Source organism: Pseudomonas khorasanensis (genome assembly GCF_014268505.2).
Classification (GTDB): domain Bacteria; phylum Pseudomonadota; class Gammaproteobacteria; order Pseudomonadales; family Pseudomonadaceae; genus Aquipseudomonas; species Aquipseudomonas khorasanensis.
This window is the reverse complement of sequence record NZ_JABWQP020000011.1, coordinates 57672-169373: the sequence shown is the minus strand read 5'-3', so window position 1 is coordinate 169373 and position 111702 is coordinate 57672. Positions and strand designations below refer to the sequence as shown.

Genomic DNA, 111702 nt, shown 5'->3' with positions numbered 1-111702 from the left:
CAGCAACGAGCATCCGTATCATCAACCCGAAGCACTGCTGCAAAGCCTCGGTCGCCATGATGAAAGCGAACAGGCCAATGCGCAGCGTGAGGTCGATCAGCTTAAGGAAAAGCTGGTTGAGCTTCGCGCCGAGGTCGGCGGTGTCATCGCTCAGCAGAAAGAGTTGTTGCAGCAGCAGGAGCAGCTTGCCGAGCAGCAACAGGCGCTTGCGCCGAGTCTCGACGCGCATCCGCTGGCTGCGCAATTGCTCAATCAGGACGCCGACAAGCGCGACGCCTGGCTCGGCCGCCAGAATGACCAACTGAACCAAAGCATCACCCAGGACGAGCAGCGCCAGAACGCCCTGCTCACTCTGCAGCAGGACGCCGCGCGCCTGACTCAGCAATTGCGTCAGGCAGAAACCGCGCACCAGCAAGCGGCCCAGCACCTGAGCGATCAGCAGCGGCAACTGAGCGGCGACCGTCAGCGCCTGGATGAAGAATTCAGTGCACTCGCCAGTCTGCTTCCGGGCGAAACCCTTGAGGCCTTGCGCGCGGAACCCGCCGCAACCTTCATGCAGCTTGATCGCGAGATTGCCGAGCGTCTGGCCCAAGTCGATCAACAAAAGGAAGAACAGGCCGAACAGCAGCAACGCCAGCTCACGCTTGAGAAAGAACAGGATCGCCAGCAAACGCGTGTGCAGCAGGCGGAATCTGCCGAACAGCAATTCGCCGCGCTGACCGAACAGCAACAGGCCTGTCAGCAAAAACTTGCGCAACTGCTTGGCGAGCACGCCAGCGCCGAACAGTGGCAGCAGCAACTGGAACAGGCGGTGGAACAGGCGCGCCACGCTGAAACCACCACCGCGCAGGAGCTGCAAAGCGTACGCACGCAGCTTGTGCAGATAGCCGCAGAGCTCAAAGCCCAGCAGGACCGCTTGCAAGCGCTGGAAAGTGAAGACAAGGATCTGACCGGCAAAATTACCGACTGGCGCGCCCGTCACCCTGAACTGGATGACGGCGGTCTCGAGGCGCTGTTGCGCTTCGACGACGCGCAAGTCGCCGAACTGCGTCAGCGCCTGCAAACGAATGAAAAAGCCATCGAGCAGGCGAAGGTGCTGCTGCAAGAGCGCGATCAGCGTCTGGTCGAGCATCAGGCCCAGCACACCGGCAACCTCGATGCCGAACAACTCGCCAGCGCCCTCGACGATTTGCAAAAGCAGTTCAACCTCAGCGAACAACAGTGCGCGGAGCTAAGGGCCGAACAGGCAGAGGATCAGCGCCGGCAGAATGCCAATCAGGCGCTGGCCCAACAGATCGCCGACGCTTATGCCGAATACCAGCGCTGGGCGCGACTCAGTGCCCTGATCGGCTCGGCCACTGGCGACACCTTCCGCAAGATCGCCCAGGCCTACAACCTAGATTTGCTGGTGCATCACGCCAACGCGCAGCTGCGCCAACTGGTCAAACGCTATCGCCTGAAACGCGGCGGCAGCATGCTGGGCCTGCTGGTGATGGACACGGAAATGGGCGATGAACTGCGCTCGGTGCATTCGTTGTCGGGTGGCGAGACGTTCCTGGTGTCACTGGCGCTTGCGCTGGGGCTGGCATCGATGGCGTCGAGCACGCTGAAAATCGAATCGCTGTTTATCGACGAAGGTTTTGGCAGCCTCGACCCGGAATCCCTGCAACTGGCCATGGACGCGCTCGATGGCTTGCAGGCGCAGGGGCGCAAGGTCGCGGTGATTTCTCACGTGCAGGAAATGCACGAACGCATTCCGGTGCAGATTCAGGTGCGGCGTCAGGGCAATGGTTTGAGCACGCTGGAGGTGAAATGAACACGCTGTATTCCTTCCGCCGCTGCCCTTACGCGATGCGTGCGCGGATGGCGCTGCGTTATGCCGGCGTGCCAGTGGAGATCATCGAGGTCAGCCTCAAGGCCAAACCGGCCGAGATGCTGGCGATTTCGCCCAAGGGCACGGTGCCGGTGCTGAATGCTGATGGCTTGGTGATTGATGAGAGTCTGCAGATCATGCGCTGGGCGTTGGCGCAGAATGATCCGGATGATTGGTTGCTTGAGGGCGACTCAAGAATCGCCGAATTGATCGAAGCGAATGATCAAGTATTCAAAGTGCATTTGAACCGCTACAAATACGCCGAGCGTTACCCTGAGCAGCCGATGGAGGCTTATCGGGCTGAAGGCGAATTGTTTTTGCAGAAACTCGATGAGCTGCTTGAAGGTCGTGATCATTTGCTGGCCGATCATCCGAGCCTGGCTGACATCGCCCTGCTGCCCTTCGTCCGGCAGTTCGCTCACGTCGATCGCGAATGGTTTGCGCAGGCCCCGTATCCGCGATTGCAGGCCTGGTTGCAGCGCCTGCTCGAATCCGAGTTGTTTACTTCGATCATGAAGAAGTAATCAGAAACCCGCCTTACGTCGCGATCGTTCCCACGCTCTGCGTGGGAATGCCTCAAGGGACGCTCCGCGTTCCAGCTTGGGATTTGGGACGCAGAGCGTCCCGGGCTGCGTTCCCACGCAGGGTGGTCTGCACCCCATCGGTTGTGTCCAACTTTTGGGGTGCAGACCAGGGCGTGGGAACGATCATCAGTCAGGCCAGCACCTGGCACATGCCCAGCGCCGAGCAATCCACTTCAAACGGCCCGAGAAAATCGACGGCGATTTTGGCGGGAGGATTTCCGGCCAGCAGCCCCAGCGTGTTCGCTCGTTCAATGTTGTGCGCGATGTTGTGGTTGGCCTCTATGGCTCGTGCCAGCGCACCCACTGAACCTTGACCGATGCCCAGCAATGCCGCGCCGTTGGTCATCAACGCCAGACTGGCGATGACCCAGAGTCTATAGCCTTTCATGCGCCACCGACTCCTGCGAGCTCAGCCCTGTCGACCATGACGCTTTGCGAGCGCAATTCGAACTGAATGCCGGGGTGGGCGACGTCGATCGGGGCGTCGAAGCTGTGTTCCATCTGCGAAGCGATGCTGACGATCAGGACCACGGCCAGGTACAGACCGATGGCCAGGTAGGCGCCGCGTTTGGCGGAAGTGAGGATTGCGCTGGCCATGGTGTTCTCCCGTGGGCAAGTTGCGATGGCCACAGAATTAATCAAACGAGGCGAAGCAACCACTCAGCGTTTGCCATAGTAAACATCAGCTCCGTTGATTATTTAGCGGCTCTATCCCTGCGGTTAAACAAACCTATCGGCGTTGGACGCGCACACGTGCAGGAGCTGCCGAAGGCTGCGATCTTTTGATTTGCTTCTAAAAACAAGATGGTTTTGCTTCTACTGATCGTTCCTACGCTCTGCGTTGGAACGCCTCAAGGGACGCTCCGCGTTCCAATGGACGCAGAGCGTCCAGGGCTGCATTCCCACGCAGAGCGTGGGAACGATCGTGTGTACCGAACACACACGTGTAGGAGCTGCCGAAGGCTGCGATCTTTTGATTTGCTTCTAAAAACAAGATCAAAAGATCGCAGCCTTCGGCAGCTCCAACAAGGAGACGGAAATTTCAGGCTTGGGTTTTGTGATCCAGAGCGGCGTAGAACTTGGCGCTCTGTTGCAGGTATTTTTGGGTGTAGCTCTGGGCGTGGGATTTTTTGCTGGCTATTTCGACGTTGGCACTGGCAGGCAATACCACGGTGGCGGAAATGGCGGACGCGGCGATAACGGAGAAAAGATTGAAGTTCATGGCGGTAACCCTCGTGTTCGTTTGCTTGGTTTGCCCGGTCGGGCTGTGAAACAAACGTAACGCTGGAGGGTTGCCCGCTTGAAATCTTTTGTAGCATTAACCGTTATCAGCGTAATTAATACACCGATGCAGGCCCCGGGTTGCGGGGCCTGTGGCTTATTGTCGCACTAGAAACTTCAGGTCGCTGGGCGCGTCCATGGGCAGTTTCTGCACGGTTTCGCCGAGCAGACCGGTCTTCGCGTCGCGCTCGACGACGACAATCTGGTTGCTCTTCTGGTTGGCAATCAGCACAAATTTACCGCTCGGGTCGAGGGCAAATTCACGCGGGTGATCGCCGTCCACCGAACGTTTTTGCAGTTCCTTGAGCTGACCGTTCGCCGGGTCGATGCTGAACACGACGATCTGGTTGGCTGTACCGCGATTGCTGACGTAGAGAAACTTGCCATCGGCAGACGCGTGCAACGCCGCGCCGGCCTTGTCCGACGTCGGCTGGCCCGCCGCCAGGTCAACCAGTTGAGTCTGGGTGAGCACGCCGTCCTTGTAATCGAACACCGCAACCTGTGCGCTCATCTCCATGGTCAGCCAGGCATGCTTGCCATCGGCGCTGAACAGCAAATGACGGGGGCCGCTGCCGGCAGGCATGGCCACCGAAGCCGTTTTCGCCGGGGTCAGCGGCAAGTGCGGGTTGGTCTTGGGGTCGTATTGATAGATGAAAACCTTGTCCGCGCCCAGATCATTGGAGAACACGTAGCGCCCGTCCGGCGAGGAAACCGTTGAGTGCACGTGGTTCGACGCCTGACGCTCGGGATTGACCCGGCTCGCCGGGTGCGCGCTCATCTGCACCACCGGTTTAAGCTTGCCGTCGGCACCGACCGGCAACACGGCCAGGGTGCCGCCCGGATCTTCCATCACCGAATAGTTGCTGACGAACAAGTGGCTGGCGTCACCGCTGAGGCTCGAATGCGTCGGCTCGTTGCCCAGGCTCTGCACTTGACTGATCAGGCTCAGCGCCTTGCTTTTCGGGTCGATCGAAAAGCTGCTGACGCGGCCTACCGGATCGTTCTGGCCCGGGCCGTTCTCGTTGACGACGAACAGGCGTGACTGGTCTTTGGAAAGCGTCAGCCACGAAGGGTTTTCGGTCTGAATCACTTGCAGGGGCTTGGCGTCGATCTGGCCTGTGGCGCTGTCGAAGTTCATGCGGTAGAGGCCCTGGCTGGAGCCAGCGGTGTAGGTGCCCACCAGCAGCTGATAGCTTTCGGCCGACGCTGTGGAAAGTCCCATCGCACCGACGCTGCCGGCCATCAGCAGCGGCCAGAAATTACGCATTTTCATCAGATTCTTCCTCGTCATCGCTGCTGCTGACCACGTCGCCCATGCAAACCAGGCGATGCTCGCCGGTGGTCCTGGTGTCGCTGGCAAAGCCTTCGATCAGCCAGCTATGCAGCGTTTCATCAAACGTCGCGGCCTCGACCTGCGCCGGGGTGAATTCCCAGTGCTTGGCCTCGCGTCCATCGATGCATTCGATGTGCAGGTTATCGTCCTCGTCGAGGGCGAATTCGAAGGCGTGCAGGCCATCGATTTCGACCATACCGCAGTGTTCGAGGGCGTTGAGAAGGGTTTGGGCAGTCATGGCAAACAGTCTTTCTAGGGGGAAAGGGCCAATGATAGCCCAATGTGATCCAGAGGCCCCTGCTGGAACCTCTGTGGGAGCGAGCCTGCTCGCGAAGACGGTGTGCCAGTTAACAAATAACTGGCTGATAGTCCGCGTTCGCGAGCAGGCTCGCTCCCACAGGGGACATCGGCTTGGCTTTAGATCGCGTCACGCGATGGCTTGCCATCGACCAGACGCTGAATACGCAGCGGGTTAGCGTTTTTCAGCGGTTCCGGCAGCAAGCTGTCCGGGTAGTTCTGGAAGCACACCGGGCGCAGGAAACGATCGATCGCCAGCGTGCCGACCGAAGTGCCGCGCGCATCGGAAGTCGCCGGATACGGGCCGCCGTGGACCATCGAATCGCACACTTCCACCCCGGTCGGATAACCGTTGAGCAGGATGCGCCCGACCTTTTGTTCCAGCAGCGGCGTCAGTTCGGCGAATTGCTCGAAGTCCGCCGGTTCGCCAATGATCGTCGCCGTCAGTTGACCGTGCAGACCGTGCAATGCCGCGCTGAGTTGCGCCTGATCGGCCACTTCAACAATCACCGTGGTCGGACCGAACACTTCTTCCTGCAGCACTTCCTCACCGTTGATCAACAGGCTGACATCGGCCTTGAACAACTGCGGCTGCGCCTGATTGCCCTGCTGCGCATTGCCGGCCAGATGCTCGATGCCGCTGTGCGCCAAAAGTTTTTCCAGACCTTTGCCATAGCTGCCGAGGGTGCCGGCGTTGAGCATGGTTTGTGCCGGTTGGTCGCCGATCAGGCCGGCCAACTGCTGCACGAATGCGCTGAACTGTGGCGAGCGAATACCAATCACCAGGCCCGGGTTGGTGCAGAACTGGCCACAGCCCTGAACCACCGAAGCAGTCAGGTCGCGAGCGACTGTTTCCGAACGCGTGGCGAGTGCCTGTGGCAAAACGATCACCGGGTTGATGCTCGACATTTCGGCGAACACCGGAATCGGTTGCGGACGCGCCGCAGCCATGTCGCACAGAGCGCGACCGCCCTTCAGCGAACCCGTGAATCCCACCGCCTGAATCGACGGATGCTTGACCAGCCATTCGCCGACCCCGCCGCCGTAGATCATGTTGAAAACGCCTGCCGGCATGCCGGTTTTCTCCGCCGCGCGCAGCACTGCGTCCGCGACCCGTTCAGCGGTGGCCATGTGGCCGCTGTGGGCCTTGAAAACGACCGGGCAACCGGCGGCCAGTGCCGACGCGGTGTCGCCGCCGGCGGTGGAGAATGCCAGCGGGAAGTTGCTCGCGCCAAACACCGCGACCGGGCCGAGACCGATGCGGTATTGGCGCAGATCCGGACGTGGCAGTGGCTGGCGATCCGGCAGTGCCAGGTCAATGCGCGCACCATAGAAATCACCGCGACGCAGGACTTTGGCGAACAGACGCATCTGACCGCTGGTGCGACCGCGTTCACCCTGAATGCGACCGGCCGGCAACGCGGTTTCGCGGCAGACCACAGCCACGAAATCATCGCCGAGGGCATCGAGTTCATCTGCGATTGCGTCGAGGAACTGCGCGCGACGCTCGGCACTGAGGCTACGGTAAGTCGGGTAAGCCGCAGCGGCGGCCTTGGCTGCGGCGTCTACTTCTTCCGCCGTCGCCTGAATGAAATCGTGCGGCAAGGCTTCGCCGGTGCTGGCGTCAACCGAGTGCAGTTTGATGTTGCCGACGGCGCTGCGCTGACCGCCGATGTAGTTGTGACCGAGAATCTGAGTCATGGGATCTCCTTAAAGGGTGCCGATGCTGTCCGGTTCAAAAGCCGCTTTGACCGGTGCGATGCCGTTGACCAGCGGTGCGCCGAATTCGGCCTGGCTGATCTCGAACGTGTCGCCCGGCTGGGTGCGGATGCCGTCGGCAAACGACAGGGTTGCCGTGCCGAAAAAATGTATGTGCACGTCGCCCGGACGCAGGAACTGACTGTACTTGAAATGGTGGTATTCGAGGTTCGCCAGGCTGTGGCACATATTGGCCTCGCCGCTGAGGAACTCGTTCTGCCACAGCACTTCGCCGTCACGCAGGATTCGACTGGTGCCGGCAAGGTGTTGAGGCAATTCACCGGTGCGAAGTTCCGGGCCATAGCTGCAACTGCGCAATTTGGAGTGAGCAAGGTACAGGTAATTCTTGCGTTCCATGACGTGATCGGAGAACTCGTTGCCCACCGCGAAACCGAGGCGATACGGCTTACCGTCGTTGCCAATAATGTACAGGCCGGCCATCTCCGGCTCTTCACCGGCGTCTTCGGCAAACGGCGGCAGCGGGAACGGTTGCCCCGGACGCACGACGATGCTGCCGTCACCCTTGTAAAACCACTCTGGCTGAACGCCGGCCTGCCCCGCCGCCGGCTTGCCGCCCTCCACGCCCCATTTGAAAATGCGCATGGTGTCGGTCATTGCCGCTTCGTCGCCGGCCTGCTGGTGCATCTTGTCGCGGGCGGAGGCGCTGCCCAGGTGAGTCAGCCCGGTACCGCTGACCAGCATGTGCGCCGGGTCCGGGTGGTCCAGCGGTGGCAGGATGCGCAGGTCGTTGAGCAACTGCGCATAGTCGTGACTGGCGCCCAGGCCGAGGGTCTGCACTTGCTGCTCGAGGGTGCTGCCGGCTTCGATCGCGGCCAGCGCCAGATCGCGCACGCTGCGGGCGTCCTGCACTTCGCGGACCTGACCGTTGTCGACCACGCCGACGCGGCGTTCGCCGTTGGTTAATTCGAATTGAACCAGATGCATATGTCCTCTCCTAATACAAAAATTCGAAACAGTGCAAAACTCTGTGGGAGCTGGCTTGCCAGCGATAGCCATAGGTCTGACACATCAGTGCCGGATGTGCCGCCGTCATCGCTGGCAAGCCAGCTCCCACAGGTTCGGTGGTGATTGTCTCCAAGCGTCAGGTTCGGGTCGCACCGCGCGCACTCGCGGCGAACTGATCAGCCGGCAGCACGTGCTTGCGCTCCAGTACCCGATAAACGATGCCCGTCAGAATCAAGCCGAACACCATCACACCCGAGAGGAAGTACAACCCTGAAGCCAGGTTGCCGGTGTACTCCTTCAACGCGCCAATCACGAACGGCCCGATGTAGCCGCCGAGATTGCCCACCGAGTTGATCAATGCGATCCCGGCGGCTGCACTCGCGCCAGCGAAGAAGCGCCCCGGCAACGTCCAGAACACCGCCGTGCACGAGAACAACGCAAACGCCACCAGACACAGCGCCGCCAGTTGCGCGACCGGCAACGACAGCCAGGCACTGAGGAACAGGCCGATTGCGCCCAACACATAAAGGACGGCCAGATGCCCGTAGCGATCATTCAGGCGGTCGGAGCTGCGAGGAATGATCAGCAGGCCGATGATCCCGAAAATGTACGGCACCGACGAGACGAACCCAGTCACCAGATCGCTGCCGCCAAACTGCTTGATCAGCGTCGGCAACCACAGGCCCAGGCCATAGATGCTCAGGGTCACTGGCAGGTAGAACAGCGCCAGCAACAGCACGCGTTTGTCTTTAAGCGCATGCAGCGGATTGCCGTGACGCGTCTGGCCATACTCCTGCAAGTCCTTTTTCAGCTCGCCGGTCAGCCAGTCTTTTTCAGACTGATCCATCCACTTCACTTGCTGCGGGCCGTCCGGCAGCCAGCGCAGTACCGGCCAGGTCAGCAGGATCGCCGGGGTGCCAATGACGATGAACAGCCACTGCCAGCCGTGCAGACCAAGAATGCCGTCCATGCCCAGCAGACCGCCGGACACGGGACCGGTGATCATCATCGCGATCGGTTGCGAAAGGATGAACAACCCGAGGATCTTGCCGCGATGGCGCACCGGGAACCATTGGGTGATGTAGTACAGAACGCCGGGAAAGAAGCCCGCCTCGGCCGCACCGAGCAGAAAGCGCATCACGTAGAAACTGTGCGGGCCCTGGACGAACGCCATGCCGATGGTGATCGCGCCCCAGGTAATCATGATCCGTGCAAACCAGCGCCGGGCGCCGAAGCGTTCGAGCATCAGGTTGCTGGGAATCTCGAAAAGAAAGTAACCAATGAAGAACAGCCCGGCACCGAGGCCATAGGCCGCATCGCCGATGCCGATGTCGGCGCCCATGTGCAGCTTGGCGAAGCCGACGGCGGAGCGATCCACATAGGCGATCAGGTACAGCAGGATCAGGAAGGGAATCAGTTTCAGCGTGATGCGCCGGATAAGCCGCAGTTCCTGGCTCATGAGATCGGTCTCCGATTGTTGTTTTTATAGAACCTCGGGGGACGCCTCTCGCCAAAACAGCCAGGGCCAACCCTCCGTCGAAAACGACTATATAGTAATACTAATTACCCAACAACTCTTCCAAAGCCACGATTTTGAGCTTAGATTAAGCGTCAGCTCGCAAACAATAGTCTTACAATAAGAGAATCGATCATGTCTGATAAGAAACCCACCCTGCGCTCCGCCCAATGGTTTGGCACGGCCGACAAAAACGGCTTCATGTACCGCAGCTGGATGAAGAATCAGGGCATCGCCGACCATCAGTTCCACGGCAAGCCAATTATCGGCATCTGCAATACCTGGTCGGAACTGACCCCGTGCAACGCGCACTTCCGCCAGATTGCGGAGCACGTCAAACGCGGGGTGATCGAGGCCGGTGGCTTTCCGGTGGAATTCCCGGTGTTCTCCAACGGTGAATCCAATTTGCGCCCGACTGCCATGCTCACCCGCAACCTGGCGAGCATGGACGTTGAAGAAGCGATTCGCGGCAACCCGATCGACGGCGTGGTGCTGCTGACCGGCTGCGACAAAACCACCCCGGCGCTGCTGATGGGCGCGGCCAGTTGCGATGTGCCGGCGATCGTTGTCACCGGCGGGCCGATGCTCAATGGCAAGCACAAGGGCAAGGACATCGGCTCCGGCACCGTGGTCTGGCAACTGAGCGAACAGGTCAAGGCCGGCACCATCACCATTGACGATTTCCTCGCGGCCGAGGGCGGCATGTCGCGTTCGGCCGGCACCTGCAACACCATGGGCACCGCGTCGACCATGGCTTGCATGGCTGAAGCCCTCGGCACTTCGCTGCCGCACAACGCGGCAATTCCGGCAGTCGATGCGCGACGTTACGTGCTGGCGCACATGTCCGGCATGCGTGCTGTGGAGATGGTTCGCGAAGACCTGAAACTGTCAAAAATCCTCACCAAGGAAGCGTTCGAAAACGCCATTCGTGTCAACGCTGCCATCGGCGGTTCGACCAATGCGGTGATTCACTTGAAAGCCATCGCCGGGCGCATTGGCGTCGAGCTGGATCTGGATGACTGGACCCGCATCGGTCGCGGCATGCCGACCATCGTCGACCTGCAACCGTCGGGGCGTTTCCTGATGGAAGAGTTCTATTACGCGGGTGGTCTGCCGGCGCTGCTGCGTCGCCTCGGCGAGGCGAATCTGATTCCCAACCCTGACGCGCTGACCGTGAACGGCAAGTCGATCGGCGAGAACACCAAAGATGCACCGATCTATGGCGAAGACGAAGTGATCCGCACCCTCGACAATCCGATCCGGGCCGACGGCGGCATTTGTGTGTTGCGTGGCAACCTGGCGCCGCTGGGCGCTGTGCTCAAGCCGTCCGCCGCGACCGCCGAACTGATGCAGCATCGTGGCCGTGCGGTGGTGTTCGAGAACTTTGACATGTACAAGGCGCGGATCAATGATCCGGAGCTGGACGTGGACGCCAACTCGATTCTGGTCATGAAGAACTGCGGGCCGAAGGGTTATCCGGGCATGGCCGAAGTCGGCAACATGGGCTTGCCGGCCAAGCTGCTGGCGCAGGGTGTGACCGATATGGTGCGCATTTCCGATGCGCGGATGAGCGGCACGGCGTACGGCACGGTGGTCTTGCACGTTGCCCCGGAAGCCGCAGCGGGTGGACCTTTGGCGGCCGTGAAAGAAGGCGACTGGATCGAACTCGATTGCGCCAGCGGCCGTCTGCATCTGGACATTCCGGATGCCGAACTGGCAGCGCGCATGGCGGATCTGCAAGCGCCGCCGCAATTGCTGGTGGGTGGTTATCGTCAGCTGTACATCGACCACGTGCTGCAGGCGGATCAGGGTTGTGACTTTGACTTCCTGGTGGGTTGCCGCGGGGCGGAAGTGCCGCGTCACTCTCACTAACACCCCACCGATCGTTCCCACGCGCAGCAAAGGAACGCAGCCCGGGGCGCTCCGCGTCCCTTTCAGAGCTGGAACGCGGAGCGTCCCTTGAGGCATTCCCACGCAGAGCGTGGGAACGATCATTGCTCGCCTCAAGATTGTGCCGTGCCTGCTATGATGCGCGGCATCTCCATCGATCAGGATCGCGCCACTCCCCATGGATTACCGCAAACCCTCCGACCGTAAAAGCATGCATTCGCGCATCGTCCAGGAACTGGGCATGCAGATCGTCTCCGGACGTTTTTTGCCCGACGACAAACTGCCTGCCGAAGCCCTGCTCTGCGAGGAATACGCGGTCAGCCGGCCGGTGTTGCGTGAGGCTACGCGGGTACTGGTGGCCAAGGGTCTGGTGTATTCAAAACCGCGCGTGGGCACGGTGGTCAAGGCCCGCCGCGAATGGCACATGCTCGACCCTGACGTCCTGCACTGGCTGATGCAAAGCAGCCCGCAGAATGAATTCTTCAATGTGCTGACCAGCGTGCGCAGCATCATCGAACCGGCCGCCGCCGCCCTCGCCGCTCAGCATGCGACCGACGCCGACATCGCCGCCATCAACGAAGCCTATCAACGCATGGAAGCCGCGCCGACGCCGGAAGCGTTGCTGCAACCGGACCTGGATTTCCACAGCCGGATCGCCGATGCGACGCACAACGATTTGCTGGCGAACCTGTGCAATATGCTCGCGGTGGCGATTGCCGAAGCGTTGAAGCATTCCAACCAGCGGCCGAATCTGCATGAACTGGCGCTGCCACGGCACAAGGCGATTCTGACCGCCATCGAGAACCGCGATGCCCTGGGCGCCCGGCATGCCACGTTGGTGCAGCTGGATGATGCGCGTAGTGCGTTGAGTGTGGTGCTTGGCGCTGAGCTCACTTAGCGCTGAAGATCGGCCTGTGGGAGCGAGCCTGCTCGCGAAATCGGTCTGGCTGTGACATTTGTGCTGTCTTACACTCTGCCTTCGCGAGCAGGCTCGCTCCCACAGGGAATCGGCGCCTGGTTCAAAAATGAAAAAGCCGCAACCCCTCAAGGTCGCGGCTTTGTCATTTCAGGCTATGGGATCAGTGCGCAAACAGCGAATTGCCCTTCTGCCCCGCCAGTTTCTCCGGCTTGATCAGGAACTTCGCCAGCGCCGGCAGCAGCCACAGCGCACCGAACATGTTCCACAGGAGCATGAAGGTCAGCATCAGGCCCATGTCGGCTTGGAACTTGATGGCCGAGAAGATCCAGGTGCACACGCCGATCGCCAGGCACAAACCCGTGAACAGCACGGCTTTACCAGTGGATTTCAGGGTCTGGTAATAGGCTTCCTGCAACGGCAGACCGGCACGCAAGAAACTTTCCAGGCGGCTGTAGATATAAATGCCGTAGTCGACACCAATCCCCACACCCAGCGCCACCACCGGCAAGGTCGCCACTTTCACGCCAATGCCCATGAACGCCATCAGGGCGTTGCCGAGTACGGAGGTGAGCACCAGCGGCAGCACAATGCACAGAGTCGCCGCCCACGAGCGGAAAGTGATCATGCACATCACCGCCACACAGATGTAGACCAGAATCAGGATGGTCAGCTCAGCCTGTTTGATGACTTCGTTGGTGGCCGCTTCGATCCCCGCGTTACCGGCGGCGAGGATGAATTCCAGGCCGTCCTTGTTGTTCTCCTTGGCGAACTCCTGCACCGCATGCACTGCGCGATCAAGGGTTTCAGCCTTGTGATCGTTTAGGAAAACCAGCACCGGCGCCAACGAGCAACTGTTGTTGTACAAGCCGTCGGCGCGGGCGATCGAGTTGTTCAGCACGTCAGGGTTGCGCGACAGGGTTTCCCATTTCAGGTTGCCCTCGTTCATGCCCTTGATCATCTGCTTGGACACGGTCACCAGCGAGATCGCCGACTGCACGCCCTCGGTGTTCTGCATCTTCCACATCAACTGATCAATCGGTGCCATGGCTTCGTAGCGCGAGCAGCCTTCGGCCTTGGTCTTGACCATCACCACCAGCACGTCGGAACTGGTCGAGTAATTGCTGATGATGAAGTTGTTGTCCTTGTTGTAGCGCGAGTCCGGACGCAGTTCCGGCGCGCCTTGATCGAGGTCGCCGATTTTCAGGTTCTGGCTGTACCAAAGGCCGCCACCGAAGGCGACGAGCGCGAGAGCCACGGAGATCGGTGCGACTTTCGGGCTGGCGAAGTTTGACAGCAGGCGCCAGAACGGGTGCTCGCGGTTCGCGTCTTTCTTGCTCTTGGCAATCGCGCGCTTGCTGATACCCACGTAGGAAATCGCAACCGGCAGCAGGATCAGGTTGGTGAACACGATCACCGCCACGCCGATGGACGCGCCGATAGCCAGCTCACGGATCACACCGATGTCGATGATCAGCAGCGTAATGAAGCCCACCGCATCGGCAAGAATCGCGATCATTCCCGGCAGAAACAGTTGCCGGAACGTGCGTCGTGCCGCAGTCAGGGCATTGTCGGCTTCACTGGATTGCAGCGCGATACCGTTGATCTTCTGCACGCCGTGGGAAATGCCGATGGCGAAAATCAGGAACGGCACCAGCATCGAATAAGGATCAAGCCCGAAGCCAAAGAAGTGCATCAGCCCGAGCTGCCAGACCACCGCCACCAACGTCGTGCTCAACACCGCAATGGTGCTGCGCAGGCAGTTGGTGAACCACAGTAGCAGGATCAGGGTGATGACGAAGGCGATGCCGAAGAACAGCACCACCATCACCAGACCGTCGATCAGGTCACCGACCTTCTTGGCGAAACCGACGATATGGATCTTGATGTTGGGGTTCTGCGCTTCGAACTTGTTGCGGATCTTGTCTTCAAGTTCATGGGAGAACTTGCGGTAGTCCAGCGCCAGCAACTTGCCCTGATCCTGCGGATCCGGGTAGGACTCCAGCAGCGGAATGTCGACGATGCTCGACTTGAAGTCGTTGGCGACCAGACGCCCGACCTGCCCGGACTTGAGCACGTTGTTGCGCAACAGATCGAGGCTGTCCTGGGAGCCGTTGTAACTCTGCGGAATCACTTCGCCGCCAGCGAAACCCTCCTCGGTCACTTCGGTCCAGCGTACGCTCGGGCTCCACAATGACTTCAGGCCGGAGCGATCGACGCCGGAAATGTAGAACACTTCGTCGTTGATCTGGCGCAGGGTCTCCATGTACTCCTTGGAGAAGATGTCGCCGTCGGTGGCCTCCACCGAGATGCGCACGGTGTTGCCCAGGTTCGCCAGATCGTTGCGGTGTTCCATCATCTTCTCGATGAAGGGGTGCTGCAGCGGGATCATTTTTTCGAAACTGGTGGAAGGCCGGATCAGCGTCGCCTGCCAGAACAGGAAAATGCTCACCACCAGGCAGATCAGAATCACGGCCGGGCGGTTGTTGAAGATGAGGCGTTCGAGGAACGTCGCCTTGTCCTGATGATGAGTGCTCAAGGAAGTCATAGCCCCGCCTTCTTGTTATGGGTCTCGGCACCGTTTGGCAGGGTGATGTGCAAACCACCCTGCCCGGTCAAAATCAGGTTGCCGTTGCCGGCGGCGGTGACCGACGACAGCGAAATGCGATCCGGGCGGTTGAACACGCTGAAGGTTTCGCCATTGTCACTGCTGCTGATCACCGAGCCGCCGTTGCCGACGATGACAATCGAGCCGTCTTCGAGCAGCGTGCCGCCGGACAGGCCGAATTCCAGCGCCCCGCGCGCGGCTTTGAGCTCGACCTGTTCCCATGTGCTGCCGAAATCGGTCGAACGGTAGAGGTTGCCGCGCAGGCCGTAAGCCAGCAGGGTCTGCGCTTGCGCCGTGCCGATCACACCGAACAGCGAGCCTTCGTACGGGCCTTCGAGCTTTTCCCAGGTCTGGCCTTCATCGGCGGAGCGAAACATGCTGCCCGACTCACCGACGATAAACAGCCCGGCGTCCTTTACGGCGGCAATGGCGTTGAGGTGGAACTGGTCTTCGTTATCGAGGCGATCGCTGACGTCTTCCCAGTTTTTGCCGCCGTCGGTGGTTTCCAGCAGCGTGCCGTAAGCGCCCACGGCAAAGCCGCTGTTGGCATCCTTGAACCAGACGTCGAGCAGCGGCGATTCGCGTTTGAGGTCTTCAAACTGTTTGGTCCAGGTCAGACCGCCGTCTGCGCTGGCGAGAATCTGTGCGTCATGCCCGACCGCCCAGCCATGTTTGTCGTCGACGAAGTACACGGCGGTCAGCAGTTGCCGGGTTGGCACTTTGGCCTGGGTCCAGGTCTTGCCCTGGTCGTCGGAATAGACGATGTGCCCGCGATCCCCGACCGCGACCAGGCGCGCGCCAGCGTGGACGACATCGAGAATCAAGCTTTTTGCGGCCTTGGCCGATTCGGTGGCATAGACCCCGTCAGCCGGGGCCTCGGCTGCCATGACAGGCGCCGATAACGTGGCAAAGCCCAACAGCGAAAGTGCTGTGACCAGCAACGCGGTGTTGCGTAACGCCGGCGGGCGGCAACGACTCATAGACCTTCCCCTATTTATTATTGTTGGGCCATCAAGCCTTCAAGGGCGCCGCAAGGGTTCTCGGGTGATGGCAGGTCAGAAGCATAGTCCTGAAACCCGCAACCCAGAGCCCCTTCGGAAGCTGGCTCATCCTATCGGGCTTTGCAAATGTCTGACAATCGGCGCCACGTTATCTTTTGTTAACCGAAAGCAGCTCCCTGTAACAGATGAATTCCCTTGTGGGAGCGAGCCTGCTCGCGAATGCGATGTACCAGTCACCCTGTTTATTGGCTGACCCACCGCCTTCGCGAGCAGGCTCGCTCCCACAGGGGTTGGGGTGGTCTTGGTATTTGTGGTTGTCAGTGAATGCGGCGCCATTCGCCGGATGGATACGGCAAATCTTTCGAGGGGGACTTGCACGATCGGTATTATGGTATACCATCAGACGCACAGACACTCTCAATCCCCCAACGGAGCAGCTCATGAGTTTCGAAATTCGCAAGATCGTCAGCTATGTCGAAGAAACCTTCATCGAAGGCGGCAAAGCCACTGACACGCCGGTGACCATGGTCGGCCTCGCCGTAGTGATGAAGAATCCTTGGGTGGGCAACGGTTTTGTGGACGATCTCAAGCCGCAGATCCGTGCCAACTGCTCGGACCTCGGCGCGATGATGGTCGAGCGTCTGGTCGGCATTATTGGCGGCGCCGAGAAGATCGAGGCGTACGGCAAAGCTGCGGTAGTCGGCGCCGATGGCGAGATTGAGCACGCGTCGGCGGTGATCCACACCTTGCGCTTCGGCAACCACTATCGCGAAGCGGTAAAAGCCAAGAGCTACCTGAGCTTCACCAACAAGCGCGGTGGCCCTGGCACCTCGATTCAGATCCCGATGATGCACAAGGACGACGAGGGCCTGCGTTCGCACTACATCACCCTGGAAATGCAGATCGAAGACGCGCCGCGTGCCGACGAAATCGTCGTCGTGCTCGGTTGCGCCGACGGTGGTCGCCTGCACCCGCGCATCGGCAACCGTTACATCGATCTGGAAGAACTGGCCGCCGAAAAAGCCCAGTAATCACAATAAAAAGGCATTGCAGGAGCGCTCCATGATTCGGCTCACCGCTGAACTCACCCCGGCTGGCACCAGTTACCTGGCGACCGGCCAAGGCCAGCCCGTGGTCTTGATCCACGGCGTGGGCCTGAACAAAGAAATGTGGGGCGGGCAGATTGTCGGCCTCGCCAGTCAGTATCAGGTGATCGCCTACGACATGCTCGGTCATGGCGCCAGCCCACGCCCGGCCGCGGGTACCGATTTGCTCGGTTACGCCGATCAGTTGCTGGAGCTGCTCGACCACCTGAATCTGCCCCAGGCAGCGGTGATCGGGTTCTCCATGGGCGGTCTGGTCGCACGGGCCTTCGCCCTGCACTACCCGCAGCGCCTGCAAAGCCTGGTGGTCCTGAACAGCGTGTTCAATCGCAGCGAAGAACAGCGTGCCGGCGTCATTGCCCGTACCGCGCAGGCCGCCGAGCATGGCCCGGATGCCAACGCCGAAGCCGCGCTCTCGCGCTGGTTCAGCCGCGAATATCAGGCGGCCAACCCGGCGCAGATCGCTGCATTGCGCCAGACCCTGGCCAATAACGATCCGCAGGGTTACCTGACCACTTACGAGTTGTTTGCCACTCAAGACATGTACCGCGCCGACGACCTGAGCAGCATTCAGGCGCCGACGCTGATCGCCACCGGCGAACTCGACCCGGGTTCGACCCCGGAAATGGCCGAGCAACTGGCCCGACGCATCCCCGGTGCGAAGGTTGCCGTGCTGCCCGAGCAACGGCATATGATGCCGGTAGAGTCGCCGCGTCTGGTCAATCAGACGCTGCTGGAATTTCTCCAATTCGCACACGCCCGACAAAACCATATAAAGGGGATCGTTGCATGACACTCGCACGCTTCCAGATGTGCATCGGCGGAGAGTGGGTCGATGCCCTCTCCGGCAAGACTTTCGAAAGCCTCAACCCGGCCTCGGCGCAAGCCTGGGCCGAACTGCCCGACGCGGATGAAGCGGACGTCGAACGCGCCGTGCAAGCGGCACAAACCGCTTTTGACGGCCCGGCGTGGCGCGACCTCACCGCCACCGCGCGGGGCAAACTGCTACGGCGTCTCGGTGACCTGATTGCTGAAAACAAGGAGCACCTGGCGCAACTGGAAAGCCGCGACAACGGCAAGCTGATCCGCGAAACGCGCGGTCAGGTCAGTTACCTGCCGGAGTTTTTCCACTACACCGCAGGCCTGGCCGACAAGCTCGAGGGCGGCACGCTGCCGCTGGACAAGCCTGATCTGTTTGCCTACACCGTGCACGAAGCCATGGGCGTGGTCGCCGCGATCATCCCATGGAACAGCCCGCTTTATCTGACCGCAATCAAACTGGCCCCGGCCCTCGCCGCCGGCAACACGATTGTGATCAAACCGTCCGAGCACGCTTCGGCGACCATTCTGGAACTGGCACGTCTGGCCCTTGAAGCCGGCATTCCGCCGGGCGTGGTCAACGTCGTCACGGGTTACGGCCCGAGCACCGGCGCCGCCCTCACCCGTCATCCGCTGATTCGCAAGATCGCCTTTACCGGCGGCGCAGCGACGGCGCGTCACGTGGTGCGCAGCAGCGCCGAAAACTTCGCCAAACTCTCGCTGGAGTTGGGCGGCAAGTCGCCGAACATCATCTTCGCCGACGCTGACCTCGACAGTGCGATCAACGGCGCGATTGCCGGCATTTATGCGGCGTCCGGCCAGAGTTGCGTGTCCGGCTCGCGCTTGCTGGTGCAGGATGAAATCTATGACGAATTCGTCAATCGACTGGTTGAACGCGCCCAACGCATCCGCATCGGCAACCCGCAGGAAGACCACAGCGAGATGGGGCCGATGGCCACGGCCCAGCAACTGGCCGTGGTCGAAGGTCTGGTCGCTGATGCCATCGCCGAAGGGGCCCGGCTGCGCACTGGCGGCAAGCGCCCTGCCGGCCTCGGCGAGGGCTGGTTCTACGAGCCGACGCTGTTCGAGTGCGACCGCAATTCGATGAAGATCATGCAGGAAGAAGTCTTCGGCCCGGTGGCGTCGGTGATTCGTTTCAAGGATGAAGCCGAAGCGCTGGCCATCGCCAATGACTCGCAGTTCGGCCTCGCGGCCGGTATCTGGACTCGCGATCTGGGGCGCGCCCATCGTCTGGCGCGTGATGTGCGCTCGGGGATTATCTGGGTCAACACCTACCGCGCAGTGTCGGCGATGGCGCCGATCGGCGGCTTCAAGAACAGTGGCTATGGACGCGAAAGCGGCATCGATTCGGTGCTGGCCTACACCGAACTGAAAACGGTGTGGATCAACCTTTCTCAGGCGCCGATGCCTGATCCGTTTGTGATGCGCTAGGAGTCCTGCGAAATGATCGAACCCGGCATTTACAAAGACGTCATGAGCTCGTTCCCGTCCGGCGTCACGGTGGTCACCACCCTCGACCCGGACGGCGGCATCGTCGGCATCACAGCCAGTGCCTTCAGTGCGCTGTCGATCGATCCGGCGCTGGTGCTGTTCTGCCCCAACTACGCCTCCGACACTTACCCGATATTGCGCGACAGCAAGAAATTTGCGATCCACTTGCTCTCCGCCGACCAGACGGCCGAAGCCTATGCGTTCGCCGGCAAGGGCAAGGAAAAGGCCAAAGGCATCGAGTGGCACCTGAGCGACCTGGGCAACCCGATTCTGGCAAAGGCCACAGCGATCATCGAGTGCGAATTGTGGCGTGAATACGACGGCGGGGACCACGCGATTATCGTCGGCGCGGTGAAGCACCTGATCCTGCCCGAGCAACCGGTGACGCCGATGATTTACCACAAGGGCAAGCTGGGTGCGTTGCCCACCCTGACCTGAGAACAATGCAAAACCCTGTGGGAGCTGGTTTGCCAGCGATGACGGCGGAACATTCAACATCAATGCTGACTGGACTATCGCTATCGCTGGCAAGCCAGCTCCCACAGGGATTGAGGTGAGGCAAAGATTATGAGTAACGAAAAGTACGAAAAAGGCTTGAAGATCCGCACGCAGGTGCTCGGCGAGGCTTACGTCCAGCGTTCAATCGACAACGCCGACGACTTCACCCGCCCGCTGCAGGAAATGGTCACCGAGTACTGCTGGGGCCATGTCTGGGGTCGCGAGGGTCTGTCGCTCAAGGAGCGCAGCATGATCAACCTGGCGATGATCTCGGCGCTCAACCGCCCGCATGAACTCAAGCTGCATGTGCGTGGCGCCTTGCGTAACGGCCTGAGTCGTGAGCAAATACGCGAAATTCTGCTTCAGGTCGGCATTTATTGCGGCGTCCCGGCGGCCGTGGACAGTTTCCGGCTGGCCCGTGAAGCCTTTGCCGAAGCCGACGCCGAGGCCTCCAGTTAACCCCTCGGCTGTTTTGATGCCCGTCTGGCATGGACAGCCAACCTAAAGAGCGGACCCCATGAAACGCCTGCCACTCGACGACAGCTTCAAGGTCAATCGCAACCCCGTCACGCTGCGCGAAATCGTGCTGGATAAACTGCGAAGCGCCATCATGAACTTCCAGCTTCTGCCGGGCGACCGTCTGGTCGAGCGCGACCTGTGCGATCGCCTGGGCGTCAGCCGCACCTCGGTGCGCGAAGCCTTGCGTCACCTGGAGTCCGAAGGCCTGGTGGAGTTCGCCGACGCCAAGGGCCCGCGCGTGGCGATCATTACCCTGGCCGATGCCGTCGATATCTATGAGCTGCGCTGCGTGCTCGAAGGCCTGATCGTCCAGTTGTTCACCCTGCGCGCCAAGGCCAAGGACATCAAGGCACTGGAAAAAGCCCTCGACGAGAACCGCAAGGCGCTCAAGGACGGCGAACTGCAGCAGGTGATCGACTCGGTGCAGGGGTTCTACGACGTGCTGCTCGAAGGGTCGGGCAACCATGTCGCGGCCACGCAGCTGCGGCAACTGCAGGCGCGCATCAGCTATCTGCGCGCGACGTCGGTCTCGCAGGAAAACCGTCGCGGCGCCAGTAACCACGAGATGGAAAAAATGGTCGAGGCGATCAAAAGCGGCGATCCACTGGCGGCGCATCAGGCGTGTGTCGATCACGTCCGCGCAGCGGCTGCCGTGGCCCTCGACTACCTCAAGCGCAAACAGGAAGAAACCGGCGTCGCCGTCAAAGGCACCCCGGCGATCACCCTGCCCATTGCGCTGAAAGAACCGCGCATAGGTCACTGACGTGTTCAGCCCGAGCTTTTGCCCGAAATGTGGCGGCCCTGACCTCGGTCAGCAACGGCCGCCGGGCGATACGCACGAGCGCCTGATGTGTCGCGGCTGCGGCTACATTCACTACGTCAATCCGAAGATCATTGCCGGCTGCATCATCGAGCAGGACGGCAAGTACCTGCTGTGCCAGCGCGCGATCCCTCCGCGCCCGGGCACCTGGACGCTTCCGGCAGGTTTCATGGAAAGCGGCGAAACCACCGAGCAGGCCGCGTTGCGCGAAGTCTGGGAAGAAAGCGGCGTGCGGGCGGAGATCGTCTCGCCGTATTCGATCTTCAGCGTGCCGAAGATCAGCGAGGTGTACATCATCTTCCGCGCCATTGCCCTGGAGATAACCGGGCAGTTCGGGCCCGAGACCATGGATTACAAGTTCTTCGCGCCTGAAGACATTCCGTGGGAACAGATCTACTACCCGGCAATCCGGCAGATTCTTGAACGCTATATCGAGGAGCGCCAGGCTGGGGTGTACGGGATTTACATGGGCAATGACGACAGCGGCAAGATTCACTTCATGCGCTGATTTCCATCGTTGCGCTACCCTTGTTGATCGTTCCCACGCTCCGCGTGGGAATGCAGTCCCTCGACGCTCTGCGTCGGCTTCTGGGACGCGGAGCGTCCCTTGCTGCATTCCCACGCGGAGCGTGGGAACGATCATCAGTGTGGCTCAGACCGGGGCAATACCCTCGACGATGACGATTTCCGCCCTCGCCCATTCCTCGCGATAACGCTTCGCCTCCTGGTACGCCGCCGAGTGGTAGCACGCCACGGCTTTGTCGTAGCTCTCGAACTCGATCACGACACTGCGTTGCGGCGTCTGCCGCCCCTCCATCGCTTCGCTGCGCCCGCCACGGGCCAGGAACCTTGCGCCGAACTCGGCGAAGGCTGCCGGTGCGCGCTCGGTGTATTGGCTGTAGTGCTGCGCATCTTCTATATCCACATGGGCAATCCAGTACGCCTTCATAGTGACCTCTTTGTTGATTCTGTATTATGGTATACCAATATATTTCCAACGAACCCTGAGAGTCCAGCATGGCCTTCAACAGCATCGAAGAAATCATCGAAGATTATCGCCTCGGCAAAATGGTCCTGCTGGTCGATGACGAAGACCGCGAGAACGAAGGCGACCTGCTGCTGGCCGCCGACCGCTGCACGCCCGAGGCGATCAGCTTCATGGCCCGTGAAGCGCGCGGCCTGATCTGCCTGACGCTGACCGACGAACATTGCCAGCGCCTGGGCCTGGAACAAATGGTGCCGAGCAATGGCAGCGCTTTCAGCACCGCGTTCACCGTGTCGATTGAAGCGGCGGTTGGCGTGACCACGGGCATCTCCGCCGCTGATCGCGCCTGCACCGTTGCCGCCGCCGTGGCGCCGAGTGCCCGCGCCGAAGATCTGGTGCAACCCGGCCATGTCTTCCCGCTGCGCGCCAAGGAAGGCGGCGTGCTGACCCGCGCCGGTCATACCGAAGCGGGTTGCGATCTGGCGCGACTTGCCGGTTTCACCCCGGCCTCTGTAATCGTCGAAGTGATGAACGACGACGGCACCATGGCCCGCCGCCCGGATCTTGAAGTGTTTGCACGCAAACACGGGATCAAGATCGGCACCATCGCCGACCTGATTCACTATCGCCTGAGCACCGAGCACACCATCGAACGCATTGGTGAACGAGAATTGCCGACAGTGCATGGCACCTTCCGCCTGATCACTTTTGAAGACCGCATCGAAGGCGGCGTGCACATGGCGATGGTCATGGGCGATCTGCGCCGCGAAGAACCGACGCTGGTGCGTGTGCACGTGATCGATCCGCTACGGGATCTGGTCGGCGCCGACTACAGCGGGCCGAGCAACTGGACGTTGTGGGCGGCGCTGCAACGGGTCGCGGCTGAAGGTCACGGCGTTGTAGTGGTGCTCGCCAACCATGAGTCGTCGCAGGCCTTGCTGGAGCGCGTGCCGCAACTGACCCAGCCGCCACGGCAGTTCAGTCGCTCGCAGTCGCGGATCTACTCGGAGGTCGGGACCGGGGCGCAGATTCTGCAGAACCTTGGAGTTGGAAAGCTACGGCATCTTGGGCCACCGCTGAAGTACGCCGGGTTGACCGGGTATGACCTGGAAGTGGTCGAGAGTATTCCGTTCACCGAGTAAAGCTGCCCTCACCCCAGCCCTCTCCCGGAGGGAGAGGGAGCCGACCGAGGTGTTTGCCCGCTATACGCCGACCTGAAATACCGAGTCGAACTCAGGTTTTGAGCAGCACGAAGATCAGCTCCCTTTCCAATACCAAGTCGAGCTCGATTTTGAACAGCACGAAGATCGGCTCCCTTTCCCCCTCTCCCAATGGGAGAGGGCTGGGGTGAGGGGCTGGATCTAAAATTCCTACACATCTCTCAAGTGAAAAACCATCAGCCTCCAGATAACCGGTACGGCAAAGTGCTTGCACAAAGTTTGGAATACCATAATATGATATTCCATAGACCGGACGCTCCAACCAATCGTCCATCTACTGCTCCCGTCAGGCGGGCAACAACGCAAGCCCGCTCAAAAACACAACAATGAGGGCGTAAAAATGGTGTTGAACAAAGCTGCAACCGCGATCTTTTTTGCGGGACTGCTGAGCGTTACCGGCCAGGCTGCAATGGCTGCCGAGAGCGTGAATTTTGTCAGCTGGGGCGGAAGCACCCAGCAAGCGCAGAAACAGGCCTGGGCCGATCCGTTCAGCAAGGCCAGCGGCATCACCGTTGTGCAGGATGGCCCTACCGACTACGGCAAACTCAAGGCCATGGTCGAAAGCGGCAACGTGCAATGGGATGTGGTCGATGTCGAAGCCGATTTCGCACTGCGCGCCGCGGCTGAAGGCCTGCTCGAACCCCTCGATTTCAACGTCATTCAGCGCGACCGGATCGACCCGCGCTTCGTCAGCGATCACGGCGTCGGCTCGTTCTTCTTCTCCTTTGTCCTCGGCTACAACGAAGGCAAACTCGGCGCCAACAAGCCGCAAGACTGGAGCGCGCTGTTCGACACCAAGACCTACCCCGGCAAACGCGCCCTGTACAAATGGCCAAGCCCCGGCGTACTCGAACTGGCGCTGCTGGCCGACGGTGTAGCCGCCGACAAGCTCTACCCGCTGGATCTGGACCGCGCCTTCAAAAAACTCGACACCATCAAGAAAAACATCGTCTGGTGGGGCGGCGGTGCGCAGTCGCAGCAGTTGCTGGCGTCCGGTGAAGCGAGCATGGGCCAGTTCTGGAATGGCCGTGTGCATGCGCTGCAGGAAGACGGCGCGCCAGTCGGCGTGAGCTGGAAGCAGAACCTGGTCATGGCCGACATCCTGGTCATCCCCAAAGGTGCGAAAAACAAGGACGCGGCGATGAAGTTTCTGGCCAACGCCAGCAGCGCCAAGGGCCAGGCCGACTTCTCCAACCTGACCGCCTATGCCCCGGTCAACCTCGACAGTGTGGAGCGTCTGGATTCGACGCTGGCTCCCAACCTGCCGACGGCTTACGCCAAGGATCAGATCACTCTTGATTTCGCGTACTGGGCCAAGAACGGTCCGGCCATCGCGACACGGTGGAACGAATGGCTGGTCAAATGAAAATGGCGGCCCCAGCGGCGCCCGCCGTCAGCGCTGCCGGGTCGGCAGTCGCGCAACACGTCCCGTCGCTCAAGCAACGCTGGCGCGGCGCCGGCAACCTCGCCCCGGCGCTGCTGTTCCTCGGCCTGTTCTTTCTGGCGCCGTTGATTGGCCTGCTGTTGCGCGGCGTGCTCGAACCCGTGCCTGGCATCGGCAACTATGAGCAACTGTTCGCCAACTCCGCATATGCGCGGGTGCTGCTCAACACCTTTTCGGTGGCGGGGCTGGTGACGGTGTTCAGCCTGTTGCTGGGCTTTCCGCTGGCGTGGGCAATCACCTTGGTGCCGCGTGGCTGGGGTCGCTGGATTCTCAACATCGTGCTGCTGTCGATGTGGACCAGCCTGCTTGCCCGCACGTATTCGTGGCTGGTGTTGCTGCAGGCTTCGGGCGTGATCAACAAGGCCCTGATGGCGATGGGGATCATCGATCAGCCGCTGGAAATGGTGCACAACCTGACCGGCGTGGTGATCGGCATGAGCTACATCATGATCCCGTTCATCGTGCTGCCGCTACAGGCGACCATGCAGGCCATCGACCCGATGATCCTGCAGGCCGGCTCGATTTGCGGCGCCAGCCCCTGGACCAATTTCTTCCGGGTGTTCCTGCCGTTGTGTCGGCCGGGGCTGGCGTCCGGCGGGCTGATGGTGTTCGTGATGTCGCTCGGTTACTACGTCACCCCGGCCCTGCTCGGCGGCGCGCAGAACATGATGCTGCCCGAATTCATCATTCAGCAGGTGCAGTCGTTCCTCAACTGGGGCCTGGCGAGTGCCGGCGCCGCGTTGTTGATCGCGATCACGCTGGTGCTGTTTTACTTCTACCTGAAGCTTCAGCCGGAATCTCCGGTTGGCGCCAGTAATGCGAGGTAAGCCAACATGCTCCTGACTCCCAATGCCATGAGCCGTCGCATGCGCTTCGGCCTCTACGCCACCACCGGGCTGATCGGCTTGTTCCTGCTATTGCCGATCGTGTTCATCGTGCTGCTGTCGTTCGGCTCGTCCCAGTGGCTGGTATTTCCGCCGCCGGGCTGGACGCTGAAATGGTACGGCCAGTTCTTTTCAAACCCCGAATGGATGAGCGCCGCAGCCGCCAGCCTCAAGGTCGCCGTGCTGACCACGATCTGCGCGGTGGCCCTCGGTTTGCCGACGGCTTTTGCCCTGGTACGCGGGCGTTTTCCGGGCCGCGAAATGCTCTACGGCCTGTTCACCCTGCCGATGATCGTGCCGCTGGTGATCATCGCCGTGGCGGTGTACGCGCTGTTTCTCAAGCTCGGTTACACCGGGACGATGTTCGCCTTCGTCGTCAGCCATGTGATCGTCGCGCTGCCGTTCACCATCATCTCGATCATCAATTCGCTGAAGCTGTTCGACCAGTCGATTGAAGACGCAGCGGTGATCTGCGGCGCGTCGCGATTGCAGGCGGTGTTCAAGGTGACGTTCCCGGCGATTCGCCCAGGCATGGTCGCCGGCGCCCTCTTCGCCTTTCTGGTTTCGTGGGATGAAGTGGTGCTCAGCGTGATGATGGCCAGCCCGACCCTGCAAACCCTTCCCGTGAAAATGTGGACCACCCTGCGCCAGGACCTGACCCCGGTGATCGCCGTCGCTTCGACGCTGCTGATCGGCCTGTCGGTGTTGGTCATGGTGATCGCCGCCGCCGTGCGTCGGCGCAACGAAATCAGCGCCTGAGCGCCCAGGAGTACGACATGAGTGCCGTGATCAAAGACGCTTCAAAGCAGAACGACAAACCCCTGGTCAGCCTGCGCAATCTGAACAAGCACTACGGCGACTTTGCCGCCGTCGACAACATCTCGCTGGACATCCAGGACGGCGAATTCCTCACGTTCCTCGGCTCCAGCGGCTCGGGCAAAAGCACCACGCTGTCGATGCTCGCCGGGTTCGAAACGCCGAGCAGCGGCGAGATCCTCGTCAATGGTCAATCGCTGGTCAACGTACCGCCGCACAAGCGGGACATCGGCATGGTGTTCCAGCGTTATTCGCTGTTTCCGCACCTGTCGGTGCGCGACAACATCGCCTTCCCTCTGGCGATTCGCAAACTGGCTGCCGCCGAACGCGACAAGCGCGTCAACGCGATGCTGAAACTGGTGCAGCTCGAACAATTCGCCCATCGCCGCCCTTCTCAACTGTCGGGCGGCCAGCAGCAACGCGTCGCTATTGCGCGGGCGCTGGTTTATGAGCCACGCATTCTGCTGATGGACGAACCGCTGGGTGCGCTGGACAAGAAGCTTCGCGAAGACCTGCAGGATGAACTGCGCCAGCTGCATCGCCGCCTCGGCATCACCATCGTCTATGTGACGCATGACCAGGAAGAAGCCATGCGTCTGTCGCAGCGCATCGCGATTTTCAGTCACGGCAAGATCGTCGGTCTGGGCAGCGGTTACGACCTTTATCAGAATCCGCCGAATGCTTTCGTGGCGTCGTTTCTGGGCAACTCGAACTTCCTCAAGCTCAAGGCCCAGGGCAATGCGGCGGCGAGTTTTGAGAGGCAGTCTTTGTCGATTCGACTGACGGCTGGATTGCAGGTCGATCAGGATGCGTTACTGATGGTCAGGCCGGAGAAGGCCTTGGCGTTGAGCGCGCAGGAGGCGCTGGATGAGCCATTGCCAGCGGGCTGGAATGAAGTTTCAGCGACGGTTGTCGAAGTGCTGTTTCTGGGGGAGAGCCAGACCTGCAGCGTGGTGACTTCGGGCGGGACGGCGATGACGGTAAAGGCGCTGTCGGCGGCGGGCATGCCCCTCAAGACTGGGGATCCGGTGCGGGTCCGCTGGGCGACTGCGGATGCTTGCGTTTATACCGAGTGGACCGAGAGCGATTTGAACAAGGCTGCAGGTGCTCACTAAATTTCCAATCCACTGAAATTCCCCTGTGGGAGCGAGCCTGCTCGCGAATGCGGTGTGTCATTCAACATTAATGGTGACTGACACAACCTTTTCGCGAGCAGGCTCGCTCCCACAGGTTCGGGATTGTTCAATTGATCGGAGAATACCCGTCAATCTCATCCGGCCACGCGGTGAGGACTTCGAAGCCGGTTTCGGTGACCGCCACCATATGCTCCCACTGCGCCGACAAGGAGCCATCCTTGGTCAGCACCGTCCAGCCATCGGGCATGTTTTTCACATGACGCTTGCCAGCATTGAGCATCGGCTCAACGGTGAAAATCATCCCGGCCTTGAGCTTCATGCCCTGGTTGGGAAAGCCGTAATGCAGGATCTGCGGCTCATCGTGATAGACCTTGCCGATGCCGTGGCCGCAATACTCGCGCACCACGCTGAAGCCTTCCTTCTCCGCCAGGCTCTGGATGGCGTGGCCGATATCGCCCAGTGTCGCACCCGGGCGGACCGCGCGAATGCCCGCGCACATGGCCTCGTAGGTGGTTTTGATCAAGTGCTGCGCTTCAGGCGTTGCCTCGCCCACCACGTACATGCGGCTGGTGTCGCCGAACCAGCCATCCTTGATCACTGCGATGTCGAGGTTGACGATGTCGCCGTCCTTGAGCGGCGTGCCCGACGGAATACCGTGGCACACCACGTCGTTGACCGACGCACACACCGTTTTAGGAAAACCGTGATAACCGACGTTGGCCGGCACCGCTTTCTGGACATTGACGATGTAGTCGTTGCACAGCCTGTCGAGCTCATCGGTGGTCACGCCGGCCTTCACATGCGGCACCAGCATCGCCAGCACTTCAGCGGCGAGCTTGCCGGCAGCGCGGGATTTTTCGATGTCGGCCGGCGTATTGATCTTGATCTGGTTTCTCATGCGCTGACGGCTTCCTGGGTCAGTTGATGCAAATCCAGCCCGCCGTTCTGTTCAGCGCGGATCAGCAGGCGGCAAATGGCGCTGTGGTCGAGGTTGGGATGCAGTTCGGCAAGCATGCCGATGCGCATCCAGTGTTCGGCCTGCGCGTTGATGGAACGGCTCAGCGCGTTGCTGGAGATGCGCAGATTCTCGTGCATGTCCTCTGAAATCTTTACGATGCCCATAGCAGAATCCGATACGAAGTGTATATGATTCGTATATTAATCATCGTGCAGTGATGATTGCAATGCCAATGGCAAATTGATTACTTGCCACATTCGCCTCCCCTTCAACAGCCCAAATCGACTACCATGCCGCCGCCGGTTTCCGCATGGGATTAATAGGGAATCCGAGGTGCCTGAACGCATCAATCGGAACTGCCCCCGCAACTGTAGGTGCTGAGCCTGCTCCTCGACTGCCACTGGGTGAATCCCGGGAAGGCCGGAGCAAGCGATGACGCATCAGTCAGGAGACCTGCCGGCACAGTGACTGACTAACCGGCGGGGTGTCCGGGAAGGACATCGTGCCGCGCGCGTCTGTATCAGATGCCCGGCCTTGCGCTGGTTCCCTTTCTGCGCTCGATGATGTGTTTCCAAACCGTACCCGCCCGCTCCCGTACGGTTCCCCTGGAGACTTCCCCGATGCTGCTGCCCCGCGTTGCCACCCTGATCACCGGCCTGAGCCTTTGCGCTCTGGCGCACGCAGCGCCCACCGACTATCCGCTGACGATCGAGAACTGCGGCAGCAGCCTCACCTTCCAGCACGCGCCTACGCGCACGGTGACCATCGGCCAGGCCGGCACGGAAATGCTTTTTGCGCTGGGCCTTGGCGACAAAGTCGTCGGTACCTCGCTGTGGTTCAACGATGTGCTGACCCAGTACAAAGCGCAGAACGACAAGATCGAACGCCTGGCCGATAACGAGCCGAGTTTCGAAGCGGTGATCGGCAAACGGCCGGAGCTGGTCGCTGTGGAGCTGGAATGGATGGTCGGCCCGCAAGGCGCGGTGGGCACCCGCGAGCAGTTTCATGAGCTGAACATTCCGACCTATTTGCTGCCTTCCGATTGCGAAGCCAAGGACAACCTCGTCGGCGCCGACGGCACACGTCTGGCGCCGTTTCGCATCGACAGCATTTATAAAAGCGTGAGCCAACTGGCGGCGATTTTTGATGTGCAGGCCCGAGGCGAACAGCTCAATGACCAGCTCAAGGCCAGCCTCGCCCAATCAATCGCTACCGCGAAAGGCAAGCAGCGCACAGATGTCAGCGCACTGGTGTGGTTCTCCAGCGCGGAGATGGACATCGAGCCGTTCGTTGCCGGGCACAAAGGCGTTCCCGACTTCATGCTCCGCACCCTTGGCGTGCGCAACGTGGTCGAGTCGGACGAAGAGTGGCCGACCGTTGGCTGGGAAACCATCGCCAAGGCCAACCCGACTTTCCTCGTCATCGCGCGCATGGACCGTCGGCGCTTCCCGGCCGACGACTATCAGAAAAAACTCGCGTTCCTGCGCAGCGATCCGGTGACGCGCAACATGGACGCGGTCAAACACAACCGCATCATCGTCCTCGACGCCATGGCCATGCAGGCCAGCCTGCGCACCTTCGACGGCCTCGCACAACTGGCCACGGCCATCAATGGCTTCGACCTGTCGCAATGAGTAGACGCCTGATCCGTTCGCTGCTGGTTTTACTGACCCTATCCGTTGCGCTGATTGGCGGTGTGGCCATCGGCGAAACCTCAATTGAGCCGAGCGTGGTTCTGCAGGTGCTGGCTAACAAGCTGTGGGGCGCCGGGTATGTGCTCGACCCGATCGACGAAGGCATTGTCTGGAACTACCGCCTGACCCGCGCCCTGGTGGCGGCGGCCTGTGGCGCCGGCCTGGCGACGTGCGGCGTGATTCTGCAATCGCTGCTGCGCAATCCGCTGGCTGATCCTTATCTGCTGGGGATTTCCGCCGGGGCCTCGACCGGCGCGGTGATGGTTGCCCTGCTAGGCGTCGGGGCCGGGGCGATTTCGCTGTCGGTTGGCGCGTTTGCCGGCGCGGTGACGGCGTTCGTGCTGGTGATCATGCTGGCCCGGGTCAGCGGCTCGGCCAGCGGGACCGGGCAGATCATCCTCGCCGGGATCGCCGGTTCGCAGTTGTTCAATGCGCTCACCGCGTTTCTGATTACCCGCTCGGCCAGCTCCGAACAGGCACGCGGGATCATGTTCTGGCTGTTGGGCAACCTGGGTGGCGTGCGCTGGCCTTCGGTGTGGCTGGCGGTGCCGGTGGCGCTGCTGGGTCTGGTGGTGTGCCTGTGGCATCGGCGCGCGCTGGATGCGTTTACCTTTGGCGCCGATTCGGCGGCATCCCTCGGCATTCCGGTGCGCCGCGTGCAGTTTCTGCTGATTGGCTGCGCCGCACTTGTGACGGCGGTGATGGTCTCGATTGTCGGCTCGATCGGTTTTGTCGGCCTGGTGATTCCCCATGCTGCGCGGCTGTTGCTCGGTACCGGGCATGGCCGTCTGCTGCCGGCGAGTGCGTTGGGCGGTGCGGTGTTTTTGATTGCGGCCGATGTGCTGTCGCGCACATTGATCAAAGGTCAGGTGATCCCGGTTGGCGTAATCACCGCACTGGTCGGCGCGCCGGTATTCGCGCTGATTCTGGTGGGCCGGAGGGCCGCGCGATGAACAGTGTCCTGAGCTGTGCCGGGCTGGGATTCAAGGTGCGCGGCGCCGAATTGCTTAATGGTGTCAGCCTGAACGTGCGGCGCGGTGAAACCCTCGGCATTGTCGGGCCGAACGGATCGGGTAAATCCACCCTGCTGAAACTGCTCGCCGGCCTGCGCGAACCGAGCGCGGGCCAGGTGCTGCTCGAAGGTCTGGCCCTGGGCAAGATGTCCCGGCGCAGCATCGCGCAGACGCTTGCGGTGGTTGAACAACAGGCCGATACCGACGACGGCATCCGTGTGTTCGACGCCGTGGCGCTGGGGCGTACGCCATGGTTATCGGCGCTGCAACCCTGGTCGCACGCCGATGACGCCATCGTTCAGCAAGCGCTGGTGGACGTGGACGCGGTCCACCTGAGCAATCGTCTCTGGCGCAGCCTCTCCGGCGGTGAACGGCAACGCGTGCACATCGCCCGCGCATTGGCACAACGGCCGCAGATTCTGCTGCTCGACGAGCCGGCGAACCACCTCGACATCCAGCATCAACTGACCATCCTGCAGGTGGTGCGGGCACTGCCCGTGACCACGCTGATCGCCCTGCATGATCTGAATCAGGCGCTCAAGTGTGATCGGCTCGCCGTGCTGGAACGCGGCCGACTGGTCGCGTTGGGCGAACCGCTGCAAGTGCTGACGCCGATGCGTTTACAGACGACTTTCGGGGTCAGGGCGCATTACCTGACGGACCCGTTCGATGGCGCGCAGATTCTGCGTTTTCATTCATGAACGACTGCATGTGCGTGGTCTGCCAGACCGGGTCTTCGTCAACTTGAACGATTTCGAAACCCTGTCGCTGCCAGAACTCGATGGCGCCCGGCAGAAACGGGTGAGTGTGCAGGTAAATCAGCTCCACACCGTTGGCGACTGCATGTGCTTTCAGCGCTCGATACAGGCTGCCCGCCAGGCCTGAGCGACGTTGCGAAGGCACGACAAACAGGCGCACCACCTCCACCACTTTCAGACCAGGCCAGGTCAGCGCCGGAAAGCGCCGGTCGTAAGGCAGATAGCCGATGGAGGCGACAATCTGCCCTTCATGACGGGCGATCAGGAAGCAGCCTTCGCCGTGCAGATAAACCTCGGCGAAACGCGCCAGATCATCGGGCGTGCCGGTTGCGCTGAGTTTGGGGAATAGCTCGGCGCGGGCGTCGAGAGTGAAGGTCAGAACATCAGGAATGTCTGCGGCGCAAACTGCCTGAATAGTCGGTTGATGGTTCATGTAGCAGAGAATACCTGGACAACGGCTGACCACCTTAACAATGGGGCTGCCAAAAATCTCGCAAGCATCGCAACTCCTACAGGGGGATGGCGTGTAGGCGTCACGCCCACTCTTTGCGCAGTTGCCGGGCAGCGCTGACCATGTGCACCAACGCCGCTTCGGTCTCCGGCCAGCCACGGGTTTTCAAGCCGCAATCCGGGTTGACCCACAAGCGCTCGACCGGAATGCGCTGCGCGGCCTTGCGCAACAAATTGACCATTTGCGCCACATCGGGAATCCGTGGCGAATGGATGTCATAGACGCCTGGGCCGATGTCGTTCGGGTAGGCGAACGCTTCAAAGGCGTCGAGCAGCTCCATGTCGGAACGCGAGGTTTCGATGGTGATCACATCGGCATCCATTGCCGCGATCAACTCGATGACATCGTTGAATTCGCTGTAGCACATGTGCGTGTGGATCTGGGTTTCGTCCCGCACACCGGAGGTGCACAAACGGAACGCTTCGGTCGCCCAGTCCAGATAGGTCTGCCAATGCGCCCGCCGCAACGGCAAACCCTCGCGGAACGCCGCTTCGTCAATCTGGACGATCCTGATCCCCGCCGCTTCCAGGTCGAGCACTTCGTCGCGGATGGCCAGCGCCAGTTGCCGCGCCTGCGTTTCACGGCTGATATCTTCCCGTGGAAACGACCACATCAGCATCGTCACCGGGCCGGTCAGCATGCCTTTCATGACTTTGCCCGTCAGGCCCTGAGCGTAGCGGATCCACTCGACCGTCATGGCGTGCGGGCGGCTGAGGTCGCCGAAAATCACCGCCGGTTTCACGCAGCGCGAGCCGTAGCTTTGCACCCAGCCGAACCGGGTAAAAGCATAGCCGTCGAGGTGCTCGGCAAAGTATTCGACCATGTCGTTGCGCTCGGCCTCACCGTGCACCAGCACATCCAGACCGAGGCGTTCCTGAATCTCCACGGCATGGCGGATTTCAGTGTGCATCGCGTCGGTGTAATCGGCCTCGCTGAGTTTGCCTTGCTTGAATGCCTGGCGCGCCAACCGGATCGCTGTGGTCTGCGGGAACGAACCGATGGTGGTGGTCGGAAACAGCGGCAGATCAAGTCCGGCGCGCTGTTGGCGAATACGTTGAGCGAACGGCGATTGACGCTGAGCATCCCTCCCCGTGATCGCCGACACGCGTGCTTGCACGGCCGGTTTGTGAATGCGCGGCGAGGCCGCGCGACTGGTCTGCACCGACCGGCTTCGCGCCAATGCCCGCAGCACGTGCGGCGCCTCAGGCTGGCTGACGGCCTGGGCAAGCACAGCAACCTCCTCGCACTTCTGCACGGCGAACGCCAGCCAGCTTTTCAGTTCGGCATCGAGCGTGTCTTCACGGCCGAGATCGACCGGGCAGTGCAACAACGAGCAGGACGGCGCGACCCACAAGCGATCGCCCAATCGCTCATGCGCATGACGCAAGGTGGCCAAGGCGTTTTGCAGATCGCAACGCCAGACGTTCCGGCCGTTGACCACACCCAGCGACAGCACCTTGTAGGCTGGCAGACGATCGAGGATGGTCGGATACTGGTCCGGGGCGCGCACCAGATCGATGTGCAGGCCGTCGACCGGCAGGTTCGCCGCCAGACCAAGGTTCTCTTCCAGACCGCCAAAGTAGGTGGCGAGCAGTTTTTTCAACGGGTCACGCTGAATCTGGTTGTAGGCCCGTTCGAACGCATTCTTCCAGTCCTGCGGCAGATCGAGCACCAGAATCGGTTCGTCGATTTGCACCCACTCCACACCCAGTGCCGCCAACCGGGCGAAGATCTGGCCGTACAGCGGCAGCACGCGATCAAGCAGTTCCAGCTTGTCGAACTCGGCGCCTTTGGCCTTGCCCAGCCACAGATACGTCAACGGGCCGAGCACCACCGGCTTGACGTTATGACCCAGAGCCCGGGCTTCTTCGACTTCTTCGAACAGCTGTTCCCAACCCAAGTGGAACTGTTGATCGGCGCTGAACTCAGGCACGAGATAGTGGTAGTTGGTGTCGAACCACTTGGTCATTTCCTGGGCGTGGGCGCCGCCGCAGCAATCGCCGCTGACGCCACGGGCCATGCCAAACAAGGTTTGCAGCGTAGCCTTGCCGTCGTGCGGGCGGAAGCGCTCGGGGATCACACCGAACATCAGCGAATGAGTCAGGACCTGGTCGTACCAGGCGAAATCCCCCACCGGCAGCAAATCGATGCCAGCGTTTTTCTGCAGGTCCCAATGAGCCTTACGTAACGCCCGACCGACGTCGCGCAGGCCCGCCTCGTTCAGTTCTCCCTTCCAGAACGCCTCCTGCGCTTTCTTCAGTTCGCGGTCGCGGCCGATGCGCGGAAATCCAAGGGAATGGGCCAGTGCCATGACAAACAACTCCAGTGCTTATTCGATGGTGGCCATTGTCGGCATCGCCCTTGAATGAGACAAACTCAATATATTCCTGATGAACACAAGTTTTATTCATGCACCCATTTCCTCGGGCCAGCGACTTTTTGAGTTGCGGGCACTGGCATCCAGGCCTATGTTGCTTTTGAGAAGTTTGCCTGCGCATGAAGCGCCAAGACTCACCGAAGGAAACCGACATGTCGAAAGATTCCCGCCCTGCCGTGCTTGGGCTAATCGGCAATACACCCTTGGTACGCGTGACCCGCTTCGATACCGGGCCGTGCACACTGTTTCTCAAACTTGAATCGCAAAACCCCGGCGGATCGATCAAGGACCGTATCGGTCTGGCGATGATCGACGCCGCCGAACGTGACGGCCGGCTGCAACCGGGCGGCACCATCGTCGAGGCCACGGCCGGCAACACCGGTCTCGGTCTGGCGCTGGTTGGCCGCGCCAAGGGCTATCGCGTGGTGCTGGTGGTGCCGGACAAAATGTCCACCGAGAAAGTCCTGCACTTGAAGGCCATGGGCGCCGAAGTGCACATCACCCGTTCCGATGTCGGCAAGGGCCATCCCGAGTATTACCAGGACGTCGCCGCGCGTTTGGCCAAAGACATTCCCGGCGCCTTCTTCGCCGACCAATTCAACAATCCGGCCAACCCCCTGGCCCACGAATGCAGCACCGCCCCGGAGATCTGGGCGCAGACCGAGCACGATCTGGACGCCATCGTGGTCGGCGTCGGTTCGGCCGGGACGCTGACCGGGCTGAGCCGTTTTTTCAAACGTGTGCAACCGGATCTGGAAATGGTCCTGGCCGATCCGGTCGGTTCGGTGATGGCGCAATACAGCCGCGACGGCACCCTGCCGACGCCCGGTTCCTGGGCAGTCGAAGGCATCGGCGAGGACTTCATTCCCTCGATCACCGACCTGTCCAGCGTGCGCCACGCCTACTCGATCAGCGATGCAGAAAGCTTCGATCACGCCCGCCAGTTGCTCAAGGCTGAAGGCATTCTCGGCGGTTCATCGACGGGCACCCTCTTCGCCGCCGCGCTGCGGTATTGCCGCGAACAGACCGAGCCCAAACGCGTGGTGAGTTTTGTCTGCGACACCGGCACGCGCTACCTGTCGAAGGTTTACAACGACCAGTGGATGACCGATCAGGGTCTGCTGCAACGCAAAGGCTATGGCGATCTGCGCGATCTGATCGCTCGACGTTTCGAGGACGGCCGGGTGATCAGCGTCGGCCCCGACGACACCCTGCTGACCGCGTTCCAGCGCATGCGCCTGGCAGACGTTTCGCAACTGCCGGTGCTGGTCGAAGGCAAGCAACTGGTGGGGGTGATCGATGAGTCCGACATTCTGCTGGGCGTGCACGAGGACGCCGCGCGCTTCAGTCAGTCGGTGTCCAGCGTGATGACCGACAAACTGCAAACCCTTGCCCCGGCTGCGACCCTGGCCGAGCTGGAATCGGTGCTCAGCCGTGGCCTTGTCGCCATCATCGCTGACGCCTCCGGCTTCCACGGCCTGATCACTCGCACCGACATGCTCAACCAATTACGGAGATCCCTTGCATGAGTCAGCACGACGATAAATCCCAAGGCTTCGCGACCCGGGTGATCCACGCCGGGCAGGAACCGGACCCGACCACTGGCGCACTGATGCCGCCGATCTACGCCAATTCGACCTACCTGCAAGACAGCCCCGGCGTGCACAAGGGTTTCGACTATGGCCGCTCGCACAATCCGACGCGCTTCGCGCTGGAGCGCTGCGTCGCCGACCTTGAGGGTGGCACGCGGGCGTTCGCCTTCGCCTCGGGGCTGGCAACGATTTCCACGGTGCTGGAACTGATCGATGCCGGCTCCCACGTCATTTCCGGCAACGATCTGTACGGCGGCACGTTCCGCCTGTTCGACAAGGTTCGCCAGCGCAGCGCCGGGCATCGCTTCAGCTATGTCGACCTGACTGATCTCTCAGCCTTCGAAGCCGCGCTGCGGGACGACACGCGCATGGTCATGGTCGAGACACCGACCAACCCGCTGCTAAGCCTGTCGGACCTCGCCGCGATCGCCCGCATCTGCCGCGATCGGGGCATCATCTGCGTTGCCGACAACACCTTCGCCAGCCCGTACATTCAGCGGCCGCTGGAGTTGGGTTTCGATATCGTGCTGCACTCGACCACCAAATACCTCAACGGTCACTCTGACGTGATCGGCGGTATTGCCGTGGTCGGACAGAACGCCGAACTGGCCGAAAGGCTTGGTTTTCTGCAAAACGCCGTCGGCGCAATTTCCGGGCCGTTCGATGCGTTCCTTACATTGCGCGGGGTAAAAACCCTTGCGCTGCGCATGGAGCGCCACTGCAGCAATGCACTGGATCTGGCGCAGTGGCTTGAGCAGCAACCGCAGGTCAAGCGCGTCTACTATCCGGGCCTTGAGTCGCACCCGCAGCATGAGTTGGCCAAGCGGCAGATGCTTGGTTTTGGCGGGATGATTTCTGTTGATCTGAACAGCGATCTGGCCGGCGCACGGCGGTTTTTGGAGAACGTGAAGATCTTTGCTTTGGCGGAAAGTCTGGGCGGTGTGGAAAGCCTGATCGAGCACCCGGCGATCATGACCCACGCGACCATCCCGCCCGAGACCCGCGCAAAATTGGGGATCGGTGACGGTTTGGTGCGGCTGTCGGTCGGGGTTGAAGACGTCAACGATCTTCGCGCAGACCTGGCGCAGGCGCTGGCGAAAATGTAGAACTGCCAACACGACAAAGGGCTTGCCTATTCTCATGTCGGAGTACGGATGTCACGGATCAACCTGCGCCATCAGATCCGGCACCGACTCCGGCCGTTTCGCGTAGCGCTGCGCCAACACCGCGCAAACCATGAGCTGAATCTGATGGAACAGCATCAGCGGCAGGATCAACACGCCAATGGTGCTGCCGGCAAACAGCACTTGCGCCATCGGCACGCCGGTGGCCAGGCTCTTTTTCGAGCCGCAGAACAGGATGGTGATGCGGTCTTCCTGATTGAAGCCAAAAGCTTTGCTCAGCAAGGTCGAAGCCAGCAATACCAGGGTCAACAAAATGCAGCAGACCACCACCAGTCCCAGCAGCTCGAACAATGGAATCTGCTGCCAGATGCCTCCATTGACCGCCTCGCTGAACGCGCCGTAGACCACCAACAGAATCGAACCCTGATCGACAAATTTCAGCCAGTTCTTGTTGCGCCCTACCCACGCGCCGATCCAGCGTCGAGCGATCTGCCCGGCAATGAATGGCAGCAACAATTGCACGCTGATTTTGACGATCGCATCAAGGGTCGAAGCGCCGTCGCCGTGGACGTTGAGCAACAGCGTCACCAGTAATGGGGTTAGAAAAATTCCGAACAAACTGGACGCCGCCGCACTGCAGATTGCCGCAGGAATATTGCCCCGCGCCAGAGAGGTGAAGGCAATGGCCGATTGCACCGTGGCCGGCAATGCGCACAGATAGAGCATGCCCATGTACAGCTGATCGCCGATCAGCGGTGACAACAGCGGCTTCAGCGCCAGCCCGAGAATCGGGAACAACACAAACGTCAGGCCGAACACCAGCAAATGCAGGCGCCAGTGGCCGGCACCGGCGATGATTGATTCGCGCGAAAGCTTGGCGCCATGCAGGAAAAACAGCAGCGCAATGGCAATGTTGGTCAGCCAGCCGAAGCCGACCGCGACCTGCCCGCTGGCGGGTAGAAAGCTTGCCAGCAGGACAACGCCAATCAAGGTCAGGGTGAAGTTATCGGGCAAAAAACGTGGGCGCGTCATGATGTTCATCCGGGGGGTTGCCAGTGCGTGGCGACGACTCTAACGTGACTGACAATTACCGACTAACGCCGAAGAGCCACAAGATGCCGCCTAAAGGACATGAAAAAAGCGTCCGGCGCAGTGTTCCCGGGCTGCCAAGCCTGCCGCGTCCGCTGTACGGGCGCACGGAATCGCTGCCCAATCGCGCCCTGACCCGACGCCACAGTCATCCGTGGGTGCAATTGTCTTACGCGATTGAGGGCGTGCTCGAAGTCCAGACCAGCGTCGGCCGCTTCGTCGCGCCGCCGGAACGCGCAGTGTGGATTCCGGCCGGCGTGCCGCATCGGGTCTTCAGCGCACCGCACACAGAGATGCGCAGCCTGTACATCGCAAGCAGCGTCACGGGGTGGGCGGCCGAGCATTGCCATGTGCTCGGCGTCAGCGATCTGCTCAGGGAGTTGATCCGTGCGTTCAGTCAGGTGCCGGTGGAATACGACGAGAGCGGCCCGCAGGGACGGCTGGCCCAGGTAATCCTCGACCAACTGGCCGACGCGCCAACGATCGACCTGATGCTGCCGCTGCCCCAGGACCCGCGTTTGCGGCAGATTTACCAGAGCCTGGAACAACACCCGGAACAGCAGACCACTTTGAGCCACTGGGGCGAAAAATTCGGCGTCACCGAAAAGACGCTGACGCGCTTGTTTCTGCGCGACACCGGCCTGACCTTCCGCGCATGGCGCCAGCGCCTGCGCCTGCTCGGTGCGCTGACGCCCTTGGAGAAAGGTGAGCGCGTCACCGATGTGGCATTGGCTTGCGGATACGACTCGACGTCGGCTTTCATTGCGGCATTTCGACAGCAGTTTGGCGAAACGCCGGGGGAGTTTTTTCGCTGACACTTCGTTTTTGCCGAACTATCAGTCAGAAATAAACGATTTTTCTTTGCCTTTAATCCGTCGCTAGCATGGCCCCGTCTGACTTTGATCGAGAAGAGAAGATGATCCCTGTGGGAGCGAGCCTGCTCGCGAACGCGGTGGGTCAGCAACCTCAACTTCACTGTTCCACCGCATTCGCGAGCAGGCTCGCTCCCACAGGGGGTGCGCTTGCCGTTGAATCAGCGATAACACTGCAAGTAACAAGACAGGGGAGCGTGACATGCCTGCCACGAATATCAATATCGGCGAACCCTGGATGTGGGGTGCCTTCATCGTCTTTGTTCTGGCCATGCTGGCTTTGGACTTGTTTGTTTTCGGCGGGCGCAAGGCGCACCGGGTTTCGGTGCGCGAAGCCCTGGCCTGGGTGATTGCCTGGTGCTCGTTGGCACTGAGCTTCGCCGGATTGCTCTGGTGGTATCTGCACGGCGAATTCGGCGGCGAGATCGCCCGGCAGAAGACCCTGGAATTCCTCACCGGTTATCTGATTGAGCAGTCGCTGTCGATCGATAACATGTTCGTCTTCGTGATGATCTTCAGCTACTTCGCCGTACCGCCGGAATTGCAACGGCGTGTGCTGCTGTACGGCGTGCTCGGCGCGATCGTGATGCGCGCGATAATGATCTTCGCCGGGGTGTGGCTGGTATCGCAGTTCGAATGGCTGCTGTATGCCTTCGGCGTGTTCCTGATCATCACCGGGATCAAGATGCTGGTGTTCGCTGATCACCAACCGGATCTGGACAAGAATCCGTTGTTGCGCTGGGTGCGCGGGCACATGCGCATCACCAGCGGCTTTCATGGCGAGAAGTTTTTCGTCCTGCAGAACGGCGTGCGCTGGGCGACACCGATGTTTCTGGTGCTGGTGCTGATTGAAGCCAGCGACCTGATGTTCGCGGTCGACAGCATCCCGGCGATCTTCGCCGTGACCACCGACCCGTTCATTGTGTTTACCTCAAACATCTTCGCGATCATGGGCCTGCGGGCGTTGTACTTCCTGCTGGCGGACATGGCGGACCGCTTCCATCTGCTCAAATATGGACTGGCGATCGTGCTGGTGTTCATTGGCGGCAAGATGGTGGTGATGCCGTGGTTCCACATGCCGGTGGAATGGTCGCTGGCGATTGTCGGGTCGGTGATTCTGGGGTCGGTGCTGCTGAGCCTGGTGACGACCCGCGAGGGTGAAGGCCGCACGGAATGACACCACACCTGTGGGAGCGAGCCTGCTCGCGAAGCGCCGGATCAGTCAACATTGGCGTTGAATGACACACCGCTTCCGCGAGCAGGCTCGCTCCCACATTTCTGAATGACGGTGTTTTCTTATTTGTCGGATTTGATACTGGTCCACACCCGAGTCCGCACCCGCTCCATTTTCTGCGGCAACGGCTGCACCACATAAAGCGTTTTCAGCGCTTCGCTGGTCGGTGTCAGGTTAGGGTTGTCGGTGATGTCCTTGTTGACCAGCGGCATCGAGTCCTTGTTGGCATTCGGGTAGCCGAGGAAATCGCTGATCGGCGCGATCACTTTCGGGTCGAGCAAGTGGTTGAGGAATTCGTGGGCTTCAGCCGCGTTCTTCGCGCTTTTCGGAATCGCGAACGTATCGAACCAAATCGGCGCGCCCTCCTTCGGTAAACGCCAGTCGACCACCACGCCATTGCCCGCTTCTTTGGCACGATTGCCGAACTGGTAGAAGCTGCCCGAATAACCGATCGCCACGCAGATGTCGCCATTGGCAATGTCGGTCATGTATTTGGCCGAGTTGAAGTAAGTCACGTACGGACGAATCTTCATCATCAAGGCCTTGGCCTTTTCGTAGTCTGCCGGGTTCTGGCTGTTCGGATCGAGGCCAAGGTAATGCAGGGCCAGCGGCAGAATTTCCGATGGCGAATCAAGCATCGCTACGCCGCAAGCCTTGAGCTTTTCCATGTTCTCGGGCTTGAATACCAGGTCCCAGCTGTCCACCGGCGCATTGTCGCCCAGAGCCGCCTTGACCTTGGCCGGATTGAAGCCGATCAGCACCGTGCCGTACATGTAAGGCATGCCGTATTGGTTGCCCGGGTCGTTGGCATCGAGCAACTTGAGCAGCGCCGGATCCTGATGTTGCCAATTCGGCAGTTTCGACTTGTCGAGCTTCTGGAAAACGCCCGCTTTGATCTGGGTTTCGAGGAATTGGTTCGACGGCACCACCAGGTCGTAACCGGAGTTGCCGGTCAGCAGTTTGGCTTCCAGGGATTCGTTGGTGTCGAAGGTGTCCCAGGTCACTTTGATCTTGCTTTGCTCGGCGAAGTCCTTGGGCACCGACGGCAGAATGTAATCCGCCCAGTTATACACCCGCAGTTCGCGTTGCTCGGCGTGCACGGCGCTGGCCAGCAGCGTCAGCCCACACACGGTGGCGCCCAAGATGCGTTTGATCGTGACCATGGTTGTTTCCCCGAATGCGACGTGAGTTCGATGGTTTTTATGTTCTGTACACGGCAGTGGCTGTAGCGACAGCCAAGGGCAAAAAAGGTCGAGCGTGTTGTTATAGCTTCGATTCTTGCTGACAGCGTAGCTGGAGGACAGTAGGCGGCAGGCCAAAAGGGGATCGATATGGCCAATTTGCATGACCGCTGCAATACGCGGGGATGACGGAAAACCTTGTGTGGCGAGGGAGCTTGCTCCCTCGCCACAGCGATTGATTACGAGCGATAGCTCAGTTTTGCCGCCCTGCTCTGCTGCGCCTGACCGCGTGTCGCCAGGCAGTAATACAGCGGAACGGTCACCACCAGGCCGACCAGCCATGACAGGTCTGCGCCTTCGATCAGATTGGCGTACGGCCCGACATACAGCGAGGTGTTGGCAAATGGCAGCTGCACGATGATGCCGATGAAATAGGCAACGATCGCATGCAGGTTGAAGCGACCGTAAATCCCACCGTCGGCGCGGAAGATCGAGGTGATGTCGTACTCACCGCGCTTGATCAGATAGAAGTCGATCAGGTTGATCGAAGCCCACGGCACCAGCACCAGCAACAGCGCCAGGATCAGCCCGATGAACTCGGAAATGAAATCCGCCGAAGCGCCCAGCGCGACCACACAGCAACCCGCCAGGATCACGCTCGACAACACCACGCGCACCTTGATGCTCGGCGTCCACTGACTGGCGAACGTCTGGATCGAGGTGATGATCGACAGCACCGCGCCGTACAGATTAAGCGCATTGTGGCTGATGATATTGAGTAGAAACAGCACCATCAGAATTGGCCCCAGCCATCCGGTAGACTGCTTGACCGCCGTCATCGCTTCGGTGCCTTCCGGTGTTGCCAGCACCGCCACCGCGCCGAAGGAAAACGACAGAATCGTGCCCAGCGTCGCGCCCAGATACGTCGCCCAAAACGGTTTGGCAATGCCAATGTCCGCAGGCAGATAGCGCGAGTAATCGGACACGTAAGGCGAGAAGCTGATCTGCCAGATGATCCCCAGCGACACCGTCGCCAGCCAGCCCGACAGATTGAAACTGCCACGGGTCAAGAAATCCGCCGGCAAGTCATGGACGAAGATATAGATGAACCCGGCCAGCAACGCCCCGCCCATCACCCAGGTGCCGATGCGGTTCAGCGTATGGATGAAGTTGTAGCCGATCACGCCAATTGCCGTGGCGGCCAGCGCACCGATCAAAATGCTCAGCGGCGCCGGTACCGACGGCGCGATACCGACGATGGATTTGCCGGCCAGCACGATGTTGGAAATGAAGAAACCGATGTAGATGAGCGCCGCGAAGAACACGATCAACAGCGCGCCATAACGGCCGAACTGGCCACGGCTCTGGACCATCTGCGGAATGCCCATGCGCGGCCCCTGGGCCGAGGCCAGCGCAATCACCACGCCGCCAATCATATGCCCCAGCGCAATCGCCAGCAGCCCCCAGAACAGATTGAGATGAAACACCTGAACCACCATGGCGCCGGTGACGATGGGCAGTGGCGCGATGTTGGTGCTGAACCAAAGCGTGAACAGATCGCGGGCCTTCCCGTGGCGTTCCGCGAGTGGGACGTAATCGACCGTATGATTCTCGATCAACGGATCTTGCCGGGACATCTGGGACATATGCATGAACTCGAGTTTGTCTGTTTTTATCTTTGTATGAAGCCAAACCGGGAGGACTCTTGGGTCGCCCCTCAGATGCAGACCATATTATGGTATTCCAACTTTTGCACAAGCCTGATCCGTTCATTAACGCGTTAGCTGATACGCCATCGTTACTGATCCTGCGGTCTCAAAACCAGTCGAAAGCCCCGTAAATGCTGAGTTTCCGACGAACGCGGCACGTTTATCGGTTCAGCTCAAAAGGTCTTGCAAAGATCAAATACTGGTATACCATCAGACCAACAATTTCATAAAAACAACGTCACAGCATCCGAGGACCGTCCAATGATCGATGCCACCCTCTATAAACAAGTCATGGGCTCGTTCCCGTCCGGCGTCACCGTCATCACCACGCTGGACGATGACGGCCAGATCGTCGGCCTGACCGCCAGCGCGTTCAGCTCGCTGTCGATGGACCCGGCGCTGGTACTGTTCTGCCCCAACTACAGCTCCGATTCATACCCCGTGCTGATCAAGAACAAGCGCTTTGCGATCCACGTGTTGTCCGGCGGCCAGCAGAGCGAGGCCTACGCCTTCGCCCGCAAAGGCAAGGACAAGGCGCAAGGCATCGAATGGACATTGAGCGAACGAGGCAACCCGATCCTCGCGAACGCGACGGCTATCATCGAATGTGAACTGTGGCGCGAATACGAGGGCGGTGATCACGCCATCATGGTCGGCGCTGTAAAGAACCTGATCGTCCCCGAGCAAGTCGCCGGACCGCTGGTGTATTGCCACGGCAAGATGGGCGCCCTGCCCGTTCTGGCCTGATAGAAGAACAACGCATAGCAACTGTGGGAGCGAGCTTGCTCGCGAAGGCGTCTTGTCAGCCGCCATAGAGGCCGACTGTTAAACCGCCTTCGCGAGCAAGCTCGCTCCCACCAGTAGCCACAACAACAAAAGATCCGAGGAAGCGTCATGAAATTTTCCCTGTTCATCCACATGGAACGCTGGGACGAAAGCGTCAGCCACCGCCAACTGTTCGAAGACCTCACCGAACTGACCCTGATGGCCGAGGCCGGCGGTTTCAGCACCGTGTGGATCGGCGAACACCACGCCATGGAATACACCATCTCGCCAAGCCCAATGCCGCTGCTGGCGTACCTCGCGGCGAAAACCACCACCATCCACCTCGGCGCCGGCACGATCATCGCGCCGTTCTGGCACCCGCTGCGTGTCGCCGGTGAATGCGCGCTGCTCGACGTGATCAGCAACGGCCGCATGGAAGTCGGTCTGGCCCGTGGCGCTTATCAGGTTGAATTCGACCGTATGGCCGGCGGCATGCCCGCCTCCAGCGGCGGCCAGGCCCTGCGCGAAATGGTCCCGGTGGTCCGCGCCCTGTGGCAAGGCGACTACGCCCATGATGGCGACATCTGGAAATTCCCCACCTCCACCAGCGTGCCGAAACCGATCCAGAAGCCCAACCCGCCGATGTGGATCGCCGCCCGCGACCCCGACTCGCACAACTTCGCTGTGGCCAATGGCTGCAACGTCATGGTCACGCCATTGATGAAAGGCGACGAAGAAGTTCTCGACCTGAAGAACAAATTCCAGACCGCACTCGACAACAACCCGGATGTACCGCGCCCGCAACTGATGGTACTGCGTCACACGCATGTGCACACCGCCGACGATCCGGACGGCTGGAAGGTCGGGGCTAAAGCTATCTCACGTTTTTATCGCACGTTCGATGCGTGGTTTGGCAATAAAGAAACCCCAGTCAACGGTTTCCTCGCGCCGAGCCCCGAAGAGAAGTTCGTCGGGCGTCCTGAGTTTGAGCTGGAGAGCTTGCACAAGACGGCGATGATTGGTACGCCGGAAGAGGTCATTCCGCGGATCAAGTACTACCAGGAACTGGGCGTGGATGAGTTCAGTTTCTGGTGTGACAACAGCTTGCCGCATGCGGAGAAGAAGAAGTCGCTGGCGCTGTTTATCAGGGATGTGGTGCCGGCGTTTCGGTGAAAACCAGTTGGATCTCAACAGCTGAAAAAAGGGCGATTTACCTTCCGGTAATTCGCCCTTTTTCATTCTGCCAATTCGGGATCACAACAATAACAGGCACATCAGGCTATCGTTTTGCTGTCAAACCAGCACTTGCGTACAAGTGCCCTGCGCACATTGCGCGGATAGTGGCCGTTGCCCATTCGGCATTTTTTCAAGCCCACACGCGATCACAAGGAGTTTTCATGAGCACCTTCAAGACCCAAGACGGCACCGAGATCTATTACAAGGACTGGGGCAGCGGCAAGCCCGTGCTGTTCAGCCACGGTTGGCCGCTGGATGCCGACATGTGGGAATACCAGATGGAATACCTGAGCAGTCGCGGCTACCGCACCATCGCGTTCGACCGCCGTGGCTTTGGCCGCTCCGATCAGCCGTGGACCGGCTACGACTACGACACCTTTGCCGATGACATCGCCGGCCTGATCAATCACCTGGATCTGCGCGACGTGACCCTCGTCGGTTTCTCGATGGGCGGCGGTGACGTCAGCCGATACATCGCCCGTCACGGCAGCGGGCGCGTTGCCGGTCTGGTGCTGCTGGGCGCGGTCACCCCGCTGTTCGGCAAGAAAGCCGACTTCGCCGACGGCGTCGACAAGTCGGTGTTTGACGGCATCAAGGCTGGTCTGCTGAAGGATCGCGCGCAGTTCATCGCCGACTTCAATGCGCCGTTCTTTGGCATCAATCAGGGCCAGAAAGTCTCCGATGGCGTGTTAACCCAAACCTTGAACATCGCGCTGATGGCATCGCTCAAAGGCACCGTCGACTGCGTGACCGCGTTCTCGGAAACCGACTTCCGTCCGGACATGACAAAAATCGACGTGCCGACGTTGGTGATTCACGGCGACGGCGACCAGATCGTGCCGTTCGAGACCACCGGCAAGCAGGCCGCCGCGCAGATCAAGGGCGCCGAGTTGAAAGTCTATGCAGGCGCACCGCACGGGTTTGCGGTGACCCACGCGCAGGCGTTGAATGAGGATCTGCTGGCGTTCCTCAATCGGTAAATTGCGCGTGGCACGAGCTACCTGTAAATGCTGATGAACCAAGGCCCGCGATAGTGCGGGCCTTGTGTTTTGCGCTAGAGTCGCCGAATTATTAAGGCTCTGCTCGCACCACGCCGCGCTCCTCAAGCAAACGCACAAACATGCTCAAACTGCGCGAAACCGTGCCACGGCGCCACACCAGCCAGGTCGTCAGGTAGCGAAAATCGGTTGCCAAAGGCCAGACACTGACGGTCGCGCTGCCCGGCATGCTTTGCAGCATTTTGCGTGGCATCAGCGCCAGGCCGGCGCCGGCGCTGACGCAAGCGAGCATGCCATGATAGGACTCCATTTCGAAGATCTTGCCCGGCACGGCCGCGTCGGTGCTGAACCATTTTTCGAAATGGTGGCGGTAGGAACAGTTGGAACGGAAGGCGTAGATATTTTCGCCGTTCACATCCGCCGCTCGCTCAACCGGTGAATGATTGAGCGGCGCGATGATGACCATCTCTTCCTCGAACGCCGGTACGCCTTCCAGGGCCGGGTGCAGCACCGGGCCGTCGACAAATGCAGCGACCAGGCGCCCGGAGAGCACGCCATCGATCATCGTCCCCGACGGCCCGGTGGACAGGTCGAGATCGACCTTGGGGTGCTGCTGGTTGTACGCGGCCAGCAGTTCGGGAATGCGCACCGCCGCCGTACTTTCCAGCGAGCCCAGAGGGAACGCACCCTGGGGTTCTTCGCCCGCCACAGTGGCCCGCGCTTCCTGCACAAGATCGAGAATGCGCCGGGTGTACTCAAGAAAACTCCACCCCGCCGGTGACAGACGCAAACGGCTTTTCTCACGGATAAACAGGTCCACGCCGAGATCCTGCTCCAGCTGTTTGATCCGCGTGGTCAGGTTCGATGGCACACGGTGGATCTGCGCCGCAGCGGCGCTGATGCTGCCGTGCTCGGCAACGGCCTTGAAGATTTCCAGCTGCACCAGATCCACACTCATTCTCCAATCGTGAAAGAAACGATCTTTATTATTCAGTTTCCAGAAAACAAACGCCACCCTACTCTAGGCCCATCCACTGAACACGCAGGACGACGCCATGAGCCAGATTTCCAGCCAGACCCACGCCATTTCGATCAACCCCGCCACAGGCGAACAGATCGGGCACTACGCATTTGAATCCGCCGCCGCCCTCGACGCTGCGCTCACCCGCGCCGCTTTCGGCTTCGGCAAGTGGAAGCGCAAGCCGCTGCAGGATCGTTCGCGCTTGCTGACCGCCCTCGCCGGCGCGCTGCGTGAAACGGCTGAAACCATGGCGACCATGATCACCCAGGAAATGGGCAAGCCGATCGCCCAGGCCCGTGGCGAAATCGAAAAATGCGCCAAGCTGTGCGAGTGGTACGCCGAACACGGCCCGGCCATGCTCGACGCCGAAGCCACTCAGGTCGAGGGTGGCAAGGCGCGTATCGAATACCGCCCGCTCGGCCCGATTCTGGCGGTGATGCCGTGGAACTTCCCGATCTGGCAAGTGCTGCGCGGTGCTGTGCCTGCCCTGGTTGCTGGCAATACCTACGTACTCAAGCACGCGCCGAACGTGATGGGCAGCGCGTATCTGTTGCGTAATGCTTTCGTCCGCGCCGGTTTTCCTGATGGCGTGTTCGAAGTGCTGAACGTCACCACCGAAGGTGTTTCCACCGCCATCGCCGACCCGCGCATCGCCGCCGTGACCCTGACCGGTAGCGTGCGCGCCGGTATGGCCATCGGCGCCCAGGCCGGTGCTGCGCTGAAAAAATGCGTGCTGGAACTCGGCGGCTCCGATCCGTTCATCGTGCTCAATGACGCCAATCTGGATGAAGCGGTGCAAGCGGCAGTGGTTGGTCGCTACCAGAACTCCGGGCAAGTCTGCGCGGCCGCCAAACGCCTCATCATCGAGCAAGGTGTGGTTGAAGAATTCACCCGCAAGTTTGTCGAAGCCACCCGCCAGTTGAAGATGGGCGATCCACTGGCGGCCGACACCTACATCGGGCCGATGGCGCGTTTCGATCTGCGCGATGAACTGGATCAGCAAGTGCGCGACACCCTCGAAGAAGGTGCGACCCTGCTGCTCGGTGGCGGCAAGTCCGAAGGTCCCGGCAATTACTACGAACCCACGGTGTTGGGCGGCGTCACCGACCGCATGACCTCGTTCAAACAGGAGCTGTTCGGCCCGGTCGCGTCGATCATCACCGCTCGCGATTGCGCCCATGCCGTGGCACTGGCCAACGACAGCGAATTCGGTCTGACCGCAACGATCTACACCGCCAATGTGGCGCTGGCCCAGCAACTGACCAGCGAACTGGAAACCGGCGGCGTGTTCATCAACGGCTACTCCGCCAGCGACCCACGCGTGACCTTTGGTGGCGTGAAGAAAAGCGGCTTCGGTCGTGAACTGTCGCACTTCGGCGTGCGTGAATTCTGCAACGCGCAGACCGTGTGGCTGGATCGTAAATAATCCATACACCTGAAAAACCTGTGGGAGCGAGCCTGCTCGCGAAGAGGGTTGGTCAGTCAACACATCGGTGGCTGAAACACCGCTTTCGCGAGCAAGCTCGCTCCCACAAGGTCTGCGATTTAAAGATATTTCAACCAGCTAATGTCCCGGCGCCGGGCTTTCAGCGCCGAAAACCAGCGCACTGCCGGAAAAAGCACCACAGCCAGAATTACTGCCGCCAGCCACACCGCCCCCACCGTCGAAAACCCGAAATAGCTGCCCTGATTCAGACCAAAAAGCGCGACGCCAACCACGTAGAACACCTTCAACGCGTACAGGTGCAGCAGGTAGAAAAACATCGGCGCCGAACCGAACACGGTCAGCCAGCGAATCCAGCGATGCGCCTGCAGGCGTTCGAACGCTAGCAACAGCAACAGGCCCGTGCTCACGGTCAGGGCGATGAACAACAGCGATGGCGGATATTTGGTGATGTTGAAAAAACTCATCAGGGTCTGCACCAGCGAATCGCTGACGGCCCACGGCTTCTCGCCGTAGCCATTGATCAACCGCAGCGCCACGAACCCCAGCAATCCACCGATACCCACGGTCAGCAAACGACGCTGGCGCACAGCCGCGTCCATGCCGCGCGCAAACCACGGCCCCAGCGCATAGCCCAGACCGATCACGCCAATCCACGGCAGCAGCGGGTATGAGGTGCGCAGGCGAAGGGTTTCACTGACCTCGATCCAGCCACGGTCATGCAAGATCGCCCAAGGCACATGCATGGCTGATTCCACCGGGAAATGCACCGCATCGAGCAGGTTGTGCCCGGCGATGATCGCCAGGCTCAAGGTCAGCAGCACCGCGCGTGGCAACCAGACCAGCAGCGCCAGGGCGATCATGCTCAAACCGATGGCCCAGATCACCTGCAAATAGATCACGCTGGGTGGTAGCTGGAACGTCCAGGCGAAGTTGACCAAGGTGAATTCCAGCACCACCAGAAACAATCCGCGTTTGAACAGAAACGCACTGACGTCAGCCTTGCCCGCGTATTTTTCGCCGTACAACCACGCCGACAATCCGGTCAGCAAGACAAACACCGGCGCACACAAATGCGCCAGGGTGCGGCTGAAAAACAGCGCCGGCTCAGTGCTCGCAATGTCCATCGGGTCAGACACCTGACGGTGCAGCAGGAAGGTTTCGCGCACGTGATCGAGCAGCATGAACAGGATCACCAGGCCTCTGAGCGCATCAATGGACAGCAGCCGGCCAGTCGTTAAAGGGGCAGAACGAGGAAGCACATTCGTCATGGATCTTTCACAATCGAGGGGATAACACGGAGCAGCGACAGCGTCGCCCTTGGGTTTCGCGTTATCTTATAACATCAACAAGCACAAACCCAAGCCTCATCAATAGTGATTCTCAGCAAAGCTCTGGGCTTGGCAGCATTTGGGTTGCCCATCGGCGACAGGCTTCTATAGTGAACAAGTCTGCCCTACCCTTGCGGCCTGTCGTCGAGCGTTGTCCATGGTCAACACCCAACACCTGATCATCTGTGAACACTGCGATTGCGTGTACGAAAAAGTCGCGCTCGCCAGACACCAGAAAACCTTGTGCGTGCGCTGCGGGAGCGTGCTCCAGCGCTTCAACGGCTTGACCATCGAGCAACGTCTGGCACTGACGCTCACGGCGGCGATGCTGTGGCTGTTCGCTAATTTCTACCCGGTGATGAGCATCAGCCTCCAGGGCATGCGAAACAGCGCGACCCTCTGGGATTCGGTGCTCGCGCTAAGCCAGGGCCCTATCACTTTCATCGCGATGGTTGCGGCGATTGCGATCATCATCGCTCCCGCGTTTCAACTGGTTCTGTTGATCTGGGTGCTGAGTTTTGCCCTGGTCATGCGCCGGGCGCCGGGTTTCAAACCGTGCATGCGCTGGCTGGAAACCCTGCGCCCGTGGAGCATGCTTGAAGTGTGTCTGCTGGGCGCGATGGTCGCGGTGTTTAAACTCGCCGGCCTGCTGGACGTGCTGCCCGGCATCGGCCTGTTCGCCCTGGCAGCGCTGAGTCTGATGATGATCCGCATTGCCGGACGCGACATCCGCGAACTCTGGGACATTCTATGAAGCGGCCCGCCACTGCCAGCGAACTCAATCTTTGCCTGTGCCACAGCTGCGGCCTGGCTTGCGACATGCGCGACGAACCACGCCAATGCCCGCGCTGCGATGCGCCATTGCATCGGCGCAAGACCAATTCCCTGACGCGCACCTGGGCCTACATGCTGGCCGCACTGATCTTTTATATACCGGCCAATCTGCTGCCGGTGATGAACACCGTCATGCTCGGCAGCGGCGCCGACAGCACGATCATGAGCGGCGTGCTGGAATTCTGGGAAGCCGGGGCGTGGGACATTGCCCTGATCATTTTTATCGCTAGCATTGCCGTGCCGGGGATCAAATTCGTCGCCCTGACGCTGCTTTTGGTCACCGTGCAGCGAGACAGCCTCTGGGCGCGCAAAGAGCGTTCGAAGCTGTACCGCTTCGTCGAGCTGATCGGCTATTGGTCGATGCTCGACGTACTGGTGGTGGCGCTGGTCGCCGCGCTGGTGAAATTTCAGGCGCTGGGCGACATCGAACCACGGCCGGGCATTCTGTTTTTCGGCCTGGTCGTGGTGTTCACCATGCTCGCGGCGATGAGTTTCGACCCTCGCCTGATCTGGGACAGGGACACGGACGAATCGGTCAGCGACGCAGCGCCTCAAGCAACACCTGCAAAGGATGGCGCAGCGCCTGATCCGACTGGCGCTTGACCTGGCTACGGCAGGAATATCCGGTCGCCAGGGCCTCGCCCTGCTCTGCTGGCGCCTGAACCTGACGCGCCCACGATTGCTCGTAAATCACCGCTGACGTTTCCCGGTTACGTGCTTCGTGGCCGTAGGTGCCAGACATGCCGCAGCAACCGGTGGCCTGTGTCGCCAGCTTCAGACCGGCCCGTTCGAAGACCTGCTCCCACTGCCGGGTGGCCCCCGGCGCGTTGGTTTTTTCGGTGCAATGTGCGAGCAGACGAAACGGCTCGGCCTGCTCCTGAGGCAGCCTTTGCGGCATGACCTTGAGCAGCCATTCCTGTACCAGCGCCACGTGCGGACATACCTCCAGGCCTGGCACTTTCAGATATTCCTGGCGATACACCAGCGTCATCGCCGGATCGAGCCCCAACAATGGCACCCCGGTCTGCGCCAGCGCCTGCAGTTGCTCAGCGTTGCGCAATGCCGCGCGATTGAACGCAGATAGAAAGCCTTGCACATGCAGCGGTTTGCCGTTGGCGCTGAACGGTGCCAGATACGCCTGATAACCCAGGCGCGAAATCAGCTCGACCAGATCAGCCAGCAGCGGCGCTTCAAAGTAGCGCGTGAAAGCATCCTGCACGATCACCACACTGTGCTCGCGCTGCGCCTCAGTCAGCGCAGAAAGCGTTGCGACCGTCGCCGGCTGCACCTGCCAACGCCGCATCGCCGCGAGGAAATCGAACCGGCTGAGCAACGGCACGTCGACCATGCCGCCGACACGCGCCAACCCATTGCGCACCCAGGACGCGCCCATCAAACCGTTGTACAACGCCGGAATCCGCGCCATGTACGGAATGCTGTATTCCAGCGAGGCAATCAGATAATCACGCGCCGGACGCAGATAACGGCCGTGATACAGCTCGAGAAACCGCGAACGAAACTCCGGCACGTTGACCTTCACCGGGCATTGCCCCGCGCAGGACTTGCACGCCAGGCAACCGGCCATGGCGTCATACACTTCATGGGAGAAGTCCGCCGACGGATCGCGGCTGTTGCGCCAGCGCCGCCATAAGCTGCTGAAGAACGCAGGTTTGCGAATCGCATCGGACAACACGTCGACACCCGCCTCGCCCTGCAGGCGCAGCCACTCGCGAATCAGCGAAGCGCGGCCCTTGGGCGATTGCGCGCGTTCGCGAGTGGCTTTCCACGACGGGCACATGGCGTCATCGGGATCGAAGTTGTAGCAGGCGCCATTGCCGTTGCAATGCATGGCGGCACCGTAGCTTTGCCAGACTTTCTCGTCGATCTGCCGATCCACTTCGCCGCGCAGGGTCACTTCGTCGATCTTGAGCAGCGTCGCGCCGCTGTTAGCCGGGGTGGCGATTTTGCCGGGGTTGAACTGGTTGAACGGGTCGAATGCCGCTTTCAAGGCCTGCAGCGCCGGATACAACTCGCCAAAGAATGCCGGCGCGTATTCCGAACGCAGGCCCTTGCCGTGCTCGCCCCAAAGCAAGCCACCGTAGCGCTGAGTCAGCGCGGCGACGCCATCGGAGACCGGACGCACCAGCGCCGCTTGCTGCGGATCCTTCATGTCGAGAATCGGCCGTACATGCAACACGCCTGCATCGACATGGCCGAACATGCCGTACTGCAAACCGTGGCTGTCGAGCAAATCGCGCAGCTCGGCGATGTACTCGGCCAGATGCTGTGGAGGCACGGCGGTGTCTTCGACGAAAGGCTGCGGGCGGGCTTCACCGGCAACGTTGCCGAGCAAACCCACTGCGCGCTTGCGCATGCCGTAGACCTTGCTCACCGCCGCCTGACCGACTGCCAGCGTGTGCCCCAACCGCTCAACCGTCTGGTCATTTTTCAGGTGGTCGATGAACGTTTCGACGCGGCGCTGCAAGTCTTCAGGATCGTCACCACAGAACTCGACGAGATTGATGCCCAGGGTCGGGCGCTCGACGCTTTGCGGGAAATATTCGGCGACGCCATGCCAGACGATGTCCTGCATCGCCAGCAGCAGAACTTTGGAATCGACGGTTTCAATCGACAGCGGCTTTAGCGCCATCAGCGCCCGCGCATCGCGCAAGGCATCCATGAAGCCGGCGTAGCGAATGTTGACCAGCATTGTGTGTTTGGGAATCGGCAGCACGTTCAACCGCGCCTCAACGACAAACCCCAGCGAACCTTCAGCGCCGCAGAGCACGCTGTTGAGGTTGAAGCGCTGGTCGGCCTCGCGCAGGTGCGCCAGGTCATAGCCAGTCAGGCAGCGATTGAGATCCGGGAAGCGTGCCTTGACCAGCTCGCCCTGCTCATCAATGATCTGCCGCGCGCAGCGATAGACTTCCCCAACACGATCGTCGCGCGCGCACTGCGCTTCGAGCTCGCTTTCCTCCAGCGCCCTCCCGTGCAAACGCTCGCCACCGCGCAGGATCATGTCGAGTTCAAGCACGTGGTCGCGCGTCTTGCCATAGGTGCAACTGCCCTGGCCGCTGGCGTCGGTGTTGATCATCCCGCCGACGGTGGCGCGGTTGGAGGTTGACAACTCCGGCGCGAAAAACAGCTCTGCGGATTTCAGCGCAGCGTTGAGTTGATCCTTGACCACGCCGGCCTGCACCCGCACCCAGCGCTCCTCGACGTTGATCTCCAGAATGCGGTTCATGTGCCGCGACAGGTCGACGACAATGCCGTCTGTCAGCGATTGTCCGTTCGTGCCGGTGCCACCGCCGCGCGGGGTGATCACCACTTGCTGATACGCCGGGTCGGCGATCAACCGTGCAACCCGCGCCACGTCGTCGGCGTCCATCGGAAACACCGCCGCTTGCGGCAGGCGCTGGTAGATCGAGTTATCCGTGGCCAACACCACGCGACTGGCGTAATCAGCGCTGATTTCACCGCGAAAACCGCTCGCCTCAAGGGCATTGAGAAACTGCTGATAAGCGGTGGACAGGGTGTTGGCGGGCGACAGCTGGGCAATCATCGGTCAGGTTATCTCGGTCAATCGGGCTGTGTGGCGGTGAACAGTTGAACACAACGAATGATTGCGTCAGGCTCCGCCATCTGATTGCGTCCATGTTCATTGCTGGCCCGGCATGGAACAAGCGTAAATTCGACCCGCTATCGATGAGTTTTACGAATGAATCCGCGAACACTCACGCCGTCCATGTCGCTGTTGCTGGCTTTCGAGGCCGCCGCCCGCCATGAAAGCTACACCCGCGCCGCCCATGAGCTGTCATTGACGCAGAGTGCGGTCAGCCGCCAAGTGCAAATCCTTGAAAAGATGCTGGGAATGCGCCTGTTCAGCCGCGAAGGCCGACAAGTGGTGCTGACCGACGTCGGACGCATGTACCAGCGCGAACTCGCCGAAGCGCTCGGGCAGATCCGCAGCGCAACGTTGCAGGCCATGGCCTTTGGGTCCGGCATTCACAGCCTGCGTCTGGCGACGCTGCCGACCTTTGGTTCGAAATGGCTGCTGCCACGGCTGAAGGATTTCTACACGGCGCATCCCGGCATGACTGTGCATTTGCATTCGCGAATCGAGGCCATCGATTTCGATACCAGCGAAATCGACGCCGCCATCTGCGTCGGCGGCGGTGAGTGGCCAGGGCTGACCGCCCTGCCCTTGCATACCGAAGAGCTGGTGGCGATCGCCAGCACGCAGTTGTCGGCCGCTGAACGCGATGATGCCGAACAGCACATCGCCGGGCAGTTGCTGCTCAACGTCAGCAGCAATACCCAGGCGTGGGCGGAATGGTTCAGCGATCGCGGCCTGCCCCATCGCAGCATGCGCATCGGGCCGAGTTTCGAAATGACCTCGCACCTGATTCAGGCGGTCCGGGCCAATATCGGTGTGGGATTGGTACCGAGGATTCTGGTCGAGGACGAATTGCTCAAGGGCGAGCTGCTGCAACTGGGGGAGCCGATTACCAGTCGCCGCAGCTATTACCTGGTGTATCCACCGCGCAATGAGAATTTGCCTTCGCTGAAGGCATTTCGGGATTGGCTGGTGCATACACTCTGAAGGGCTGTGTCGCAAGATACGCCGCTTCGCGAGCAGGCTCGCTCGCTCCCGCAGAGGAATGTATTTCAAAGTGGGAGCGCGCCTGCTCGCGAAGAAGCCAGTCGCAACAACTTTAAAACCTCGGTTTAACCGCCTTCCAATCCGGTTTATACCGCTGCATCTGCCGCACATCATCGCGCTGGCGAATCGCGCACGTCAGGTACTGACCATGCAGCTTGCCCAGTTGATCGTGATCCAGCTCCAGCCCGAGCCCCGGCGCGCGGGTGATCTTCACGCAGCCACCAACAATTGGCAGTTTGCCGCCCTTAATCACTTCCTCGTCCGGCTCTTGCCATGGGTAATGGGTGTCGCAGGCGTAATCCAGATTGGGCACCGCCGCCGCAACATGCGCCATGGCCATCAGGCTGATGCCCAAGTGTGAATTGGAATGCATGGACACGCCAAGGCCGAACACATCGCACATTTTCGCCAGGGTCTGCGTGTCGCGCAGGCCGCCCCAGTAATGGTGATCGGCAAGCACAATTTGCACGCTGTTCTGCGCAACGCTGCGGCGAAACTCGTCGAAATCGGTGACCACCATGTTCGTCGCCAATCGCAGATGGGTGCGCTCGTGCAGTTCGGCCATGCCATCGAGGCCCGGCGTCGGATCTTCGTAATACTGCAAGTCATCACCGAGCAGTTCGGCCATGCGAATCGAGGTTTCCAGCGACCAGTTGCCGTTCGGGTCAATGCGCAGCGGGTAACCGGGAAAAGCTTTTTTCAGCGCCTTGATGCATGCCACTTCATGTTCCGGCGGCAAGGTTCCCGCCTTCAGCTTGATACTCTTGAAACCATACGCCTCGATCATTCGCGCCGCCTGCGCAACGATTTGCTGCTCGCTCAGCGCCTCGCCCCAGTTATCCGGCCTGTAAGGCGAGTCGATATGTTCGGCGTACTTGAAAAACAGGTAAGCACTGAACGGCACTTCATCGCGTAGCGCACCGCCGAGCAAATCCACCAAGGGCACATTGAGGTAATGCGCCTGCAAATCCAGAAACGCCACTTCGAACGCCGAGTAGGCATTGCTCACCGCTTTGCTGGCGTGGGACCCGGGGGCGAGTTCGGCGCCAGCGATGCTGGCCGGTTTGTTCGCCGCCACGGTGGCCTGCACGATAACGCGCAACTGGTTGAGGTTGAACGGATCGAGACCGATCAATTGCCCCTGCAGTTGTTGCTGGATCGCCAGCGCCGGCGCATCGCCATAACTTTCGCCGAGGCCGATGTAGCCGTTGTCACTTTCAATCTCGATGATCGACCGCAAGGCAAAGGGTTCGTGGATACCGCTGGCGTTGAGCAATGGCGGGTCGCGAAAGGCAATCGGGGTCACGCTGACACGGGTGATTTTCAAGATAACGCTCCTCAGATCGGCAAACGATTCAGTGGCTGGCTGCGGGACGGGCCGTCGCCACGCAAGCGACCTCGTCACTAGGCTTTGCCGGGGTTTTACCCTTGGCGCCGGGCGCCGTGCGGGCGAAGAAGATCACCAAGGCGGCGACCAGTGACGTCGCTGCCAGGCCATACAGGCCACCCTCGATGGACCCCGTGGTTTGTTCAAGAATGCCGAACGCGGTCGGCGCAACGAAGCCGCCGAGGTTGCCGACGGAATTGATCAGCGCGATGACCGCGGCGGCGATGCGAGCATCGAGATAGCTTTGCGGAATCGGCCAGAACAGCGCCGACGCGGCTTTGAAGCCAATGGCCGCGAAGCAGATGGCGACGAAGGCAAACACTGGCCCACCGATGGTCGACACGAACATGCCAATGGCCGCAATCACCAGTGTCAGCGCCACCCAGGCCTGCTGGAATTTCCACTTGCCGGCCATCGCCGCGAAGCCGTACATGGCGACAATCGAGATGATCCAGGGAATCGAGTTGAGCAGACCGACCTGAAAATCACCGAGATTGCCCATCTTCTTGATCATGCTGGGCAGCCAGAAAGTCGCGCCGTAAATGGTCAGGGCGATGGAGAAGTAAATGAAGCAGAACAGCGCGATCTGGCGGTCAGCCAACAGCTTGAACATCGACGGCTTGGCAACCTGCACCGCTTCACGGGCCCGCTGCTCTTCGGCAATCGCCGCAACCAGCGCTTCACGTTCCTCTTCGCTAAGCCACCTGGCTTGACGCGGGTGCGATTGCAGCCAGAACCAGACGAACGCGCAAAGCACTACCGACGCGGCGCCCTCGATCAGGAACATCCATTGCCAGCCGTGCATGCCCAGCCCGCTGATGTGCAACAGCGCGCCGGACACTGGACCGGAGATCACCGAGGCAATCGCCGAACCGCTGAGAAACACCGCCATGGTTTTGCCGCGTTCGGAAGCCGGCAACCATTGAGTGAAGTAATAAATGACGCCCGGGAAGAAACCGGCCTCCGCGGCGCCCAGAATAAAGCGCAGCACATAGAAACTGGTTTCGCCCTGCACGAACGCCATGGCCATGGCCGCTGCGCCCCAGGTGAACATGATCCGGGTCAGCCAGACACGCGCACCGTAACGTTGCAAGAGCATGTTGGACGGCACTTCGAACAACGCGTAGCCGATGAAGAACAACCCGGCGCCAAGACCATACGCGGCTGCGCCGATGCCCAAATCAGTCTCAAGGTGACTGCGCACGAAACCGATGTTGACCCGATCGATGTAGTTGACGATGAACATCACCACGAACAGCGGGAGAACGTGGCGCTTGACCTTGGCGGCGGCACGGGCAAGCACCGCGCTGTCCGGTGAACTCTGAAGGGTGTTCAAGTGGGCGACTCCCGATGTTGTTTTTTTAGGGATGACTTCAACCAATGGCTCGATCATGGACGCCGCGCATTGATCCCGTCTAATCTAAACTGGCATTCGATTGATACCGGGATTAGATCAATGTTCGAGCTGACCCAACTGCGTTGCTTCACCACTGTCGCCACCGAGCTGAATTTTCGCCGCGCCGCCGAACGACTGAACATGACCCAGCCGCCGCTGAGCCGGCAGATCCAGTTGCTGGAGCATCATCTTGGCGTCGCGCTGTTCACGCGCAGTACACGGAGCGTTGCGCTGACGGCTGCCGGCCGGGCATTTTTCGTCGAAGCGCAAAATCTGCTGGAGCGCGCCCAGCAGGCTGCAGTGACCGCGCGCCGGTTTGCCGAAGGCGACATCGGCTCGGTGAACATCGCTTTCGTTGGCAGCGCGGTGTATGAATTTCTGCCCAAGGTCATCGCCGAAGCCAGGCTGAAACAGCCTCAGGTAAAAATCGATCTGTCGGAAATGAACACGTATCAGCAGCATGAAGCCTTGCGTGCGCGGCGCATCGATCTGGGTATCGCCCGCGCACCATTGCTGGAACCAGGCTATGCCACCGAATGCCTGGTGCGCGAACCCTTTGTCCTGGCGGTGCCACGCAGTCATGTGCTGGCGAACGCGGCTGAAGTAGCAGTCAGTGATCTGGATAAACAGCCGTTTCTGATGTACTCCCACGCGGCTTACCCGCCGTTCAACGAACTGTTGACCGGCATGCTGCGCTCGGCGCGGGTCGCTCCCGACTACGTGCAGTGGCTGGGGTCATCGCTGACGATTCTGGCGCTGGTCAACGCCGGCATGGGCTTGGCACTGGTGCCCCGTTGCGCGACCAGCGTGGTGTTTCGGGATGTGGTATTTCGCGATATCGATCTGGGTGAAGGGGTGCAGAGCGAACTGCATCTGATCTGGCGGGAGAACAACGACAACCCGGCGTTCGCGATGTTGCTGGAGGCGATTCGCCGAGCGGTGGTTGAGGGTTGGGGCTAAGAGTGATCAGCTCTTCAACGGAGGTGGAGCACTGGGTGCCTTGGGCTGCGCATTCTCCACTGGCCTGCCATCTTTCGTATAACGACGCGCCACCCAGTCTGGCATTGGTTGCGGTGCTCTGGCTGTCATAACGGAACCTCCAATTTCGGGCCGAACTCGACCCACTTGACCCGGCTGGAATCTATCAGCAAATAGTCAGCGCCAAAAGGCACTTCTGCTCCGTCGGCATCCAGCCAACACGGATTCTGCATGACGAACTGGCCGCTGTCGGACTCGGGTGGCCACTCCACGGGCCAGCCAAACACACGCCTTTCATCGTTCAAATGCAATGTGACGAGACGATGGTGCTGAGCGAAAATGCTGAACCATTCACTGGGGTAAGAAGATTGTTTCGTGACGTTTCGCCTGCGCAGCCAGCCGTGTAATTTGTCGTTGGTCGCCAGATAGCAGGCCAGCAATCCAAGCGCCAGCGAAAACACAAACGCCCAAAGCGTCTGCGCCCGTTCGCTCCAACGCCCAAGAGAAAATCCGTTCGAGCCAATCCACAGACACAGAGCGCCGACCGCCAACACGGCCCCCTGAATCACAAACGTGAAAATCAACGCCTGCACGATCTGCCCGAACGTGTCCGGTCGTTTGAATGCTGTGAGTGAATAAAAGATCCAGGTCGATAAAAACCCGGGGATCAGGTACTGCAACAACGGAATGATTTCCTTGACCAGATCATCCATGATCCGAGGCTCCTTGAACTAAGTGCGAACCAGTCATCGACTCGCATCAAGAGCCTAGTGCACGCTGAGAAAAACCCTGGCGGGTAACTGTCACAGCTCATTGCGAGCGTTTAGCCTGCTTCTATAAGCGCGATAAAAATAACGTTTATCGGATACGTTGACCGTTCTGGCACCGTACGCCTCTTAACTTATGTGCATTTCTATCCCGGAACATGACGACCACCGTTGACCTCGCAAGGCTTAGAGGAGTATCCCCATGACCCGCTATCAACCACTCAATTGCGATCTGTACGATTATCTGGAAATCGCTTGCATGCGCGGCTATCAGCTTGACATCGAGCTGATCGACGGGCAGCGGCTGGCTGCGAAAGCCATCACCATTCGCACCACCTCCGACAAGGAAGAGTTCATGGAGATCGAGCAGGCTGGTGAGCAAAGTGAGATTCGTCTGGATCAGTTGCTCGCGATCACTCCGCAAGCAGCCGATGCAGAGTTCGGGCGCATCGTTTTCAACGAGCCAAGTTGCTCGATCAAATGAAAAAAGGCAGACGCCGCTGTTGCGGTGTCTGCCTTTTTTTGCGAACCGGGCGGCTCGTTACAGACAGTCACGCACTGATTGGCGCAGCGACCCTGACTTGGCCCATGGCGGCCCTTGGTACAACGACACTTTGCTGCCGTCCTTGTACTTGACGATATCGAGAATTTCATCGGCTGTGATGACGCTCGGCGCGGTGATCCGGTAGCCGTTCGAAATCGAAGTCTGCGAAGTCCTGGCGACGTCCTTCTGCCACAACGGTAACAAACACGCCGCATAGTCCCTGGGAGGCTTTTCACTGGTCTTGCTGAGATTTGGCTCGCCCGGCACCAACGACGCCGGTAACGAGCAACCCGCCAACAGGGCCAGTGCCAGACTGCCGATCCAAACGCGCATGTTGTTTTACCTGCTCTGCAAAAAAACGTGAATGTAACGTTTAACTGCTTGCACATCCATCGTGACGCCCCGCCGTTACGCGCTATTGGACAATTTTTCACATCGATGAAGCCGAACGTCAGGTGACATGTCCGCACCTGGAAAAATGCGACTACTCTTTTCTACCGACATTGTTCTGGAGGTGATCATGCGGCTCAACGAATACGAACACGAACTTCAACGGGACTTGCAAAGTGTTGCGTCGGACCTGAGGTGGTCGGCAGTCGACCTCAAACGCATTGCTGAACAGCTGCGCAAATCAGGCAACGAGGCGGACGCCCAGACTGTGTTGCGATCCTGCGAAATCCTGCAGAACGACGAGGAAAGATTGCAAGGCTATGCGAAGGAAGTAAAAGCCCGCGCCATCAGTCGAATCAAAATTCATTGATTTGATTCCACAAAAAAGCCCCGGGCGAAACCGGGGCTCATCGTTACTGTCCATCAACTCGCGTTTTGATTCTGGACGCGCCTGGGGCGTGGCTTGTAGCCGGGAAGCGCTGCCGCATAGGCCATCGCCTCCTCCCTGCTCGCAAACGAAGCCAACCGGTCGCCTTCAGTGCAAACCCGCCATGGGCCGTTGTTTACGCTGAGCACGTCGTAACCGTTCATGTGCATCTTGTTCAGCATTGGAATGCTCATAAGCACCTCCTTTCCGCCAAGGGTGGTTTCAGCTTCACGCGTCCACCTTACACCCGGTTTGCGCCCCGATATAGGCCGGATGTCGCAACGTCTGGTCAATTTTCCGGCACTTTTCGTCTGCGTTAAGCCTCCCAATTCAGAGGGAACCTTTAAATTCGCGCCAGGCTCGAATATTGCAGTTCAATTACAGTTTTATGACAGGCATTAAACAGGTCACACATGAAAGTACGCGCTACCGTCATTTGCGAGCAGGATCGGCATATCCTCCTGGTGCGCAAACCCCGCCATCACTGGTCGCTCCCCGGCGGCAAAGTCGAGCCGGGAGAAACCCGTGCGGCCGCTGCGGTGCGCGAGTTGCAGGAAGAAACCGGGCTGAATGCCGAGGACGTCCTCTATCTGATGGACCTGCAGGCGGGCAGCACGCGGCATCACGTTTACGAGGCTTCAGTGGTGAACATCGATGATGTGCGCCCGCAAAACGAGATCATCGATTGCATCTGGTATCCGCTGGACGCCGTACAGAATCTCGACACCAACGATGCCACACGCCGTATCGTGCAGGCGTTTCAGCGCCGTTTGTAAGGGTCAGCCGGCGAAGGCCCGGCGTCCCGCGCTGATTTCGGTGCGCAACTCACCGATGAAATTGGAAATGTCGCGAATCGTCACGAGGTGCTCGGGAGACACGCCATCGAGCAACAATTCGACGCGCCCGCTGACCGGCTCACAGACCGTGATGTGCAACAGCCCTTGCGCGGTTGGCGTGCAGTCACACTTGTAGGTCGGAAAGCCCGACTCGACGATGCGGCAAATGTCGGCAATGGCAAGCATGGGCGGACGCCTCGCAGGCGGAAAATCCATCCATCGAGCATAGATGAGCGAAGTGTTTATTGCCGTTCAAAAATGCCAAACCGATCACAGAATGCACAAGCACTCAGTCCGCGTCGTGCCCCCATATCCAGTTCCACATCCCGGGCAGACTCACAGGCTCAGCGCTTTGCTGAACGGTGCGCGCCAGGGCCGCTTTTTCGAGCATGGCAGGATCGTCATAAAACGGTTTGGCCGCCAGTCTGACGCCAGTGGCCGCCGCACTATCGAGCAGGATCTGCAAATATTCACGGGTGTGCCGTGCGGTATAGCGATTAAGGTCATGGAACGTTACAACCACCGGAATCACACCATCGACAGTTGGCAATTGCCCCAGAGCAATGCGCTCGCGCACCTCGGATAGCTGGCGCAGCATATTCGCACGACGTCGTGGGCTGGCGTTGAAACCCCACACCTTGCCGTCATTGGCGCTCAGATCTGTCAACAGAACGTGCAAGTCATGCTTCTGGTACGCCGCGAACGTGCGTTTATCGTAGTTCCAGAATGGCGGGCGCAGCAGCTTTGGCGGCGATCCGGTGATGGCGGCGATGTCGGTTTTGCCGTCGGCCAGCGACTGTTCGAGGTCTTGCGGATCAAGCAAGCGATGGTTGGTGTGCCAATGAGTGGCCGTGTGGAAGCCGAGAATATGCCCTTCGTCGTGCTCACGACGCATCAAGCTGCGCCCAATCTCGCTGGCGCCTGCTCTGGGCGCGCGGGTCTGCACGAAAAAAACGGCTTTGATATTTGCCTGCACGGCATTGGTTTTGAGGCTGTCGAGCACAGTTGCTGTCGGATTCCATAAGCCCGAAGCGCTTGGGCCATCATCGAATGTCAGCAAAAACCGCACGGGCGCCCGGGTTTTCAGGCGGGTTTCGGTTTGCGCGGTCATTTCGACAGGTGCCGCGATGCAGCCCACCAGCCCCAGCGCCATGAGCATTGCACACAGCAATTTGCATCTGGATTTCATGTTTTGCCCTGACTCCGGCCACAGCCGTCGCGTTATTGAATGGCAAAACTCCCTCGCCTTCATTCATCCCTGCGCTGCGATCCGCGAGCGCAGGTTGGATAAGGTACACAGGGTTTGGTTCGGGTGCTTGTTTTCAGTGCGTCAAGGCTTGTTGAAAGGAGGTGTCGGGAATCCCCGCCGTGACCATCGGAGTGAATTGCGCGCGTTACTAATACTGTTTCAAGCGCGAAACAGCCCCTACGAAACAGAGGCCCAATCGAACCAACCGCTTGTCTGACATTTCGACAGTCATACATACATTTTCGCCCACTGCGGATAGCATGCGCGCCGCCTTTCCGATTGGTATACCAGTTGACCAAAGCGTCAACAAATCAGGAATCCTTCTATAACTTTCAAGCTGTGCAGAGAAACAAGTGAGCGACGATTTTGCAATCAAACAGGTCAGAGGCCTGAAGTGTATCCATCTGTCGAAGACAGAACGCCTGGAGCTCGACTGTTTTGTCGACCATTACATCAAGACCCGAAATCTGCATGACGTGCCCGACATCGAACGCACCTTGCGCAGTACCCTTGACGGGTACCCCGGCCATGCGCCGGTGATGGTCAACGAACTCAATGCGTGGATCGACAGGACGCTGGGGTATCGGGCAACACACCCGGACTTCACGCATCTGGAAGACATCTGAAACGCGAAAAGCCCCGTTCACGCGGGGCTTTTCGTTTGCCTTGCTCAGGGCTTCAACGGTCGCTCCTGATCACGGTCCGACAGTTCGCGGCTGTCATCGTGTTTCCAGGTCTGCTCCTCTCTTCTCTTCTGTTGCTCAATCTCTTCCTCTGTCGGTTCATTCTCGTCCGGACGCGTTTGCTCGGTTGCCATGTTCACCTCGTCAAACCAGCTCATCATCCTTGAAGCGTAGAACAGCTTTCTTCGTCCAACATTAGCACCGGACCTTGCTTCGCTAGGCGTAACATGGCGCCATTCATTTTCAAGCCAGGAAGACACCATGCTGTATCGAATCGCGGCCGACGGGCTGGTGCTGTTTCACTTGTGCTTTATCCTGTTCGTGCTGTTTGGCGGACTGCTGGTATTGAGGTGGCCACGCCTGATGTGGCTGCACTTGCCGGCGGCTGCCTGGGGCGTGGCGGTCGAATTGTTGCACCTGACCTGCCCGCTGACGTATTGGGAAAACCTGATGCGTCACGCAGCCGGGCAAACTGAGTACGCCGGCGGTTTCATCGAGCATTACATCTGGCCGATCATCTATCCGGCAGGCCTGACGCCGCAGATTCAATTGGCGCTCGGCAGCGTGGTACTGGCGGTTAACGTGCTGGTGTATGCGCGACTGATTCGCTCGTGGAAACTGCGCCACGCCAGGCGCATTCCGTTTTAACGTCCCGCCGGTTTCAGAGCCTCGAGCCATTGCGGATCGAGGCATTTCTGATCTACATCAAGGCCCAGAGCCTGCATGCGCGCCTTGTGCTCGTCCAGCTCTTGATGCAGTTGCCCATGATCGCTGGAGTTACCGTCCAGATCATGCATTTGCTGCAACCCAAGGTGATAAAAGCGCAGTACTTTCATCGCCGTCGGATCGCTACGCTGCACCCCGGCCGTCACCTGGTGCATCACGTTGGTGATGCTCATCAGGCTGCGCTTGAGCCGCCAGCTGTACACCGCCGGAGCCATCCAGGTCTGATGCCAGAAACGCCCGCGCAACAGCGCTGCCGTCAGCAGAAACGCCGCAAACACACCACCGACATTGAATCGAAGATTATCGCCATCAGGCTCACCGAACAGTGCCACGGCCACGGACGAGAAGAGCATGGCCAGCGCCAGAAACAGGACGGCAATGATGACCGTACTGCGTCGGGTCTGCTGACGAAAGGTAGCGGGGTCCATCGGCTGAATCTCGAACATCAAAAAGACTTCCCTGAGTGACAAAAGGCGCAACGGAAAAAACTCGCCGGGGCATTATCGCATCGCATCAGGTTTTAGCTATGCTGGGGCTCCTTTTCATCTTTTCAGCGTCCAACGGGGACATGGCGATATAGCGCAGATCGTGCCATCTTCATTCATGGATACATACTATTCGGATGCCATCCGGCCGATTCTGGATGACATCGTTTTAAGGATCATTGCATGACCCAACGACACGTAATCAATGCCTCGGTCAGCCCGAAAGGCAGCCTCGAAACCCTTTCCCAGCGTGAAGTCCAGCAACTGAGCGAAGCCGGTTCCGGCAGCACCTATACCCTCTTCCGCCAGTGCGCCCTGGCCATCCTCAACACCGGCGCCCATGTCGACAATGCGAAGACCATCCTCGAAGCCTACAAGGACTTCGAAATCCGTATTCATCAGCAGGACCGCGGCGTGCGTCTGGAGTTGCTGAACGCTCCGGCAGACGCTTTCGTCGACGGCGAGATGATCGCCAGCACCCGTGAAATGCTGTTCAGCGCCTTGCGCGACATTGTCTACACCGAAAACGAGCTCGACAGCCAACGCATTGATCTGAGCAACTCCCAGGGCATCAGCGACTACGTGTTCCACCTGCTGCGCAACGCGCGCACCCTGCGTCCGGGCGTCGAGCCGAAAATCGTCGTGTGCTGGGGCGGTCATTCGATCAACACCGAGGAATACAAATACACCAAGAAAGTCGGTCATGAACTGGGCCTGCGCAGCCTAGACATCTGCACCGGTTGCGGCCCCGGCGTGATGAAGGGCCCGATGAAAGGCGCGACCATTGCCCATGCCAAGCAACGCATTCAAGGCGGCCGCTACCTCGGCTTGACCGAGCCGGGCATCATCGCCGCCGAAGCGCCGAATCCGATCGTCAATGAGCTGGTGATCCTGCCTGACATCGAAAAACGTCTGGAAGCCTTCGTCCGCGTCGGCCATGGCATCATCATTTTCCCGGGCGGCGCCGGTACCGCTGAGGAGTTCCTGTATCTGCTCGGCATCCTCATGCACCCCGACAATGAAGGCCTGCCGTTTCCGGTGGTTCTCACGGGGCCGAAACATGCCGCGCCGTATCTGGAACAGCTCGACGCGTTCGTCACCGCCACACTCGGCGAAGCGGCGAAACAGCATTACGAAATCATCATCGACGATCCGGCCGAAGTCGCCCGGCAAATGACGCAAGGCCTGAAAGCGGTGAAGCAATTCCGCCGCGAGCGCAATGACGCGTTCCACTTCAACTGGCTGTTGAAGATCGACGAGGGCTTCCAGCGTCCGTTCGATCCGACGCACGAAAACATGTCCAACCTCAAGTTGCACCGCGACCAGCCACCGCACGAACTGGCGGCCAACCTGCGCCGGGCGTTCTCGGGCATCGTCGCTGGCAACGTCAAGGACAAAGGCATTCGCTTGATTGAAGAACACGGGCCGTATCAGATCCGTGGAGACGCAGCGATCATGCAGCCGCTCGATGCACTGCTGAAAGCCTTCGTCGCCCAACACCGGATGAAACTGCCGGGCGGCGCGGCGTATGTGCCGTGCTATCGCGTGGTTGCTTAACTCTTCCGACTACCACATAACAAATGTAGGAGTGAGCCTGCTCGCGATAGCGGTGGTTCAGTCAATATCAAAAGTGACTGATAGATCGTTATCGCGAGCAGGCTCACTCCTGCAGTATCTGCGGTGTGGCGCAAATCGTGTCCATAACCTCAATCCCCTGTGGGAGCGAGCTTGCTCGCGAAGAGGCCCAAGAGTACACATTAATCTCTCAGGTTATTCACCAACCGCCCCGCCAACGCCTTGGCCTGCGCTGCCACATCCGACACCGCCGTGCTTTCCCACCACATCCCGCGCAACGGCGGGCCCATGGCAAACAACCGATCACTCACCCGCCCTTCGGCGTCCACCACCGCACCTTCAACGGCTGCGATCCCTAACGCCAACGGACCCGGCTGCACCAAACCCCGCGCCAGCAATTGCTGCGGTAACGGTCGAGCGACCCGCCGCCAGTCGTACTCGATGCCGCTGGAGTTGATCAACGCCGCACCGCTCATCAAGCAAGTATCAATTTGCCCACGCGGACGGATGCGAATGGTCACAACGTCGCCATTATCTGATTCAAGCCCCTTGAACGAGGCAGCATGAATACGTAAGCGTTCTTCACTATGCAGACGCTCGATCAGCTCGGCACTCAGGGGCGGCGAACGATGGTGATGACTCTCCCACCACGGCCGCACATGCCGTACGAATTGTCGACGCTGAACGTCCGTCGCCTGACTCCACAACCGAGCAATGTGCCCCCGGACCGTATCCAGCGGCGCCTGCCAGTCGACGCCTTGTGCGATGGCGTCGCGGCAATGCCGACGCACTTCGCGCAACAACTGACGGGGTGTGCTGATACTGAAATCCTCGCCAAGAAAATCTACCCAGGCCGGCGGTTGACGACGAACGTGTGGCAGCAAGCCGTGCCGGGAAAACACCTCGATAGGCCCACGATGGCCAGCCTGCTCCAGCGACACGACAGCATCGACCATGGTCAAACCGGAACCGATGATCAGCACGGTGGATTGCGGATCAAGATCGCGCATCGCGGCGACATCCCACGGATCGAGCGCGGCGGCGTTGAGGCCGCTGGAGTGCGTCTGCGGTGTGCGGGCGGCGGGGAACATGCCGGTGGCAAGTACGGCGCGACTGCCTCGCAAATGCTGGCCATCGCTCAGGGTCAGCTGCACCTCGCCGCCATTGATTTGCAAGTCTGTGACCTCAGCACGGACGTGAGCAACGGTCGAGCCCTGCCGCGCACCGACAACCTGAGCCTGCGCAAGACGCTCTTGAACATAGACACCGAATAATCCACGAGGCGCAAACAGCTCACTGATCGGGACATCCTGATCAGCCGACTCCGGCCAACCGCCGTCAGCGATATACGTGGTCAACCATTGCGTAAGATCATCAGGGTTATCCGGGTCAACGCTCATCCTCGCCGCGTTGCCATTGAGCGTATGCCCCAATTCGGTGGCGCTGTAAGCCTCGCCTCGCCCCAGTTCGGCACGCGGCTCAATGATTAAAATCCTCTGTTGCAAAGGCAGGCGCAGCAATTGCACCGCCAGCATCGTACCGCTGAGGCCGCCGCCGATAATGAGAATGTCTGCGTAGCGCTCCATCAAATCACCACATTGCGCACGAACCGCGCCGCGACATCGCCATCGTTGCGGTAGCAATGCGGCTGATTGCTGGCGAACATAAAAAACTCTCCCTTGCCGATGCGCTGCGGCTGATCGCCCAGCATCAGCGTCAGACAGCCCTCAAACACATAAATCTGCTCGCTCCAGCCATCGGCGTCCGGTTGTGACGGATAGACTTCGCCCGGTTGCAGGCACCATTCCCACTGCTCGACCTCGCGAGTCGCGGTGGCTTTGGACAGGAGCACCGCTCTGCTGCCCGGTATCTTGCCTGCCCAGGCGACCTCGTTGATCCGGCTCGGATCTCGGGCTTCGGGCGCCTGAATCAGATCGCTGAAGGCGACTTCAAGGGCTTCGGCCACACGATCAAGCGTGGTCAGGCTGACATTCTTTTCCCCCGCCTCGATCGCCACCAGCATGCGTCGACTGACTCCGGATTTTTCCGCCAGGGCGGTTTGGCTCATGTCGGCTGCGTGGCGCAGGCGCCGCACGTTCAGGCTGACGTGTTGCAGGACGGATGCCCGCTGAGTCGAATCTTTGTGCACTATATTGCTCACTCGGTGGGGTTGGGCAGTATACTGCGCAACGTTGCGCCGCATTGTGCGGCCTCCTTTTTATAGTGCGCAAGGTCATGACGTCGCCAGACAGCTCCCCCACTCCCCTTCGTTTCTCCCGTTTCAGCAAAGCCGAGTGCGTGCTGGTGCTGATCACCATGATCTGGGGCGGCACGTTTCTGCTGGTCCAGCACGCGATGACGGTGAGCGGCCCAATGTTTTTCGTAGGGCTGCGCTTTGCGGCGGCGGCAGCCATTGTTGCGCTGTTCTCCTGGCGTCGCCTGCGCGATCTGACCTTGTTCGAGGTCAAGGCTGGGTCGTTTATCGGCGTGGCAATCATGCTCGGCTACGGCTTGCAGACCGTCGGGTTGCAAAGCATTCCGAGCAGTCAGTCTGCCTTTATTACGGCGTTGTACGTGCCGTTCGTGCCGTTACTGCAATGGCTGGTGCTGGGCCGGCGTCCCGGGTTGATGCCAAGCATCGGCATCATGCTGGCGTTTACCGGTTTGATGCTGTTGTCGGGGCCCTCGGGTGCCGCGTTGAACTTCAGTCCCGGTGAAATTGCCACGCTGATAAGCGCCGTCGCCATTGCCGCCGAAATCATCCTGATCAGCACCTTCGCCGGGCAGGTGGACGTTCGACGCGTAACGGTGGTGCAACTGGCGGTGACAGCGGCGTTGTCGTTTCTGCTGATGGTGCCCACCGGCGAAGTGATACCGGACTTTTCCTGGTTATTGTTTGCAACGGCTTTGGGCCTGGGAGCTGCGAGCGCGGCGATTCAGGTGGCGATGAACTGGGCGCAAAAAAGTGTTTCGCCAACTCGGGCAACGCTGATCTACGCCGGTGAACCCGTGTGGGCCGGCATTGTCGGACGGATTGCAGGGGAGCGGTTGCCGGCCATCGCCTTGGTGGGCGCCGGGTTGATTGTCGCGGCGGTAATTGTCAGCGAACTGAAGACCAAGGGGAAGGTTGTTCAAACGCAGGATGAGCTGGAGCGGGAGACGCAGGGTTAAACTCAGAAATGTGCATTCACGATTAACGGCTGTCACGAGCAGTCTCACGCCTGCAGGCGCAAGCGTTTCAAATTCCAGGAATGAGCCTGCTCGCGATGAGGCCATCTGCGGCAACATATCCATCCCTGAAACAGCGCCAAACACATATTTTCGGTCTACTTTGTAGGATTCTGAGACATCCTGGCATTTGGTGATCGGGGAACTGGCACGTATGATGCTTCACAAACTTCCGCAGATTAGAAGCCTATGTCCCTGATAGTTCTACTGCTTCTGCCATTCATTGGCAGCTGTCTGGCAGCGATGCTGCCGCACAATGCGCGCAATGCCGAATCACTGCTTGCTGGCCTGGTCGCTTTGATCGGCACCGTCCAGGTCGCGATGTTGTACCCGCAAATCGCCCACGGTGGCGTGATCCGCGAAGAGTTCATGTGGTTGCCCAGTCTGGGCCTGAACTTCATTCTGCGCATGGACGGCTTTGCCTGGTTGTTCTCGATGCTGGTCCTGGGCATCGGTACGCTCGTGTCCCTGTATGCCCGTTATTACATGTCCCCGGACGATCCCGTCCCGCGTTTCTTCGCGTTTTTTCTGGCGTTCATGGGCGCCATGCTGGGGTTGGTAATCTCCGGCAATCTGATTCAAATCGTATTTTTCTGGGAGCTGACCAGCCTCTTCTCGTTCCTGCTGATCGGATACTGGCACCATCGCGCCGACGCCCGGCGTGGCGCCTATATGGCGCTTATGGTCACCGGTGCCGGCGGGTTATGCCTGCTGGCGGGGGTCATGATCCTCGGCCATGTTGTCGGCAGCTATGACCTGGACAAGGTCCTGGCCGCCGGCGATCTGATCCGCGCACATGCCCTCTACCCTGTTCTGCTGCCTCTCATCCTGATCGGCGCACTCAGCAAAAGCGCCCAATTCCCGTTTCACTTCTGGCTACCCCATGCGATGGCGGCACCGACGCCCGTCTCGGCGTATCTGCACTCGGCAACCATGGTCAAGGCCGGGGTCTTCCTCCTTGCGCGTCTGTGGCCTTCGCTGTCTGGCAGTGAAGAATGGTTCTACATCGTCAGCGGTGCCGGCGCCTGTACGTTGTTGCTCGGCGCGTATTGCGCGATGTTCCAGAACGATCTCAAAGGTTTGCTGGCCTACTCGACCATCAGCCATCTCGGCCTGATCACGTTGCTGTTGGGCCTCAACAGTCCACTGGCCGCTGTCGCGGCGGTGTTTCACATTCTCAATCACGCCACGTTCAAAGCCTCGCTGTTCATGGCCGCCGGCATCATCGACCACGAAAGCGGCACCCGTGACATCCGCAAGCTCAGCGGCCTGATCAAACTGATCCCGTTCACAGCGACGCTGGCGATGGTCGCCAGCGCCTCGATGGCTGGCGTTCCGTTGCTCAATGGTTTCCTCTCGAAAGAAATGTTCTTCGCTGAAACCGTGTTCATCAACGCCACGGCGTGGGTCGAAACCAGTCTGCCGATCGTGGCCACCATCGCTGGCATGTTCAGTGTCGCTTATTCGCTGCGCTTCACCGTCGATGTGTTCTTCGGCCCGCCTGCCAAGGATCTCCCGCACACGCCGCACGAACCGCCGCGCTGGATGCGTGCACCGGTCGAGTTGCTGGTCTTCACCTGCCTGTTGGTGGGGATTTTCCCGGCACAGATCGTCGGCCCATTGCTCGCCGCAGCCGCATTACCGGTTGTCGGCGGTGTGCTGCCGGAATACAGCCTAGCCATATGGCACGGCCTGAACGCACCGATGGTCATGAGCCTCATCGCCATGTCCGGCGGCATCGTCCTGTATCTGCTGCTGCGCAAGCAGCTCAAACTTGGCCGCTTCAAATACCCCCCGCTGGTGGGCCGCTTCAATGGCAAGCGTCTGTTTGAACGAAGTCTGGTGATGATGATGCGCATGGCTCGTCGCGTCGAACGGCGACTCGGGACCAAGCGCTTGCAGATGCAGTTGTTCCTGATGGTATCGGCCGCCGTACTTGCCGGCCTGATTCCGATGCTGCACAGCAGCCTGAGCTGGGGCGACCGGCCGAAAATCCCCGGATCCATCGTCTTCGTGACCTTGTGGCTGCTGGCGATAGCCTGTGCGCTCGGCGCCGCATGGCAGGCCAAATATCACCGTCTCGCCGCGCTGACCATGGTCAGCGTCTGTGGCCTGATGACCTGCGTGACCTTTGTCTGGTTCTCCGCGCCGGACCTTGCGCTGACGCAACTGGCGGTCGAAGTGGTGACCACCGTATTGATCCTTCTCGGCCTGCGCTGGCTACCGCGTCGGATAGAAGAAGTCTCGCCACTGCCGAGCAGCCTGCGCAAGGCGCGCATTCGCCGTCTACGCGACTTGCTGCTGTCGATTGCCGTGGGTGCCGGCATGGCCTTGCTGTCCTACGCCATGCTCACCCGCCAGACGCCGAACCACATTTCCTCGTTCTACCTCAGCCGCGCCTTGCCCGAGGGCGGCGGCAGCAATGTGGTCAACGTGATGCTGGTGGACTTCCGTGGTTTCGACACCCTGGGCGAAATTACGGTGCTGGTCGCCGTGGCCCTGACCGTGTTTGCCCTGCTGCGCCGTTTTCGCCCGCCGAAGGAAAGCCTGCAGTTGCCGGCCCAGCAACGCCTGCTCGCTCCCGACGTGGTTACCGATCTGGTCAACCCGCGTTCGGCCAGCGACACCGCGCTCGGCTTCATGATGGTCCCGGCGGTGCTGGTTCGCCTGCTGCTGCCTATCGCGCTGGTGGTGTCGTTCTATCTGTTCATGCGTGGGCACAATCAACCGGGTGGGGGTTTTGTCGCCGGGCTGGTGATGTCGGTGGCCTTCATCCTGCAATACATGGTTGCCGGTACCCAGTGGGTCGAGGCGCAGATGAGCCTGCGTCCATTGCGCTGGATGGGCACCGGGCTGCTGTTCGCCACGGCCACCGGCCTGGGCGCGATGGTGGCGGGTTACCCGTTCCTGACCACCCACACCTGGCACATCAGCGTGCCGCTGCTGGGCGATATCCATATCGCCAGTGCGCTGTTCTTCGACGTCGGCGTGTATGCCGTAGTGGTCGGTTCAACGCTGCTGATCCTCACCGCCCTCGCCCACCAATCGGTGCGAGGTCACAAGACCGCGTCGCTGCCCAAGTCCGTCGCCAGCAAAGGAGCCGTCTGATGGAAGAAGTCATCGCAATCGCCATCGGCATTCTCGCCGCGTCCGGGGTCTGGCTGATCCTGCGACCGCGAACGTTTCAGGTGGTCATGGGCCTGTGCCTGCTGTCGTATGCAGTCAACCTGTTTATTTTCAGCATGGGCAGCCTGTTCATCGGCAAAGAGCCGGTGATCAAGGACGGCGTAACCCAGGATCTGCTGCACTACACCGACCCGCTGCCCCAGGCACTCGTGCTGACGGCTATCGTCATCAGCTTCGCCATGACCGCTCTGTTTCTTGTCGTTTTGCTCGCCTCGCGCGGCTTGACCGGCACCGACCACGTCGACGGCCGGGAGCCTAAAGAATGATGGCAATGACTCACCTGATCGCAGCACCAATTCTGCTGCCACTGCTGACCGCCGCGATCATGCTGATGCTGGGCGAGAAACACCGGCCGCTGAAAGCGAAAATCAACCTGTTCTCCAGCCTTGTCGGCCTGTTCATTTCGGTGATGCTGCTGCAATGGACCCAAACCACCGGTGTACCCGGCTCGATCGGTGTGTATTTGCCGGGCAACTGGCAGGCACCGTTCGGCATCGTTCTTGTGGTTGATCGTTTGTCCGCACTGATGCTGGTGCTGACGGGAATCATCGGCGTCAGCGCCCTGCTCTTTGCCATGGCGCGCTGGGACGGTGCGGGGTCGAGTTTCCACGCGCTGTTTCAGATTCAGCTGATGGGCCTGTATGGCGCCTTCCTGACGGCGGACCTGTTCAACCTGTTCGTGTTCTTCGAAGTGTTGCTCGCCGCCTCCTACGGCTTGCTGCTGCATGGGTCCGGCCGGGCGCGGGTGTCGTCAGGTTTGCACTACATCTCCATCAACCTGCTCGCCTCCTCGTTGTTCCTGATCGGCGCCGCGCTGATCTATGGGGTCACCGGCACGCTGAACATGGCCGACCTGGCCATGAAAATCCCGCTGGTGCCCGAGGCCGATCGTGGTTTGCTGCATGCCGGCGCGGGGATTCTCGCGGTCGCATTTCTGGCCAAGGCTGGCATGTGGCCGCTGAACTTCTGGTTGGTGCCGGCTTATTCCTCGGCCAGCGCGCCGGTGGCGGCGATGTTCGCGATCATGACCAAGGTCGGCGTCTACACCTTGCTGCGATTATGGACACTGTTGTTCTCAGGACAGGCCGGTGCTTCGGCCTATTTCGGCGGCGACTGGCTGATCTACGGCGGCATGGCGACCATGGCCGTTGCGGCGCTGGCGATTCTTGCCGCGCAACGGCTGGAGCGCATGGCCAGCCTGAGCATCCTGGTGTCGGCAGGCATCCTCCTTTCGGCGATTGGTTTTGCCCAGCCAAACCTGATCGGTGCGGCGCTTTTCTATCTGGTCAGCTCGACGCTGGCGCTGAGCGCGCTGTTCCTGCTCGCCGAATTGATCGAGCGCTCACGTTCAGCCAACGAGATTCCGCTGGAAGACGAAAGCGAGTTACTGCCGCGCCCACAGGAATCTCTGCAGCCGCCAAAAGGCATCAACCTCGACGACGAACAGAAAGCCGTGGTCGGTCAGGTCATTCCGTGGACCATGGCCTTCCTCGGTTTGAGCTTCATTGCCTGCGCGCTGCTGATAATCGGTATGCCGCCGCTGTCCGGATTTATCGGCAAGCTCAGCCTGATCGGTGCATTGCTCAACCCGCTGGGTCTGGGCATTGAGGCACCGCTGTCCCCCGGTGCATGGGGATTGTTGGCACTGCTGATTCTTACCGGGCTCGCCTCCTTGATGGCGTTCTCTCGCCTTGGCATCCAGCGATTCTGGACGCCAGAAGAACGCCCGTCGCCGTTGTTGCGCAAACTGGAATGCGCGCCGATTTTCCTGCTGCTCGCGCTGAGCATCGCTTTGACCTTCAAGGCTGAACCACTGTTGCGCTACACCCAGGCAACCGCCGATGCGCTGGCCAATCCACAGCAATACGTGCTGGCCGTCCTCGGTACCCGTGCCGTCCCAGGCCCGCAAGCCAAAGCCGACATGCAGGAGGCGCAGCCATGAATCGACTGTTCCCGGCTCCCTGGTTATCGCTTGCACTGTGGATCCTGTGGCTGACGCTGAACCTGTCGGTCAGCCCAGGCAACCTGTTACTCGGCGCCGCGCTGGGTTTCGCCGCACCTTTGATGATGCGCAAGTTGCGCCCGAAACGTGCGCACATCCGCCGACCCGGCACCATTGTGCGCCTGTTCTTCCTGGTCGGACGCGACGTGATCATGTCAAACCTGATCGTTGCAAGAGGTGTACTCCGCGCCGGTCGTCGCCCGCCCAACTCGTGCTTTATCAAAGTGCCGCTGGACTTGCGCGACGCCCACGGTCTGGCGGCACTGGCGATGATCTGCACCGTGGTGCCTGGCACCGTATGGTCGGAACTGGCACTGGACCGCAGTGTACTGTTGCTGCACGTCTGGGATCTGGACGACGAGGCGCAGTTTATAGAGCACTTCAAGAGCACTTACGAGCGGCCGTTGATGGAGATTTTCGAATGAGTCCACTACTGTCGAACGCGATTCTGCTGACGCTGTTCCTTTACTGCTTGGCGATGGCGCTGACCCTGGTGCGCCTGTTCAAGGGGCCGTCGGCTCAGGACCGGGTACTGGCGCTGGACTACCTGTACATCGTCGCCATGCTGATGATGCTGACGCTGGGCATTCGGTACGCCAGTGACACTTACTTCGAAGCAGCGCTACTCATCGCGCTGTTCGGCTTCGTCGGCTCGTTTGCCCTGGCGAAATTCCTGCTGCGTGGCGAGGTGATCGAATGAATGCCGACTTGTCTTTGTGGATCGAGGTTCCAGTGGCCATTCTGCTGGTGCTCAGCGGCGTGTTTACATTGCTTGGCGCAACCGGACTGCTGCGCATGAAGGATTACTTCCAGCGCATGCACCCGCCAGCGCTGGCCTCGACGATCGGTGCGTGGTGTGTAGCACTGGCGTCGATCATCTGCTTTTCGGCGTTGAAGTCCGGGCCGGTGGTGCATGCCTGGCTGATTCCGGTCCTGCTGGCGATCACCGTGCCGGTGACGACCCTGTTGCTGGCGCGGGCGGCGTTGTTCCGCAAGCGTATGGCTGGCGATGACGTACCGGCTGAGGTCAGCAGTCGTCGGACTGAAAGTGGTCGGTAGGTATTCAATTCAAAGATCGTCCGAAGGCTCGGGCCGCGATCGGACGATCTTTTGACTTTGCTTTTCTAGACCCAAGCCACCGCCAACAGCCCCGCCCCAAGCGCCGCACACAACGGCGAATATACCCACGTATCAAGCCGCGCAAAGCGCGAATCCTTCACTTCCTTGAAAAACCCCACCAGGTTCGAATCACCGATCGCCCGGGCAAACATCAGCAGCGCAATGGCGCTGATCACCCATTGCAGTGCCTTGTGCTGCACCGCCGGGATTCCCCAGCCGACTCGCATACACACCAGCGCAGCAATCACCAGCAGCGCAGCCGCGACCAGCAGAGTCAGCCAGCCTGAGGGGTTGAACGCCGGTCGCACCGTGGCGACGAAGCCCGACACCGGCACTTGCGGCACCACCACCGCCGCCGCCCATTGCCCACCTAGCGCCCAATACACGTGCATCAGACCGATTGCCGCGAAGACAGTCACCAGCCATTGAGCCAACACAAAGGTCATGGTTGAAATCCTTGAAAGGGATTTGAACAACCATCGTAGTCGGATTTCCTGCGCTTGCACGACCGGTCGGCGGTACGGTGCCTTGAGCCGTTATCTCAGATCAGCCGTCACCTTGTCAGCCACATCCTTGGCCAGCCACGCCTGCCACACATCCGGATGCGCTTTCATGAATGCCACCGCCGCCTCACGAGGGGCGGTGTGTTTCTCACTCATGTCTGCCAGCGCCTTGTTCAACGGTTCGATCGGAAAGTCCACCTTGCTGAAGAACTCGGCAATCTGCGGATGCTGCTTCTGAAACGGCGCAGACACGCCGATCGACAGCCTGGACGCCAGGGAGCGGGTCGGTTTTGGATTGGCGTTATCGGCATCCGTGAGCGTCTTCCAGGCCTCGGCATCAAACGGCGGCTCTTCCAGCTGCACCAGTTTGAACTTGCCCAGCAGTGGCGTCGGCGACCAGTAATAGAACAGCACCGGTTTGCCGCGACGAATCGAAGAACTGATCTCGGCGTCCAGCGCCGCACCCGAGCCGCTGCGGAAGTTGGTGTAATCGTACTGCAAGCCGTAAGCCGTGAGTTTCTGCTTGTTGACCACTTCCGAGGTCCAGCCGATCGGGCTGTTCAGGAAGCGACCTTTGCCAGGGCTTTCCGGGTCCTTGAACACGTCCTTGTATTTTTTCAGATCAGCGACACTGCGCAAATCCGGCGCCAGCGGCTTGATGCCTTTGGCCGGGTCCCCCTTGATCACGTATTCAGGTACCCACCAGCCTTCGGTAGCGCCCTTCACCGTATCGCCAAGGCCCACGACCTTGCCTTCAGCTTCGGCCTTGATCCAGACCGGACTGCGCCCGGCCCACTCCTCGCCAATGACCTGAATGTCGTTATTGGCCAGCGCGGTTTCCAGCGTGATGGTGGTGCCGGGCAAGGTATCGGTCGGCAGGCCATAGCCCTTCTCGACGATGACCCGCAGCACCTCGGTGATCAGACTGCCGCTTTCCCAATTAAGGTCGGCAAAGTGGATCGGTGCCTGTGCCGCCGTTACCGCTTGGGCTGACGCCAGCAAACCGAACGTCGCCACGCTGGCGGCCAGTAACCGTCGAAATCCTTTCATGCATTGCACCTCGTGCTGTTCACAGCAATGGCAGTTTGGCCTGACTGGAGCGCAAGCCTGGAATTACTCAGTCCACTGACTTTAGCCGAGGTTCCTGCTTTTTCCGGGGCATGCTGCGCACGAGGCTACGTTTCAGATTTTTCCTGCAGCTTTTGCAGCTCGCGTCTTACCATGCTGGCGTAGGCCGCAGGTCGCAGCGCATAAATATGCGAGGCCACCCATCCCAGCCACGCACCTTGCAGTTCGCCTTTTCTGGCGAACAATCGCTGCGCTTCTTCGCATGCGCTTTGCAGGTTCTGCGAATGAAACTCTGCGCGACTCACTCGCTGGCCTTGAAGGTCACCAGTTCGCCTTTGCGCCATTTCGCGGCCTTGGCGGTGACGGCTTTCAAGGTTTTGGTCAAGCCTTCCTGCAACTGCTCGTTGGCGGCAAACACAGTCACGACGTTATGACCTTCCTTGAACAGAATCGCGTGACCGTCGGCGGTGCTGACGAACGCGTAATCGCCCAAGCCGTAGACCGTCAGCTTGATGTCCCGAAAGCGGATGTCCAGCTTGCCGCCTTCACGGCTGGGCAGAACCGACGCGATGAAGTGATCGCCAACCTTGAGTTTAAGCCCCGGTTTGTCATCGACGACCAACGCACTCTCGGTATCGATCTCAGCGACGTAAATGCCTTCGGCGTTTTGCTCGGTGATGTAAACAAAACGTGATTGGAATTGCTTGACCAGCTTTGCGCGCAAATCACCCAGCACGAACAAAGCATGCATATCGAGATTACTGACTGCCAAAGAAACATCCCCACATCTGAAAAACCGTGCACCGAAAAACGCGCACGGCGAAGAAACGGCCAAGCCGATGAAAACTGCCAAATCACTCAAAAACCCGAAGCGAGAAAGGCGCTTATGAATCGCGAGGTTCGTAGACTACTGGATTGTCATTAGTGAAACCCGCTCTGGAATCGCCAAACCTTGAAGGAAAAAGCCTCAAGTGCGACTGGAGCGAATCTGACTTCGAACTTTAGGGAAATTTCTCACGAAAAAAAGCACTCTTCCGACATATCGCTGGCGAAAAATTGCTTTAGATAAGCCCGGTCGTCAACAGGTACTGGCGATTCTAGAGCAGCGATGCTCATTACGACTACCCGCAAAGGCCGTTAAATCCCGGCCGACTGATGAAAAGGACTTCACATGTGCACTTTGACTCATTTTGCCACGTCGGCTGACGCGCGAATCAACAGACCTCTGGCGATGCATGTTGGTGGACTCGATCACCTGCCGACATCTTCTAACAATCACCAAACCCCGAACTTTCAAGTGGTGCCCGCAGGGATCGCTTTCTTTCACATCAAGGAAACATCAACGGGACTTGTCAGAGGTTTCCGCGGCAACCACAACGAAGCGTGCGCCCTCGCCCGCTCGCTTGAATCAAAAATCGAACTCCACGCCAGCGGCTGCCTCTGATAAGGGGAGTGAACGAACAAGCCGTACCGGCACCGACCCAGGAGTAGATGATGGAACTGCCAACCGAGCTTAACCTGACCACCCTTTTTGAACAGTTGGGCTTGCCGTCGGATGAGGCGTCGATCAACGACTTTGTCGAAGACCATCCGCTGGACCCGGATACCAAACTCATCGATGCCGATTTCTGGACGCCGCAACAGGCGCAATTACTCAAAGACTGGCTGCTTGCGGATGGCGAAGAAGCACCCATTGTCGATGAGCTGAACGTACGCCTGCACCGCGGCAAATAAGGGCGATCAGTGCAGGCGATCGCCGGGCTCGATGTTCAGTTGTTCGAGCCAGGCGGCCTTGCACTCTTCCGCCTCATCACGGCTGGCGAACGCCGTGCCGCGACGCTCACCGTTGAGCAAAACCACCCAGCAAACGCTCCGACCCATTGCGCGCAGACCGGCCGGCACACCGCTGCCGATCATCACCGCAATATCCACCCTGCAATGCATGTGGCTTCCTCCGAAATAAATAGCTACCTAACTAAGTGGTCAGGTTATAGCCTTCCTTCGTGAGGAAACAGCAATGGCCGTGCACAGATTCATTGCGTCAACCGTAACAATCGATCAGCGCGGGCTCTCAGGTTTATAACCCAGACGCAACCCGCCCCAGTGCCGCCCGCCTATCATGATTGGCACCGAAAGATCGTGCATGAGTTCGCCAGTGTCGCGCGTGTAAGTTTGCAACAGCACCGGTTTCTGATGGCTGCCGCAACGGATTCCGGTGCGGTCGGCAAATTTGCGCTTGGTGCGGTTGTTCACCGTGTCGACCTTGACATCACCGGTCAACGGCTGACTGAACGCCTGGTTATGCGTTGGCACATACCCTTGCTGCGTGCAGGCGATCGCGAACACCAGCCCTTCGTGGCGCAGCAGCAACGGTTCCTGAATCGCCGGCAATACCTGATCGGTGTAGCGATCGAAACGGGTCTGATACTTGGCCGGTTCGGTACCTGGAATCGACTGATAGGTGCGATCGAACAAGTCCTCCAGGCTGATCCGGCCCTGCTCAACGTCCGCCTCGAAGCGTAACGCGATCTGGCTCGCACCTTCCCGGGCCAAGTCATAAATGCGCTGGTGGTAGTCGTCCAGGCCCACCTCGGCCAGACGCTCGCTGATGGTTTCCGCCTGCCCTTCCATTTGCACAGCCGCCTCGGCGAGACGGCGGGTCTGTTGATCGCTGATTGCCAGGTCGCTGCGCATTTGCTCGACGGCGATAAACAGTCCGTCGAGTTGCTCGCGATTGGTTTGCGCGCCACGGGCGATCTCGCTCACCTGAGCTTCCACCCCGGCCGCCAGTCGCGCGATGTTCTCAAGATGCTGACCGGTGTGCTCGACCTGTTCGACGCCAGTGTGCAGATCACTCGATAATTCGCGAATTTGCGCCACCACCTGAGTCGTCCGCTGCTGAATGTCAGCGACCATCTCACCGACCTCGCCCGTCGCAGCCGCCGTACGCGCCGCCAAGCCGCGCACCTCGTCGGCGACCACGGCGAAACCGCGACCATGTTCACCGGCCCGGGCCGCTTCAATGGCTGCGTTCAAAGCCAGCAGATTGGTCTGGCTGGCAATCGACTGAATCACCAGCGTCACCCGCTGTATGTCGTCACTGCGCACGCTGAGGGCTTCGATCAACTCGCGACTGGCATTGGCGCGCTGACTGAGCTGGTGCATGCGGGAGATGGAGTCGAGCAGTTCGCTACGCCCCGCCGCGCTGCTGTGGTGCGCCTCGCTGGCAGCGTTCAGTGCTTCACGGCTGAGCTGCGATGTCGCTTGTTCAGTGGCGATCATCACCTCGGCGCTGCTGACGATCTGCGCCGCCGCGTCGAGTTGCGATTGGAGTTTGCTCGCCAGCGCCTTGACGGAGAACGCCACGCCAGCGGCTGACAGCGCGTTATGGCTGGTGGTGTAGGAAAGATCACGGGTCAGCGCGGACAACGCGCTGGAGGTATCGACCGGTACAGCATGAGGAACGGTGCGTGAACGCAGTCGGGGTAGCCAGATAATCAGCACCGCCAGTGGCATGCCGATATACAGCGCCCCATCGGCCATGGCCATGCCGGCCAGCAACAGCATCAGGGCGATGCTCTGCAGAGTCGGTGCGATCCAGCGTTTTTTTGGCAAAAGCACTGGTGCGGGCAGCGCCGCAACCAGAGATCCGTCTCTCGTCATCTTCATCACCCCACGTTTGTTCTCATTGTTGTGACTGCATTAAACGCCACTACAACGCCATTATCCATGGTCCGTTAGTCGTGGGGTCTGTGGCAGGTCAATGGAACGGCGGGGAAATATCGCAGACGAGCAAAAACAAAGATCGCAGCCTTCAGTCACTCCCTGCAGGAGCTACCGAAGGCTGCGATCTTTTCCAGGCAGCCCACAGGCGTGGGCTGCCGTGCGAAATCAGGCCTGACGCTGGTGCTTGTCGATTTGCTCGTGACGTTCTTGAGCTTCGATGCAGTACTTGGTGGTCGGGCTGATCAGCAGGCGCTTCAGGCCAATGGCCTCGCCGCTGTCGTCGCACCAGCCGAAGCTGTCGTCCTTGATACGCTCAAGGGCTTGTTCCAGTTGCGGCAGCATGCGCTGGTCGCGATCGATCGCGTTGACCAGCCAGGTGCGCTCTTCTTCAACCGAAGCCGCGTCCGCCGGGTCAGCCGGAGTGTCCAGGCTTTCGATAGCGATACGATTTTGCTCAATGCGCTCGTGGGTTTCGACTTTCATGTTCTGCAACAGCTCAGTGAAGAAAGCGTGTTGCTCTGCATTCATGTAGTCATCTGCCGGCATGGCCAGCAACTTGTCCTTTGTCATTGATATCTCTATAAAAAAACGTGCATTAAGGCGAATAAGGGAGCGTTTCGGCGAACCGTGTGGGGTCGTCGAAAAGGCATCGTTTTATTGCAAACGCCACCCGGCACTCAATTTACGAGGGGCGGCAGTCTAAGGCCCGATCAAGGCCTCAGCAACTGTAAATACAGGGAATTTGTCCGACAGGACCAGGAAACTGCTCTGACACAGGCTTCACACGGCAATCGGAGTGCGTTTATAGCAAGAAATTCAGTCGAGCGGCTGTATATAGAAGACAAACGGCTGACGGCAATGCGCCGCCCGGTGAAATCTTTATTCACGCGGTGCATCGTTTCAGCACAGCAGACCCCACGCAGCCCCACTATTATCAGGCCCAACGCGTGATCAATCCGCCTGAAGGATGCCCTATGCCCCGCCCCGATCTGCCGGCCACCGACGAGGATGCACTTGCCGGCCCACCGAGCAATGCCGAGCGCCTGCTGCAACTGATCACCGACGAATACGACGCCCTGCCACGCCAGCTCAAACGCATCGCCAGTTACATTACCCAGCAAAGCGATCGGATCATGGTTGATCGCATCAGCGACATCGCCCGCGAGTGCGAGGTGCATCCGTCAGCCATCGTGCGTTTCTCCCAGCGCTTCGGTTTCAGCGGCTTCAGCGAAATGCAGGCGCTGTTTCGCCAGGCCTGGACGCACAAAGCCACGCCCGTGCAGAACTACCAGCAGCGGGTCCGCAGCCTGATCGCCAACAAGTCGCACACTGCCAACAGCGGCGACCTCGCCCGCGAGTGCATCGACGCAACGCTATCGGGCATTGAATGTCTGAGCCGCGAACTCGACGAAGCTGCGTTTGAAACAGCCGTCGACCTTATCGTCGATGCCGACGACATCTATGTGGTGGGCGTACGCCGCTCTTTCGCCGTGGCCGACTACCTCGTCTACAACCTGCAGCACACCCAGAAACGCATTCACCTCGTTTCCGGCATCGGCGGCAGCTATCGCGAGCAAATGCGTAGCGTGCGCGCGAACGATCTGGTCATTGCCGTCAGTTTCGTGCCCTACGCGAAGGAAACCGAGCATTGCCTGCGCTTCGCCCGGCAGCAAAACGCCAATGCCCTGATCATCACCGACAGCCCTCTCTCACCGCTGGCAAAACTCGCCAATAGCGTGCTGCTGGTCAATGAAGGCAGCGCGCTGGCGTTTCGTTCGCTGAGCGCAACGCTGTGCTTGTGTCAGGCGCTGTTCGTGGCTGTGGCGTATCGGCTGGGGTTGAACGTTGATGAGATTCACGAGCAGGCCGGGTTTGGCGACTGACAATTGCTTCGGGCTCGGCTAGGTTATGTCTTCCCAGCGGTTCGACTTGAAGGAACGCGTCATGAAACTGATCGGCATGCTCGACTCCCCTTACGTGCGCCGCGTGGCAATCTCCGCCAAACGCTTAGGTATCGACCTGGAACACGAGTCGGTCTCGGTGTTCCGTCACTTCGAGCGATTCCAGCAGTTAAACCCGGTGGTAAAAGCGCCGACGCTTGTCCTCGACGACGGCCTCGTGTTGATGGACTCGACCTTGATCCTCGACTATCTCGAAACCGCTTCAGGCAAAAGCCTTCTGCCGGCTGAATTGCCCCAACGTGCTCAAGCCCTGCGCCTGATCGGACTCAGCCTCGCCGCCTGCGAAAAGGCGGTGCAGCTTTATTACGAACGCAACCTGCGTCCGGCCGACATTCAATATCAACCCTGGGTTGAACGTGTTGAGGGCCAACTGGCCGCCGCGTTTGATGCGCTGGAGAAGGAACTTGAACATCGTGACTTGCCCGCCGATGGCTCGCTCGCTCAGGACGGCATCAGCCTGGCGGTCGCCTGGAGCTTCACCGAACTCGTCGTGCCGGACCAGATCGATGCCGCGCGCTACCCGCGCATCGCCCGATACACCGCCTACGCAGAAGGCACCGACGCATTCATCAGCACACCGATGAACTGACCATGAGCACCACCGACACCGCCGCCCCGGCGTTAAAGGAAATATTCAACGCCGAACGCCTGCAGCACATTGCTGATGAGATGAGTACGGTGTACCCCGCGTTTAAATCCAAAGAGTTTCTCAAACATGCCAACCATGGACTGGCCGAACTGTCGGTGATGCAACGCATGGCCCGCGTCGCCGAAAGCTTACATGCCGTGCTGCCGCTGAATTACGAAGATTCCCTCAGCGTATTACGCGAACTGGCGCCACGGCTGAACAGTGGGTTCGTCAGCATGTGCCTGCCACACTACGTCGCGAGCTACGGCGCACACGCGTTCGACACCTCAATGGACACGCTGAAATACCTCACCACCTTCGGCTCCTCCGAATTCGCCATCCGCTACTTTTTGCGCAGCGACCTCGAACGCTCGCTGGAACTGATGCACGACTGGGCCGAAGACGAAAACCACCACGTTCGCCGACTGGCCAGCGAAGGTAGCCGACCTCGCCTGCCTTGGTCGTTTCGGTTGGAAGCGGTGCAGGCGGATCCGCAGTTGGCCGCCGGGATACTGGATCGGTTGAAGGCGGATGAGAGCTTGTACGTGCGCAAGTCCGTAGCGAATCATTTGAATGACGTGACCAAGGTGCATCCGCAGTGGGTGCTGGATGTGGTTGAAGAGTGGCCGCTTGAGAACAGGCACACGGCGTGGATTGCCAAACATGCGTTGCGCAGCTTGATCAAACAGGGAGACCTGCGGGCGCTGACGGTGATTGGGGCGGGTGCGAAGGCTGAAGTCGAGTTACTGGATGTGAAGATTGAGCCGGCGGTGGTCAGGCTGGGTGAGCCGATTACTTTGTCGTTTAGGGTGAAGTCGACGGTGGCGCATGAGCAGAGGCTGGTGATTGATTACGCGATTGACTACGTGAAGGCGAATGGCGGGGTTTCGAGGAAGGTTTTCAAGTTGAAGACGGTGGGGTTGGCGGGGTTTGGGGTTGAGATGGTACGACGCAAGCAAGTCATCAAGGATTTTACGACGCGCAAGCATTTCGCTGGGCGGCATGGGGTTCAGGTGATGGTTAATGGGGAGTTATTGGGTGGTGCTGCGTTCGAAGTTCTGGTTTGAGCAGTATCGCGAAGCGTTAGTGATGATTCGTATAAAGATCCGCTAGACGATCGGTGCATTGGCAACCGTGCATCGGCACTGGGCGCGGCCGCACAATGTACGATTCACGGTTTCAGGGGCTACCAACTTCCGTACGGGATGCCGAATTTTTCGATGTACCGTTTGGATTTTTCGCTGACGGGATAGGCGTATCGCCCTTGGTTCTTACCTTGGCTAGGCCCCAGCGGTTCGATCTCTGCTTGCGCTCTCGCGACTTTGACAGGATGGTGGCATGGGTCTCTTACCCAGACCTGAACGACGCCACCGGGAGCCAGGCCTAGGTAAACCGAAGAGATGTAAGTAGCCGTTTGGTCTGGATATTTCGGGCAGCGTTGATTCACTGAAGACAACATCAGTTGTCTCGCTTCTTCCGGTATATCTACCCAAGCACGATAAGTTTGAGGTTCAACAATAGATTGCCATCGAACGAAGATCCGCCTGGGAAGATCCGCGCCTACAACAGCCTTCGCGGACGCGCCAACTCCGTCCCAACCTCGGGCCGATTCGGTACCGTCTTCTGGCTGCCCACCTGATGCGGATCCCCCGCCGGTATGCAGCAATGTCTTGCCTTTAATATCTTCTACCGCAGTGTCCTCAACCCAGACTTTCATATAGTCCGGCTCGACAAATCCGAGCTCCCACCATGGAGATCTTGGGTCGTGTTTTGCAGAGAGCGGGTCAGCGTTACAACCCGCCACCAAGAGTACACACAGTAGGGCTATAAAAAACTTCATTACCAAAGCGTCCAGTCAGGTACGTGTGGATGTTTCACTCGTATTGCATTTTTTGTGGGAGCGTTGATGTATACAGCCCTCACTCCACTGCCATCCCTTCGACCAAGCGGGTGGTTCCAATTTGCGGAGGTATGAATGTAATTGAGCTTGAGCATCTGTTCCTCCTCAGGCGTTGTGCTGTAGTCGCCAGAAACGAATCGATCGCACAACGCCTTAAGCTCATCGGGCACCAAAAACTCTGGGGTTTCGGGAATTTCACCGAAGCGCACCCCCTTCGCTTTTGCGAGTTGATGCATTACCCGAAGATAAACTTTTGAGAGCATTCCACTTACAGGTCGCCTGAGCTGCACTGCGGCATAAATTCGCTTTACGCGTGGGCTCATTCGATCCTGCGGACTAATCGGCATTATGAGCGCTGGAGGCGTAACGATTTCCAGCATTTCAGCAGGCCAGCCTTTGGCTAGCCATTGATTCTTCACGATTACCGCGTCTTGATAAATCGAGGTAGTGGCAACATCGGTACTGACGGGCACCTCAAGAGTCTGCATTGGGCTTATGAGCACGCATTCTTCGGCCTCTGCGAGGTAGCCACCACCAACATCGGAATGCACGCCCGGCAGAACGATTTCCTGATGATCCATAGCTACGCGACTAAGGGCGAAGTTGCCTCTGCACTCATCTCGCGCGACCAATTGGACAACATCGCTGAAAAAACGCCGGTCGAGATAAAGCCTGATACCTGTAGCGATGGAGTTTTTGATGTTGCCCAAATTCGACCAGCCAGCAATTGACGGCACTGTATCGAACAAACCGATGAAGCCCATGTTGATGTCGCGTTGATATTGGTCAACAAATTTCGAGCTCAAGGCATGAGAATAGCTGCGAAGTATCTCGCCTAATGAACCTTGTTTGCCTCGTACGATTTCATTTGCGAAATGTCGCGCAGCCGCAGCACCTCGGCTGAAGCCGAAGGTGTCGAACATCAATGAGGTAATCTCAGCGCCTGGATTTTTTTCCAACACCTCTTTGATACGCTGCCCAATTAAGGCAAACGAAGATTGAACGCGCCCTGCAACACCCGTTTCGCCCCGCCCGGTGCCAGCTCCTAAGGTGCTGTCGTCTTCACCGGATTGGGTGCCAATTCCCTCGACATAAACCATACCAAAGGCTTTCTTTCGGAGTCCTTCACCTTCAGCGGATCGGGGAGTCTCATAAAGATCACTCAGCCTTTTCACATTGCTTACGTCATTACCGTAACTGCTATCCGGATCGCTCATATAGGGCTGACAACTAGCCGGAATATCCTCAGGCGCAATCGGGTGCTGCGCACCACACAACAAACCCGCAGCAGAGTTGTTCGCATTATTCCCAGTGCCATCAAAGAAAACTCCAATCCTCAACGCAATCCCGATTTTCTCAGGTTCGCGCGCAGGTTCTTTCCCGTGCTTCTCATACTCGGCCCAGCGCTGGGCGTGTATGTCGACGGGTTTGGCCTCTTCGTAGCGATAGTTTTTCGGCGGGTTTGGAACGTAGCCACTCAATCCTTGTTTTCCTTGTTCTGATCCTTGAAGAACGGCCCGAAGGGTGACAGCCGGGGCCGGGTGGTGCAAGCCGTGGCGGTGTGCCAGCCACTGCGGGGCGATGGGTTGCGACGAGGTTTTAATCTCGTCGCGTTGCCGGTTATTTGGCTATTTCGACGTTATCCAGTGCCTGATTCACGGCGATTTCGCCGAGCATGACGACCTGGGCGATGCCCAGCAGGGTTTTGCGGCGTGAGGTGTCGAGGAGCGCGGCGAAGTCGTAGAGCATCGTGGTGGCCGAGCCGAGGGATTCGCTGGCGTTCGCCAGCAGGGATTCAGTGTTGTATTTCGGGTTGGCGAGGCACATCGGTTCCGGCGTGTTGGTACTGGCCAGGATGTCGGCAGGACCGAGGTAATGATCGAGGTAATGATCGAGGGCGCGTTCGGCGGCTTCGTGGAGTTTCTTCGAGGCGCTTGATTCGTAGGGGGATGCGGGGTCGGTTGGGGGATTGGGCGTGACTTTGTACATGGTGAAACTCCTAGTTAGGAAAAAGGAGCCTTCACATTCGCTACCAAACGAAGGTGGCGGCCATACGCGGGTTGGTAGACCGGTAACTAGGACCCGGCACACCCGAAGGTGTCCTGCGCATGGCCACCATATAGCAGAGACCTTGAACAGGCCTGCAAAACGGTGCGCGATGCGACTAGTTATGGCGGGCTACCAAACCCGATCACTGCTTTTCAGTGACCGACAGACGATAGAACCCGCGACCTAGACGCACAAGCCGGCGGATTCTGGCGTAGTCGTAGGTAATGGCGCAAGGCGTTGTAGCCGCGCGCCTGTGTCCGGCATGGCTTTTTAAACAGACTGGATGCTTTCTGTTTATGTAGCGATGAATGGGCTGACGTCATCGCGAGCAGGCTCGCTCCCACAGGGGGATTGAGCCTGGCTTCGGTTTGGCGCGTCAAATCGAACGCTGATTCACCCGCGCCATCAACTGTTCAGCACTTTCCTTGCGCTCGGAATAGCGGTCAACCAGATGCGCCTGCTGACCACGCAGCAGCACGGTGAACTTCACCAGTTCTTCTATCACATCCACCACGCGGTCATAAAACGGTGACGGTTTCATGCGCCCCGCCTCGTCGAATTCCATGTAGGCCTTGGGCACCGAGGATTGGTTGGGGATGGTGAACATGCGCATCCAGCGCCCGAGTACGCGCAACTGGTTGACCACGTTGAACGATTGCGAGCCGCCGCAGACTTGCATTACCGCCAGCGTTTTGCCCTGGGTCGGGCGCACGGCGCCGAGTTCCAGCGGGATCCAGTCGATCTGCGCCTTGAACACGGCGGACATGGCGCCGTGGCGTTCCGGCGAACACCAGACCTGACCTTCCGACCACATCACCAGATCGCGCAACTCCTGGACCTTTGGGTGATCGACCGGGACGTCGTCTGGCAGTGGCAGACCGGACGGGTTGAAGATGCGGGTTTCGGCGCCGAAGTGTTCGAGCAGGCGGGCAGCCTCCTCTACCAGCAAACGGCTGAAAGAGCGCTCACGGGTCGAGCCGTAGAGCAACAGGATGCGCGGTTTGTGTTCGGCCGCAATCGATGGCTTGGTCGCGTCGAACAGGGTGGGGTCGAGGTTGGGCAGATGGTCTGACATGGTTCCTCCTTAAAGTGTGCCGATGCGGTCGAGTTCGGCCTTGAGCTGATCACGGCTGAGCGAGTGAAAAGGCAAATCGAAGAAGGCTTGGCAACGTTGGCCGATGCGCATCAGGGTGGAATGGAATGCTGCGTCGACGACGGCTTCGTCGCCGATCACGTCAGAGGGATCTTCCAGCCCCCAGTGAGTTTTGAGCGCGGGGCCGAAATACACCGGGCAACTCTCGCCGGCGGCTTTGTCGCAAACGGTGATGACAACGTCCGGCGGGTTGCTTTCGAAGGCGTCATTGCCCTTGCTGTGTAAGCCGTCGATGGCGATGCCATTTCTTTGCAGCGTCAACAGGCTGCGCGGCAGAACCTGGCCCTTTGGAAAACTGCCGGCACTGACCGCCGCGAAACCGGCGGGCGCCAAGTGATTGAACATCGCTTCGGAAAGAATGCTGCGGCAGCTGTTGGCCGTGCACATGAACAGGACTCGCATCGGGGTGCTCCGTAAAAATTCAGGACTCAGCAACAGGCGCTTTCGCGCACGGGACGGCCGTCCATGTGTTGAAGGCGTGCGGCGTTGTCCTTTAGCCAATCGGCATTGGCTTTGGACGTCACCTGCAGGATTTCGCCGATCCAGGCCGGCAGATCCGGGTTGAGGCGGTAATACACCCACTGGCCCTGACGACGGTCGAGCAGCAAACCGTTGCTGCGCAGCTGCGCCAGGTGGCGGCTGATTTTTGGCTGGCTGTCATCGAGCGCACACATCAGCTCGCAGACGCAGAGTTCACCTTGCTCGGCGATAAGCAGAATGGCGCGGACGCGGGTTTCATCGGCCAGGCTCTTGAAGACTTCGGTGGGGGTGATCATGGGCGCGGACTCACCATATACGGAAAATCGAATATACGGATATCCATATATTATTCAACCCGAAATGTAACCCCTTGCAGGAGTGAGCCTGCTCGCAATAGCGGTGTATTAGTCGATATTTGCGTGAAAGACACACCGCTATCGCGAGCAGGCTCACTCCTGCAGGGAATTTCTGTGGTGCCGGGATTATCCGAGCAGCAGGCCCTGCTCCGCTTCGCACAGTTCAACCACGTAGTCCCAAACCACCCGCAATCGCACCGACTTGTGCAACTCCCGTCGGGTACTGATCCAGTAGCTGCGCTCGATGCTTTCGTCCGGCAGCAGTGGCACCAGGTCCGGGTCGGAAGCGGCCATGTAGCACGGCAGCACGGCGATGCCCAACCCCGAGCGCGCCGCCTCCTGCTGAGCGATGACGCTCGTGCTGTGGAACACCACACGGGGGCTGCGGCAAAAGCTGTTGAGAAACATCAGCTCCTGACTGAACAGCAGGTCGTCCACGTAACCAATCCAGGCATGCTTCCCAAGGTCATCGCGACTTTGCAGCGCCGGCGCCTTGTCGAGATAGGCCTGGCTGGCGTAAAGGGCCAGTCGATAATCTGTCAGTTTGCGCGTGACAAGCATGTCGGCGGACGGCCGTTCGAGGTGGATGCTGATCTCCGCTTCGCGGTTGAGGATGCTGACAAAACGTGGCACGGCGACCAGTTCGACTTCCAGGCCCGGGTATCGCTCGAAAAGGCCGATCATGCGACTGGCGAGAAACTTGATGCCGAGGCCTTCGGTGACGCCGACGCGGATTTTTCCCAGCGGCGCGGTGGACTGAGTGATTTCTTCCTGCGCCAGCAGCGCAACGTTTTCCATCGCTTCGGCATGCTTGAGCAGCGCCTCCCCCGCCGGGGTCATCTCGTAGCCCTGGGCGTGCTGGACGAACAGCGCGGTGCCGAGGCTTTTTTCGATGGCCTCGATATGGCGCGCGACGGTGGCATGGGTGGTGTTCAAGCGCCGGGCGGCGGTGAGCAGGCGGCCGCTGCGTTGCAGCTCGAGAAAAAAGCGCAGGTCGTTCCAGTCGAACATGGCGGGTCCTTGTCGGCGAATGTCGCGGATGGCTGTTTGAAAACGCACAGCGGCTGCGCAAAAACTAACATTCTTTTGACGAAAGCTAACAACTAGAGTGTTCGACAATAAAAACAAAAAACGAGGTCAGGCAATGCAGATGTCCCTCGAAGAATACGACTACATCGTGGTCGGCGCAGGCCCCGCCGGGTGTTTGCTGGCCAATCGGCTTTCGGCCGACAAGCAACATCGTGTGTTGCTGCTCGAGGCCGGCGGTCGGGACAACTACGCATGGATTCACATCCCTGTGGGGTACCTGTTCTGCATCGGCAACCCGCGCACCGACTGGTGCTTCAAGACCGAAGAACAACCGGGCCTCAACGGCCGCGCCTTGAGCTATCCGCGCGGCAAAGTGCTCGGCGGCTGTTCGTCCATCAACGGCATGATCTACATGCGCGGTCAGGCTGCTGACTACGATGGCTGGGCAGCTGCGGGCAACCCAGGTTGGGCGTGGAACGACGTACTGCCCCTGTTCAAACAGAGCGAAAACCACTTCGCTGGCGGCGCTGAGTTTCATGGTGCCCAGGGGGAATGGCGGGTCGAACAACAGCGCCTGTCGTGGCCGATTTTGGATGCATTTCGCAGCGCTGCCGAGCAAAGCGGCATCGCCAGCGTCGATGACTTCAATCAGGGCGATAACGAAGGTTGCGGCTACTTTCAGGTCAACCAGAAAGCCGGTGTGCGCTGGAACGCGGCCAAGGCATTTTTGAAGCCGGTGCGTGATCGCGCGAATCTGACTGTGCTGACCGGGGTTGAGGTTGATCGCGTCCTTCTGGAAGACGGGCGCGCCTCAAAAGTCAGCGCCCGGCACGAAGGCCAAATCAAACAATTCAAAGCGCGGAAAGAAATCGTCCTATGCGCCGGCTCGGTCGGCTCACCGAGCATTCTGCAGCGCTCCGGGATTGGTCCGCGCCCTCTGCTCGAGCGCTTGGGCATCGGCGTGATTCATGAGCTGCCGGGGGTCGGCGGCAATCTGCAGGATCACCTGCAACTGCGTCTGATCTATCAGTTGGAAAACGCCCGAACGCTGAATCAAATCGCCGGCAGCCTGTGGGGCAAGATGGGCATGGGGCTGCGTTATCTGTACGACCGCAGCGGGCCGCTGTCGATGGCGCCAAGTCAGCTGGGCGCATTTGCCCGCTCTGGCCCGGAGCAAACGTCTGCGAATCTTCAATATCACGTGCAACCTCTTTCGCTGGAGCGTTTCGGCGAACCTTTGCACAGTTTCCCGGCCTTCACTGCCTCGGTATGCGACCTGCGCCCGCAAAGCCGTGGCCACATCGAGATCCGCTCGGCGAACCCTCAAGAAGCGCCCCTGATTCAACCCAATTACCTCAGCCATCCGGAGGATTTGCGCGTGGCCGCCGATGCGATTCGCCTGACCCGGCGCATCGTCAGCGCCCCTGCCCTGCAAGCGTTCAAACCGGTTGAATACCTGCCGGGCGACAGTTTGCAGAGCGAAGAACAGTTGCACGAAGCGGCAGCGAAAATCGGCACAACGATTTTCCATCCGGTCGGCACCTGCCGCATGGGCAGTGACGGTGACGCGGTTGTCGATGCGCAGCTGCGCGTACATGGCGTGCCCGGTTTGCGCGTCGCCGACGCGTCGATCATGCCGAGAATCACCTCGGGCAATACCTGTTCGCCTACGCTGATGATTGCCGAGAAGGCGGCACAGCTTATGCTCAAACCCAACACCAAGAGCAGCACCCCGGAACTGGAGTTGGCTCAGCTCCTACCGGGCCGCGTTAAATTCAAGGCATCACCCGGACAAGCAACACCAGTGGAACAACAAAAACAATCACTGTGAGGGATACCGATATGTCAGAACACGCTCAGCCGCTGGACGCCGTGCGCAGCGCGGACACCAGCCCGGATACACGCAAAGTCATCTTCGCCTCGTCACTGGGAACAGTGTTCGAGTGGTATGACTTCTTCCTCTACGGCGCGCTCGCGGCGGTCATTAGCAAGCAGTTTTTCGCCGGCGTCAACGACACCACGGCGTTCATCTTCGCGCTGATGGCGTTCGCCGCCGGTTTCATTGTGCGGCCGTTCGGGGCGTTGGTATTCGGTCGGTTGGGCGACATGATCGGGCGAAAATACACCTTTCTTGCGACGATCATTTTGATGGGGGTGGCGACGTTCTGCGTGGGCTTGCTGCCAACCTACGCCAGCATCGGCATCGCCGCGCCGATCATTCTGGTGGTGCTGCGCATGCTCCAGGGCCTGGCGCTTGGCGGTGAATACGGCGGCGCCGCGACTTACGTGGCGGAACACGCGCCGATGGGCAAACGCGGTTTTCACACCAGCTGGATTCAATCCACCGCCACCCTGGGCCTGCTGCTGTCGCTGCTGGTAGTGCTCGGTTGCCGCTACTTCACTGGTGATCAGTTTGAAGTCTGGGGCTGGCGCATTCCGTTCCTGCTGTCGATCGTACTGCTGGGCATTTCCACCTGGATTCGCCTGAGCCTGCACGAGTCGCCGGCCTATCTGAAAATGAAAGAGGAAGGCAAAACCTCAAAGGCGCCGATTCGTGAATCCTTTGGCAAATGGGAAAACCTCAAGGTCGTGCTGATCGCCCTGTTCAGCATCAACGCGGGCCAAGCGGTGACCTTTTATGCGGCGCAGTTCTACGTACTGTTTTTCCTGACTCAATTCCTGAAAATGGACCCGGCGGTTGCCAACAGCCTGCTGATTATCAGCGTGGTAATCGGCGCACCGTTCTTTATCTTTTTCGGCTGGCTGTCGGACAAGGTCGGACGCAAACCGGTGCTGATGCTCGGCCTGCTGCTGGCGACCGCGCTGTACTTTCCGATCTTCAAATCCCTGGCCCATTACGCCAACCCGGCCATCGACATGGCCAGCCGTCAGGCGCCGATCACGGTGCTGGCAGATCCGGCGACCTGCACCTTCCAGTTCGATCCGGTGGGCAAGGCCAAATTCGACAGCCCATGCGACAAGGTGAAAACATTTTTGGTCAAACAAGGCCTGCCCTACTCCAGCGTTGCCGCCCCGGCCGGCAGCGGCGTACAGGTGAGCATCGGCGAAGTGAAGATCGACGGCTATGACGAGTCAGCACTGCGCGGCGCAATCACCCTCGCTGGCTACCCGCAACAGGCCGACATGCAGCAAATCAACAAACCGATGATCGTCGCCCTGATCGTGGCGCTGATCATCATCTCGGCGATGTGCTACGGCCCGCTCGCGGCGCTGATGGTCGAGCTGTTCCCGACGCGCATCCGTTACACATCGATGTCGCTGCCGTATCACATTGGTAATGGCTGGTTTGGTGGGTTCCTGCCAACGGTGTCGTTCGCGCTGGTGGTGTACACGGGAGATATTTTCTATGGGCTGTGGTACCCGGTGTTGATCACCGGGGTGAGCCTGGTGGTGGGGATGATCTGTTTGCGTGAGACGAAGAATATCGATCTCGACAAGAACTGAGACGGTCTGACGACAACAATGGCGAGGGGAGCGATTCTCTCGCCATTTTTTATGGCTCAGGCCTGCGCCTTGATCACTTCGAATTTAACTTGATCCGGATAGAACGCCACGTAATCACGAATCGGGGCGACTGACACTTTCGGCTTTTCGTAAGTCCACACCGCATTTGCGGCCTCATGCCCCGGCACTTGCAGCGTGAAATAGTTGGCATCGCCCTTGTACGGGCAGTAACTGGTGTGGTCGGTGCGGGCGAAATATTTTTCGTCGATGTCCTCTCGGGGGACGTAGTAGACCGGCGGGTAGTTGGCCTCTTTCAGGATCAGGGCGTGGGAGGACGCGGCGACCTGAATGCCGTGGAACTTCACCAGCAGGCAGCCGGTGAGCTGTTCGAGGATGATCACGGGGCTGGGGCTTTTCACGGGGTTCTCCTGGATACGGCGTAGAGACCGGTTCAGGTATAGCTGATGAGTGGGAAGCGGGTTGCGATTACGGCCGAACGGCAAACACCTTCCGCAACGCTTTTATCTGTATATCCATACAGATAAAAGTTGCCCCCGCCGCCAACTCCGGCCATCCTGTGCCTCTTCATAAACCAACCAGCGATGGTAGCCATGCGGCTGTACCTCTGTGAAAAACCATCCCAAGCCAAAGACATTGCGGCCGTGCTCGGCGCCAAGCGTCGAGGCGACGGCTGCTGGCTGGGAACGGACGTCACGGTCACCTGGTGCATTGGCCACCTCCTTGAAACCGCGCCGCCGGATGCCTACGACGCGCGTTACAAACGCTGGGTGCTGGCGGATCTGCCGATCATTCCGGACAAGTGGAAAATGTCCGTCAAACCACGCACCGCCAGCCAGTACAAAGCGGTGAAGCGCCTGCTCGGCGAAGCCAGTGAACTGATCATCGCCACCGACGCCGACCGTGAGGGCGAGATGATCGCCCGGGAACTGGTCGAGCACTGCCGCTATCGCGGGCCGATTCGCCGCCTGTGGCTGTCGGCGCTCGACGAGGCTTCGATTCGCAAGGCATTGGCCGCGCTGAAGCCTGGGGCCGAGACGTTCAGCCTGTATCACTCGGCATTGGGGCGTTCGCGGGCGGACTGGCTGATCGGGATGAACATGAGTCGGCTGTTCACGTTGCTGGGGCGGCAGTCTGGCTACCAAGGTGTGTTGCCGGTGGGCCGGGTGCAGACACCGACCCTGCGACTGGTGGTTGATCGCGATCGCAGCATCGCCGATTTCGTTCCGGTGCCGTTTTGGGCAATCGACGTCGAGCTACTGCACGACGGTACGGCGTTTACCGCGCAATGGCGCGCACCGTCAGATGATTGTGATGATCAGGACCGCTGCCTGAATCAAGTATTGGCGCAACAAGCGGCAGCGGCGATCAGCAGCGCTGGCAGCGCACGGGTGGTCAAGCTTAAAACCGAGCGCATGCGCGAAGTGGCGCCCCTGCCCTTCGATCTCGGCACGCTGCAGGAAGTCTGCTCAAAGAAGCTCGGCCTCGGCGCCCAGGAAACCCTCGACATCGCCCAGGCCCTCTACGAAACCTACAAGGTCATCACCTACCCGCGCAGTGATTGCGGCTTCCTGCCACTGAGTCAGCACAGCGAGGCGGCGGGAATTCTTTCGGCGCTGCGCCAGGCCGATCCCGGCCTTGATGCCTTGCGCGACTTTCTCGAACCGCAGCGACGCTCGCGGGCGTGGAACGATGCCAAGGTCAGCGCTCACCACGGCATCATCCCCACCATTGCGGCAAAAAACCTTGAACGCCTGACGGGCAAGCATCGCGCCGTGTATACACTCATACGCGCGCGCTATCTGGCGCAGTTTCTGCCCAATCACGAATACGATCGCACCCAGGCCGATTTCGACTGCAACGGTCAAGCGTTGCGCGCCGTGGGCAAGCAGATCATCGAGCCGGGCTGGAAACGCGCCTTGCCCGAGGCACTGGCTCCGGCCAAGGGACGCGAGGCACCAGCGCCGCAAACCTTGCCAGCCATTGACCATGGCGTCGATTGCGCGGTCGCTCGAGTGGATCTCAAGGATTTATGGACGCAACCGCCCAAGCCCTACACCGAGGGCGATCTGATCAAAGCGATGAAGAACGTCGCCAAACTGGTCGAAGATCCGCTGCTCAAACAGAAACTCAAGGACACCACCGGCATTGGCACCGAGGCAACCCGAGCATCGATCATTCAGGGCCTGCTGGATCGAGGCTATCTGGTGAAAAACGGCAAGGCACTGGCCGCAACCTCTGCAGCCTTCAGCTTGATTGACGCTGTGCCCCGCGCGATCGCGGATCCTGGCACCACGGCAATCTGGGAACAGGCGCTGGACATGGTGCAGAGCGGCGAGATGAGTCTGGAAGAGTTCGTCACCAAACAGGCTGCGTGGATGAGCAAGCAGATCACCCGCTGCTCCAGCCTTCGCCTGACCATCAGCGGCCCGCCGCCTGCCGGTAAAGCCGCAGCGCCATGGAAGAAAAAGCGCAAACCGGCTGCCGGAAAACCCACCGGCACGCGTAAACGCGTGGCCCGGCCGGCGGCTCGATAAGCCTCTCAGCGCCCTGTACTCGACAACGGAACAGGTCTTTTCTCATTCCAAAACAGCTTTGTCCGACAATATGTAGTGCTTGAAAATAATCACTACAAAACCGTTGACGGCATCGTTTTGCTTTTGCATGATGAAGACGTTCCCCGATCGGGAACGCTGGTAACACGCTTGAGCAAACTCGTCTGACCGCCGAGTTGTTTTTTCCGGATACACGCTGCCCACAAGGCAGATTGAAGAAGCTGACCTGGCCTGAACGTCCAGTACAAGGACGAGAAGCGCTGGCGAAAATTCTCAAGACGCTTGTGGTCGACACTGGATATGTCGTCAAGGAGCCTCCCGGTTTTCGCTGCTTCTCCTCGTTGTGACGCTATTGCGTAGCAGTTATTCAACACGACTACATGCAACAGATGCACGACCCCGTATTACACGGGCGACCGCTGACGTCCTGGTTTCGGTGCCAGGGATCAACTAACCGATGGGCTACCTGTATTAGCGAATCAACTTTGAAGATCACCAGACTGGTCAAGGGGCATAACAATGAATCTGAACAATCAACCCACTATCGAAGAACTGGCACGTATGTTCGCGGCGCAGAAAGACAGCCACGACAGCCATATTCTCTGGATCAGCAAGTCGGGCCAGGTGCACATCGACTGCCTGTCGCCTCACGCTGGCGAAGAAGAATTCGACCGCAACCACCAGAACCTGCTGGCCCGCCTGAAGATGTACCGCCGCGGTCACGGTTATGTCGGCAAGAAAGCCGCGGCCGACAAGGACTTTATTGGCAATGTTCTGCAGACGCTGAAACAGGCGTGGGATTCGATGCAGAACAACAATGAAGTTCGGGTGATTGATCGGTTTTATTGAGTTAGAGGTTGAATGACCAAATGGGCCTGTTTCGATAAGAAACAGGCCTTTTTTTATCCAGAGTCGCCAAAGACGCTTTTAACTGTTCGTTCCCACGCTCTGCGTCGGCACTGGGAGTTGTAAATCAAGATCAAAAGATCGCAGCCTTCGGCAGCTCCTACACGGTGCGGTCCGGGTTCTAAGTCAGCGCTTTACCGTAAGGTCGACCTGACTCATCCGGCTACGCACGGTAAACACGCCATCGCCTGAAAGAATCGCGCTGCGCGCAAACAACCGCCCGCTTTCCCAATTCGAAAGACCCAGTTCCGGCTTGTTCAGCGCGTACTGTCCGTCGACCCAGCGGGTGATGCCATTGCCCACAAACGGCGCATTCACAGCGTTATAGAAGCGTTCCTGGACTGCCGCATCTTCACTGATCAACGACACCGTGAATTGCGGGCTGTAACGGTTGAAGAGCGCAATCGCCTGATCCAGGTCCTCGACGATCATCAGGCTGACTTCCGGGGTTTCTTCCCACTCCCATTCGCGACCCAGATCCGACTCGGGCAAAGGCTCAGCGAGCGCTTCGGTCCGGTAACCTTCAGCGCGATAAACCTCCACCGTTGCGTTCAGCCATTCGCTCGGCAGGCAATTTTCACTGCCTTCGACGATGTGCAATTTGCAGCCCTGACCGCGAGCAGTCCCGGCGTCCTTCAGCGCATCGAGGAATAAAGGCACCAGCTCGGCGGCGCGTTCACGCTGAATCAGGCAGACATTCAAGGTGTTGCAGACTTTGCGATCCAGCGAGTTGCGCACCACCGCCGCGAAGCGTGTGGCGTCGGCGTCACGGTCGGCGATCAGCCAAGCGCCGCCGGTGCCGTGCAGGCTGACGGCGGTGCCGGCTTGCTGGGCGATGCTGCCCAGTTGACTGACCGCTCGGCCCGACCCGCGCGCCACGGCCAACGACAGACGCCGGTCGGCAAACATCGCCCAGCCGGCCGCATGATTGACGCTGTCCACCAACGACACCGCGCCAACCGGCAAGCCGGCTTCGGCCAGCGCCGGGTTCAAGGCGTGAGTGACGATGGCTTGAGCGGTGCCCAACGCGTCGCTGCCGATGCGCAATACCGCCGTGTTGCCAGTGCGCAACACACCGGCGGCATCGGCAAACACGTTGGGCCGCCCTTCAAAGACAAACGCGACGATACCCAGCGGCGAAACCACTTGCTCGACCTTCCAGCCGTCGTGCTCGACGCTGCTGATGACTTTGCCACGCGTTGGCGGCGCATCACGCCAGGCGCGCAGCCCGGCGATCATGTCGCGGCGCATGCGTTCATCGGCGAGCAACCGGGTGGTCGAACGGCCTCGGGACTTGGCCCGCTCAATGTCGGCAAGATTGGCCGTTTCGATTTGCGCCCAGCACTCAGCATTCTCCAGACGCTGGGCGAACAAATCGAAGAACTGGCTGATGGCTTCATCGGACACCGACGACAACGCGCTGAATGCGGCGGCTGCACGCTCGATTGCTACGGAGGCGGCCTGTTGGTCTGTCACGGGGATCAGCAACAGCTCGCCACTGACCTGCTCGACCAGCAAATGGTCTCCGGGCTGAAACCGCGCGGCCAGTTCGGGGCTGACCACGGTGACGCGGTTACCAGCGAAAGGGATCGGCGTGCCAGCGACTAGACGTTCGAGCGCAAGAGACATGAAGCGGATTCACCATGCAGGGGGCGGCCGGAAAATGTAGCGGATTACCCGCGGAAATACACCTCCTCGATCCACCGAATCAACCTGTGGGAGCTGGCTGCCAGCGATGGCGGTGGCTCAGGCGACATCCATGCTGGATGGTTCGGCATCATCGCTGGCAAGCCAGCTCCCAGAGGAATTTGCAGTGTTTGCTGGATTTGATCAAAACACCGACCAGCCAATCCTCGAACTGAGCAGTTCCAGCGCCGCCATGCCCGCCAGCGAGTTACCCGCCGCATTCAATTCCGGCGACCACACGCACACCGTGAATTGTCCGGGCACGACCGCGACAATCCCGCCACCGACCCCGCTTTTGCCCGGCAGACCAACGCGATAGGCGAAGTTGCCCGCCTCGTCATACAAACCGCTGGTAGCCATGATTGAATTGACCTGCTGGGTCTGGCGCCGAGTCAGGATCTGTTCACCGCTGTGTTTGCAGAACCCGTCATTGGCCAAAAAGCAAAACGCCCGCGCCAGATCGATGCAGTTCATCCGCAGCGCGCAGTGACTGAAATAGCTGCGCAACACCGCTTCGACGTCGTTGTGAAAGTTGCCGAACGATTGCATCAGATACGCCATCGCCGCATTGCGCGCGCGATGCTGGTATTCGGAGTCGGCGACTTTACCGTCAATCATGATCTGCGGATTGCCCGACAGCCGCCGGACAAAGTCACGCATCGACAAAGTCGGGGCGGCGAAGCGCGACTGATTGATATCGCAGATCACCAGCGCCCCGGCGTTGATAAACGGATTACGTGGGCGACCGCGTTCGAATTCCAGTTGCACCAGCGAATTGAATGGCTGGCCGGACGGCTCGTGACCGAGCCGTTCCCAAATCGCTTCGCCGGAATGATCAATCGCCTGCACCAGGCTGAACACCTTGGAAATACTCTGCACCGAGAACGGCGTTTCGGCGTCGCCGGCGCAATACATTTCGCCGTCGTTGCCGTACACGGCAATCGCCAGTTGATTGGCCGGCACGGTGCCGAGGGCGGGAATGTAGTCAGCGACTTTGCCCTGCCCGATCAGGGGCCGGACCGCGTCAAGAATCTCGTTCAACAGCGCTTGCATGCCGGGTTCCAGAGTCTCGCCCCGAGGGATCGCGGGGACACTGGGGCTAGACGCTGCGCCCGCCGGTCGAATCACACCGGCCAGCGTTGCGCAAAATGTTCTAGGCTGAACCGGACCATTCAGAAACGGGAGAGCACCATGCATCTTGAAGGCTCCTGCCATTGCGGCGAGGTCACATTCAGCCTCGACAGCGCCCATCCTTATCCTTACCAGCGCTGCTATTGCTCGATCTGCCGTAAGACTCAGGGCGGCGGCGGTTATGCGATCAACCTTGGCGGTGACGCGACGAGCCTCAAGGTTCGCGGGCGCAAACACATCAGCATCTATCACGCGAAGATGAAAGAAGAAGGCGAAAAACGCGTCCATCGCAGCAGCGCCGAGCGCCACTTCTGTTCGCTGTGCGGCAGCGGCCTGTGGTTGTTCAGCCCAGAGTGGCCGGATCTGATCCACCCGTTTGCATCAGCCATCGACACGCCGTTGCCCGAACCTCCGGAACACACCCACCTGATGCTAGGCTCGAAAGCGCCCTGGGTTGAGGTCGAGGCCAAGCCAAAGGATCAGCAGTTTGATGAATATCCCGAAGAATCGATTACCCAGTGGCATGAGCGACTCGGTGTAACTCGCTGAACACCGCGCCCTACGCGAGCAATATCAATCAGTCCAGATGCGCCCAGGTCATCCTGAACGACGCCCCGCCCCACACCGAATCGCCAACCTCGACCTGCCCGCCATGGGACTGCGAAACCCGCCGCACCAGTGCCAGGCCCAGGCCGAAACCACCGGTGCGCCGGTCGCGGCTGGCGTCCAGTCGCGAAAACGGCTCGAAGATTTTCTCGCGCCCTTCCAGTGGCACACCTGGCCCGTCGTCGCTGACCCTAACTTCGTAATCATCGCCGTGACGCACCAGCGACACCTCGACCCGCTGCTCGGCATAGCGAATGGCGTTGCGCAGCAGGTTGATCACGGCCCGTGCCATGAAACGAGGTTCGATGCGAACGGTATCGACCCCACAATCGGCAATCGATAGCTGCACGCCCGCCGCTTCGGCCTCGAGCGCCACGCTGCCGACGACACTGTCGAGCCAATCGGCCGCCTGAATGTTCTCCCGTTTGATCACCGTCGCGCCGTGCTCCAGACTGGCGTAGGTCAGCAGCTCGGAGACCATTTCCTCCAGCTCGCCGAGATCGGCGTACATGTCGGCGATCAACTCGCGGTTCTGGCTGGCATCCGGTTGCTGCTTGAGCTGATCGAGTTCGAACGAAAGTCGCGCAATCGGTGTGCGCAATTCGTGGGACACGGCGTTAGTCAGTTCGCGCTGGTTGGCGATCAAGCCTTCGATGCGCGCCGCCATCAGATTGAAGTGCTCGGCCAGATCGCGAATGTTCGAACGCCTGGACAATTGAATTCGCACCGACAGATCGTTATCCCCGAAGCGTCCGGCCGCCAGCCTCAGTTTCTCCAGATCGCGCCAGTGCGGGCGTACCCAGAAGAACAGAACGATCCCGATCAGCACCGCCAGCATCATGTATGCGGCGGTGATGTAGAACGGCATCAGGCTCGGCTCCGGCGGCAGCTTGATACTGAGTAACTGCGAACCGCCGTCGATGTTGCTGATGAACTGCGTGTAGTCGTTGCGAATCACCAGCAGGTTCTGCCCAAGCTCGGCTTTTTCCTGAGCGGTCAGGGCCAGTTGATCGGCCTCCACCAGGCTCAGCGACAGGCCGTAATGCGCACGCAGCGAATCGAGCTTCCGTTCACGATCCGCGCCTTGCTGCCCTTGCAAGTGATCCACCAGCGACCAGGCCTGGCCGCGCACCGCTTCGCGGTTGTAATCCTGCATCTGGTTGTCGAGCAACGCGTTGAAGGTGTGCTCGACGGTTTGCAGCGCCAGCACCAGACCGACCGTCATTACCAGAAACAGCCCGAGGAACAAGCGCAGCATCTAAAGCTCCCACGCAAACGGATTGAACAGATAGCCCTTGCCCCACACGGTCTTGATGCACATTGGCTCGCGGGGATTGTCCTTGAGTTTGTTACGCAATTTGCTGATGTAGACGTCGACGCTGCGGTTGAGACCGTCGAAGGCGATGCCACGCATGCGGTTGAGAATGTCGTCGCGCGACAGCGTTTTGCCCGCCGCGCTGGCCAGTAGCCAGAGCAGTTCGAACTCCATGGTGGTCAACTCGATGAGTTCACCGGCCAGCCGCACTTCACGGCAACTGCGGTCGATGCTCAATTGCCCGAATTCAAGAAAACTGACCACGCTGGTGTCCGGCGTCTGCCGCCGTTGCAGCGCCCGCAGCCGAGCGAGCAACACCGGCGGCTTGATCGGTTTGATGACGTAATCATCGGCGCCGGACTCCAGACCGAGGATGTGGTCGAGATCGTCTTCCTTGGCGGTCAGAATCACGATCGGCGTATCCGACACACTGCGAATCTCGCGGCAGACCTGCAAACCGCTCTGCCCCGGCAGCATCAGGTCAAGTACCACAACCTTCGGCTTGAATTCGAGAAACGCGGCCACGGCCAGATCGCCGCGATGCACGGTGCGCGCCTCGTAGCCGTGTTGTTCAAGAAAGTGTGCGATCAGTGCGGCCAGACGTTCATCGTCTTCGACCAACAGGACTTTGCCAAAACCCAGGTTATCCATAACGACCGTTGCCAAGCCAAACGTGGAAAGGTCGACATTATGCTGGCAATCGTGGGCAAGCGATTGCACCCGGCAGCAAAAACCGGCCGCGTGGGCCGGTTTTTCGGGAAGTTTCATACTCTTAAGAGTTTTTTACAAACTCAGGCCGGCACGCCGCTGTGGAAGCGGAATTCCTCGTCCGGCGATTCGATCAGTTCCTGCTCGGCCACGCGGACGCGCTCGATCACCTGCGCAACATCCTTGGCGTCACCATACTGGTAAGCCAGTTTCAGATAGCCCTGAAAATGCCGCGCCTCGCTTTTCAGCAGGCCGAAGTAGAACTTGCCAAGCTCTTTGTCCAGGTGCGGCACCAGCGCTTCGAAGCGCTCGCAACTGCGCGCCTCGATAAAGGCGCCGACCACCAGCGTATCGACCAGTTTTACCGGTTCGTGGCTGCGTACCATCTTGCGCAGGCCCGAGGCATAACGGCCGGCGTGCAGCTGGCGCAGTTCGATCTTGCGCCGTTTCATGATGCGCATGACCTGCTCGTGGTGCACCAGCTCTTCCCGGGCCAGACGCGACATCATGTTGATCAGATCTACATGGGCGTGGTACTTGGCAATCAGGCTCAGCGCGGTGCTGGCGGCCTTGAACTCGCAGTTCTTGTGGTCGATCAGCAGGGTTTCCTGATCGGCCAGTGCCGCCTGGACCCAGGCGTCGGGGGTGCGGCAGCCGAGGAATTCGTGGATTTCGGGAAGGATCATGGGGCTCACGGTAAAAGGTGTTCGAGCGAAGGGCGCCGATTATACCGGCCTGTTGGCAGACCACCAGCGGCGGGTGTTGATATGCATCAAGTCGCGCTCGTCCGGGCAGCAACTATAGTTGTGCAACGCCGTGACTTTTCTTTGCTGGAGACTCCGCTCATGCAAGCCATTCGCAGCATTCTGGTGGTCATCGAACCTGAACATGCCGAAAGCCTGGCGCTAAAACGCGCCAAGCTGATCGCCGATGTCACTCAAGCCCATCTTCACCTGCTGGTGTGCGACAAAACGCACGACCATGCCGGGCTGCTGAGCGTGCTCAAGGCCGCGTTGCTGGCGGAGGGCTATAGCGTGACCACTGAACAGGCGTGGAACGAGAACCTGCACGAAACCATCATTGATGTGCAGCAGGCCGAGGGCTGCGGGCTGGTTATCAAACAGCATTTCCCCGACAGCCCTTTGAAAAAAGCCCTGCTGACCCCGGCGGACTGGAAACTGCTTCGGCACTGCCCTTCCCCGGTGCTGTTGGTGAAAACAGCCGGCTCGTGGAAGGACAAGGTGATTCTTGCGGCGGTCGATGTAGGCAATGCTGACGGCGAGCACCGGCACCTGCACGCCACCATCATCGATCATGGCTACGACATCGCGAGCCTGGCGAAAGCGCATTTACACGTGATCAGCGCGCACCCTTCGCCAATGCTCTCGGCGGCAGACCCGACGTTTCAGCTCAAATCGACGATAGAAGCGAAATACCGCGAACAGTGTCGGGCGTTTCAGGCTGAGTTCGATGTTGATGACGAGCACCTGCACATCGTGGAGGGCCCGGCGGATGTGCTGATTCCGTTCATGGCGAACAAGCTGCAGGCGGCAGTGACCGTGATTGGTACTGTGGCACGGAGTGGATTGTCAGGCGCGTTGATCGGCAATACGGCGGAAGCCGTGCTGGATTCGCTTGAAAGCGACGTACTGGTGCTCAAGCCACAGGAGGTCGAAGATCATCTGGTGGAATTGACGGTGAAACACTGAGGATTGCTATGCCTGGACTGGCGCCTTCGCGAGCAGGCTCGCTCCCAGATTTGACCTGCATTTCCCTGTGGGAGCGAGCCTGCTCGCGAAGCTTTTGATGTTCAGGCGCCAAAGGAATCTTTGAGGAATCCGGGTGCGATGTAGCGTTGATAGTGCGCTTCCGACAGCAGGAAAAATTCCCGATCGATCGCATCGCGCAGTTCCGGCAGGTTCCAGTCGCGAAACTCCGGCAGGAGTACCATTCCGTAGGCTTCCAGATTAACGATCACCCGCGCGCCCCGCGCTATCAACTGATACGCCCAGCAGTATTCAGACTGATGCGGCACGAAGCGGATCTTGCGCTGCTCCAGCTGTTCGCGCAGACGCGCCGGATCGAAAATTTCGACCTTGCTCGCCATCACCTGCGACAACAATTGCTCCAGACGCAGCCAGACCGCGCGTTTTTCCTCCTCGTTGTACCCGTTCCAATGGATCACTTCGTGGTGGAAACGCTTGCAGCCACGGCACACGAGATCCCCGTAAACGGTGGAGCAGAGGCCGACACAAGGCGTCTTGATGGTCTGATTGGGCATAAATGGCAAAAACACTGAACGCGGAACAGGTCGGCATGTTAGCCCTTTGCCGAGCATTGATCACCCCTCAAACATCAGGGGCTCAACGGCGTCCTGCGTTTGTTCCAACCCCGCGCACTGCCACGAAAGTCCAATAGAGTCCGACTTACCTTTAAAATCTTTTTGCCGTAGAATCAGCCAGCCTTTTAAGGCGCCAATGTCCGTTTGAAGCTGTTTTCAAAGCGTCACGAGCACAGTCGTTCCTTCAGAGCGGTGTTGGCGAAGGGTTTTTCCAGCGGGGAAAAGCCCAACGCCAACCCTCATCAGCTCCCCGTTCTGCAGGCGTAAAACTTTGAAAGCAGCTTCTGTAAGGAATGGTCGATAATTCTGGCTAAGTGGCCCACAACGCCACGCAGCGCATGAGTACGGCCATTTCGGGATGAGCGTCCCGGACACCCATTTGGGACCACTGATGAGGGTAATAACTGTGCTTGAAGCCTACCGCAAACATATCGAAGAGCGTGCAGCCCTGGGTATCGTTCCCCAGCCGCTTAACGCCGAACAAACAGCAGGCCTGGTCGAGCTGCTGAAGAACCCTCCGGCTGGCGAAGAAGCTTTCCTCGTTGACCTGATCACCAATCGCGTACCACCAGGCGTTGACGAAGCCGCTTACGTCAAGGCCGGTTTCCTGTCTGCCCTGGCCAAGGGCGAAGTCAACTCCCCTCTGCTGGACAAGAAGCGCGCTGTCGAACTGCTCGGCACCATGCAGGGCGGCTACAACATCGTCACTCTGGTTGAGCTGCTGGACGACGCCGAACTGGCGCCAGTCGCCGCCGAAGAACTCAAGCACACCCTGCTGATGTTCGACGCCTTCCACGACGTCGCTGAAAAAGCCAAGAACGGCAACGTTCACGCCAAAGCCGTGCTGCAATCCTGGGCTGACGGCGAGTGGTTCAAGAAGCGCCCTGTTCTGGCCGACAAGATCAGCCTGCGCGTTTTCAAGGTCACCGGCGAAACCAACACCGACGACCTGTCCCCTGCTCCGGACGCCTGGTCCCGCCCGGACATCCCGCTGCACGCCCTGGCCATGCTGAAAATGGCCCGTGACGGCATCGTTCCGGACGAGCAAGGCAAGACCGGCCCGATGAAGCAGATCGAAGAAATGCGCGGCCAGGGCTTCCCGATCGCCTACGTCGGTGACGTGGTCGGTACCGGTTCCTCGCGTAAATCGGCGACCAACTCGGTCCTGTGGTTCTTCGGCGACGACATCCCTTACGTGCCGAACAAACGCGCTGGCGGTTTCTGCTTCGGCAGCAAAATCGCACCGATCTTCTACAACACCATGGAAGATGCCGGCGCACTGCCAATCGAGTTCGACGTAACGAACATGAACATGGGTGACGTGATCGACCTGTATCCGCACGCTGGCAAGGTCTGCAAGCACGGTACCGACGAAGTCATCACCACCTTCGAAATGAAGACCCCTGTGCTGTTGGACGAAGTCCGGGCCGGCGGTCGTATTCCGCTGATCATCGGCCGCGGCCTGACCGAGAAGGCTCGCGCCGAACTGGGTCTGCCGGCATTCGACCTGTTCAAGAAGCCTGAAGCTCCAGCTGAAAGCACCAAGGGTTTCACCCTGGCGCAGAAAATGGTCGGCAAAGCCTGCGGTCTGGCAGAAGGCCAGGGCGTTCGTCCTGGCACCTACTGCGAACCGAAGATGACCACCGTAGGTTCTCAGGACACCACCGGTCCGATGACCCGTGACGAACTGAAGGACCTCGCGTGCCTGGGCTTCTCCGCTGATCTGGTGATGCAGTCGTTCTGCCACACCGCGGCGTATCCGAAGCCGATCGACGTCACCACCCACCACACCCTGCCTGACTTCATCATGACCCGCGGCGGCGTTTCCCTGCGTCCGGGCGACGGCATCATCCACTCGTGGCTGAACCGCATGCTGCTGCCGGACACCGTGGGCACCGGTGGCGACTCGCACACCCGCTTCCCGATGGGCATCTCGTTCCCGGCCGGTTCCGGTCTGGTCGCGTTTGCCGCAGCTACCGGCGTCATGCCACTGGACATGCCAGAATCGATTCTGGTGCGCTTCAAAGGCAAAATGAAACCTGGCATCACCCTGCGTGACCTGGTTCATGCGATTCCTTACTTCGCCATCCAGAACGGTCTGCTGACCGTCGAGAAGAAAGGCAAGAAAAACGCCTTCTCCGGCCGCATTCTGGAAATCGAAGGTCTGGAAGGCCTGACCCTGGAGCAGGCGTTCGAGCTGTCCGACGCCTCGGCCGAACGTTCGGCTGCCGGTTGCACCATCAAGCTGTCGAAAGAGTCGATCACCGAGTACCTGAACTCCAACATCACTCTGCTGCGCTGGATGATCGGCGAAGGCTACGGCGATGCACGTACCCTGGAACGTCGTGCTCAAGCGATGGAAGCCTGGGTTGCCAACCCGGAACTGATGGAAGCCGATGCCGACGCGGAATACGCCGAAGTCATCGAAATCGATCTGGCCGACATCAACGAGCCAGTGCTCTGCGCACCAAACGATCCGGACGACGCCCGTCTGCTGTCCAGCGTCGCTGGCGAGAAGATCGACGAAGTGTTCATCGGTTCGTGCATGACCAACATCGGTCACTTCCGCGCTGCCGGTAAACTGCTGGATCAGGTCAAGGGTCAGTTGCCAACCCGTCTGTGGCTGTCGCCGCCGACCAAGATGGACGCTCACCAACTGACCGAAGAAGGCTACTACGGCATCTACGGCAAGGCCGGCGCACGCATGGAAATGCCAGGCTGCTCGCTGTGCATGGGTAACCAGGCACGCGTCGAGCCGAACAGCACCGTGGTGTCGACTTCGACCCGTAACTTCCCGAACCGTCTGGGCGACGGCGCGAACGTCTACCTGGCCTCGGCCGAGCTGGCGTCCGTTGCTTCGATCCTGGGTCGCCTGCCGACCGTCGAGGAGTACATGGAATACGCTGGCAAGATCGACAGTATGGCGGCCGATATCTACCGCTACCTGTCCTTCGACCAGATCGCCGAGTTCCGTGAAGCTGCTGCGAACGCCAACATCCCGGTCGTTCAAGCCTAACGCTGCAACGCAATAAAAAACGCCGCCCATCGTGAGATGAGCGGCTTTTTTTTATGCTGATCGCCTATCGCCTGATCGTTCCCAGCTCTCGTGGGAACGATCAGTGACAGGTCACACAGCCAGCTTGTAGACCAGCGCAGAAATCGCCACAAGACCCACTGCAGCAACGAACACATTCGACGCCTGACCGCGGTAACGCGCCATCGCCGGCACCTTGCGAATCGCATACATCGGCATCAGGAACAGAATCGCGGCAATCACCGGACCACCGATGGTTTCGATCATGCCCAGGATGCTCGGGTTCAGCGTCGCCACGGCCCAGCAGATCACCAGCATGAACGCCGCCACAATACGATCCAGCGTCTTGGCACCTGGACGCTTGCCGCTCTTGACGATCAAGCCTTTGAGGCCTTCGCTGGCACCGATGTAATGCCCGAGGAACGATTTGGAGATCGCGACGAAGGCAATCAACGGCGCGGCGAACGCGATGGTCGGGTTGCTGAAATGGTTGGCCAGGTACGACAGAATCGACAGGTTCTGATCCTTCGCCTGCGCCAGTTGCTCCGGCGACAGCGTCAGCACGCAGCTGAACACGAAGAACAGCACCATCACCACCATCAGCAAATGGGCCCGGCAGAGGATCTGGGAGCTGCGCTCGTCAGCGTTCGCACCGTAGCGACGCTTCTGATCCACTGCAAACGCCGAGATGATCGGCGAATGGTTGAACGAGAACACCATCACCGGAATCGCAAGCCAAAGGGTGTGCAACAGCGCCGACGGCGCCGGCACCTGCGATGCGGTGGCGAGGATGCCGCCGTTCCAATGCGGAATCAGGTATACCGCCAGGAACAGCAGCGCGACGATGAACGGATAGACCATGAGGCTCATCGCCTTGACGATGGCCTGTTCACCGCAACGCACCACGGCCAGCAACCCCAGAATCAGCACGAACGACAGCAGAGCGCGCGGCGGCGGCGCGATGTGCAGTTGGTGTTCAAGGAAACTGGCGACCGTGTTGGTCAGGCCGACGCTGTAAATCAGCAGGATGGGGAAGATTGCGAAGAAGTACAGCAGAGTGATCAGCGCACCGGCCTTGATCCCGAAATGCTGTTCCACCACCTCGGTGATGTCGGCACCTTCGCGGCCGGAGAGCACGAAGCGGGTCAAGCCGCGATGTGCGTAGAACGTCATCGGGAACGCCAGCAGCGCGAGGATCACCAGCGGCCAGAAACCACCGAGTCCTGCATTGATCGGCAGGAACAGGGTACCGGCGCCAATGGCCGTACCGAACAGTCCCAACATCCAGGTGGTGTCCTGGCGATTCCAGCTCGAAAGTTCAGCGGGTGCTGCTGCATCAAAGCGCTGATCAACGCTTTTGGCCTGATCATTCATCCGGTCGGATCTCCGCATTCCGGTCACTTGCCACTCGGTCAGGACGCGTCGAAAAAAACCGACAGACATGCTCCGGCCGAAACAGGGGCGCGATTCTCCGCGATAAATGAGCAGAAGCAAAGACTTAGTGGAGGAATGGTTGTGCGGAGCAGACCAAACAGGCGTCGTTAATGGAAAAATACAGGTCGGTGCTGGATACGCTCCTTGTCGTTTTCGAGCAGGCTTCAGTACCAGGATGATTGGGGCAACGGGATCAGATTGATCGACCGAGGATGAAGCCAAGGCACATGCAGAAGATGCCGAACGCTAGCAGCATCAAGACTGGATACAGATCGCCTCTATGTTTGACGCGCATCCTTTCGACATATTCATCATGCTCGCGCTCCATTTGTTCCATTCTGGCTCTTGCATCATAAATGCTCATGTCTTCCTCCTTTTAAGTGACAGGTCTGGTGATTGCGAAATAACCGACATTCAATGGTTTAGTAACAGTCCCGCTACCGCCACCGTTGCAGTTAAAACCCCGGCCACTACCGCGAGGGGATAGAA

113 protein-coding genes and 1 riboswitch (2 of these 114 running past the window's edge) are annotated in these 111702 nt (G+C 59.7%); of the genes, 56 read left to right on the top strand and 57 right to left on the bottom strand.

Translation table 11 applies throughout. The annotated features are described in order from the left end of the window. A protein-coding gene (locus HU727_RS20700) for an AAA family ATPase (protein WP_186533255.1) crosses the window boundary here: on the top strand, positions 1-1816 show its final stretch. 1826 nt of this gene lie to the left of the window's left edge; the window shows 1816 of its 3642 coding nt (coding positions 1827-3642); the start codon falls outside the window, past its left edge; the stop codon is at positions 1814-1816. Beyond that, positions 1813-2397 (top strand): glutathione S-transferase, encoded by a 585-nt coding sequence (locus HU727_RS20695; RefSeq protein WP_186533257.1) that lies wholly within the window; start codon positions 1813-1815, stop codon positions 2395-2397. Before HU727_RS20700 ends, HU727_RS20695 begins: the two co-directional genes overlap by 4 nt. Before the next feature lie 190 nt (positions 2398-2587). On the opposite strand, the gene HU727_RS20690 is transcribed toward HU727_RS20695, so the two are convergent. From HU727_RS20690 to HU727_RS20655, 8 genes are all read right to left on the bottom strand, one after another. Further along, positions 2588-2845, bottom strand: a complete 258-nt coding sequence (locus HU727_RS20690; protein WP_186533259.1) for a hypothetical protein — start codon at positions 2843-2845, stop codon at positions 2588-2590. Next, positions 2842-3054, bottom strand: coding sequence for a hypothetical protein (locus HU727_RS20685; protein ID WP_186533261.1), 213 nt, complete (start codon positions 3052-3054; stop codon positions 2842-2844). Before HU727_RS20685 ends, HU727_RS20690 begins: the two co-directional genes overlap by 4 nt. A gap of 445 nt (positions 3055-3499) precedes the next feature. Continuing rightward, the gene (locus HU727_RS20680) at positions 3500-3679 is read right to left on the bottom strand and encodes a hypothetical protein (protein ID WP_186533262.1); all 180 of its coding nucleotides are present in this window, start codon (positions 3677-3679) and stop codon (positions 3500-3502) included. Between the two features lie 156 nt (positions 3680-3835). Continuing rightward, on the bottom strand, positions 3836-5011 hold the full coding sequence (locus tag HU727_RS20675) for a lactonase family protein (RefSeq protein ID WP_186533264.1): 1176 nt from the start codon (positions 5009-5011) through the stop codon (positions 3836-3838). Continuing rightward, a complete protein-coding gene (locus tag HU727_RS20670; protein ID WP_186533266.1) occupies positions 4998-5309 on the bottom strand; it encodes a DUF5629 family protein in 312 nt (103 codons plus the stop codon). Before HU727_RS20670 ends, HU727_RS20675 begins: the two co-directional genes overlap by 14 nt. A gap of 179 nt (positions 5310-5488) precedes the next feature. Continuing rightward, complete coding sequence (locus HU727_RS20665; protein ID WP_186533268.1) at positions 5489-7069, bottom strand: aldehyde dehydrogenase (NADP(+)); 1581 nt, start codon at positions 7067-7069, stop codon at positions 5489-5491. Positions 7070-7078: 9 nt separating this feature from the next. Further along, entirely contained in the window at positions 7079-8071 is a 993-nt protein-coding gene (gene araD1, locus HU727_RS20660) for an AraD1 family protein (RefSeq protein ID WP_186533270.1), read from the bottom strand. A gap of 157 nt (positions 8072-8228) precedes the next feature. After that, complete coding sequence (locus tag HU727_RS20655) at positions 8229-9551, bottom strand: MFS transporter (protein WP_186533271.1); 1323 nt, start codon at positions 9549-9551, stop codon at positions 8229-8231. 192 nt (positions 9552-9743) lie between these two features. Between HU727_RS20655 and HU727_RS20650 the strand changes: the two genes are divergently transcribed. Further along, complete coding sequence (locus tag HU727_RS20650; protein ID WP_186533272.1) at positions 9744-11480, top strand: IlvD/Edd family dehydratase; 1737 nt, start codon at positions 9744-9746, stop codon at positions 11478-11480. A gap of 196 nt (positions 11481-11676) precedes the next feature. Next, positions 11677-12396: a FadR/GntR family transcriptional regulator gene (locus tag HU727_RS20645; RefSeq protein WP_016775009.1), complete on the top strand. Its 720-nt coding sequence runs from the start codon at positions 11677-11679 to the stop codon at positions 12394-12396. Between the two features lie 181 nt (positions 12397-12577). Here the strand turns inward: HU727_RS20645 and HU727_RS20640 are convergent, their stop codons facing one another. Together HU727_RS20640 and HU727_RS20635 are read right to left on the bottom strand one after the other, a co-directional pair. Continuing rightward, the gene (locus HU727_RS20640; protein ID WP_186533273.1) at positions 12578-14962 is read right to left on the bottom strand and encodes an efflux RND transporter permease subunit; all 2385 of its coding nucleotides are present in this window, start codon (positions 14960-14962) and stop codon (positions 12578-12580) included. Further along, on the bottom strand, positions 14959-16002 hold the full coding sequence (locus HU727_RS20635; RefSeq protein WP_186533274.1) for a WD40/YVTN/BNR-like repeat-containing protein: 1044 nt from the start codon (positions 16000-16002) through the stop codon (positions 14959-14961). The genes HU727_RS20640 and HU727_RS20635 overlap by 4 nt, the downstream gene beginning before the upstream one ends. A 461-nt stretch (positions 16003-16463) precedes the next feature. Here HU727_RS20635 and HU727_RS20630 point away from each other — a divergent pair, with 461 nt between their 5' ends. From HU727_RS20630 to HU727_RS20600, 7 genes are all read left to right on the top strand, one after another. Further along, a complete protein-coding gene (locus tag HU727_RS20630; RefSeq protein WP_186533275.1) occupies positions 16464-17054 on the top strand; it encodes an amino acid synthesis family protein in 591 nt (196 codons plus the stop codon). A gap of 31 nt (positions 17055-17085) precedes the next feature. Further along, complete coding sequence (locus HU727_RS20625; protein ID WP_186533276.1) at positions 17086-17919, top strand: alpha/beta fold hydrolase; 834 nt, start codon at positions 17086-17088, stop codon at positions 17917-17919. Then, positions 17916-19397: an aldehyde dehydrogenase gene (locus HU727_RS20620; protein WP_186533278.1), complete on the top strand. Its 1482-nt coding sequence runs from the start codon at positions 17916-17918 to the stop codon at positions 19395-19397. Before HU727_RS20625 ends, HU727_RS20620 begins: the two co-directional genes overlap by 4 nt. 12 nt (positions 19398-19409) lie before the next feature. Further along, complete coding sequence (locus tag HU727_RS20615) at positions 19410-19895, top strand: flavin reductase family protein (protein WP_186533279.1); 486 nt, start codon at positions 19410-19412, stop codon at positions 19893-19895. 129 nt (positions 19896-20024) lie between these two features. Next, positions 20025-20414, top strand: coding sequence for a carboxymuconolactone decarboxylase family protein (locus HU727_RS20610; RefSeq protein ID WP_027613073.1), 390 nt, complete (start codon positions 20025-20027; stop codon positions 20412-20414). Between the two features lie 58 nt (positions 20415-20472). Then, a complete protein-coding gene (locus HU727_RS20605; RefSeq protein WP_186533281.1) occupies positions 20473-21237 on the top strand; it encodes a GntR family transcriptional regulator in 765 nt (254 codons plus the stop codon). Position 21238: 1 nt separating this feature from the next. Beyond that, a complete protein-coding gene (locus HU727_RS20600) occupies positions 21239-21802 on the top strand; it encodes an NUDIX hydrolase (RefSeq protein WP_186533282.1) in 564 nt (187 codons plus the stop codon). 144 nt (positions 21803-21946) lie between these two features. On the opposite strand, the gene HU727_RS20595 is transcribed toward HU727_RS20600, so the two are convergent. Further along, positions 21947-22243, bottom strand: coding sequence for a DUF1330 domain-containing protein (locus tag HU727_RS20595; protein WP_186533283.1), 297 nt, complete (start codon positions 22241-22243; stop codon positions 21947-21949). A 68-nt stretch (positions 22244-22311) separates the two neighbouring features. Here HU727_RS20595 and ribBA point away from each other — a divergent pair, with 68 nt between their 5' ends. Then, positions 22312-23421, top strand: a complete 1110-nt coding sequence (gene ribBA, locus HU727_RS20590) for a bifunctional 3,4-dihydroxy-2-butanone-4-phosphate synthase/GTP cyclohydrolase II (protein ID WP_186533284.1) — start codon at positions 22312-22314, stop codon at positions 23419-23421. Positions 23422-23512: 91 nt separating this feature from the next. On the opposite strand, the gene HU727_RS20585 is transcribed toward ribBA, so the two are convergent. Then, positions 23513-23773: a hypothetical protein gene (locus tag HU727_RS20585; protein WP_186533285.1), complete on the bottom strand. Its 261-nt coding sequence runs from the start codon at positions 23771-23773 to the stop codon at positions 23513-23515. A gap of 66 nt (positions 23774-23839) precedes the next feature. On the opposite strand from HU727_RS20585, the gene HU727_RS20580 reads away from it, so the two are divergent. Genes HU727_RS20580 through HU727_RS20565 form a run of 4 tightly spaced genes read left to right on the top strand, consistent with a single transcriptional unit; the run spans position 23840 to position 27758 of the window. Further along, the gene (locus tag HU727_RS20580) at positions 23840-24865 is read left to right on the top strand and encodes an ABC transporter substrate-binding protein (protein ID WP_186533286.1); all 1026 of its coding nucleotides are present in this window, start codon (positions 23840-23842) and stop codon (positions 24863-24865) included. Beyond that, on the top strand, positions 24850-25770 hold the full coding sequence (locus tag HU727_RS20575) for an ABC transporter permease (RefSeq protein ID WP_437180428.1): 921 nt from the start codon (positions 24850-24852) through the stop codon (positions 25768-25770). Before HU727_RS20580 ends, HU727_RS20575 begins: the two co-directional genes overlap by 16 nt. 6 nt (positions 25771-25776) lie before the next feature. Beyond that, complete coding sequence (locus HU727_RS20570; protein ID WP_186533287.1) at positions 25777-26586, top strand: ABC transporter permease; 810 nt, start codon at positions 25777-25779, stop codon at positions 26584-26586. Between the two features lie 17 nt (positions 26587-26603). Further along, positions 26604-27758 carry an ABC transporter ATP-binding protein gene (locus HU727_RS20565; protein ID WP_186533289.1) on the top strand — a complete coding sequence of 385 codons (1155 nt, stop codon included), beginning with the start codon at positions 26604-26606 and terminating at the stop codon, positions 27756-27758. A 127-nt stretch (positions 27759-27885) separates the two neighbouring features. Here HU727_RS20565 and map read toward each other — a convergent pair whose 3' ends face one another. Next, positions 27886-28677, bottom strand: a complete 792-nt coding sequence (map, locus tag HU727_RS20560; protein ID WP_186533290.1) for a type I methionyl aminopeptidase — start codon at positions 28675-28677, stop codon at positions 27886-27888. After that, entirely contained in the window at positions 28674-28901 is a 228-nt protein-coding gene (locus HU727_RS20555) for a ParD-like family protein (protein ID WP_003225727.1), read from the bottom strand. The genes map and HU727_RS20555 overlap by 4 nt, the downstream gene beginning before the upstream one ends. 119 nt (positions 28902-29020) lie before the next feature. Next, positions 29021-29212: riboswitch (cobalamin riboswitch) on the top strand. A gap of 145 nt (positions 29213-29357) precedes the next feature. On the opposite strand from HU727_RS20555, the gene HU727_RS20550 reads away from it, so the two are divergent. Genes HU727_RS20550 through HU727_RS20540 form a run of 3 tightly spaced genes read left to right on the top strand, consistent with a single transcriptional unit; the run spans position 29358 to position 32145 of the window. Next, on the top strand, positions 29358-30371 hold the full coding sequence (locus HU727_RS20550; protein WP_186533292.1) for an ABC transporter substrate-binding protein: 1014 nt from the start codon (positions 29358-29360) through the stop codon (positions 30369-30371). Then, complete coding sequence (locus HU727_RS20545) at positions 30368-31384, top strand: FecCD family ABC transporter permease (RefSeq protein ID WP_225919870.1); 1017 nt, start codon at positions 30368-30370, stop codon at positions 31382-31384. Before HU727_RS20550 ends, HU727_RS20545 begins: the two co-directional genes overlap by 4 nt. Next, positions 31381-32145 carry an ABC transporter ATP-binding protein gene (locus tag HU727_RS20540; protein WP_186533294.1) on the top strand — a complete coding sequence of 255 codons (765 nt, stop codon included), beginning with the start codon at positions 31381-31383 and terminating at the stop codon, positions 32143-32145. Before HU727_RS20545 ends, HU727_RS20540 begins: the two co-directional genes overlap by 4 nt. On the opposite strand, the gene HU727_RS20535 is transcribed toward HU727_RS20540, so the two are convergent. Both HU727_RS20535 and metE read right to left on the bottom strand, forming a co-directional pair. After that, positions 32084-32635 carry a GNAT family N-acetyltransferase gene (locus HU727_RS20535; protein WP_186533296.1) on the bottom strand — a complete coding sequence of 184 codons (552 nt, stop codon included), beginning with the start codon at positions 32633-32635 and terminating at the stop codon, positions 32084-32086. The genes HU727_RS20540 and HU727_RS20535 overlap by 62 nt on opposite strands. A 100-nt stretch (positions 32636-32735) precedes the next feature. Beyond that, positions 32736-35024 (bottom strand): 5-methyltetrahydropteroyltriglutamate--homocysteine S-methyltransferase, encoded by a 2289-nt coding sequence (gene metE / locus HU727_RS20530; RefSeq protein WP_186533298.1) that lies wholly within the window; start codon positions 35022-35024, stop codon positions 32736-32738. Between the two features lie 218 nt (positions 35025-35242). Here metE and HU727_RS20525 point away from each other — a divergent pair, with 218 nt between their 5' ends. After that, positions 35243-36619: a pyridoxal-phosphate dependent enzyme gene (locus HU727_RS20525; protein WP_186533300.1), complete on the top strand. Its 1377-nt coding sequence runs from the start codon at positions 35243-35245 to the stop codon at positions 36617-36619. After that, on the top strand, positions 36616-37788 hold the full coding sequence (locus HU727_RS20520) for a cystathionine gamma-synthase (RefSeq protein WP_186533302.1): 1173 nt from the start codon (positions 36616-36618) through the stop codon (positions 37786-37788). Before HU727_RS20525 ends, HU727_RS20520 begins: the two co-directional genes overlap by 4 nt. 51 nt (positions 37789-37839) lie before the next feature. On the opposite strand, the gene HU727_RS20515 is transcribed toward HU727_RS20520, so the two are convergent. Continuing rightward, entirely contained in the window at positions 37840-38838 is a 999-nt protein-coding gene (locus HU727_RS20515) for a bile acid:sodium symporter family protein (protein ID WP_186533304.1), read from the bottom strand. Positions 38839-38921: 83 nt separating this feature from the next. On the opposite strand from HU727_RS20515, the gene HU727_RS20510 reads away from it, so the two are divergent. Next, a complete protein-coding gene (locus HU727_RS20510; protein WP_186533306.1) occupies positions 38922-39710 on the top strand; it encodes an AraC family transcriptional regulator in 789 nt (262 codons plus the stop codon). Positions 39711-39969: 259 nt separating this feature from the next. Next, complete coding sequence (locus HU727_RS20505; RefSeq protein ID WP_186533308.1) at positions 39970-40944, top strand: TerC family protein; 975 nt, start codon at positions 39970-39972, stop codon at positions 40942-40944. Positions 40945-41063: 119 nt separating this feature from the next. Here the strand turns inward: HU727_RS20505 and HU727_RS20500 are convergent, their stop codons facing one another. After that, entirely contained in the window at positions 41064-42164 is a 1101-nt protein-coding gene (locus HU727_RS20500; protein ID WP_186533310.1) for a polyamine ABC transporter substrate-binding protein, read from the bottom strand. A 257-nt stretch (positions 42165-42421) separates the two neighbouring features. Then, entirely contained in the window at positions 42422-43828 is a 1407-nt protein-coding gene (locus HU727_RS20495; protein ID WP_186533312.1) for a purine-cytosine permease family protein, read from the bottom strand. 324 nt (positions 43829-44152) lie between these two features. Here HU727_RS20495 and HU727_RS20490 point away from each other — a divergent pair, with 324 nt between their 5' ends. From HU727_RS20490 to HU727_RS20480, 3 genes are all read left to right on the top strand, one after another. Next, positions 44153-44638, top strand: coding sequence for a flavin reductase family protein (locus tag HU727_RS20490; protein ID WP_186533313.1), 486 nt, complete (start codon positions 44153-44155; stop codon positions 44636-44638). 147 nt (positions 44639-44785) lie between these two features. Continuing rightward, on the top strand, positions 44786-45829 hold the full coding sequence (locus HU727_RS20485) for an LLM class flavin-dependent oxidoreductase (RefSeq protein WP_186533314.1): 1044 nt from the start codon (positions 44786-44788) through the stop codon (positions 45827-45829). A 224-nt stretch (positions 45830-46053) separates the two neighbouring features. Next, on the top strand, positions 46054-46872 hold the full coding sequence (locus HU727_RS20480; protein WP_186533315.1) for an alpha/beta fold hydrolase: 819 nt from the start codon (positions 46054-46056) through the stop codon (positions 46870-46872). Positions 46873-46963: 91 nt separating this feature from the next. Here HU727_RS20480 and ptrR read toward each other — a convergent pair whose 3' ends face one another. Next, a complete protein-coding gene (gene ptrR, locus HU727_RS20475; protein ID WP_186533421.1) occupies positions 46964-47842 on the bottom strand; it encodes a putrescine utilization regulator PtrR in 879 nt (292 codons plus the stop codon). Between the two features lie 103 nt (positions 47843-47945). Between ptrR and HU727_RS20470 the strand changes: the two genes are divergently transcribed. Continuing rightward, the gene (locus HU727_RS20470) at positions 47946-49337 is read left to right on the top strand and encodes an aldehyde dehydrogenase family protein (protein WP_186533316.1); all 1392 of its coding nucleotides are present in this window, start codon (positions 47946-47948) and stop codon (positions 49335-49337) included. Between the two features lie 119 nt (positions 49338-49456). Here HU727_RS20470 and HU727_RS20465 read toward each other — a convergent pair whose 3' ends face one another. After that, entirely contained in the window at positions 49457-50626 is a 1170-nt protein-coding gene (locus HU727_RS20465) for an acetyltransferase domain-containing protein (protein ID WP_186533317.1), read from the bottom strand. Between the two features lie 217 nt (positions 50627-50843). On the opposite strand from HU727_RS20465, the gene HU727_RS20460 reads away from it, so the two are divergent. Further along, the gene (locus HU727_RS20460; protein WP_186533318.1) at positions 50844-51440 is read left to right on the top strand and encodes a paraquat-inducible protein A; all 597 of its coding nucleotides are present in this window, start codon (positions 50844-50846) and stop codon (positions 51438-51440) included. Then, positions 51437-52123, top strand: a complete 687-nt coding sequence (locus HU727_RS20455) for a paraquat-inducible protein A (protein WP_186533319.1) — start codon at positions 51437-51439, stop codon at positions 52121-52123. The genes HU727_RS20460 and HU727_RS20455 overlap by 4 nt, the downstream gene beginning before the upstream one ends. On the opposite strand, the gene ydiJ is transcribed toward HU727_RS20455, so the two are convergent. Continuing rightward, a complete protein-coding gene (ydiJ, locus tag HU727_RS20450) occupies positions 52056-55082 on the bottom strand; it encodes a D-2-hydroxyglutarate dehydrogenase YdiJ (RefSeq protein WP_186533320.1) in 3027 nt (1008 codons plus the stop codon). The genes HU727_RS20455 and ydiJ overlap by 68 nt on opposite strands. A 156-nt stretch (positions 55083-55238) precedes the next feature. Between ydiJ and HU727_RS20445 the strand changes: the two genes are divergently transcribed. After that, positions 55239-56123: a LysR substrate-binding domain-containing protein gene (locus tag HU727_RS20445; protein WP_186533321.1), complete on the top strand. Its 885-nt coding sequence runs from the start codon at positions 55239-55241 to the stop codon at positions 56121-56123. A 112-nt stretch (positions 56124-56235) separates the two neighbouring features. Here the strand turns inward: HU727_RS20445 and HU727_RS20440 are convergent, their stop codons facing one another. Both HU727_RS20440 and HU727_RS20435 read right to left on the bottom strand, forming a co-directional pair. Next, a complete protein-coding gene (locus HU727_RS20440; protein ID WP_186533322.1) occupies positions 56236-57510 on the bottom strand; it encodes a glucarate dehydratase family protein in 1275 nt (424 codons plus the stop codon). A gap of 28 nt (positions 57511-57538) precedes the next feature. Further along, the gene (locus tag HU727_RS20435) at positions 57539-58906 is read right to left on the bottom strand and encodes an MFS transporter (protein ID WP_186533323.1); all 1368 of its coding nucleotides are present in this window, start codon (positions 58904-58906) and stop codon (positions 57539-57541) included. 120 nt (positions 58907-59026) lie between these two features. Here HU727_RS20435 and HU727_RS20430 point away from each other — a divergent pair, with 120 nt between their 5' ends. Then, positions 59027-59926, top strand: a complete 900-nt coding sequence (locus HU727_RS20430) for a LysR family transcriptional regulator (RefSeq protein WP_186533324.1) — start codon at positions 59027-59029, stop codon at positions 59924-59926. Positions 59927-60051: 125 nt separating this feature from the next. Here HU727_RS20430 and HU727_RS20425 read toward each other — a convergent pair whose 3' ends face one another. After that, the gene (locus HU727_RS20425; protein WP_186533325.1) at positions 60052-60657 is read right to left on the bottom strand and encodes a DUF6338 family protein; all 606 of its coding nucleotides are present in this window, start codon (positions 60655-60657) and stop codon (positions 60052-60054) included. A gap of 256 nt (positions 60658-60913) precedes the next feature. Here HU727_RS20425 and HU727_RS20420 point away from each other — a divergent pair, with 256 nt between their 5' ends. Continuing rightward, positions 60914-61195 carry a Rho-binding antiterminator gene (locus HU727_RS20420; protein ID WP_186533326.1) on the top strand — a complete coding sequence of 94 codons (282 nt, stop codon included), beginning with the start codon at positions 60914-60916 and terminating at the stop codon, positions 61193-61195. Positions 61196-61252: 57 nt separating this feature from the next. Here HU727_RS20420 and HU727_RS20415 read toward each other — a convergent pair whose 3' ends face one another. Continuing rightward, on the bottom strand, positions 61253-61588 hold the full coding sequence (locus HU727_RS20415) for a hypothetical protein (RefSeq protein ID WP_186533327.1): 336 nt from the start codon (positions 61586-61588) through the stop codon (positions 61253-61255). A gap of 187 nt (positions 61589-61775) precedes the next feature. On the opposite strand from HU727_RS20415, the gene HU727_RS20410 reads away from it, so the two are divergent. Next, positions 61776-62015, top strand: a complete 240-nt coding sequence (locus HU727_RS20410) for a hypothetical protein (RefSeq protein ID WP_186533328.1) — start codon at positions 61776-61778, stop codon at positions 62013-62015. Positions 62016-62068: 53 nt separating this feature from the next. On the opposite strand, the gene HU727_RS20405 is transcribed toward HU727_RS20410, so the two are convergent. Continuing rightward, complete coding sequence (locus HU727_RS20405; protein ID WP_186533329.1) at positions 62069-62266, bottom strand: DUF2188 domain-containing protein; 198 nt, start codon at positions 62264-62266, stop codon at positions 62069-62071. 219 nt (positions 62267-62485) lie between these two features. On the opposite strand from HU727_RS20405, the gene HU727_RS20400 reads away from it, so the two are divergent. After that, positions 62486-62848 (top strand): NUDIX hydrolase, encoded by a 363-nt coding sequence (locus HU727_RS20400; RefSeq protein WP_186533330.1) that lies wholly within the window; start codon positions 62486-62488, stop codon positions 62846-62848. A gap of 3 nt (positions 62849-62851) precedes the next feature. Here HU727_RS20400 and HU727_RS20395 read toward each other — a convergent pair whose 3' ends face one another. Together HU727_RS20395 and HU727_RS20390 are read right to left on the bottom strand one after the other, a co-directional pair. Next, positions 62852-63094: a DUF1652 domain-containing protein gene (locus HU727_RS20395; RefSeq protein ID WP_186533331.1), complete on the bottom strand. Its 243-nt coding sequence runs from the start codon at positions 63092-63094 to the stop codon at positions 62852-62854. A gap of 103 nt (positions 63095-63197) precedes the next feature. Continuing rightward, positions 63198-64097 carry a polysaccharide deacetylase family protein gene (locus HU727_RS20390; RefSeq protein ID WP_186533332.1) on the bottom strand — a complete coding sequence of 300 codons (900 nt, stop codon included), beginning with the start codon at positions 64095-64097 and terminating at the stop codon, positions 63198-63200. 413 nt (positions 64098-64510) lie between these two features. Here HU727_RS20390 and HU727_RS20385 point away from each other — a divergent pair, with 413 nt between their 5' ends. Then, a complete protein-coding gene (locus HU727_RS20385; RefSeq protein WP_186533333.1) occupies positions 64511-64783 on the top strand; it encodes a hypothetical protein in 273 nt (90 codons plus the stop codon). A 44-nt stretch (positions 64784-64827) separates the two neighbouring features. Here the strand turns inward: HU727_RS20385 and HU727_RS20380 are convergent, their stop codons facing one another. Further along, positions 64828-64974, bottom strand: a complete 147-nt coding sequence (locus HU727_RS20380) for a hypothetical protein (RefSeq protein ID WP_186533334.1) — start codon at positions 64972-64974, stop codon at positions 64828-64830. Between the two features lie 127 nt (positions 64975-65101). On the opposite strand from HU727_RS20380, the gene HU727_RS20375 reads away from it, so the two are divergent. Beyond that, positions 65102-65488 carry a DUF2784 domain-containing protein gene (locus HU727_RS20375; protein WP_186533335.1) on the top strand — a complete coding sequence of 129 codons (387 nt, stop codon included), beginning with the start codon at positions 65102-65104 and terminating at the stop codon, positions 65486-65488. Here HU727_RS20375 and HU727_RS20370 read toward each other — a convergent pair. Then, positions 65485-66012: a DUF3087 family protein gene (locus tag HU727_RS20370; RefSeq protein ID WP_186533336.1), complete on the bottom strand. Its 528-nt coding sequence runs from the start codon at positions 66010-66012 to the stop codon at positions 65485-65487. The genes HU727_RS20375 and HU727_RS20370 overlap by 4 nt on opposite strands. A 222-nt stretch (positions 66013-66234) precedes the next feature. On the opposite strand from HU727_RS20370, the gene ppnN reads away from it, so the two are divergent. Next, positions 66235-67608 carry a nucleotide 5'-monophosphate nucleosidase PpnN gene (gene ppnN / locus HU727_RS20365; RefSeq protein ID WP_186533337.1) on the top strand — a complete coding sequence of 458 codons (1374 nt, stop codon included), beginning with the start codon at positions 66235-66237 and terminating at the stop codon, positions 67606-67608. A 200-nt stretch (positions 67609-67808) separates the two neighbouring features. Here ppnN and HU727_RS20360 read toward each other — a convergent pair whose 3' ends face one another. Together HU727_RS20360 and HU727_RS20355 are read right to left on the bottom strand one after the other, a co-directional pair. After that, on the bottom strand, positions 67809-69212 hold the full coding sequence (locus HU727_RS20360) for an FAD/NAD(P)-binding protein (protein WP_186533338.1): 1404 nt from the start codon (positions 69210-69212) through the stop codon (positions 67809-67811). Continuing rightward, on the bottom strand, positions 69212-69775 hold the full coding sequence (locus HU727_RS20355; protein ID WP_186533339.1) for a helix-turn-helix domain-containing protein: 564 nt from the start codon (positions 69773-69775) through the stop codon (positions 69212-69214). Before HU727_RS20355 ends, HU727_RS20360 begins: the two co-directional genes overlap by 1 nt. An 86-nt stretch (positions 69776-69861) precedes the next feature. Here HU727_RS20355 and HU727_RS20350 point away from each other — a divergent pair, with 86 nt between their 5' ends. The 7 genes from HU727_RS20350 to HU727_RS20320 all read left to right on the top strand — a co-directional run bounded on the left by HU727_RS20350 (position 69862) and on the right by HU727_RS20320 (position 77101). Then, positions 69862-70797 carry a DMT family transporter gene (locus HU727_RS20350; protein WP_186533340.1) on the top strand — a complete coding sequence of 312 codons (936 nt, stop codon included), beginning with the start codon at positions 69862-69864 and terminating at the stop codon, positions 70795-70797. Positions 70798-71043: 246 nt separating this feature from the next. Further along, positions 71044-73962 carry a monovalent cation/H+ antiporter subunit A gene (locus tag HU727_RS20345; RefSeq protein ID WP_186533341.1) on the top strand — a complete coding sequence of 973 codons (2919 nt, stop codon included), beginning with the start codon at positions 71044-71046 and terminating at the stop codon, positions 73960-73962. Continuing rightward, positions 73962-74306, top strand: a complete 345-nt coding sequence (locus tag HU727_RS20340; RefSeq protein WP_016775082.1) for a Na+/H+ antiporter subunit C — start codon at positions 73962-73964, stop codon at positions 74304-74306. Before HU727_RS20345 ends, HU727_RS20340 begins: the two co-directional genes overlap by 1 nt. Continuing rightward, positions 74303-75982 (top strand): monovalent cation/H+ antiporter subunit D, encoded by a 1680-nt coding sequence (locus tag HU727_RS20335; RefSeq protein ID WP_186533342.1) that lies wholly within the window; start codon positions 74303-74305, stop codon positions 75980-75982. The genes HU727_RS20340 and HU727_RS20335 overlap by 4 nt, the downstream gene beginning before the upstream one ends. Next, positions 75979-76467: a Na+/H+ antiporter subunit E gene (locus HU727_RS20330; protein ID WP_186533343.1), complete on the top strand. Its 489-nt coding sequence runs from the start codon at positions 75979-75981 to the stop codon at positions 76465-76467. The genes HU727_RS20335 and HU727_RS20330 overlap by 4 nt, the downstream gene beginning before the upstream one ends. After that, complete coding sequence (locus HU727_RS20325; RefSeq protein ID WP_071172757.1) at positions 76464-76742, top strand: K+/H+ antiporter subunit F; 279 nt, start codon at positions 76464-76466, stop codon at positions 76740-76742. The genes HU727_RS20330 and HU727_RS20325 overlap by 4 nt, the downstream gene beginning before the upstream one ends. Beyond that, positions 76739-77101: a Na+/H+ antiporter subunit G gene (locus tag HU727_RS20320; RefSeq protein ID WP_186533344.1), complete on the top strand. Its 363-nt coding sequence runs from the start codon at positions 76739-76741 to the stop codon at positions 77099-77101. The genes HU727_RS20325 and HU727_RS20320 overlap by 4 nt, the downstream gene beginning before the upstream one ends. Positions 77102-77166: 65 nt before the next feature. Here HU727_RS20320 and HU727_RS20315 read toward each other — a convergent pair whose 3' ends face one another. The 4 genes from HU727_RS20315 to HU727_RS20305 form a co-directional block, all read right to left on the bottom strand. After that, positions 77167-77607 (bottom strand): DUF3995 domain-containing protein, encoded by a 441-nt coding sequence (locus tag HU727_RS20315; protein ID WP_186533345.1) that lies wholly within the window; start codon positions 77605-77607, stop codon positions 77167-77169. Between the two features lie 90 nt (positions 77608-77697). Beyond that, complete coding sequence (locus HU727_RS20310) at positions 77698-78714, bottom strand: ABC transporter substrate-binding protein (RefSeq protein WP_186533346.1); 1017 nt, start codon at positions 78712-78714, stop codon at positions 77698-77700. A gap of 125 nt (positions 78715-78839) precedes the next feature. Further along, positions 78840-79037 carry a hypothetical protein gene (locus HU727_RS25780; RefSeq protein WP_367617019.1) on the bottom strand — a complete coding sequence of 66 codons (198 nt, stop codon included), beginning with the start codon at positions 79035-79037 and terminating at the stop codon, positions 78840-78842. Next, complete coding sequence (locus HU727_RS20305; protein WP_367617018.1) at positions 79034-79504, bottom strand: hypothetical protein; 471 nt, start codon at positions 79502-79504, stop codon at positions 79034-79036. The genes HU727_RS25780 and HU727_RS20305 overlap by 4 nt, the downstream gene beginning before the upstream one ends. Before the next feature lie 459 nt (positions 79505-79963). Here HU727_RS20305 and HU727_RS20300 point away from each other — a divergent pair, with 459 nt between their 5' ends. Both HU727_RS20300 and HU727_RS20295 read left to right on the top strand, forming a co-directional pair. After that, positions 79964-80176, top strand: a complete 213-nt coding sequence (locus HU727_RS20300; protein ID WP_225919875.1) for a hypothetical protein — start codon at positions 79964-79966, stop codon at positions 80174-80176. 50 nt (positions 80177-80226) lie between these two features. After that, positions 80227-80466: a DUF2789 family protein gene (locus tag HU727_RS20295; protein ID WP_186533348.1), complete on the top strand. Its 240-nt coding sequence runs from the start codon at positions 80227-80229 to the stop codon at positions 80464-80466. 6 nt (positions 80467-80472) lie between these two features. Here HU727_RS20295 and HU727_RS20290 read toward each other — a convergent pair whose 3' ends face one another. From HU727_RS20290 to HU727_RS20280, 3 genes are all read right to left on the bottom strand, one after another. After that, positions 80473-80676, bottom strand: coding sequence for a hypothetical protein (locus HU727_RS20290; protein WP_186533349.1), 204 nt, complete (start codon positions 80674-80676; stop codon positions 80473-80475). A gap of 114 nt (positions 80677-80790) precedes the next feature. Next, a complete protein-coding gene (locus HU727_RS20285) occupies positions 80791-82014 on the bottom strand; it encodes a methyl-accepting chemotaxis protein (protein ID WP_437180430.1) in 1224 nt (407 codons plus the stop codon). A gap of 609 nt (positions 82015-82623) precedes the next feature. Next, positions 82624-83028 (bottom strand): TraR/DksA family transcriptional regulator, encoded by a 405-nt coding sequence (locus HU727_RS20280; protein ID WP_016775095.1) that lies wholly within the window; start codon positions 83026-83028, stop codon positions 82624-82626. 404 nt (positions 83029-83432) lie between these two features. Here HU727_RS20280 and HU727_RS20275 point away from each other — a divergent pair, with 404 nt between their 5' ends. From HU727_RS20275 to HU727_RS20265, 3 genes are all read left to right on the top strand, one after another. Continuing rightward, positions 83433-84341 carry a MurR/RpiR family transcriptional regulator gene (locus HU727_RS20275; RefSeq protein WP_186533351.1) on the top strand — a complete coding sequence of 303 codons (909 nt, stop codon included), beginning with the start codon at positions 83433-83435 and terminating at the stop codon, positions 84339-84341. A gap of 61 nt (positions 84342-84402) precedes the next feature. Next, positions 84403-85008 carry a glutathione S-transferase gene (locus tag HU727_RS20270; protein WP_186533352.1) on the top strand — a complete coding sequence of 202 codons (606 nt, stop codon included), beginning with the start codon at positions 84403-84405 and terminating at the stop codon, positions 85006-85008. A 2-nt stretch (positions 85009-85010) separates the two neighbouring features. Next, entirely contained in the window at positions 85011-86114 is a 1104-nt protein-coding gene (locus HU727_RS20265; RefSeq protein ID WP_186533353.1) for a DNA alkylation repair protein, read from the top strand. A gap of 119 nt (positions 86115-86233) precedes the next feature. Here HU727_RS20265 and HU727_RS20260 read toward each other — a convergent pair whose 3' ends face one another. The 7 genes from HU727_RS20260 to HU727_RS20230 form a co-directional block, all read right to left on the bottom strand. Beyond that, complete coding sequence (locus HU727_RS20260) at positions 86234-86887, bottom strand: DUF2931 family protein (RefSeq protein ID WP_186533354.1); 654 nt, start codon at positions 86885-86887, stop codon at positions 86234-86236. After that, positions 86887-88428: a phospholipase effector Tle1 domain-containing protein gene (locus tag HU727_RS20255; protein ID WP_186533355.1), complete on the bottom strand. Its 1542-nt coding sequence runs from the start codon at positions 88426-88428 to the stop codon at positions 86887-86889. Before HU727_RS20255 ends, HU727_RS20260 begins: the two co-directional genes overlap by 1 nt. A 139-nt stretch (positions 88429-88567) precedes the next feature. Continuing rightward, complete coding sequence (locus HU727_RS20250) at positions 88568-88936, bottom strand: DUF6124 family protein (protein WP_186533356.1); 369 nt, start codon at positions 88934-88936, stop codon at positions 88568-88570. Positions 88937-89372: 436 nt separating this feature from the next. After that, the gene (gene arsH / locus HU727_RS20245; RefSeq protein WP_186533357.1) at positions 89373-90071 is read right to left on the bottom strand and encodes an arsenical resistance protein ArsH; all 699 of its coding nucleotides are present in this window, start codon (positions 90069-90071) and stop codon (positions 89373-89375) included. A gap of 9 nt (positions 90072-90080) precedes the next feature. Continuing rightward, the gene (locus HU727_RS20240; RefSeq protein ID WP_186533358.1) at positions 90081-90551 is read right to left on the bottom strand and encodes an arsenate reductase ArsC; all 471 of its coding nucleotides are present in this window, start codon (positions 90549-90551) and stop codon (positions 90081-90083) included. A gap of 26 nt (positions 90552-90577) precedes the next feature. Continuing rightward, positions 90578-90925, bottom strand: coding sequence for a metalloregulator ArsR/SmtB family transcription factor (locus HU727_RS20235; RefSeq protein ID WP_186533359.1), 348 nt, complete (start codon positions 90923-90925; stop codon positions 90578-90580). Positions 90926-91111: 186 nt separating this feature from the next. Next, positions 91112-91996, bottom strand: coding sequence for a LysR family transcriptional regulator (locus HU727_RS20230; RefSeq protein ID WP_186533360.1), 885 nt, complete (start codon positions 91994-91996; stop codon positions 91112-91114). Between the two features lie 133 nt (positions 91997-92129). On the opposite strand from HU727_RS20230, the gene HU727_RS20225 reads away from it, so the two are divergent. Then, positions 92130-93845, top strand: a complete 1716-nt coding sequence (locus tag HU727_RS20225) for a GMC family oxidoreductase (RefSeq protein ID WP_225919868.1) — start codon at positions 92130-92132, stop codon at positions 93843-93845. Between the two features lie 11 nt (positions 93846-93856). Beyond that, positions 93857-95479, top strand: coding sequence for an MFS transporter (locus tag HU727_RS20220; RefSeq protein WP_186533361.1), 1623 nt, complete (start codon positions 93857-93859; stop codon positions 95477-95479). Between the two features lie 56 nt (positions 95480-95535). Here the strand turns inward: HU727_RS20220 and HU727_RS20215 are convergent, their stop codons facing one another. Then, on the bottom strand, positions 95536-95898 hold the full coding sequence (locus HU727_RS20215; protein WP_186533362.1) for a DUF427 domain-containing protein: 363 nt from the start codon (positions 95896-95898) through the stop codon (positions 95536-95538). A gap of 192 nt (positions 95899-96090) precedes the next feature. Between HU727_RS20215 and HU727_RS20210 the strand changes: the two genes are divergently transcribed. Next, positions 96091-98034, top strand: coding sequence for a DNA topoisomerase III (locus HU727_RS20210; RefSeq protein WP_186533363.1), 1944 nt, complete (start codon positions 96091-96093; stop codon positions 98032-98034). Between the two features lie 537 nt (positions 98035-98571). Beyond that, positions 98572-98901 carry a hypothetical protein gene (locus tag HU727_RS20205; RefSeq protein WP_042609383.1) on the top strand — a complete coding sequence of 110 codons (330 nt, stop codon included), beginning with the start codon at positions 98572-98574 and terminating at the stop codon, positions 98899-98901. A gap of 183 nt (positions 98902-99084) precedes the next feature. Here the strand turns inward: HU727_RS20205 and HU727_RS20200 are convergent, their stop codons facing one another. Next, a complete protein-coding gene (locus HU727_RS20200; protein ID WP_186533364.1) occupies positions 99085-100587 on the bottom strand; it encodes an aldehyde dehydrogenase family protein in 1503 nt (500 codons plus the stop codon). Between the two features lie 201 nt (positions 100588-100788). Continuing rightward, entirely contained in the window at positions 100789-101697 is a 909-nt protein-coding gene (gene glsB, locus HU727_RS20195) for a glutaminase B (RefSeq protein WP_186533365.1), read from the bottom strand. A 138-nt stretch (positions 101698-101835) separates the two neighbouring features. Between glsB and HU727_RS20190 the strand changes: the two genes are divergently transcribed. Beyond that, on the top strand, positions 101836-102324 hold the full coding sequence (locus HU727_RS20190) for a GFA family protein (protein ID WP_186533366.1): 489 nt from the start codon (positions 101836-101838) through the stop codon (positions 102322-102324). 28 nt (positions 102325-102352) lie between these two features. Here the strand turns inward: HU727_RS20190 and HU727_RS20185 are convergent, their stop codons facing one another. The 3 genes from HU727_RS20185 to HU727_RS20175 form a co-directional block, all read right to left on the bottom strand. Further along, positions 102353-103639 carry an ATP-binding protein gene (locus tag HU727_RS20185; RefSeq protein WP_186533367.1) on the bottom strand — a complete coding sequence of 429 codons (1287 nt, stop codon included), beginning with the start codon at positions 103637-103639 and terminating at the stop codon, positions 102353-102355. After that, the gene (locus HU727_RS20180) at positions 103640-104347 is read right to left on the bottom strand and encodes a response regulator (RefSeq protein WP_186533368.1); all 708 of its coding nucleotides are present in this window, start codon (positions 104345-104347) and stop codon (positions 103640-103642) included. Positions 104348-104487: 140 nt separating this feature from the next. Continuing rightward, the gene (locus HU727_RS20175) at positions 104488-105090 is read right to left on the bottom strand and encodes a MiaE family protein (RefSeq protein WP_186533369.1); all 603 of its coding nucleotides are present in this window, start codon (positions 105088-105090) and stop codon (positions 104488-104490) included. 159 nt (positions 105091-105249) lie between these two features. Here HU727_RS20175 and HU727_RS20170 point away from each other — a divergent pair, with 159 nt between their 5' ends. Then, positions 105250-106113: a universal stress protein gene (locus HU727_RS20170; protein WP_186533370.1), complete on the top strand. Its 864-nt coding sequence runs from the start codon at positions 105250-105252 to the stop codon at positions 106111-106113. Positions 106114-106214: 101 nt separating this feature from the next. Here the strand turns inward: HU727_RS20170 and HU727_RS20165 are convergent, their stop codons facing one another. Beyond that, on the bottom strand, positions 106215-106685 hold the full coding sequence (locus HU727_RS20165; protein WP_186533423.1) for a DUF1289 domain-containing protein: 471 nt from the start codon (positions 106683-106685) through the stop codon (positions 106215-106217). Between the two features lie 466 nt (positions 106686-107151). Here HU727_RS20165 and acnB point away from each other — a divergent pair, with 466 nt between their 5' ends. Next, entirely contained in the window at positions 107152-109761 is a 2610-nt protein-coding gene (gene acnB / locus HU727_RS20160) for a bifunctional aconitate hydratase 2/2-methylisocitrate dehydratase (protein WP_186533424.1), read from the top strand. Positions 109762-109872: 111 nt separating this feature from the next. On the opposite strand, the gene HU727_RS20155 is transcribed toward acnB, so the two are convergent. The 3 genes from HU727_RS20155 to HU727_RS20145 all read right to left on the bottom strand — a co-directional run. Beyond that, on the bottom strand, positions 109873-111153 hold the full coding sequence (locus HU727_RS20155; protein ID WP_186533371.1) for an HAAAP family serine/threonine permease: 1281 nt from the start codon (positions 111151-111153) through the stop codon (positions 109873-109875). 253 nt (positions 111154-111406) lie between these two features. After that, positions 111407-111577: a hypothetical protein gene (locus HU727_RS20150; RefSeq protein ID WP_186533372.1), complete on the bottom strand. Its 171-nt coding sequence runs from the start codon at positions 111575-111577 to the stop codon at positions 111407-111409. A 50-nt stretch (positions 111578-111627) separates the two neighbouring features. Further along, positions 111628-111702 carry the 3' end of a hypothetical protein gene (locus HU727_RS20145; protein ID WP_186533373.1) on the bottom strand. Its footprint extends 120 nt past the window's final position, so only the last 75 of its 195 coding nucleotides appear in the window; its start codon lies beyond the right edge, outside the window; it ends in the stop codon at positions 111628-111630.

Excerpts from the sequence above, each read along its gene's own strand:
- HU727_RS20395 (WP_186533331.1), bottom strand. The coding sequence starts at position 63,094 with ATGCTTGCCATTGCCGACATTTGCCGCATCGTCGAGTCGGGCTTTCCG.
- HU727_RS20425 (WP_186533325.1), bottom strand. The coding sequence starts at position 60,657 with ATGGATGATCTGGTCAAGGAAATCATTCCGTTGTTGCAGTACCTGATC.
- HU727_RS20240 (WP_186533358.1), bottom strand. The coding sequence starts at position 90,551 with ATGCGAGTCCTGTTCATGTGCACGGCCAACAGCTGCCGCAGCATTCTT.
- HU727_RS20580 (WP_186533286.1), top strand. The coding sequence starts at position 23,840 with ATGGTGTTGAACAAAGCTGCAACCGCGATCTTTTTTGCGGGACTGCTG.
- HU727_RS20620 (WP_186533278.1), top strand. The coding sequence starts at position 17,916 with ATGACACTCGCACGCTTCCAGATGTGCATCGGCGGAGAGTGGGTCGAT.
- HU727_RS20490 (WP_186533313.1), top strand. The coding sequence starts at position 44,153 with ATGATCGATGCCACCCTCTATAAACAAGTCATGGGCTCGTTCCCGTCC.
- araD1 (WP_186533270.1), bottom strand. The coding sequence starts at position 8,071 with ATGCATCTGGTTCAATTCGAATTAACCAACGGCGAACGCCGCGTCGGC.
- HU727_RS20690 (WP_186533259.1), bottom strand. The coding sequence starts at position 2,845 with ATGAAAGGCTATAGACTCTGGGTCATCGCCAGTCTGGCGTTGATGACC.
- HU727_RS20205 (WP_042609383.1), top strand. The coding sequence starts at position 98,572 with ATGAATCTGAACAATCAACCCACTATCGAAGAACTGGCACGTATGTTC.
- HU727_RS20575 (WP_437180428.1), top strand. The coding sequence starts at position 24,850 with ATGGCTGGTCAAATGAAAATGGCGGCCCCAGCGGCGCCCGCCGTCAGC.
- HU727_RS20675 (WP_186533264.1), bottom strand. The coding sequence starts at position 5,011 with ATGAAAATGCGTAATTTCTGGCCGCTGCTGATGGCCGGCAGCGTCGGT.
- HU727_RS20295 (WP_186533348.1), top strand. The coding sequence starts at position 80,227 with ATGGAACTGCCAACCGAGCTTAACCTGACCACCCTTTTTGAACAGTTG.
- HU727_RS20415 (WP_186533327.1), bottom strand. The coding sequence starts at position 61,588 with ATGCGCGTTTGGATCGGCAGTCTGGCACTGGCCCTGTTGGCGGGTTGC.
- HU727_RS20310 (WP_186533346.1), bottom strand. The coding sequence starts at position 78,714 with ATGAAAGGATTTCGACGGTTACTGGCCGCCAGCGTGGCGACGTTCGGT.
- HU727_RS20370 (WP_186533336.1), bottom strand. The coding sequence starts at position 66,012 with ATGTTCGAGATTCAGCCGATGGACCCCGCTACCTTTCGTCAGCAGACC.
- HU727_RS20350 (WP_186533340.1), top strand. The coding sequence starts at position 69,862 with ATGACGTCGCCAGACAGCTCCCCCACTCCCCTTCGTTTCTCCCGTTTC.
- HU727_RS20610 (WP_027613073.1), top strand. The coding sequence starts at position 20,025 with ATGAGTAACGAAAAGTACGAAAAAGGCTTGAAGATCCGCACGCAGGTG.
- HU727_RS20430 (WP_186533324.1), top strand. The coding sequence starts at position 59,027 with ATGTTCGAGCTGACCCAACTGCGTTGCTTCACCACTGTCGCCACCGAG.
- HU727_RS20180 (WP_186533368.1), bottom strand. The coding sequence starts at position 104,347 with ATGGATAACCTGGGTTTTGGCAAAGTCCTGTTGGTCGAAGACGATGAA.
- HU727_RS20155 (WP_186533371.1), bottom strand. The coding sequence starts at position 111,153 with ATGAATGATCAGGCCAAAAGCGTTGATCAGCGCTTTGATGCAGCAGCA.
- HU727_RS20210 (WP_186533363.1), top strand. The coding sequence starts at position 96,091 with ATGCGGCTGTACCTCTGTGAAAAACCATCCCAAGCCAAAGACATTGCG.
- HU727_RS20635 (WP_186533274.1), bottom strand. The coding sequence starts at position 16,002 with ATGAGTCGTTGCCGCCCGCCGGCGTTACGCAACACCGCGTTGCTGGTC.
- HU727_RS20315 (WP_186533345.1), bottom strand. The coding sequence starts at position 77,607 with ATGACCTTTGTGTTGGCTCAATGGCTGGTGACTGTCTTCGCGGCAATC.
- HU727_RS20420 (WP_186533326.1), top strand. The coding sequence starts at position 60,914 with ATGACCCGCTATCAACCACTCAATTGCGATCTGTACGATTATCTGGAA.
- HU727_RS20630 (WP_186533275.1), top strand. The coding sequence starts at position 16,464 with ATGAGTTTCGAAATTCGCAAGATCGTCAGCTATGTCGAAGAAACCTTC.
- HU727_RS20685 (WP_186533261.1), bottom strand. The coding sequence starts at position 3,054 with ATGGCCAGCGCAATCCTCACTTCCGCCAAACGCGGCGCCTACCTGGCC.
- HU727_RS20250 (WP_186533356.1), bottom strand. The coding sequence starts at position 88,936 with ATGTACAAAGTCACGCCCAATCCCCCAACCGACCCCGCATCCCCCTAC.
- HU727_RS20380 (WP_186533334.1), bottom strand. The coding sequence starts at position 64,974 with ATGGCAACCGAGCAAACGCGTCCGGACGAGAATGAACCGACAGAGGAA.
- HU727_RS20465 (WP_186533317.1), bottom strand. The coding sequence starts at position 50,626 with ATGACGAATGTGCTTCCTCGTTCTGCCCCTTTAACGACTGGCCGGCTG.
- HU727_RS20460 (WP_186533318.1), top strand. The coding sequence starts at position 50,844 with ATGGTCAACACCCAACACCTGATCATCTGTGAACACTGCGATTGCGTG.
- HU727_RS20320 (WP_186533344.1), top strand. The coding sequence starts at position 76,739 with ATGAATGCCGACTTGTCTTTGTGGATCGAGGTTCCAGTGGCCATTCTG.
- HU727_RS20445 (WP_186533321.1), top strand. The coding sequence starts at position 55,239 with ATGAATCCGCGAACACTCACGCCGTCCATGTCGCTGTTGCTGGCTTTC.
- HU727_RS20495 (WP_186533312.1), bottom strand. The coding sequence starts at position 43,828 with ATGTCCCAGATGTCCCGGCAAGATCCGTTGATCGAGAATCATACGGTC.
- HU727_RS20565 (WP_186533289.1), top strand. The coding sequence starts at position 26,604 with ATGAGTGCCGTGATCAAAGACGCTTCAAAGCAGAACGACAAACCCCTG.
- HU727_RS20605 (WP_186533281.1), top strand. The coding sequence starts at position 20,473 with ATGAAACGCCTGCCACTCGACGACAGCTTCAAGGTCAATCGCAACCCC.
- arsH (WP_186533357.1), bottom strand. The coding sequence starts at position 90,071 with ATGTCAGACCATCTGCCCAACCTCGACCCCACCCTGTTCGACGCGACC.
- HU727_RS20680 (WP_186533262.1), bottom strand. The coding sequence starts at position 3,679 with ATGAACTTCAATCTTTTCTCCGTTATCGCCGCGTCCGCCATTTCCGCC.
- HU727_RS20285 (WP_437180430.1), bottom strand. The coding sequence starts at position 82,014 with ATGATCGCCACTGAACAAGCGACATCGCAGCTCAGCCGTGAAGCACTG.
- HU727_RS20185 (WP_186533367.1), bottom strand. The coding sequence starts at position 103,639 with ATGCTGCGCTTGTTCCTCGGGCTGTTTCTGGTAATGACGGTCGGTCTG.
- HU727_RS20340 (WP_016775082.1), top strand. The coding sequence starts at position 73,962 with ATGGAAGAAGTCATCGCAATCGCCATCGGCATTCTCGCCGCGTCCGGG.
- map (WP_186533290.1), bottom strand. The coding sequence starts at position 28,677 with ATGAGAAACCAGATCAAGATCAATACGCCGGCCGACATCGAAAAATCC.
- HU727_RS20300 (WP_225919875.1), top strand. The coding sequence starts at position 79,964 with ATGCATGTTGGTGGACTCGATCACCTGCCGACATCTTCTAACAATCAC.
- HU727_RS20545 (WP_225919870.1), top strand. The coding sequence starts at position 30,368 with ATGAGTAGACGCCTGATCCGTTCGCTGCTGGTTTTACTGACCCTATCC.
- HU727_RS20270 (WP_186533352.1), top strand. The coding sequence starts at position 84,403 with ATGAAACTGATCGGCATGCTCGACTCCCCTTACGTGCGCCGCGTGGCA.
- HU727_RS20280 (WP_016775095.1), bottom strand. The coding sequence starts at position 83,028 with ATGACAAAGGACAAGTTGCTGGCCATGCCGGCAGATGACTACATGAAT.
- HU727_RS20650 (WP_186533272.1), top strand. The coding sequence starts at position 9,744 with ATGTCTGATAAGAAACCCACCCTGCGCTCCGCCCAATGGTTTGGCACG.
- HU727_RS20330 (WP_186533343.1), top strand. The coding sequence starts at position 75,979 with ATGAATCGACTGTTCCCGGCTCCCTGGTTATCGCTTGCACTGTGGATC.
- HU727_RS20525 (WP_186533300.1), top strand. The coding sequence starts at position 35,243 with ATGTCGAAAGATTCCCGCCCTGCCGTGCTTGGGCTAATCGGCAATACA.
- HU727_RS20535 (WP_186533296.1), bottom strand. The coding sequence starts at position 32,635 with ATGAACCATCAACCGACTATTCAGGCAGTTTGCGCCGCAGACATTCCT.
- HU727_RS20520 (WP_186533302.1), top strand. The coding sequence starts at position 36,616 with ATGAGTCAGCACGACGATAAATCCCAAGGCTTCGCGACCCGGGTGATC.
- HU727_RS20235 (WP_186533359.1), bottom strand. The coding sequence starts at position 90,925 with ATGATCACCCCCACCGAAGTCTTCAAGAGCCTGGCCGATGAAACCCGC.
- HU727_RS20405 (WP_186533329.1), bottom strand. The coding sequence starts at position 62,266 with ATGAGCATTCCAATGCTGAACAAGATGCACATGAACGGTTACGACGTG.
- HU727_RS20190 (WP_186533366.1), top strand. The coding sequence starts at position 101,836 with ATGCATCTTGAAGGCTCCTGCCATTGCGGCGAGGTCACATTCAGCCTC.
- HU727_RS20170 (WP_186533370.1), top strand. The coding sequence starts at position 105,250 with ATGCAAGCCATTCGCAGCATTCTGGTGGTCATCGAACCTGAACATGCC.
- HU727_RS20550 (WP_186533292.1), top strand. The coding sequence starts at position 29,358 with ATGCTGCTGCCCCGCGTTGCCACCCTGATCACCGGCCTGAGCCTTTGC.
- HU727_RS20665 (WP_186533268.1), bottom strand. The coding sequence starts at position 7,069 with ATGACTCAGATTCTCGGTCACAACTACATCGGCGGTCAGCGCAGCGCC.
- HU727_RS20265 (WP_186533353.1), top strand. The coding sequence starts at position 85,011 with ATGAGCACCACCGACACCGCCGCCCCGGCGTTAAAGGAAATATTCAAC.
- HU727_RS20165 (WP_186533423.1), bottom strand. The coding sequence starts at position 106,685 with ATGCCCAATCAGACCATCAAGACGCCTTGTGTCGGCCTCTGCTCCACC.
- ydiJ (WP_186533320.1), bottom strand. The coding sequence starts at position 55,082 with ATGATTGCCCAGCTGTCGCCCGCCAACACCCTGTCCACCGCTTATCAG.
- HU727_RS20360 (WP_186533338.1), bottom strand. The coding sequence starts at position 69,212 with ATGGAGCGCTACGCAGACATTCTCATTATCGGCGGCGGCCTCAGCGGT.
- HU727_RS20645 (WP_016775009.1), top strand. The coding sequence starts at position 11,677 with ATGGATTACCGCAAACCCTCCGACCGTAAAAGCATGCATTCGCGCATC.
- HU727_RS20150 (WP_186533372.1), bottom strand. The coding sequence starts at position 111,577 with ATGAGCATTTATGATGCAAGAGCCAGAATGGAACAAATGGAGCGCGAG.
- HU727_RS20570 (WP_186533287.1), top strand. The coding sequence starts at position 25,777 with ATGCTCCTGACTCCCAATGCCATGAGCCGTCGCATGCGCTTCGGCCTC.
- HU727_RS20655 (WP_186533271.1), bottom strand. The coding sequence starts at position 9,551 with ATGAGCCAGGAACTGCGGCTTATCCGGCGCATCACGCTGAAACTGATT.
- HU727_RS20230 (WP_186533360.1), bottom strand. The coding sequence starts at position 91,996 with ATGTTCGACTGGAACGACCTGCGCTTTTTTCTCGAGCTGCAACGCAGC.
- HU727_RS20275 (WP_186533351.1), top strand. The coding sequence starts at position 83,433 with ATGCCCCGCCCCGATCTGCCGGCCACCGACGAGGATGCACTTGCCGGC.
- ribBA (WP_186533284.1), top strand. The coding sequence starts at position 22,312 with ATGGCCTTCAACAGCATCGAAGAAATCATCGAAGATTATCGCCTCGGC.
- HU727_RS20615 (WP_186533279.1), top strand. The coding sequence starts at position 19,410 with ATGATCGAACCCGGCATTTACAAAGACGTCATGAGCTCGTTCCCGTCC.
- HU727_RS20390 (WP_186533332.1), bottom strand. The coding sequence starts at position 64,097 with ATGAAATCCAGATGCAAATTGCTGTGTGCAATGCTCATGGCGCTGGGG.
- HU727_RS20400 (WP_186533330.1), top strand. The coding sequence starts at position 62,486 with ATGAAAGTACGCGCTACCGTCATTTGCGAGCAGGATCGGCATATCCTC.
- HU727_RS20410 (WP_186533328.1), top strand. The coding sequence starts at position 61,776 with ATGCGGCTCAACGAATACGAACACGAACTTCAACGGGACTTGCAAAGT.
- HU727_RS20290 (WP_186533349.1), bottom strand. The coding sequence starts at position 80,676 with ATGCATTGCAGGGTGGATATTGCGGTGATGATCGGCAGCGGTGTGCCG.
- ppnN (WP_186533337.1), top strand. The coding sequence starts at position 66,235 with ATGACCCAACGACACGTAATCAATGCCTCGGTCAGCCCGAAAGGCAGC.
- HU727_RS20325 (WP_071172757.1), top strand. The coding sequence starts at position 76,464 with ATGAGTCCACTACTGTCGAACGCGATTCTGCTGACGCTGTTCCTTTAC.
- HU727_RS20485 (WP_186533314.1), top strand. The coding sequence starts at position 44,786 with ATGAAATTTTCCCTGTTCATCCACATGGAACGCTGGGACGAAAGCGTC.
- HU727_RS20455 (WP_186533319.1), top strand. The coding sequence starts at position 51,437 with ATGAAGCGGCCCGCCACTGCCAGCGAACTCAATCTTTGCCTGTGCCAC.
- HU727_RS20695 (WP_186533257.1), top strand. The coding sequence starts at position 1,813 with ATGAACACGCTGTATTCCTTCCGCCGCTGCCCTTACGCGATGCGTGCG.
- HU727_RS20175 (WP_186533369.1), bottom strand. The coding sequence starts at position 105,090 with ATGATCCTTCCCGAAATCCACGAATTCCTCGGCTGCCGCACCCCCGAC.
- HU727_RS20670 (WP_186533266.1), bottom strand. The coding sequence starts at position 5,309 with ATGACTGCCCAAACCCTTCTCAACGCCCTCGAACACTGCGGTATGGTC.
- HU727_RS20510 (WP_186533306.1), top strand. The coding sequence starts at position 38,922 with ATGCCGCCTAAAGGACATGAAAAAAGCGTCCGGCGCAGTGTTCCCGGG.
- metE (WP_186533298.1), bottom strand. The coding sequence starts at position 35,024 with ATGGCACTGGCCCATTCCCTTGGATTTCCGCGCATCGGCCGCGACCGC.
- HU727_RS20220 (WP_186533361.1), top strand. The coding sequence starts at position 93,857 with ATGTCAGAACACGCTCAGCCGCTGGACGCCGTGCGCAGCGCGGACACC.
- HU727_RS20470 (WP_186533316.1), top strand. The coding sequence starts at position 47,946 with ATGAGCCAGATTTCCAGCCAGACCCACGCCATTTCGATCAACCCCGCC.
- HU727_RS20505 (WP_186533308.1), top strand. The coding sequence starts at position 39,970 with ATGCCTGCCACGAATATCAATATCGGCGAACCCTGGATGTGGGGTGCC.
- HU727_RS20555 (WP_003225727.1), bottom strand. The coding sequence starts at position 28,901 with ATGGGCATCGTAAAGATTTCAGAGGACATGCACGAGAATCTGCGCATC.
- HU727_RS20480 (WP_186533315.1), top strand. The coding sequence starts at position 46,054 with ATGAGCACCTTCAAGACCCAAGACGGCACCGAGATCTATTACAAGGAC.
- HU727_RS20375 (WP_186533335.1), top strand. The coding sequence starts at position 65,102 with ATGCTGTATCGAATCGCGGCCGACGGGCTGGTGCTGTTTCACTTGTGC.
- HU727_RS20260 (WP_186533354.1), bottom strand. The coding sequence starts at position 86,887 with ATGAAGTTTTTTATAGCCCTACTGTGTGTACTCTTGGTGGCGGGTTGT.
- HU727_RS20225 (WP_225919868.1), top strand. The coding sequence starts at position 92,130 with ATGCAGATGTCCCTCGAAGAATACGACTACATCGTGGTCGGCGCAGGC.
- glsB (WP_186533365.1), bottom strand. The coding sequence starts at position 101,697 with ATGCAAGCGCTGTTGAACGAGATTCTTGACGCGGTCCGGCCCCTGATC.
- HU727_RS20640 (WP_186533273.1), bottom strand. The coding sequence starts at position 14,962 with ATGACTTCCTTGAGCACTCATCATCAGGACAAGGCGACGTTCCTCGAA.
- HU727_RS20200 (WP_186533364.1), bottom strand. The coding sequence starts at position 100,587 with ATGTCTCTTGCGCTCGAACGTCTAGTCGCTGGCACGCCGATCCCTTTC.
- HU727_RS20345 (WP_186533341.1), top strand. The coding sequence starts at position 71,044 with ATGTCCCTGATAGTTCTACTGCTTCTGCCATTCATTGGCAGCTGTCTG.
- HU727_RS20595 (WP_186533283.1), bottom strand. The coding sequence starts at position 22,243 with ATGAAGGCGTACTGGATTGCCCATGTGGATATAGAAGATGCGCAGCAC.
- HU727_RS20515 (WP_186533304.1), bottom strand. The coding sequence starts at position 38,838 with ATGACGCGCCCACGTTTTTTGCCCGATAACTTCACCCTGACCTTGATT.
- HU727_RS20335 (WP_186533342.1), top strand. The coding sequence starts at position 74,303 with ATGATGGCAATGACTCACCTGATCGCAGCACCAATTCTGCTGCCACTG.
- HU727_RS20585 (WP_186533285.1), bottom strand. The coding sequence starts at position 23,773 with ATGGACGATTGGTTGGAGCGTCCGGTCTATGGAATATCATATTATGGT.
- HU727_RS20625 (WP_186533276.1), top strand. The coding sequence starts at position 17,086 with ATGATTCGGCTCACCGCTGAACTCACCCCGGCTGGCACCAGTTACCTG.
- HU727_RS20500 (WP_186533310.1), bottom strand. The coding sequence starts at position 42,164 with ATGGTCACGATCAAACGCATCTTGGGCGCCACCGTGTGTGGGCTGACG.
- HU727_RS20540 (WP_186533294.1), top strand. The coding sequence starts at position 31,381 with ATGAACAGTGTCCTGAGCTGTGCCGGGCTGGGATTCAAGGTGCGCGGC.